We start from the raw sequence: 112,950 nt of genomic DNA, 5'->3' as shown, positions 1-112,950 counted from the left end.
GCGCACCCTGCTGCTGTGCGAGGACGAGGACGTGCTCGGGGCGCCCTTCTACGTCATGGAGTTCGTCGACGGCACCCCGTACCGCACCGCCGACCAGCTCCTCCCGCTCGGGCCGGACCGCACCCGGGACGTGGTGCTGAACCTGGTGGACGCACTGGTCGAACTGCACGCCGTGGATCCCGGCGAGGCGGGCCTGGCGGACTTCGGCCGCCCCGAGGGCTTCCTGGACCGGCAGTTGCGGCGCTGGGGCAAGCAGCTCGACGCCTCCCGCAACCGGGACCTGCCCGGCATCGACGAGCTGCACGCCACGCTCGGCCGCGAACTGCCCCGCTCCCCCGCGCCGACGGTGGTGCACGGCGACTACCGTCTCGACAACGTCCTGATCGGTACGGACGACCGGATCAGGGCGATCCTCGACTGGGAGATGTCCACCCTCGGCGATCCGCTGACCGACCTCGGTCTGCTGGTGATGTACAGCATGCCGCTGGGCGCGCCGGACTCCCCCGTCTCCACCACCGCCGAGGCCCCGGGACACCCCTCGCCGGCCGAACTGGTCGAGCGGTACGCCGCACGCTCGGGCCGCGACGTGACCGGGGTGTCGTGGTACACGGCGTTCGCCTGGTTCAAGCTCGCCGTGATCCTCGAGGGCATCCACTACCGCTACACCCTGGGCCGGACCGTCGGACGCGGCTTCGACCGCATCGGCGACCTGGTGCCCGTCTTCATCGAGCACGGTCTGACCACTCTTCAGGAAGGCTGACAGGACATGGACTTCGCGTTCGACGCGCGCACCGAGGAGCTGCGCGCCAAACTCCTCGCCTTCATGGACGAGCACGTCCTGCCCGCCGAGCCGGTGGTGCACGAGCAGCGCGCGGCACTGGACTCGCCGTGGGCGACCCCGCCCGTGGTGGAGGAGCTGAAGGCCGAGGCCCGCAGGCAGGGGCTGTGGAACCTGTTCCTGCCCGACTCCGAGTACGGTGCCGGACTGACCAACCTCCAGTACGCCCCGCTCGCCGAGATCCTCGGCCGCTCCCCGCAGCTGGCGCCGACCGTCACCAACTGCGCCGCACCGGACACCGGGAACATGGAGGTGCTGGCGCAGTTCGGCGACGAGGCGCAGAAGAAGCAGTGGCTGGAGCCGCTGCTGGCCGGGGAGATCCGCTCGGCGTTCGCGATGACCGAGCCGGACGTCGCCTCCTCGGACGCCACCAACATCACCACGCACATCCGGCGGGACGGCGACGAGTACGTCGTCACGGGCCGCAAGTGGTACATCTCCGGGGCCATGCACCCGGACTGCCGGATCTTCATCGTGATGGGCAAGACCGACCCGGACGGTGCGGACATCCGCCGCCAGCAGTCCATGGTCCTCGTCCCGCGCGACACGCCCGGCGTCACCATCAGGCGCGCCATGCAGGTGTTCGGCTACGAGGACCACTACCACGGCGGCCACGCCGAGGTGGTCTTCGACGAAGCGCGGGTGCCGGTGTCGAACCTGATCGGCGAGGAGGGCGGCGGTTTCGCCATCGCCCAGGCCCGGCTCGGTCCCGGCCGGATCCACCACTGCATGCGGCTGATCGGCATGGCCGAGCGGGCCATCGAGCTGATGTGCCGGCGGGCGGTGGCCCGGGACGCGTTCGGCAAGGCGCTGGCGCAGCAGGGCGTGGTGCAGAACTGGATCGCCGATGCGCGCGTGGCGGTCGAGCAGCTGCGGCTGCTGGTGCTGAAGACGGCCTGGATGATGGACACCGTCGGCAACCGGGGCGCCCACACCGAGATCCAGGCCATCAAGATCGCCACGCCGCGCACGGTCGTCGGCATCCTCGACCGGGCGATCCAGCTGTACGGCGCGGGCGGCGTCAGCCAGGACTTCCCGCTGGCCGAGCTGTACGCCGGCGCCCGCACGCTGATGATCGCCGACGGCCCGGACGAGGTGCACCAGCGGTCGCTGGCGCGGCGCGAGCTGAAGAAGTACCGGTAGAACCCCGCTAGGGTCTGTCGTTTTGGATCAGGTCGGCTGGGAGACGCAGCGCTTCTAAGCCCACCCGAGCGGGGCGTGGTGCGTGCAGCTGCAAGGCGGAGGAGGGCGGCGACGCGGAGCGTCGACAACCGACGACAACGCTGCAGATGTGCGTGCCACGCCCCGCGAAACCGACATGATCCAAACGACAGGCCCTAGTAGCCGCCGGACGGCGTGTGGTCCGTCAGCGCCAGGGTGCGCAGGAAGTCGCGCAGGCGCAGCAGCGTGCGGGCCACGAGGCGGCGCGCGGCGGGGGCGTCGGGAGCGTGGGCGCTGGTCCACAGGGCCGGTACGAGATCCATGCGCTCAGCATCGGTTCGTGCCGGCCCAGCGGTCCAACAGATGGTTTCGCTGGGCTCGATCTCTAGAATCGATGGATGGAGATCCGTCAGCTCCGCCACTTCATGGCGGTCGTCACCGAGGGAAGCTTCACCGCCGCCGCCCGCGCCGAGCTGATCGTGCAGTCGGCGCTCAGCACCTCGATCCGCGATCTGGAACGGGAGCTGGGCGCCGATCTGTTCGACCGCACCGGCCGGAAGGTCGTGCTCACCGAGGCCGGGCGCGCACTGCTGCCGCAGGCGCGGGCGCTGCTGGCCGGGGCGCGGTCCGCGCGGGAGGCGGTGGCGGCGGTGGCCGGGCTGCACACCGGCCGGGTGGCCATCGGCACCATCCAGACGCTGACCTGCGTCGATCTGCCCGGCGAACTGGCCGCCTTCCACCAGGAGTTCCCCGGGATCCAGGTCTCCGTCCGGGACGCCACGGTGGACGAACTGACCGAGGCGCTGCGGGCGGGCGAGCTGGACCTGGCGTATCTCGCGCCGGACGCGCGGGAGTTGCCGGAGGGGCTGGCGGTGCACGCGACCTGGCACGAGGAGCTGGTGCTGATCACGGCGCCGGGGCATCCGCTGGCGGCGGCCGGGCGGACCCTGGTCAGGGATCTCGCCGAGGAGCCGTTCGTGGACTTCCGCGCGGGGACCGGGCTGGAGACGGCGGTGCGGCGGCTGGCCGCGCACTGCGGGCTCCGGCGGCGGATCACCTGCGACGTGACGCAGGCCGGACTGCTGGTGGAGCTGGTGCGGGCCGGGATCGGGGTGGCGTTCGTGCCGCGGCCGATCGGTGAGCGGGCGGGACTGCCGTGCGTGGCGGTGCGGCAGCCGGATCCGGGGCGCACGGTGGTGCTGGCCGGGCGCGGGCCGCGGCCACGCAACCCCGCGGCGGCGGCCCTGCTCGATCACCTGACGCGCGGCGGGGACGTCCCTAGGGGCGCAGCGCCCGCAGCAGCAGGTCGGCCAGGTGGTCGGCGACCTCCTGGGGGCTGAGCGGGCCGTCGGGGCGGTACCAGGTCGACAGGTGGTGCACGGAGCCGAAGTGGTAGTCGACCACGAGGTCGGCCGGGGTCGCCGTGGAGAAGACGCCCGCCCGCTGGCCCTCCTCGATCAGCGCGCGGAAGCGTTCGTGGTAGCGGCGGCGCTCGGCGCGCACCTGCTTGTTCTTCTCCGGGCTCAGGTGGTGCATGGAGCGGAAGAAGATCGACGCGTCGTCGAGGTTCTCGATCGTGGTGACGACGACGTCGGCCGCCGCGCCGCGCAGCCGCTTCTCGATCGGTTCGTCGGCGTCCGCGAAGTGGTCCAGGCGTTCCTGCTGGAGGCGCAGCACGCGCGCGTACACCTCGTGCAGCAGGTCGTCCTTGGAGCCGAAGTAGTGGTAGAGCGCTCCCTTGGTGACGCCGGCCGCCTCGACGATCTCCTGCACGGAGGTGCGGTCGTAGCCCTGCTCGGCGAAGAGCCGGGTGGCGGCGGCCAGGAGCCGCTGCGGCACCGGCGTACCGTCCCCGTCCGTGGTCCTGGGCACTGCCGCCACCCGCCTTTCCGTGTCGCTCGTCGTTGTCGTGGGTCAGCCGTGGGTCAGTCGTGGGCCGGGGAACGCAGTTCCCGACGGAGGATCTTCCCACTCGCCGTCTTCGGCAAGTCCGGCAGGATCTCCACCTGGCGCGGATACTTGTAGGCGGCCAGTCTCTCCTTGCAGTACGCGGCGAGCGCGGCCGGGTCCGCCTCCGTTCCGGGGCGCAGGCTGATGAAGGCCTTGACGGTCTCCCCGCGGTACCCGTCGGGCACGCCCACGACGGCGGCCTCGCGGACCGCCGGGTGCGTGTAGAGCACGTCCTCGACCTCGCGCGGCCACACCTTGAAACCGGACGCGTTGATCATGTCCTTCTTGCGGTCGACGACGTAGAGCCAGCCCCGCTCGTCCATGAAGCCGATGTCGCCGGTGCGCAGCTCGCCGTCCGGGAAGGTCTCGGCGGTGGCGTCGGGCCGTCCCCAGTACCCGGGAACGACCTGCGGCCCGCGCACCACGATCTCGCCCTGCTCGCCGAAGGGCAGCTCCTCGCCGCGGTCGTCCACGATCCGCACGACGGTGTCGGGCCCGGGCACGCCCACCGCCAGCGTGCCGGAGGCCTCGTCCACGGGCGCCTCCAGGTGCGGCGGGACGGAGGCGCAGGGCGCGGTGCACTCGGTCAGCCCGTAGCCGTTGCGGATGTACGGCCCGAAACCGGCCCGGAACTTCTCCACCAGGGCGGGCGGCAGCGGGGCGCCGCCGGAGGAGATCACCCGGAAGGAGGAGAAGTGGTCGCGGCTCGCGCCGGGGTGGGCGGCCAGCGCCATGAAGGCCGTGGACGGGCCGACGGTGTAGTGCGGCCGGTGCTCGGCGAAGGCGTCCAGCACCACACCGGCCTCGAAGCGGTAGGCCAGGACGAGCGTGCCGGCGCTGTTCAGGCAGGCGCCGAGCTGGCACACCATGCCGGTGATGTGGAACAGCGGCGCGAGCGCGAAGTACACGGGCGCCTCGGGCAGGCCGAGGCCGGTGCGCTGCCGTTCGGCGTTGTACATGATGTTGCGGTGCGTGTTGGTGGCGCCCTTGGGGGTGCCGCTGGTGCCCGAGGTGTAGCTGATGAGGGCCGTGCCGTCGGGCGCGGGGTCGCGGTTCTCGGGAGGCCGGTGGCCCTGCCGGGCGACGGTGGTGAGGTCGTCGGCGTCCGGTGCCTGCGGCAGCCGCTCGAAGGTGAGCACGCGGGTGTCGCCGCGGGTCTGGAAGTCCAGCTCGCAGGCGGTGAGCACGATCCGCACCGGTGAGCCGGCGGCCGTCTCGCGCAGGTACGTCTCCCAGGCCCGGTCGGAGCAGATCAGCGCGGCCACGTCGCCGTCCCGCAGGACGTGGGTCACCTCGCCCGACTTGTACATCGGATTGACTGGCACCACCACCGCGCCCGCCTTCCACGCGCCGAGCAGGGCGAGCACGAAGAGCGGGGAGTTCTGCAGCAGGATCGCCACCCGGTCGCCGCGCTCCAGGCCGCGGGCGGCGAGGTGTCCGGCGACGGAGTCGCTGAGCTCGTCGGCCTCCCGGTAGGTCAGACGGCCGTCGAAGTAGGCGAGGAAGGTGCGCTCGGGGGTCTCGGCGGCCGTCCGGCGCAGGGCGTGCACCAGGGAGTCGGCGGGGTCGACGGGGGCGCGCTGGGCGTCGGTGAGGAGGGACAGCCAGGGTTTGGCGGCGTAGCGGGAGCCGGTCACCGGGTCGCCTCCCACTGCTGCTGGAGGCGGTTCATGCCGGTGAGCCAGCGGTCGGGGTCGCCGGCGCGGGCCCGGTAGTACTCGGCGACCTCCGGGTGCGGCAGGATCAGGAAGCGGTCCTCCTCGATGCCGCGGAAGAGGGCGTCGGCCACGTCCTCCGGTTCGATCGCGGTCGGCTCGAGGACGAGTGCGCCGGCGCTGCCGCTGGCGTCGAGCATGTCGGTGCGCACGCCCTGCGGGCAGATCGCGTGGACCTTGATCCCGCGGTGGCGGTAGGTCAGCGACAGCCACTCGGCGAAGGCGTAGGCGCCGTGCTTGGTGACGCTGTACGGAGCGGTGCCGATCATGGTGAGGAGTCCGGCGGCGGAGACGGTGGAGACGAAGCGGCCGCTGCCGCGTTCCAGCCAGTCCGGGAGCAGCGTGTGCGCCGCGCGGACGTGCGCCATCACGTTGACGTCCCAGGAGAGCGCCCAGCCCTGCTCGTCGAGCGGTTCGCCGGGCTCGCCGCCGTCGCGGCCGACGCCGGCGTTGGCGCAGTAGACGTCGACCGTCCCGCCGAGGGCGTCGCGGGCCTCGGCGACGATCGTGGAGGCGTCGCCCGGGACGGCGAGGCCGCCGATCTCCTCGGCGACGGCCTTCGCCCGGTCGGCGTCCAGGTCGTTGACGACGACCCGTGCCCCCTGGGCGGCGAAGCGGCGGGCGAGCGCCGCTCCGATGCCGCCTCCGGCTCCGGTGACGACCACCTTCGCATCCTGCACGGTTTGCACCATCGGTCTCCTTCGACGCGGCTCCCGGCTGCTACCGGCGACAGACTAACCGGTCGGTATGGAGGGCGGAAGGGGTGTTCCGCGCGAGGTCGGTCCGCTTCGTTCCCCGGGGCCGTCAGGCGCGCTAGCGTGCGTGGTCATGACACCGGCCGCGATCACGGAGGTCACTGTATGAAGCTGTCCAGACGGAGCCTGCTCGCCACCACCACGGCCGCGGTCGCGGCCGGCGCGGTGCCCGCGCAGGCCGCTGCGGGGCGGGCCGGGACGGAGGGCGGCGGCCGGCGGCTGCGCACCGGGTTCGAACGGCTCGCCGCGGACGGTTACGCGCTGCTCGACGGGCAACGCGTGGGCGTCGTCACCAACCCGACGGGCATCACCCGGGACGTACGGCACCTCGTCGACGTCATGCACGCCGACGACCGTGTCGATCTCATCGCCGTCTTCGGCCCCGAGCACGGCTTCCGCGGGACGGCCCAGGCGGGCGGCTCCGAGGGCCGCTACGACGACCCGGCGACCGGCCTGCCCGTCTACGACACCTACCTGAAGAGCGGCGCTCCGCTGGCCGACGTCTTCACCGCCTCCGGCGTGGACACGGTCGTCTTCGACATACAGGACGTGGGCGCGCGGTTCTACACGTACATCTGGACGCTGTTCGACTGCATGGAGGCGGCGCGGCTCGCGGGCAAGCGGTTCGTCGTGCTCGACCGGCCGAACCCGGTGACCGGGCGGGCGGCGCTGGGGCCGGTGCTGCACAAGGAGTTCGCGACCTTCGTCGGGCGGCAGCCGGTCTCCCAGGCGCACGGGATGACGGTGGCGGAGCTGGCGCTGCTGTTCAACGCGGAGTTCCTCGACGCGCCGGTGGAGCTGGAGACCGTGCGGATGTCGGGCTGGAAGCGGTCGGACTTCTACGACGCCTCCGGGCTGCCGTGGGTGCCGCCGAGCCCGAACATGCCGACGCCCGAGACGGCGCTGGTGTACGCGGGGACGTGCCTGTTCGAGGGCACCAACCTGTCCGAGGGGCGCGGCACCACCCGGCCGTTCGAGCTGCTGGGCGCCGAGGGGATCGAGGGGCGCTGGGCGGCCGCGGCGAACGAGCTGGAGATGGCCGGCGTGCGGTTCCGGGAGGCGTACTTCGCGCCGACGTTCTCCAAGTTCCAGGGCAAGACCATCGGGGGCGTGCAGCTGCATGTGCACGACCGCGAGGCGTTCGACCCGGTGCGGACCGGGATCGGACTGCTGGTCACGGCCAAGCGGTCGTTCAGCGGCTTCGCCTGGCGCCCGGACCACTGGATCGACAAGCTCACCGGTTCCACCCTGGTGCGCACGATGATCGACGCGGGGGCGGACACGGACGAGGTGGTGGCCGGCTGGCAGGAGGAGTTGGCGGCCTTCCGGCGGATACGGCAGGAGTACCTGCTCTACCGCTGAGCGGGCGGGACACACAACGGCGGCGGGCTGCGGGAAGCGGCCCGCCGCCGTCCGTTTGCGGGCAGTGCCGCGCGCCGACCTGCGATGTCACGGTCACGGACGTTTCCGAAGGGCCCGCCCCGGGGCGGGGCGGCAGCGGCCGGTGTGCATATCGGGGGCCGCTTCAGGAACCCGTGGAAGCCGTGGGGAGTTATCGGGCTGTCGAGGAGACGCTCTTCCGCACGGGAGGGCACGGAGCGGGTTACCGCCGGTATCTCCCCATGAGCGACCACAACTGAAGCACGGGCCAAGGAAGTTGGCCCGCACGTCCCTGCGACCGGCTGCCGGGGGCCATCGAAAAAAGGATGGAGCCGATTCGCGTGTCGATACGTCTATTCGGCGACGTCCGTTCGACGACGCCGAAGTGACCGGATTACAGGTGCAGGTGTGACGGAGGTGCAGGACGATGGCCGGTTTCCGAAGTCTGGCGAGACAGGTCCGAGATCCACGGTGCGATCTGGCGCTGCGGCGCTACTCGCTGCGCAAGTGCCTGGAGCGGTTCGCTCCCTACGGGCACCGTGCGACCTGGGACCATCTGTGCTCGCGGGCCGGGTTCGATCCCGAGGACCGCTCCGTCGACCCGGCGCGGCTCGTGGCCGCACTGGACGAACTGGAGGAGGCCCGGGCGGTCTGGCTGGCCTATGAGGTGGAGTTCGCCGAGCGCCGCAGGAAGGAGAAGCACGACGGGTTGCGCCGGCCGGGCAGTGTGGACGACTGGCACCGGCTGACCTGGGGCGGTTTCGGTGTGGCCTGGTGCGACGATCCGCGGGTGCATCCGCGGGAGCCCCTGGCCGAGGTGCTGCGGCGGCTGATCGCCGCGCTGGAGCGCGAGCCGGGTACGTCCTGCCCCGTGTGCCGGGGGGAACGGCTCATGTGGCGGTACGACCTGGACCACGAGCCGTCGACCGGACCGGTGTGCACGGACTGCGGAATCCTGGTCCCGCGTCCCGTGCTCACCCCCGCGGCACTGGCGGACGCCCGGCGGGCGCGGCTGCTGGTGTCCGCCTGAGCGACAGAGAGCGTCGGGGCGCGGGGGTGCGCCCGCCCGGTCGCACCCCCGCTGACCCCTGAAGCCCGCACCGGCCGTCCGGGACCCCGGCGCGCGGGCCCCGACGTACGGCATGCACGGCCGGCGCGGCACACGCGGGCACGCCGTGTCCGACGGCCGGTCGGAGGCCGGTGGCGAGCGGAGACCGGCGGCCCAGCGGACACCGACGACCTGGCGGAGAAGCGTCCGGGCGAAACCCGACGGCGCCGGGCGGAAACCGGCGGCTTGGCGGAGGCCGGTGGCCGGTGGCCGGTGGCCGAGCGGACACCGACGACCTGGCGGAGGCCGACAGCCGAGCGGACACTCGACGACCTGGCGGAGACCGACGGCCTGGCGAGAACCGACGGCCGGGCGGAGGCCGGTGGCCGAGTGTGGCCCGCGGCCCGGTGGTCAGCCGGTGCGTCGCCGGCCGGTCCCGCGGCGGCGGCCCGTGCCGTTCTCGGGCATCAGACGGGAGCCCGCGCGGCTTTCGCCGAAGACGTCGTCCGGGTTGGACAGGACGCAGCCGTCCAGGGAGAGACACCCGCAGCCGATGCAGTCCGTGAGGTGGTCGCGCAGGCGGTTGAGCTGCTTGATGCGCTCGTCCAGCTCGGAGCGCCAGGCCTCGGAGAGGCGGGCCCAGTCCTCGCGGGTGGGCGTGCGCTCCTCGGGGAGTTCGGCGAGCGCCTCGCGGATGGTGGCCAGTGGGATGCCGACGCGTTGGGCGGCACGGATGAAGGCGACGCGGCGCAGGGTGTCACGGGTGTAGCGCCGCTGGTTGCCCGAGGTGCGGCGACTGCTGATCAGGCCCTTGGACTCGTAGAAGTGCAGGGCCGAGACGGCGGCGCCGCTGCGGTCGGAGAGCTGGCCGACCGTGAGCTCGTGGATCTTCTCTGGAATCCGTTGCACCCCTCGAACCCTACCGACCCCGTCCGGTGCCCCGTCCGTTGACAGGGACCCCTGCGCCGACCATGCTAAGCAGTTGCTTAGGCAGGTGCGCCGGAACGTGCCTGCGACTACGTGACGCGAGAGGCCGGGACATGGCAGAGCCGAGGATCTTCACGTCCGTCGACGACCTGAAGGCGGCGGTGGGCGAGCAGCTGGGATACACCGACTGGCTGGAGGTCGACCAGAAGCGGATCGACCTGTTCGCCGAGGCCACCGGTGACCACCAGTGGATCCACGTGGACCCGGAGAAGGCCGCCGCGGGCCCCTTCGGGACGACCATCGCGCACGGATACCTGACGCTGTCGCTGCTGCCCCTGTTCGGGCCGCAGCTGATCTCCGTCGAGGGCGTGAAGATGGGCGTCAACTACGGCACCAACAAGGTGCGCTTCCCGGCCCCGGTGCCGGTCGGCTCCCGGGTGCGGGCCACCGCGACGATCACCGCCGTCGACGAGGTGCCGGGCGGCGTGCAGGTGGCCACGGCGTTCACCGTGGAGCGCGAGGGCGGCGAGAAGCCGGTGTGCGTGGCGGAGTCGGTGGCCCGCTACTACCTCTGACCGGCGTCGGCGACCCCGACCATCCTGAGCGTGAGGTCGGCGTAGAGCGCGCCGACCTCCTCCGGCGTGCGGGGGCCGTTGACGTTGAACCAGCGGGCCACGTCGATGCAGAGGGAGAGCACGGCGAGGGTGGTGCCCTGCACGTCGACCACGTCGAACTCCCCGGAGCGGACGCCGTCCTCGATGATGCCGCGCACCTCGGCGTTGACCTGCCGGCGCAGTCCGAGGATCTCGGCGCGGGCCTCGGGGCCGAGCGAGTCGAGTTCGTACTGCACGACCTTGGCGGTGGTCCGGCCGCCCGCGTGCCAGCGGACGAAGGAGCTGACCGCGTCGGCGAGCCGCTCGGTCGCGCTGCCCTCGGCGCGCGCGGCCGTGCGCAGGATGTCCAGGGCCTTCTCGTGGCCGATCCTGCTGATGCGGTGGAGCAGCTCTTCCTTGGTCTTGTAGTGGATGTACAGCGCGGCCGGACTCATCCCGGCGCGGCCGGCGATGTCACGGGTCGTCGTGGCGTGGTAGCCGCGCTCCGCGAACGCCTCCACGGCGGCGAGCAGCAGCCGCCGGGCCGCGTCGGGCGTGACCTCACCCCACGGCTGCGCCTCGCCGTCGGCCGTCTCCTGCGCCGTACTCATCGCTCACCCCATTCACCGGCAGGAGTAACACCATACCGCCGAGGGTGAGCGGGCGCTTAGCGAGCCCGGCGCGAAGATCACAGTTTCTGCAGCGGGTCGTGCTCGGCAAGCAGCTTCTCCAGCCGTGCCTGGTCGACCCGGTTCACGATCTGGCCGGCCTCCTGGCGGTCGCGGATCACCTTGGCCAGGGTGAAGGCGGAGGTGACGAGGTACAGGACCGCGATGGCCAGGAAGGCACGGACCCACGCGTCCGTCTGCAGGTTGAAGATGCCGACCGCGGTGGCGCCCAGGGCGACCGCGAAGGACGCGACGGCCTGACCGTAGAAGGCGGCCGTGCTCTGCTGCTTGACCGGTGTGTCGCTCATGGGGACAAGGGTCGGCGGATGTGGCCGCGGCCACATCCGCTCGGATACTCAGACGCGTACTCAGAACGCCGAAACGCCCGTCAGCGCACGGCCGATGACCAGCTTCTGGATCTGGCTGGTGCCCTCGTAGAGGGTCATCACGCGGGCGTCGCGCAGGAGTTTGCCGGCCGGGTACTCGTCGATGTAGCCGTAGCCGCCGAAGACCTGGAGGGCGTTGTTGGCGGCGCGGACGGCGGCCTCGGAGGCGAAGAGCTTGGCCTTGGAGGACTCGACGGCGAACGGCTGCCCGCGGTCGATCAGGTCCGCGACCCGCCAGGTCAGCAGCCGGGCCGCGTCGACGTCCACGGCGATGTCGCTGATCAGTTCCTGGACGAGCTGGTGGTGGGCGATGGTCTTCCCGAACTGCTCGCGCTCCCCGGCGTACCGCACGGCCGCGTCCAGGGCGGCCTGGGCTATGCCGACGCAGCCGGCCGCGACCGACATCCGTCCCTTGGCGAGGGCGGACATGGCGACCGAGAAGCCCTTGCCCTCCTCGCCCAGCATCGCGGAGGCGGGCACCCGCACGTCCTCGAGGACCAGTTCGGCGGTGGCCTGGCCGCGCAGGCCGAGCTTGCCGTGGACGGTGCGGCGGGTCAGTCCCGGGGCGTCGGCCGGGACGAGGAAGGCGGAGACGCCCTGGTGGCCGGGGGCGTCGGTGGAGCGGGCGAAGAGCAGGACGACGTCGGCCCAGGTGCCGTTGGTGATGAACATCTTGGTGCCGTTGATCACGTAGTCGCCGCCGTCCCGCACCGCGCGGGTGGTGAGGCTGCCGGCGTCGGATCCGGTGCCCGGCTCGGTGAGGCCGAAGCAGCCGACGTACGCGCCGGAGGTGAGGCCCGGCAGCCAGGTGCGCTTCTGCTCCTCGCTGCCCCGGGCGGCGATGGTCTTGGCGACCAGGCCGAGGGACACGGAGACGATGCCGCGCACGGCGGAGTCGCCGCGCCCGAGCTCCTCGGTGACCAGGCAGTACGCGAGGTGGTCGCCGCCGGAGCCGCCGTACTCCTCGTCGACCGTCAGCCCGAGGAAGCCGACCTCGCCGAGCTTCTTCACGATGCCCCGGTCGACCTGCTCGGCGCGGTCCCAGGCGGTCGCGTGCGGCACGACCTCACGCTCCACGAAGTCCCGGGCGAGCCGGCGGACCGCCTCCTGTTCCTCGCTGAGCTCCAGGTTCATACCGAGTCACCCCAAGTGAAAGCCGCTTGAATTCCGGACCTTTAAATTAGCACTGCTAGTTTATGGTCGCAGCCCTACTATGTGCGCCATGGCCCGACCGCGCAAGCCCCTGCTCAGCACCGACCGGATCGTGGAGACCGCGCGTGCGCTCGTGGACACCGAGGGCCTGGCGGCCGTCTCCACGCGCCGGCTCGCCGCGGAGCTGGGGGTGAGCGGTCCCTCGCTCTACAACCACTTCCGCACCAAGGACGAGATCCTGGAGGCGGTGGCCGACTCGGTGAGCGCGCTGGTCGACCTGTCGATGTTCGAGGACGGCCGGGACTGGCGGACCGCGCTGCACGACTGGGCGGTCTCCTACCGGGCGGCGCTGCGCGACCACCCCAACATCGTCCCGGTACTCGCCCGCGGCCCGGGCCGCCGGCCGGCGGCGCTGCGGCTCGCCGACGCGGTCTACGGCGCGATGGTCGAGGCCGGCTGGCCGCCCGCGCAGGCCACCTCCATCGGCGCGCTGATGCGGTACTTCATCATGGGCTCCGCGCTCGGTTCCTTCGCGGGCGGCTTCGTGGACGACGCGAGCGCCTACGACCCGGCCGACTACCCGCACCTCGGCCAGGCCCACCTGCTCGCCGAGCAGCAGGAGAAGATCGACGAGCGGGCCTTCGAGACCGGCCTGACGGCCCTGCTGGACGGGCTTGCCCTGCAGTACGAGCAGGTCACGGGCGGCGCTTAGCCGGGCTCCCGGACACTTCGGTGAGCGCCGAAGCGTCCCTGCCGCATGCTGGAGGGCATGACCACCAAGGACCCCCGGGCGCCGGGGCTGGCCCGGCTCGCCGCGCTGGCCGCCGACGAGACCCGGGCCGCGTGTCTGCTGGCCCTGCTGGACGGCCGGGCCTGGACGGCGGGCGAGCTGGCCCGGACCTGCGGTGTCGCCGCCTCCACGCTGAGCGAGCACCTGGGCAAGCTGGTCGCGGGCGGGCTGCTGGCCGAGGAGCGACAGGGGCGGCACCGGTACGTACGGCTGGCCGACGCCGGGGTCGCCCAGCTGGTGGAGGACCTGGCCGCGCAGGTCGCCCCGGGTGCCGCAGAGCGTCCGCGCACCCTGCGGCAGACGAACGCCGGGTCGGCCATGGCCCGCGGGCGCACCTGCTACGACCATCTCGCCGGGCGGCTCGGCATCACCGTCACGGACGCCTTCGCCGCGCGGGGGCTGTTGCGCCAGGACACCGGGTTCGCGCTCACCGACGCGGGCCTGCGCTGGTTCGCCGCGGCCGGGATCGACCTCGACCGGCGCGGCCGCCGGCCGCTGGCGCGCGCCTGCCTGGACTGGACCGAACGCCGCCCCCACCTCGCCGGAGTCGCGGGCGCCGCCCTGTGCCGGCACGCCCTTCACGCACGCTGGTGCGTCCGCATCGGATCCGAGCGGGCGGTGAAGGTGACGGAGACGGGCGAACGCGCGCTGTACGACCTGCTGGGGATCGGGACGGAGGCGCTGCGGTGACCCGCGGGCCCGCAGGCCGGCGTCCGGAATCCGCGAGCGTCCCGCCCTCCTCCCCTCCTGACCTCGGGAGCATGATGCACGTCTCCACCTCGGGTCCCGGCCGTCGCGCGGAGCTGAAGGCGGCCTGCGCGGCCGGCGTCACCGTCGTGCTGTGGGCCTCCGCCTTCGTGTCCATCCGCAGCGCCGGGACCGCGTACTCGCCGGGGGCGCTCGCACTCGGGCGGCTGCTGGCCGGGGCGCTGACGCTGGGGGTGATCTGTCTGCTGCGGCGGGAAGGGCTGCCGCCGAGGGCCGCCCGGCGGGGGATCCTGCTCTCGGGGCTGCTGTGGTTCGGGTTCTACATGGTGGCCCTCAACTGGGGCGAGCAGCAGGTCGACGCGGGGACGGCCGCGCTGGTGGTGAACGTCGGGCCGATTCTCATCGCCCTGCTCGGCGCCCGGCTGCTCGGTGACTCGCTGCCGCCGCGACTGCTGGCGGGCATGGCCGTGTCGTTCGCCGGCGCGGTGACGGTCGGGCTGTCGATGTCCGGCGAGGGCGGCTCCTCGGTGCTCGGGGTGGTGCTCTGCCTGCTGGCGGCGGTGGCGTACGCGGCCGGGGTCGTCGCGCAGAAGCCGGCGCTGGGCGCGGCGAGCCCGCTGCAGGTGACGACGTACGGCTGTCTGGTGGGAGCGATGGCCTGTCTGCCGTTCACCGGGCAGCTCGTGGGCGAGGTCGCCGACGCACCCGCCTCCGCCACGCTCAACATGGTGTACCTGGGCGTCTTCCCGACCGCCCTCGCGTTCACCACCTGGGCCTACGCCCTGGCCCGGACGACCGCCGGCCGGATGGGGGCGACGACGTACGCGGTGCCCGCGCTGGTCGTGCTGATGTCGTGGCTGGCGCTCGGCGAGGTGCCGGGCCCGCTCACCCTGGTGGGCGGTGCGCTGTGCCTGGCGGGTGTGGCGGTGTCGCGGTCCCGGTCCGGTGCGGCGGCCGGCGGCCGTGGGAAGGCCGGGGAGCCGCGGCCGGACCGGGCCCGGGACCCGGCGTGAGCACGGCGGGCCCGGGCACCGGACGGGACGGGACGCGGGGAGAGCGGCCGGGCGGGCGGGACGGGGCTCAGCGGGAACGGGCCCGGTCCGCCAGGACCTTGATGGAGGCCAGCGCGACGACCGCCAGCGCGACGATGTAGCCGGCGACGGCCATCGACGTGCCCGTGGTCTCCAGCAGCAGCACCATGACGAACGGCGCGAGCCCGCCCCCGCCCACGGCGGCGATCTGGTAGCCGAGGGAGGCACCGGTGTAGCGCATCTCGGGCGTGAACAGCTCGGCGAACAGGGCCGCCTGGGGGCCGTACATGATGCTCAGGAAGCAGCTGGCGACGAAGGTGCCGACCGCGAGCCACAGCAGCGAGCCGGTGTCGATCAGCAGGAACATCGGTACGGCCCACACGGCGATGCCGACCGCGCCCCAGGTGTAGATCCGGATGCGGCCGACCCGGTCGGACAGGGCGGCGGAGGCCGGGATCAGCACGAGCTGGGTGAGGCTGACGCAGAGGGAGACGGTGAGCACCGCGCCCCGGTCCATGTCCAGTTCGCGGGTCGTGTAGTCGAGGACGCCGGTGATCAGGATGTAGAACGTGGCGGTGTTGACGGCGAAGGAGCCGCCGGCCAGCAGCACCGTGCCGAGGTGGCCGCGCAGGATGGTGCGCAGCGGGGAGCCGTGACCGTCCTTCTCCTTCTCCGCCAACAGGCGTTCGGCCTCCCGGAATTCGGGGGTCTCCTCGACGCGGGTGTGGATGTACCAGGCGAGGACGAGGACGAACAGGCCGATCAGGAACGGCAGGCGCCAGCCCCAGGCGGTGAAGGCGCTGTCCGTGGTGAACGCGCCGGCCAGCAGGAACACGGTGTTGGCGGTCACCACGCCGATCGGGACGCCGAGCTGGACGACACTGCCGTACACCCCGCGCTTGCCCTCGGGTGCGTACTCGGTGGCCAGCAGCATCGCGCCGCCCCACTGCGCGCCGACCGCGACGCCCTGGGCGACGCGGAGCAGCACGAGCAGGACCGGGGCGGCGACGCCGATCGTGTCGTACGTGGGGAGCAGGCCGATGCCGGTGGTGGCCAGGCCCATCAGGGTGAGCGCGAGGACCAGCATCGGCTTGCGGCCGCGCCGGTCGCCGAGGTGGCCGGCGACGATGCCGCCGAGGGGCCGGGCGAGGAAACCGACGGCGAAGGTGGCGAAGGAGGCGAGGACCCCGGCGGTGGGGCTGCCGGCGGGGAAGTACAGATCGCCCAGCACCAGTGCGGCGGCGATGCCGAAGACGAAGTAGTCGTACCACTCGACGGCCGAGGCGAGGGCCGCGGCGGTGGCGACCCTGCGGCGGTTGGGTGCGGCGGGGGTGGTGGTGAGCGGTTGGGCGGAAGGTGCGGTGTCCATACGTGCACACTCCGAGGGGTGCGGGGACGGAACAGCGGAACAGGAGGCCCGGGTTCCGGGGAACGTACTGACCGGACGGTATGGGCGTCAACGGGTCGCGCGGCGCGAATTTCACCTGTACACGGCACGGGACCGGGTCGCGCGGGCACGGCTCGGACCCCGGCCTCGTGACGGGGCCGGGGTGAAGGAGCCTGGTCCGGTGGCCGTTCCGGGCTAGAAGACCACCACCGCCCGTCCGCCCTTGCCCGCGAGCATGGTGTCGAAGGCGGCCGGGATGCCGTCCAGGGTGATCCGTTCGGTCACCAGGGCGCCCAGGTCGAGGCGGCCGGCCCTGATGTGGTCGGCGAGCACCGGGAGGTCCCGGGCCGGGTCGGAGTTGCCGTAGACGCAGCCGGACAGGGTCCTGCCCCAGTGGAAGATCTCCAGGGCGTTGAAGGTGACCTGCTGGTCCTTGCCGCCGATGCCGACGACCGTGGTGTGTCCGCCGCGCCGCGTGGACTCCCAGGCCGTACGGATGGTGACCGCCCGGCCGACGCACTCGACGGCCACGTCCACGCCCTGCTTGCCGGTGAGGGCGCGGATCTGCCGGGCGGTGGTGTCCGAGGCGACGACGTACTCGGTGGCTCCCGCGGAGCGGGCCAGTTCCTCCTTCTCCGGGGAGACGTCGACGGCGACGATCGTGGAGGCGCCGGCGATCCGCGCCGACTGCAGGGCCGCCAGCCCCACTCCCCCGACGCCGAACACCGCGACACTCTCGCCCGGCCGCACCTGCGCGGAGTGGTGGACCGCGCCGTAGCCGGTGAGCACGGCGCAGCCGAGCAGGGCGGCGTCGGTGAGCGGAACGCCGTCCGGTGCGGGCAGCACACAGGACGCGGCCACCACCGTCTCCTCGGCGAACGCGGCGACGTTCAGGCCGGGGTACAGGTCGGTGCCGTCGTCGGTGCGGCGGGCGTGCACCTCGGCGGCGCCGTCCAGGGCGCCGGCGCACAGCCAGACCTCGCCGCGCGCGCAGGCGGGGCAGGCGCCGCAGGACGGGGCCCAGTTGAGGACCACACCGTCACCGGGCGCGACATGGGTGACGCCCTCGCCGACGGCGACGACCGTGCCGGCGCCCTCGTGACCGAGGACGGCCGGCACCGGCAGGCGCATGGTGCCGTCGGACAGGGACAGGTCGGAGTGGCAGACCCCGGCGGCGGCGAGCCGGATGCGGACCCGGCCGGGACCGGGCTCGGGCAGGTCGATCCCGGTGATCTCCAGCGGGGCGCCCACGGCGGGCAGGACTGCGGCACGTACGGCCATGGCGATTCGACTCCCCTAGAACTGGAGGGACTTGGTCTGGAGGTACTCGGTCAGGCCGTGCACGCCGAGTTCGCGGCCCACGCCGGACTGCTTGTAACCGCCGAACGGCGCGAGGGGGTTGAAGCGGCCGCCGTTGATGTCGACCTGGCCGGTCTCCATGCGGCGGGCGAAGGCCACCGCCTCCGCCTCGTCACCGGCCCAGACCGCGCCGGCCAGGCCGTACACGGTGCCGTTGGCGATGCGCAGCGCGTCCTCCTCGTCCTCGTAGCGCAGGATCGACAGGACCGGGCCGAAGATCTCCTCCTGGGCGATGGTCATCTCCTCGGTGACGTCGGCGAAGACCGTGGGGCTGACGTGGTAGCCCCGCTCGTGGGGGGACTCGGGGCCGCCGGCGACCAGCCGGGCGCCCTCGGCGACGCCCTTCTCGATGTAGCCGCGCACGCGGTCCCGCTGCCGGGCGTTGACGAGCGGGCCGATGCGGTCGCCGTACTTGGCGGCGGCGGCCGCGGCGAGCTCCACGGCCTCGTCGTAGCGGTCGCGGTGGACCAGCATGCGGGTCCAGGCGCTGCACGTCTGGCCGGAGTTGGACATCACGTTGGCGACACCGACGTTGACGGCGCGGGCCAGGTCGGCGCTCGGCAGGATGACGTTGGCGGACTTGCCGCCGAGTTCGAGGGCGACCTTCTTCACCATGCCGGAGGCGACGGCGCCGATGCGGCGGCCGACGGCGGTGGAGCCGGTGAAGGAGACCAGGTCGACGCCGGGGTGTTCGGCGAGGGCCTGGCCGGCCACCGGGCCGAGGCCGGTGACGAGGTTGAACACGCCCGCCGGGACCCCGGCCTCGTGCACGGCCTCGGCGAACAGCCGGGCCACCAGCGGGGTGTCCTCGGCGGGCTTGACGACGACGGTGCAGCCGGCCGCGAGGGCCGGAGCGGCCTTGGCGACGATCTGGTGCAGCGGGTAGTTCCAGGGGGTGATCGCGCCGACCACGCCGACGGGCTCGTGCAGGACCGTCGAGTTGCCGGTCCGCTCCTCGAAGGCGTACGTCGCCGCCAGCTCGGCGTACGAACCGGCCACGGCGATCGGCACACCGGCGTGGACGGTCTGCGAGAGCTTGGGCGGCGACCCGAGTTCGGCGGTCACCGTCTCGGCGATCTCGGCCTGCCGGGCCACGAGCACGTCCCGCAGGGCGCTCAGGCGGGCGGCGCGCTCGGCGGGCGGGGTGGCGGCCCAGGCCGGGAGGGCGGCGCGGGCGGCGCGGACGGCCGCGTCGACGTCCTCCACGGTGCCCGCCGGGACGGTGGCGAACACCTGCTCGTCGGCCGGGTTCACGACCTCGATCACGTCCGGTCCCGCGGCGGGGCGCCAGGCGCCGCCGATGTACATGCCGTCGTATGCCTTCATCGCGCTTCCTCCGGAGCGGGGCGTCGTCTGCCGAGCCCTAAACTAGCGATGTTAGTTTTTCTGCGCCAGAGGGACGCCCGCGCGCCGGTGTCACTCCTCCAGGTCGGGCAGCCGGGCCGGGTTCGGGCAGATCCGTTCGCCGTTGTGGTCGAAGACGAACAGATGGGCGAGGTCGACGAGGAGGGGCACCTGCATGCCGTGCCGCAGGCTGATGTCCGGGGTGGTGCGGACGATGAGGTCACCGGGCACCCGCGGCTCCGGTGCGGCGGGCGCCGGACCGGCCGGCTCCGGGTCGTCGAGGGCCACCACGGGCCCGGCCCGCAGGCCGCCCGCCCGCTCCCGCAGGCGGTCCAGGACCGTGCCGTCGCGGCGGCGGCGCCGGGTGGTGCGGCCGGGGCGCGGGCGCGGGGCCTCCAGTTCGGGTACGACGGCGGGACGGGACCCGGTGTTGAAGTGGACCAGGACCTCGTGGCCCTGGAACTCCAGGTGTTCCACCAGACCGGTGAGCACCACCTCGCCGGGGCGGGCGGCGGCCGGCTTGGCGATGCGGACGGCCTCGGAGCGCAGGCCCACGATGACCTCGCGGCCCTGCTGCACCCGAAGCAGCTGGTGGTCCAGGGAGAGCGGTTCGGGCAGCCGCAGGAACTGCTTGCCCAGGCTGATGGTCATCGCCCCGTCGAGCGGGGCGCGGACCAGGCCGCGCAGCAGATTGATGCGCGGGGTGCCGATGAAGGCGGCGACGAAGACGTTGCTCGGCAGGGAGTAGACGGCGCGCGGGGTGCCGACCTGCTGGAGGACGCCGCCGCGCAGCACGGCGACGCGGTCCCCGAGCGACATCGCCTCGGACTGGTCGTGGGTGACGTACACGGTGGTGACGCCCAGCTCGCGGGTGAGCTGGGAGATCTCGGCGCGCAGATGGTTGCGGAGCTTGGCGTCGAGGTTGGACAGCGGCTCGTCCATCAGGAACGCGGAGGGGTGGCGGGCGATGGCCCGGCCCATGGCGACCCGCTGGCGTTCGCCGCCGGAGAGCTGGGCCGGGAAGCGGTCGAGGAGGTCCTCGATGCCGAGCATGCGGGCGGTGGCGTCCACGCGCGGGGCCGGGTCGGTGCCGGGCGCCTCGATGCGCAGCGGGAAGCCGATGTTGTCGCGGCTGGTCATGCTCGGGTACAGGGCGAAGTTCTGGAACACCATCGCCATGTCCCGCTCGGACGGGGGCAGGTCGTTGCCGTACTCGCCGTCGAGGAACAGCAGGCCCTCGTCGATGTCCTCCAGGCCGGCGATCATCCGGAGCACGGTGGACTTGCCGCAGCCGGACGGGCCGAGCAGGACGAGGAACTCGCCCGGCGCGATGTCCAGCGACAGCCGGTCCACCACGCGGGCGCCCCGCGTGTAGGCCTTGCTCACGTCGTGCAGGGAGATGGCGCGTGTCATGAGGGTGCCCCCGGGGGCTCATCAGGGCGCTGGTGCTCCGCGGTCGGACGCCTCGTGCGGGTCGTACGGGCGTGTGAGTCACGGAAGTTAACGGAAAGTAGGCGGCCGGGGGAAGAGAACGACAGGGAATTGGGCGCACCGTCCGATGCGTGAGAAAGCGGACGTCCAGATTCAGCACCCGGAGCGGCGGGCCGCACCCGCTTACCCGGTCGGCCGCCCCGTCCTTCGGCTCCGCCCCGCCCTCTCCTTCACCCCGCCCCGCCCGTCAGTCGTCCCCGCTTCCCGACCGGCCGCGCGAGTCGCCCGACCGCAGCAGTTCGCCCGCCAGCAGGGTCGCCTTCGCCACGCCGCGCACCCAGCGCGGACCGCCCCGGGCCGCCAGGACGACGCAGACGCATCCTCCGACGGCGAGGACGAGAGCACCGGACAGGACGATCAGCAGCATGCGGTTCCCCCAGGTCGTGCCGGGCACCCGCCTCACGGCCCGCCCCGCACCTCGTGTACGACCGCGCCATCCTCCCAGCCCGGTCCCGCCACCCGCCACGGGCCACCGGCCACCGGCCACCGGCCACCGGCCACCGGCCACCGGCCACCGGCCACCGGCCACCGGCCAAGGGTCTGTGGCGCACCCGGCCGACGGGCGGATCCGGGAAAGCGCGCCGGCCACCGGCGCCCGGAGGGCGTCCGGCCGGCCGATCGCTCCGGGAACCGCCGACGGTGCCCCACCGAACGCCGGCGGCCGGGCACCGGCCCGGCACGCCTGCGGCCCGCCGGTCAGCGAGCCGTGCGGCGCCGGGGCCGGGTCCCGGTGCTCGTCCGGGTGTCCGCAGGGTCCTCCGTGGATGCGGACGGGGCGCGCAGGGCGACGCCCGCGGAGAGGAACAGCAGGGCGCCGAGCATCACGAACGGGGCCGCCACGCCCGCGACTCCGGCGATCAGACCCGCCGCCGCCGGCGCGGCGACCTGGCCGAGGCGGTTGCCGGTCAGGCGCAGGGCGAGGGCGGTGGAGCGGGCGCCGGCGGGCGCCGCCTGGACGACCGTCGTCATCGACAGCGGCTGGCCGACCCCCAGGCAGAAACCGAGGACGGCCAGGATCAGCGCCAGCGCCCACACCGGCACCGGCAGCGCGACACCCGCGCACAGCAGCGCCGCCAGCAGGCAGGTCACCGTCAGCAGCACCGTGCGGCCGAGCAGCCGCAGCAGCGGGGTGAGCACCAGCCGGCAGGCGATGGTGGCGGCCGCGCGCAGGCTGAGCAGGAGACCGACCACGGCCGGGTCGATACCCCGGTGCTCGCCGACCACCGGCAGGTACGCGGTGAGGATGTCGGTCGCGGACAGCACGGCCAGGCTGATGAGGATGCCCGCGGGTACGCCGCGGGCGCGCAGGATGCCGCGCACCGGCACCCGTTCGGCCCGCTCCGCTCGCGACGCGCGGGCGCCGGGTCGCTCTATGCGCCACAGCGAGGTCAGCGCGGCCGCGCCGCCCGCTCCGGCGACGAGCAGGGCGAGCGCGCTGCTGCGGGCCATGTCGGAGCCGCCGATCAGGGCGCCCGCCGCGACGGGGCCGATCAGCTGGCCGAGCGAGGCCCCGATGGTGAAGTGGCCGAAGTTGCGGTCCTGTTCGTGCGGCGCCGACTGGCGCGCGACGAGCGACTGCGCGCCGATGACGAAGCAGAGGTGGCCGAGGCCCATCACCCCGCTCCACAGGGCCATCGTCCACAGCGAGCCGGCGACACCGCTGAGCGCGCAGCCGCCGGAGATGAGCACCACGCCGGCCGGCAGCAGGGGCGCGCAGCGGCCCCGGTCGGTGCGCCGGCCCAGCGGTACGGCGGCGAACAGCGGCAGCAGCGCGTAGACGCCCGCGATGACACCGACGGCCCGCTCGTCCGCCCCCAGGGCCAGCGCCCGGTAGGAGACGGCGGGCCGGGCCATCGACACCGCCCCCTGCGCGAAGCTGAAGGCGATGACGAGCCGGAGCAGCCAGCCGCGGTTCCCGCCGGGCGCCATGACGTGTCCTCCTGTCGAACCGGGTTCCGGAGCTAGATGATGCCGAACAGGAATCCGGCGCCGAGGATCAGCAGGCAGGTCAGGGCCGCCCACTTCACCACGAACCGGGTGTGGTCGCCGAACTCGACCTTGGCCATGCCGACGAGGACGTACACGGCGGGGACGAGCGGGCTGGACATGTGCAGCGGCTGGCCGACCAGGGAGGCGCGGGCCATCTCCAGCGGGGAGACGCCGTGCGCGGCGCCGGCCTCGGCGAGGACGGGCAGGACACCGAAGTAGAAGCCGTCGTTGGACATGAAGTAGGTCAGCGGAAGGCTCAGCAGGCCGGTGACCAGGGCCATGTGCGGGCCCATGCCCTCGGGGATGACGTCCACCATCCACTTGGCCATGTGGTCGACCATGCCGGTGCCCTGGAGGACGCCGGTGAAGACGGCGGCGGCGAAGACCATGCCGGAGACGTTGAGGACGTTCTCCGCGTGGGCCGCGATCCGGGCCTTCTGGTCGGGGATGTGCGGGAAGTTGACGGAGAGCGCGAGGGCGGCGCCGAGCAGGAACAGCACCGGGATCGGCAGCAGCTCCATGATCATGGCGGTGAGCAGGGCGACCGTGAGCAGTGCGTTGAACCAGTAGAGCTTGGGCCGCAGGGTGGCGCGGTTCGGGTCGAGGCCCTGGAAGCCGCCGTCGGCGTCCGTGGCGCCGTCGTCCTTGCCGTCGGTGTCCTTGCCGTCGGTGTCCGCGGCGTCCGGGCCGGCGCCGGAACCGCCGGCCGCGCGGGCCGCCTTGCCGGAGCCGGAGCCCGCACCGGATCCCGCGCCGACCAGCACGGTCTCCGTCTCCTCGGCCTTCTCCTGCTCCAGCGCCTCGTCCAGCGTCAGCACGCCGAGCCGCTTGCGCTCGCGCAGACCGAGCACGTACGCCAGGAAGAAGACGCCGAGCAGGCCGACCAGCAGGGCGGGGATCATCGGCACGAAGATGTCGCTGGCGTCGAGCTTCAGCGCGGTCGCCGCACGGGCCGTGGGCCCGCCCCAGGGCAGGGTGTTCATCACGCCGTTGGCCATCGCGGCCACACCCGTCATCACGACCAGGCTCATCTTCAGGCGCTTGTACAGCGGGTACATCGCCGAGACGGTGATCATGAAGGTGGTGGACCCGTCGCCGTCCAGGGACACGATCGCGGCGAGCACCGCGGTGCCGACGACGATGCGCATCGGGTCCGCCTTGCAGAAGCGGAGGATCCCGCGGACGATCGGGTCGAAGAGACCGACGTCGATCATCACGCCGAAGTAGACGATCGCGAACATGAGCATCGCCGCGGTGGGGGCGAGGCTGGACACGCCGTCGATGACGTAGTCACCGAGGTGCGCGCCCTTGCCGACGAACACGCAGAACAGCGCGGGTATCAGCACGAGCGCCGCGATCGGCGACATCTTCTTCAGCATGATCAGGACCAGGAAGGTCGCGATCATGGCGAAGCCGAGGATGGTCAGCATGAATGGACACCTAACGTTCGCCCTTGAACTCCCACCAGGGCCGGCGGTCCGACGACGTTAGGTTCCGTAAAGCGGCGTTAACAAGACGTTGAACTGCGAGCAATAAGCGCAAAACCCCAGGTCACGGCTTTGCTCAGGTCAGCGCGCGGCACGTTTTGGTCACGGCGGCGCTCAGCGGGGCCACCTCGACGGGCACCGCGTTGAGGACGGCGTTGCCGGAGAGCGGGTCGAGCAGGCTGCCGTCGAGGAGCTGGTTGACGTTGGCTCCGGGGTCGGCCGAGGCGTGCCGTGTCCGGGTGCCGGGGCGGTCGTGGCCCCAGCCGTGCGGCAGGCTCACCACGCCCGGGCGTACGGCGTCGGTGACCTCGGCCGGTGCGGTCACCTCTCCCCCGGCGCCCTTGATCCGCACCGTCTGGCCGTCCCGCACGCCGAGGCGTTCGGCGTCCTCGGGGTGGAGGTGCAGGGTGCAGCGGTTGGAGCCGCCGGTGAGGGCGGGCACGTTGTGCATCCAGCTGTTGTTGGAGCGCAGATGGCGGCGGCCGACGAGGACGAGTCCGGCGGGGCGTTCGGCGAGGGCGGCGCGCAGCCGCGGGAGGTCGGCGGCGATGGGCTCCGGCAGCAACTCCACCTTCCCGCTGCGGGTCTTCAGCGGCTGCGGCAGCCTCGGGCGCAGCGGGCCGAGGTCGATGCCGTGCGGGTGGGCGAGCAGCCTGTCCAGGGTGAGCCCGTCGGGGTCGGCGCCGAAGCCGTCGCCGTAGGGGCCGAGGCGCAGCATCATGTCCAGTCGGCGTTCGGGGCCGTTGACGCCGGTGAGGAGGGCCGCGAGCTCCTTCGGGTCGCGGCCGTGCACCGGGGAGTGGGGTTCCGTCACGGCCTGGGCGAGGGTCCGGTCGACGACCATGGCGTCCACGACGGCGGGGTCGGCGCCGTGCATACCGGTGACCGCGAGGACGAGACGGGCGAGGATCTCCGTCTCGGCCATGCGGCCGGGTTCCAGCGGGACGGCGGGGCGGGTGTAGCGGACCTGGTTGCGCACGGCGAGGGTGTTGAAGGCGAAGTCGTGGTGCGGGCTCTGCGCGGGCGGGGGCGGCGGCAGGACGACGTGGGCGTGGCGCGAGGTCTCGTTGAGGTACGGGTCGACGCTGACCATGAAGTCGAGCGAGGCGAGGGCCTTGTCGAGGCGGTCGCCGTCCGGGGCGGAGAGCACCGGGTTGGCGGCGACGGCGACGAGCGCGCGGATCGGCTCGCCCTCGTCGGTGGCGGTGTCGATCTCCTCGGCGAGGGCGGCGAGCGGCAGCTCGCCCTTGGCCTCGGGGTGGCGGCGCACCCGGGAGTGCCAGCGGCCGAGGGCGAAGCCGCGGCCGGGTCCGGCGGGCCGCGGGGTCCGGTCGGTGGCGGCCTGCGGGAAGAGGGCGCCGCCGGGCCGGTCGAGGTTGCCGGTGAGGACGTTGAGGACGTCGACGAGCCAGCCGGCGAGGGTGCCGTGCGGGACGGTGCAGCTGCCGATGCGGGCGTAGACGGCGGCGGTGGGGGCGGCGGCGAGTTCCCGGGCGAGGGTGCGGACGGTGGCTGCGTCGACGTCGCAGGCGTCGGCGACCGCTTCGGGCGTGAAGTCGGCGAGGGCCGCCGGGAGCCGGTCGAGTCCGTCGAGGTGCGGCGCCAGGTCCGCGGGGGTGACGAGGTCCTCGGCGAAGAGGGTGTGCGCCATGGCGGCGAGGAGCAGCGCGTCGGTGCCGGGGCGGACGGCGATGTGCCGGTCGGCGAGGCGGGCGGTGCGGGTGCGGCGCGGATCGACGACGGTGAGGGTGCCGCCCCGCGCCCGCAGCGCCTTGAGGCGGCCGGGGAAGTCGGGGGCGGTGCACAGACTGCCGTTGGACTCCAGGGGGTTGGCGCCGATCAGCAGGAGGTGGTCGGTGCGGTCGAGGTCGGGCACGGGGATGGCGTTGGCGTCGCCGAAGAGCAGACCGCTGGAGACGTGCTTGGGCATCTGGTCGACCGTGGAGGCGGTGAACAGGCTGCGGGTGCCGAGTCCGGCGATCAGCAGGGGCGGGTAGAGGGCGCCGGCCACGGTGTGCACGTTGGGGTTGCCGAGGACGAGGCCGACGGCGTGCGGGCCGTACCGTTCGACGACGGGCCGGATCCCGGCGGCCACCGCGTCGAACGCCTCGTCCCAGGTGGCTTCGCGCAGTTCGCCGTCGACGCGGACGAGCGGGGCGCGCAGCCGGTCGGGGTCGGCGTCCAGGTCGCCGAAGGCGGCGCCCTTGGGGCAGATGAAGCCCTTGCTGAACACGTCGTCGCGGTCGCCGCGGGCGCCGGTGACCCTGCCCCGGTCGATGGTGAGCGTCAGGCCGCAGGTGGCCTCGCACAGGGGACAGATACGCAGGGCGGTGCGGGGCACGGGGCCTCCCGGGTGCGGCGGCGGTGGCGCGCGGACACGAAGAGCATACCGACCGGTATGCACGGTGGGGAGGGGGTGCCGGGTCCCGGCCGGGGCCGGTTCAGTCGAGCACGCGGGCCAGGTACGCGCGCAGCATCTCCCGGAGTTCGCCGATGACCCTCTCGTCACCGTCGGGCGCCATCCGGAACGCCAGGTGGACCAGGGCGTCGGCGGTCTCCACGGCGATGAGGAAGGTGCGGCGCAGTTCCTCGTCGGGTTCGCGGCCCAGATAGAGGGAGAGCAGGTCGGTGAGGCGGTCGGCGACGCGGCGGTTGGGCTCGGGGCCGCGGACGCCGACGGGGATCTGGTTGCCGAAGTCGACCAGGGAGAAGCCGGGGGCGGTGCGCTTCATGTCGAGGTACTCGTCCAGCACCACGTCCATGGCCTGCCGCCAGCCGCGGTCGCCGGTGGCCCCGAGGCGTTCGGCGACCCGGTCCGAGAAGCGCTCCAGGTTGCGCTGGGCCAGCGCGTCGGCCATCTGCCGCTTGTTGCCGAAGAAGCGGTAGACGGAGCCTATGGGCACGCCGGCGCGCTGCGCGACGGCACGGGTGCTGAGGTCGTCGTAGCCGGCCTCGTCGAGGAGTTCGGCGCAGGCGTCGAGGATCCTGGCCAGCCGTTCGGCGCTGCGCCGCTGCACCGGCGCTCGGCGGAGCGATGTCGCATGGGGCACGGGCCTCATCATGCCTGCTCGGCACCGTCCGGTGAACCTTCCGTTCCGGTAATCGCCGCGCTGCCCCGGTCACGCGCCCCTCCCCCGGCCGCGGCCGGCGGTGTCAGTGGCTCCGCGCTCGGGTCGGGGCTCGGCGGCTGCTCGGAGACCGTGACGTCGGCCGTGCTCTCCACGGGCCTGCCGTCCACGGCCCACACCGAGCCGTCGTCGGCGTACAGGCGCGCGGTCACCTGGTGCGTACCGCGCGGGACGAGGCTGCCGGGGAGGTGGTACTCGGGGGTGCGCAGCCGGGCGACGCGACGGCCGTTCACCTCCAGGTGCGCCAGGCCGCGGCCGGCCACCGCGCGGCGGCCCGTCCCGTCCGGCGAGAAGCGGAAGTTGCGCACCCGCAGCCGTACGTCCCAGCCGCCGTCGGTATCGGGCACGACCTCGACGCCGACCTCCGGCGCCTCCCGCCCGTCCACCTCCCGGTAGGGGCGCCCCTCCGCGTCCCGCTGGTCCAGGAGCCGGCCCACCGGTGAGGGCGCGGACCCGTCCCGCTCCCGGGTGTCACTCGGACCGCAGCCCGCGGTTCCGGCCGGCAGGACGACACAGACCGCGAGCACGGCGATCAGGCTCCGTGTCCACGACATGCGGGCGAGCGTAGAACACCGGTCCGAACCCGCGAATCCGCCTCAAGTCGGGTTCCGGGTCCTCCGCCGAGAGGACACCGGGGCGGCGGGCGACGGACGGCGGAAACCGGGGGCGGGATCGCGTGGCCCTCTTGCGCGGGAGAAAACGCAATCCTACGGTGTTCCATAGGAATCGGACCGCGAGGGAGCACCGAACATGAGCGATGGGGGCACCGCCCGCGTGAGCGACGTCGAGCGCGCGGGAGCGCGCAAGGCCGCCGAAGGACTGGAACACCTCTCCGGCTTCGGCAACGAGCACAGCTCCGAGGCGATCCCGGGCGCCCTGCCCGAGGGCCGCAACTCGCCGCAGCGCGCCCCTCTCGGGCTGTACGCGGAGCAGCTGAGCGGTACGGCGTTCACCGAGCCGAGGGCGGAGAACCGCCGTTCGTGGCTGTACCGGATCCGCCCGTCCGCGGCCCATCCGGCGTTCACCCGCACGGGCAACGGCGCGCTGCGCACCGCCCCGTTCACGCAGACCGTGCCCGACCCGAACCGGCTGCGCTGGAACCCGCTGCCGGAGCCGGCCGAGGGCACCGACTTCCTGGCCGGCCTGTGGACCCTGGGCGGCAACGGCGACGTCACCCAGCGCACCGGCATGGCCGTGCACCTGTACCACGCCAACGCCTCGATGGACCGCGTGTTCAGCGACGCCGACGGCGAGCTGCTGATCGTGCCCGAGCGTGGCGGGCTGCTGCTGCGCACGGAGTTCGGTCTGCTGCATCTGGAGCCGGGACACATCGGTCTGGTGCCTCGTGGTGTGCGATTCCGTGTGGACCTCCTGGATGACTCTGCCCGCGGTTATGTGTGCGAGAACTACGGGGCGCCGTTCCGGCTCCCCGACCTCGGCCCGATCGGCGCCAACGGGCTGGCCAACGCCCGGGACTTCCGGGCGCCCGTCGCCGCGTACGAGGACGTCGAGGGCCCGGTGGAGGTGGTGAACAAGTTCTGCGGCAACCTGTGGGCGGCGACGTACGACCACTCGCCGCTGGATGTCGTCGCCTGGCACGGCAACCATGTGCCGTACGCCTACGACCTGCGCCGCTTCAATGTGATGGGCACCATCTCGTACGACCATCCGGATCCGTCGATCTTCACGGTGCTGACGTCGCCGAGCGACACTCCGGGACTGGCCGGGGTCGACTTCGTGGTGTTCGCGCCGCGCTGGCTGGTGGGCGAGGACACCTTCCGCCCGCCGTACTTCCACCGGAACGTGATGAGCGAGTACATGGGCCTGATCGAGGGCGCGTACGACGCGAAGGCGGAGGGCTTCGTGCCGGGCGGAGGTTCGCTGCACAACATGATGTCGGCGCACGGCCCGGACCGGGAGACCTTCGAGCGGGCGAGCGCCGCGGAGCTGCGCCCGCAGAAGGTCGACGACGGTCTCGCCTTCATGTTCGAGACCCGCTGGCCGGTGCTGCTGACGCCCCAGGCGGCGCGCGCGGAGCACCTGCAACAGGGGTACGACGGGGTGTGGCAGGGCCTGGAGCGTCACTTCCGCGCCCTGTGAGCCGGTCCGGCTCCGGGATGCCGGAGCAGGTGCCGGGCGCCGGGCCGTGCCCGGCCGTCCGGGCCGGCCCGCGCCCGGACGGCCGATACCGTCGCAGCCTCGCACCCCGCATTGCACTGACCGTTCCCCGACCGGTACGCATAGCCCCGTGACCTCCTTCGCCCCGGACTCGATCGTCCTGAACCGCAAGTTGCCGCTCTGGTATCAGGTGTCGCAGTCGCTGCGCGCCTCGATCCTCGGCCGCTCGCCGCAGGACCCGCTTCGCCTGCCCACCGAGGAACAGCTGGCCGGGCACTACGGGGTGAGCGTGCTGACCATGCGGCAGGCGCTGAAGGAGCTGGAGGACGAGGGGCTGATCACCCGCCACCGCCGGCGCGGCACGTTCATCGAGCCGGACGCCCGGCGAGGTGCGCCGGTCCGGCTGCTGGGCTCGGTGGACGCGATCGTGGCGCAGCAGTCGGGCATGGCGACCGAGCTGCTGGAGCACGGTCCGGCGCCGGTGCCGGCCGAGGTCGCCGAGTACTTCCCGGACCTGACGCGGGTGGCGGCGTACCACCGGCTGCGCAGCGACGAGAAGACGGGCGAGCCGACCAACCACGCCCGCAACTACGTCCGTCCCGAGCTGGCCGACCGGATCGATCCGGAGGACCTGGTGCGGTGGCCGATGACGAAGGTGCTGCGGGATGTCGTGGGTGCGGACATCAGCCGGATCACGGACACGGTGGAGGCGCGGCTCGCGGACCCGGAGACGGCCCGCCTGCTCCAGGTCCCGCTGCTCAGCCCGATCCTGCACTACACGGGCATCACCTACGACACCGCGGGCCGGCCGCTGGACGTGGCCGTGATCCACTACCGCGGGGACCGCTTCTCGTTCACGGTGACCCTGGACGCCACCTGAATCCGGCGGTGCCGACTCCGTCCGCCCGTCCCGCCGCCGGTCCCGTCCGCCCGTCCCGCCGCCGGTCCCGTCGGCTGCCGACCCGCCTGCCGGTCCCGGAGGCTGCCGCCGTGTTCCGTCGGCCCCGCTGTCTGCCGGTCCGGGGCTGCCGTCCCGATCCGTCAGCCACGCTGCCTGCCGGTCCGGGGCTGCCGTCCCGATCCGCCGACCTCGCTGCCCTGCTGTCCCGGCCGCCGGTACCCGAGGCCGGCGCCGGACTCCCCTCGTCGGTCCGACGGGCGGGCCGCGCGGCGTCAGGTGGGTACGGGGCCCCGTGATGCGGGCGCGAGGCCGCCGGCGGGGTGCAGGTCGTACGATGCCCAGCGTGACGCACGACGACGCTCCGCCGCTGGCGGACCTCATGCCGTGGTCCGTCGCACCGCCGCGGCTCGGCCGGGGCTGGCCGGCGGCGCCCGACGCGGCGTCCCTGAAGGCCCGTTGGGACGCTCTGGTGAAGGCCGAGGGCCCGGACCGCGAGGCCCTGTTCCAGCCGACCCGTTCCCGCACCCCGCGCTCGGCGGTCGGGCGGCTGCCGGGACACACCGGCGGCACGGAGCGGCTGGCCCGCGCCCCGGGCCCCTGCCCGGAACCGGTCCGGGTGCTGCGCGCCCCGTTCGACGAGCAGTGGCTGCTCCCCGACCAGCGGCTGATCGACGCGGCCCGTCCGGAGCTGTGGCGGGTGGCGGACGAGCGGCAGGTGTTCGTGGTCGAGGCGGGCGGCGGGCGGGCCGGGGACGTCTCGGGTCCGTCGCTGCTCGCCACGTCCCTGCTGCCCGTGCTCCGCACCGGCCGGATCCGCCCGCTGTACCGGCGGCCCGGTGCGGCCGAGCCCAATCTGGCCCCGGGTCTGCTGGACCTCCTCGCCGCCCGGCTCGGCCGGGGCGTCTCGGCCGCGGACGTGCTCGCCTGGACGATGGCGGCGGCGCGCCCCGCTCCGGCCGGTTGCGTGGTACCGCTCACCGGGGATGCGGGCACCTGGGAGCGGGGGGTGGCGGTGGGCCGCCGGATGCTGTGGCTGATGCGGCGCGACGGCGAGCGCCCGAAGCTGCCCGGCGGGCGCCGCCCGTACGTCCGCGCCCCGTTGCCGTCCCGGCCGTCGTCGGTGCGCTACGACCGGGACGAGGAGGCGCTGCTGCTCGACGAGGGCCGTGTCTCCCCGGTGCCGCCCGAGGCCTGGGACTTCGAGGCGGACGGCGTTCGGGTGCTGGAGCAGTGGTTCGCGGTGCGCACGGAGCCGGCCGAGCCGGGCACCCTTGCCGCGATCCGGCCGTCCGTCTGGCCCCAGGCGTGGACCTCGGAACTCCTGGAGCTGATCACGGTCCTGGCGCTGCTCGCCGAACTGCGCCCGCAGCAGGCGGCGTTGACGGAGTCGGGGTTCGCCGATCCGATCACACGGGCGGAACTGGGCGAGGCCGGTGTGCTCCCGGTGCCGCACGCCGCCCGGCGTCCCGCCTCGGTGCTCGACGCGCACGAGGAGGGCCCGGAGGGGCAGTTGGTCCTGATCTGAGCGCCGCACCGGCGGGTCGACGGGTCCGGGGAGCCGGGGTCGGCCGGGCGAGCGGTGGGCAGACGGCAATTCCGTGGGCGTGCGAGGACGGTGGTGCTGTCGTCGGCGTGCGATGGCCGACGGGGCTGCCGGCGTCGGCGCGTGGGAAGTGGTGGGGCTGCCGGGTTCGTCGGCGTGCGAAGGCCCGTGGGGCTGCCGTCGGCGTGCGATGGCCGACAGGGCTGCCGGGTGTCGGCGTCGGAGCGTGGGACGCGGGCGGCGGGGCTGCCGGGTTCGTCGGCGTACGAAGGCCCGTGGGGCTGCCGTCGGCGTGCGAGGGCCGACAGGGTCGTCGGCGTCGGCGCGTGAGAAGCGGTGGGGCTGTCGTCGACGTGCGATGGCCGACGGGGCTGCCGGCGTCGGCGCGTGGGAAGCGGTGGGGCTGCCGTCGACGTGTGAAGGCCCGTAGGGCTTCCGGCTCGGTGTGTGGGACGCGGGCGGTGGGGCTGCCGCGCTCGAGAGGTGCGGGGGTCACCGGTCGGGCGAGCCGACGTGCGGGACGTGGTGGGGCCGCGGGGCAAGGCTGCGGCAGGCCCCGGATGTGCTGCCGGGTGGGGCCGGAGGCCGGCGAGGGTCGTGCCGGGCTCGGTGGTGCGCCGGGTGCCGCGGGATGCCGTGGGGACGACGGTCGGGGGCGGGGCGCCGCGCCGGGACGGTGGGGCCGTCCGGCGCGAGCGCTACCGGCTGCCGAACAGGGAGCGGCGCAGTCGACGCAGCGGGGCGAAGAGCGAGACGCGGCTCGCTCGGGCCCGTGCGCCCCTGGCGCCGCGGCTGTGCGCGGTGTCACGCGCGGTCAGCTCACGCATCAGCGTCGTCGCCTCGAGCGTCTCCCGCTGCGGGACCGCAGGCCCCGCGAGGATCGAGAGATGCCGGTCGAGACGCGAACTGGTCGCGCTGCTGCCGCAGGTGATCGCAGGGACCCTGGCCCTGTTGCGCACTGTTATCTGTTCCATGTCACTCCCCACCCGTACGAGTCCACCCGGCCCGGGCAGGGTAACCCTATCTCCCCATCCGGGCCTGCGCGTATCGCGGCCACAGGATTCACCTTTCCCATAAGGGGGTTGACGAACACCCGACGACTACTCTCCGAATCCGACCGTTTTCAGGGCGAGTTGAGTGACGGGGTGAGAGGTCGTCCGCGGTGGGCCGCCGTCCGGCCCGATGGTCACGGCGAGTGACGTGGCGGCGGGGCCGGTCCCGGCCGCCGCCCAGGGCGTGTCGCCCGCGAAAAGCCCGAGGGGACGGGGTCCCGGGCCCGGTGCCGGGCGGCGGAGCGGGCGCACACGTCCGTTCGGAGGGTCGTCGGGTCCGCCGAGGGTGACGACCGCGTTCCGGACCGAAGCGGAAGTGATTACTCCGAGCGTGCGGCCGCGCGCGTCCCGACCGCCGCCCGCGCGGACCGTCCACAGTCGCCGGAACGTGGTCGATCTCACGTCTTCGGCCGCGTTCGGCGTTCAACCGATCCTGTGTGCGGCCGGCCCGGAGGGCGAAACGCGGCGGCAACGGGCGCCGTGGCGGCGGTGAATGAGCGGGGCCGGAAACAGGGAAGGGGCAGAGGCCCGAAACGCTCGGAACCGGAATCAGGAGGGGACGGCAGGCGGAAGCAGAAACGGAAGCGGAAGCGGAAGCGCCGGGGAAACGGAAAGGGGCCGGAAACGGAAAGGAGACCCCGCGGTGGCGGGGTCTCCTCCTCTTTCCGTTGCGGTGTGCGCGGGCCGCGGGTCAGTCCACGCTCTGGAACACCGGGAGGTAGCCGCTGGAGTGGCCGACGGCCTTCGGGTGGTAGGAGTTGCCGATGTTGGTCCAGTCCACGCTGTGCAGCCAGGAACTGCCGGAGCAGATCTCGTGGCCGGTGAACATGCCGCGCACGTCGGCGAAGACGTAGCCGTAGGAGCGGGCGCGCTCGGAGATGACGGAGTTGAGGAGGTCGGAGGCGTCGTTGATCGCCTTCCGCTTGGTCTCGGAGAGGCCGATGCAGACGGTGCCGAGCTTGTAGAAGCGGGGGTAGCCGAACACGGCCACCCGGGCGTTCGGGGCCTTGCTGCGGATCGCCGAGTAGACGGTGTTGAGCTTGCCGGGCAGCGTCGAGGTCACGTACGCCCGCGCGGTGTCGATGCGGGCGAGGCACGTGCTGTCGCTGCTGGTCACACAGGTCGTCATGACGTCGGCGAAGCCCGCGTCGTTGCCGCCGACGCTGATCGAGACGAGGCTCGTGCTGCTGTTGAGGGGGCCGAGCTGACCGGCGACGACATCACCCGTTCGGGCGCCGGAGCAGGCGGTGAAGGAGAACGACGAGGGCGAGTTGAGGCCGGCCCAGAGGTAGGGGTACGCCTTCGTGCTGCGCTTGCAGTCACCGCTGGAGCCGATGTAGTCGCCCGCGCCCACTCCCGAGGAGTAGGAGTCACCGAGCGCCACATAGGGCCCACGTGCGGCCTGTTCGGCCGCCTGCGCCGCCGCGGTCCCGGTGAGGGCCGCGACGACGGCGAGGAGAAGTGAGCCCAGAAGCGTCATTGGGCGGAGATGTCTCATGGAGCCTCCATTTAGCAGGTTCGCTGCACGAACCGTTGTAGTGACTACGCGCGTTGATCGGAAGTGTTCATGTCAAAACTTGCAACGTCGGACACCACTCGGCCTGTTCGCGTTCAATCCCGGTCTGATTCCGGCCGCCGGGACTTTCCACCCTTGACGGCCCCTACGAGGTGGGCCACATTGAAGCCCGGCATCCGACGCCTTGGGGGGCAAACTCGGCCATGCCGACCCGCACATCAGCACAAGAAGCACCCGCAAGGGTCAAAGCGAGCAGAAGAGTGGGACACCACCCGGGTCTTGCCATACAGGTTCAAACGTCAATAACGTCGACAACGTCATAGATCTCACCCGCACCGGTCCGTCATCTCATGGCTCCAGGGGAGGGCTCGGACCGCGACGAACCGGCGCGGGGCGCGGTAGGGGGGTGCCGTGCTCGGCGACCACAGCGGTGGCCGAGCCGTGCCGCGCGGCCGGCCGGTGTTTTCCACGGCGGACCAGATTTGCCAGCTCACCCGGCGTGCACGGACGCTCATCCGCCGTGCCGTGGGGTGAGAACCCCCCTTTCGAACCGGACGTACAGCCGGGCCGCCCGAGGGGCGGGCGGTCCACCGGACGAGAGGGAACCAGACTCATGAGCTCCGTTCTGCCGCCGGCGACCGCGGACCAGGATCCGCCCACCGCCGGCAAGTACCGGCCCATCTCCTCGCACCTGGCCATCGCGCCACCGGTGAGCGTGGTGATACCGGCCATGAACGAGGCGGAGAACCTGCCGTACGTCTTCAAGACGCTTCCCGACTGGATCCACGAAGTGGTCCTCGTCGACGGCAACTCCACCGACAACACCGTCGAGGTGGCCCGCGAACTGTGGTCCGGCGTCAAGGTCGTCGGGCAGCGCGGCAAGGGCAAGGGAGACGCCCTGCGGGCCGGCTTCGAGGCCTGCACCGGCGACATCATCGTGATGGTCGACGCCGACGGCTCAGCGGACGGCAACGAGATCGTCAGCTACGTATCCGCGCTGGTCTCCGGCGCGGACTTCGCCAAGGGGTCCCGCTTCGCCAACGGCGGCGGCACCGACGACATGACCTTCATCCGCAAACTGGGCAACCGGGCGCTGTGCGCCGTGGTCAACCGCAAGTTCGGCGCCCGCTACACCGACCTCTGCTACGGCTACAACGCCTTCTGGCGGCACTGCCTGGACAAGATCGACCTCGACTGCACCGGCTTCGAGGTGGAGACCCTGATGAACATCCGGGTCGTCAAGGCGGGCCTGAAGGTCCAGGAGATCCCGAGCCACGAGTACCTGCGCATCCACGGCACCAGCAACCTGCGGGCCGTGCGCGACGGCCTGCGGGTGCTCGGGGTGATCCTGCGGGAACGCTCCAACCGGCGTGCGCTGCGCAGGCGCCCGCACCGCTCGCCGCTGCTCGACACGGTCCGGGGGAAGGTGTCTTGAGCGGTCCCGGCACGCCCGAGATCTCCGTCGTGATCTGCGCCTACACCGAGGACCGCTGGGAGGACGTCCTCGCGGCGGTCGCCTCGGTACGGGCGCAGTCACGGCCGGCCCTGGAGACCCTGCTGGTCGTCGACCACAACCAGGCGCTCCTGGACCGTCTGGGCAAGGAGTACCAGGAGACGGAGGACGTGCGGGTGCTCGCCAACGCGGGCCCCCGCGGCCTGTCCGCCGGCCGCAACACCGGGATCGCCGCCTCCCGCGGCGAGGTCGTCGCCTTCCTCGACGACGACGCCGTGGCCGAACGCGACTGGCTGAAGCACTTCGCCGAGGCGTACGCCGACCCGCGCGTGATGGCGGTCGGCGGGCGCACCGAACCGGTCTGGGCGTCGGGCCGGCGCCCCGACTGGTTCCCCGAGGAGTTCGACTGGGTGGTCGGCTGCACCTACCGGGGCCTGCCGCCCGGCCGGGTCCGGGTGCGCAACGTCCTCGGCGGCAACGCCTCGTTCCGGCGCAGCGCCTTCGACGCGGCGGGCGGCTTCGCCACCGGCATCGGACGCGACGGGAACAAGCGCCCGCTGGGCGGCGAGGAGACGGAGCTGTGCATCCGCCTCAGCCGCGCCCGCCCGGACGCGATCCTGCTCATCGACGACCGGGCGGTGATCCACCACCGGGTGCCCGAGGTCCGCGAGCACTTCCGCTACTTCCGGACGCGGACCTACGCCGAGGGCCTGTCCAAGGCCCTGGTGGCCCGCAGCGTCGGCGCGCAGAAGGGGCTGGAGTCCGAACGCCGGTACACCACGCGCGTGTTGCCGGCCGGGGTGGCGCGCGGCCTGCGCGACGCCCTGCTGAACCGGCCGGGCGGCGCGGGACGCGCGGGCGCGATCGTCACCGGGGTGCTCACGGCGGCGGGCGGCTACCTGGTGGGCAGCGTGCGGGCCAGGCGGGGCGGGGTCGCCTTCTCCGTGGTGGGCATCGAAGGGAGCGGCCGTGGCTGACCTGCGGGTGCCGGTCCTGATGTACCACGCGGTCGCGGACCACCCGAGCGAGGCGACCCGCGCCCTGTCGGTGACCCCCCGGGCGTTCGCCGAGCAGATGGCGGTGATCGCCGACCGGCGTCTCACTCCCGTCACCACCGCCGAACTGGCCGCCCACTGGCGCTCGGGCCGCCCGCTGCCCGAGCGCCCGGTCCTGGTCACGTTCGACGACGGCTACGAGGGCGTGCACCGGCACGCCCTGCCCGTGCTCGCCGAGCACGGTTTCCCGGCCACCGTGTTCGTCACCACGGGCTGGCTGCGCGGCCCGTACGACACCGGCGGCGGACTGGACACCATGCTGGACTGGGACCAGGTGCGCGAACTGGCGGGCGCCGGCGTGGAGATCGGCGGGCACAGCCACCGCCACCCGCAGCTCGACCGGCTCGACGACGGCCGGCTGCGCGCCGAGCTGATCCGGTGCAAGGAGATCGTCTCCGACCAGCTGGGCACCGTCCCCGCCTCCTTCGCCTACCCCTACGGCTACTCCAGCCGCCGGGTGCGCGAGGCGGTGCGGGAGACGGGGTACGCGCAGGCGCTCGCCGTGGGCAACGGCCTCGCCCGGCGCGCGCAGGGGCCGTACGCGCTGCGGCGGGTCACGGTGCGGCGGTCGACGGGCGCCGCCGCGTTCGAGCGGCTGGTGGAGGGGCGGGACGTCGCCCGCACCTTCGCCCGGGACCGGGCGCTCACCAAGGGCTACGCGGTGGTGCGGCGGGCGCGGCAGGCGGGGCTGCTGCTGCGCAGGCGTCCGGAGTGAACACACCGGACACGAGCCGCCCACGGGCGACAATCCGCGCGCACCCCGGAAATTGGGTGCACGCGGGGCCCGGGTGACCGATCATGGCGAACATGTCCGCGCAGCCACACGACGCACTGCCGATCCGGCTCAACGTCGACGACAGCGACTCCCCGTCCGATGTCGTCGACGCGCTGTTCCTCGGCCGCTTCGCGACGGGCGAGCAGCCGTTCTCGCACGCCGTCAACATCGACCGCGTACGCTCCGGCGCGACCCTGCTGCCCGCGGACGCGCGGGTGCTGCGGATCGCCCGGGACGACGACCGCAGCGCCACCCTCGCCGAGGGCGACGGCTGGACGCTGCTGGTCTCCCGCTGGAACCGGGGCGCCGACGTCACGGTCACCGCGACCAGCGCCGACCTCGCCGCGAAGGTCCTGGACGAGGCCACCGACGGTGCCGCGGACGAGCCCGAACCGCAGCCGGAGAACGTCACCATGGGCTTCTGGTACGTCTCCCCGCGCCGGGGCCCGCACCGCACCACCCGGCAGATCTCGGCCGGCACCTGGGACGAGATCCGGCCCAACTACACCGCGCCGGTGGCGGACGCGATGGACCGCCTGATGAAGACCACGCCCGAGGACATCTCGGGCCGGCTGCTCCTGCTGCACGGCCCGCCGGGCACCGGCAAGACCTCCGCGCTGCGCACGCTGGCCCGGTCCTGGCGGGACTGGTGCCAGGTGGACTGCGTGCTGGACCCCGAGCGGCTCTTCACCGACGTCGGGTACCTGATGGACATCGCCATCGGCGAGGAGGACGCGGCGGGCAAGGGCCGTTGGCGGCTGCTGCTCCTGGAGGACTGCGACGAGCTGATCCGCGGCGAGGCCAAGCACACCGCCGGGCAGGCGCTGTCCCGGCTGCTGAACCTGACGGACGGTCTGCTCGGCCAGGGCCGCAACGTCCTGGTCGGCGTCACCACCAACGAGGACCTGGAGCGTCTCCACCCGGCCGTGGTCCGTCCCGGCCGCTGTCTCGCCCGTATCGAGGTCGGGCCGCTGACCCGCGCCGAGGCGGTGAACTGGCTGGGCCGCGAGGACGGCGTCGGCCGTGAGGGCGCGACCCTGGCCGAGCTGTACGCGCTGCGCCGCGGCACGTCGCCGACGGCGCTGCCGGAGCCGCGGGGCGACGCGGACGCCGGACTGTATCTGTAGGCACGGGTGCCGGTACAGGTGTTTTGATGGGCGTATGACCCTGTTCGTCGGGACGTCGGGGTGGCAGTACAAGGACTGGCGCGAGGTGCTGTACCCGTCCGGGCTGCCGGTTCGGCTCTGGCTGGAGGAGTACGCGGCGCGGTTCGCCACCGTGGAGATCAACAACGCCTTCTACCGGCTGCCGTCGTGGGACACGTTCGCCGCCTGGCGGGCGCGCACCCCGCCGGGCTTCGTGGTGGCGGTCAAGGCGAGCCGCTACCTGACGCACATCAAGCGGCTGCGGGATCCCGAGGAGCCGGTCGAACGCCTGATGACCCATGCGGCCGGGCTGGGTGACCGGCTCGGCCCGGTACTGCTCCAGCTCCCGCCCACCTTGCACGCCGATGCCGCGCTGCTGCACGCCTGTCTGCGCCGCTTCCCCGCGTCGGTCCGGGTGGCGGTCGAGCCGCGCCACGATTCCTGGTGGACGCCGCAGGTGCGTGCCGTGCTCGAGGCCCGGGGCGCCGCCCTGTGCTGGGCGGACGTCCTGGGGCGTCCCGCGGCTCCGCTGTGGCGCACCGCCGACTGGGGCTACGTCCGCTTCCACCAGGGCCGCGCCCAACCCTGGCCGCGCTACGGACGGCAGTCCCTGCGGACCTGGGTCGACCGCATCGCGACCGCCTGGCCGGCCGGCGAGGACGTCTACGCGTACTTCAACAACGACCCGGACGCGGCGGCGGTCCGGGACGCGGCGGCGTTCGCCGCGCTGGCCCGGACGGCGCGGCTGACGGTGACCCGCACGCCCGCGGCCGCACAGCTGCCGGTCACCGAGCCCCTGCACGGGTCGCGGGGAGCCGCGGGAGCGGCCGGCCGCGGGCAGCGGTAGGCAGTGGGCAGCGGTAGGCAGCGGCCCCGCCACCGCGACACCCTCCGACGGCCGCCGGCAGCACACCCGCACGCACTCGCCCGCGAGCCGCCCGCAGCGCACTCGCGCGCTCAGTCCCCGTAAGCCGCCCGCAGGGCGTCCCGTACGGCGGCCAGTGCGTCGTCCTCGCTCAGCGCCAGTCGCCGGACCCGCTCCGCGTACGCCTGCGCCGCCGCGGCGGCCTCGCGTTCCGCCGCCGAGCCCGCGGCGGCGATCACCGTGCCGTTGCGGCCCCGCGTCTCGATCACCCCGTCGGCCTCCAGCGCCCGGTACGCCTTGGCCACCGTGTTGACGGCGAGGCCGAGCGTCCCGGCCAGCCCCCGCACCGTGGGCAGCCGGTACCCCACGGGCAGCGCGCCCGACCGGGCCTGCTCGGAGATCTGCGCCCGCACCTGCTCGTACGGCGGCGCGCCGTCGTCGATTTCGATCTTCAAGGTCACGGCCCGATTGTCCCGCACCGGACGGAAAATGAGAGGCAGCCGGGTCGCTCGCCCCGTAGCGTGCGCCTCCATGACCGTGACCGTCCGCGATCTCAGCCCCGACGCCCCCGACGACCTCGAAGGCTTCGCCCGCGTCCGGCGCGCCGCGCTGCCGTTCTTCCTGCTCACCCCGGAGTCCCTGGCCCACGACCTCACCCACATGCACCCCGACGCCCACTACCGGCCCTTCGTCGCCGTGGCCGACGGCGAGGTGATCGGCACCGCGCAGGTGCACCTGTCCCACGAGAGCCCCGAACCGGGCCAGGGCAACATCAACGTGTACGTGCATCCCGGGCACACCCGCCGGGGCGCCGGGACGCTGCTGGTGCGCGCCGCCGAGGAGCACCTGGCCGCGCACGGCGCCACCCGGCTGCTCGCCTGGGTGCTGGACGAGCCGGGCAACCGCGCCTTCGCCGAGCGGCACGGCTACCGGGCCAGCCGCTCCGCGCACTTCCTCCGGCTGGACCTGGCGCACGGCACCCTGCCCCCGCTGCAGGACCCGCCGCCGGGCGTGGAACTGCGCACGGGCTCCGACTTCGCCGCCGACCCGCGCCCGCTGTTCGAGCTGGACGCGGAGACCACGGCGGACGAACCGAGCGACGTGGACACGGAGTTCACCGACTACGAGGCCTGGCTGAAGGAGACCTGGCAGCACCCGCTGTTCAGTGCCGAGCTGACCACGGTCGCGCTGGTCGACGGCCGTCCCGCCGCCTTCTCCGCGGTCCGCACGGACGGCGGCACCCGGTACGGCACCGTCATGACCGGCACCGCCCGCGCCCACCGCGGCCGGGGCCTGGCCAAGCTCGCCAAGAACGACTCCCTGCACCGCGCCCGCGCGGCCGGGTACACGGAGGCGATCACGGGCAACGACACCGGCAACGGGCCGATGATCGCCATCAACCGGTGGTTCGGCTACGAGATCTGCGCGACGGAGGTGCGCCATGTCCGCGAACTCGGCTGACCGGCCGGCCCTGGTGGAGGTCGTCCTGGTCAAGGCGGGCCGCACCAAGATCCGCTACCCGGCCGAACTGGTCGCCGACGACGGCACCCGGGTCACCGTGCGCGCCCCCTGGGCGGGGGACGGCGTGCGCGACTTCGGCTTCGTGCGCTTCGAGCCCGGTGACGTCTTCACCGAGCACTACTGGCGCGACCGCTGGTACTCCGTGAAGGAGGTCCGCGCCGCCGACGGCACCCTCAAGGGCCACTACTGCGACATCACCCGGCCCGCCGAGCGCTCCGGCGACCGGCTGGTCGTCGAGGACCTCGACCTGGACCTGTGGGTCTCGGCGGACGGCACGGACGTACGGCGGCTGGACGAGGACGAGTTCGCGGCGAGCGGGCTGGAAGCGGCGGACCCGCGGGCGGCGGCCGCCGCGGTGGCCGCCCTCGACGAGCTGGACGCCCGGGCCCGCGCGGGCCGGCTCGGCGTACTGCTCGGCTGAGGCGCGGCACGATCAGTCCGGCACCGCGACCACGGCGTAGCGCTCGTCGCGCACGTCACCGCCCCACAGGGCCGCGTCCTGCGACAACCGCTCCAGGCGCACCTTCCGGGCGAGCGGCGCGAGGAGGGCGGTGAGCAGGTCGGCGGGTATGCCGACCGGGCTCACCGTCCCCCACACCCCCTCGACCAGGACGAGCCGGCCTCCGGGACGCAGCAGGCCGCGCCAGTGGCGCAGGACGCGCGCCGGTTCGGGCAGGGTCCACAGCACGTGCCGTACGAGGACGGCGTCGAAGCGCGCCGCACCGATGGGCGGTGCCGCCGCGTCGCCGACGACGAACACCGCGTCGCGTCCGGCGAGCTTCTCCCGGGCGAGCGCCACCATCGCCGGGGAGCGGTCGATCCCGGTCACCCGGTGCCCCTGCTCGGCGGCGAGGAGCGCGAGGCTGCCGGTGCCGCAGCCGAGGTCCAGGACGTCGCCCGGCGGTCCGGGCAGCCAGGTGCGCAGCCGGCCGGCCCAGGCGGCGCGCACGCCGGGGTCGCGCAGCCCGTGGTCCGGTTCCTCGTCGAAGGAGGCCGCCCGCGCGTCCCAGTCGACACCGTGCGTGCCCGTCCGGTCACCGTCATGAGTGGTCATGGCCCAAGCGTGACACCCGCCACTGACAAGCCGTGGGTGACCGCGGCCACAGACAGAACGGGACCGATGAGGAACTCTCCCCCGAAAGGTCTGCCTCCGTGGGACCACGGACCCCGGTGGACCCGGAAGGAGGCGGTCATGCGCCGTGTCACCGTGCGGAAGCCGCTGAAGAAGACCGACGTCCGCCGAGTCCGCGAGCAGGCCGACGAGCGGCCCGCGGAGCGGCCCGAGGTCCGCGAGGACATCGCCCGCACCTGGTGGCCCGACGGGTGACGCCTCCGGCCGGCCGGAGCGGCTCAGCGCAGCCGCTTGCGGTAGTGGATGCGGTCGTACGGGCCGGTGACCCTTCGCTCGACGACCTCGTAGCCGAACTTCGGGTAGATCTTCTGGTTCTCCCACATCATGGCGTTCGTGTAGAGCCTGATCTCGGGCAGGCCGAGCGCACGCGCGTGCGCGTCCACGAACTCCAGCAGCCGCCGTCCCGCACCGGTGCCGTGCGCGTCGGGGTGGACGGCGACGACGTCGAGGTACAGGTGGTCCGCGCGGGCCTCGACCACGACGAGGCCGATCACCGGCCCCGCACCGGCGGCATGCCCGCGGCCCGGCGCCTCCAGCACGAACACCCTGCCCGCGGCCACGTTCGCCGCGTGGTCGGCCTCCATGGGCACCGGCACCACGCCGATGCGCGCGACGTAGGGCCGGAAGGCGGCGTCGATCACCGCCTTCACCGTCGGGACGTCGTCGGTGGCGGCGGGGCGGATGCGGTCGTCTGCCATGCCGCGCACGGTACCCACCTGATCCCAGCCTGAGCACTCCCTTAACGCGGCCATAAGGATCCCTCCCGGGGCCTTCGGACGGGCGATTCCACGTGGTCGGGCGGCTAGTTTCTGAGCCACCCCCCACGGGATCCACCCCCCACCACGGGATTCCCGCACCCGATCCACCGATCGCCGTCGAGGAGTTGCTGCCCCATGTCCGCACGCCGCAAGGCCGCTGTCGCCACTGCCGGTCTCGTCCCGCTCGCCCTCACCGGGCTGTCCGCCGCACCGGCGGCCGCGCACGGCTCGATGGGCGACCCGGTCAGCCGGGTCTCCCAGTGCTTCGCCGAGGGCCCGGAGAGCCCGAAGTCCGAGGCGTGCAAGGCCGCGGTCGCGGCCGGCGGCACCCAGGCGCTCTACGACTGGAACGGCATCCGCATCGGCGACGCGGCCAGCCGCCATCAGGAACTCATCCCCGACGGCAAGCTGTGCAGCGCCGACAGCGAGGCGTTCAAGGGCCTGGACCTGGCCCGCGACGACTGGCCGGCGACGCGTGTGAGCAGCGGCGAGTACACCTTCAAGTACCGTGTGACGGCCCCGCACAAGGGGACGTTCACGGTGTACATCACCAAGCCCGGCTACGACCCGTCGCAGCCGCTGGCCTGGGACGACCTGGATCTGGCGAACCCGGTGGCGACGTCCACCGACCCGGCCGCCACGGGCGGTTTCTACACCTTCACCGGCACCCTCCCGGAGCGCACCGGCAAGCAGTTGCTGTACGCGGTGTGGCAGCGGTCGGACAGCCCGGAGGCGTTCTACTCCTGCTCGGACGTCGCCTTCGGCGGCACCGGGACCGGCACCGGAACGGACGGCGGCACCGGGACCGGCGGCGGTGCCGAGCCCGCGGAGGCGGCCGCCCCGGCGCCGGTCGCGTCCGCGCCGTCGCAGGGGCAGATCGAGGACGGTGCCGACAAGTCGACCGTGGAGAACCACGGGCACGGCGACGACGACCCCAGCACCTCGGCGGCACCGCACGCGGCGGCGGACGGCACCGCCCCGGACGCCTCCGGCACCGCCAACCGGCCCGAGGCGGCCGGCGCCGCGCGGAACCTCGCGGAGACCGGCGGCGACGGCAACACCCCGTACCTGATGATCGGCGGCGCCGCGGCCCTGGCGCTGGGTTCGGCGGCGCTGTTCGCCTCCGCCCGGCGGCGCACGGCGAGCGGGCGGCACGGCCGCTGAACCGGCTCGGGGCCCTGTCCGGCGGCTCGGGCCGGACAGGGCCCCGACGTGTTCCGGCCCTTGTCCGCACGTGTCAGCTGAACGCCGAGGCGCAGGTGGTGGGTGCGGCGTGGGCCGGGTCGAGGGCGTTGGCCACCTCGTGGAAGGCGATCCGGTCGAACAGCCCGATCGCCATGTGCTCGGACAGGTCGACCGGGCACAGGTCCTGGAGCAGGACGTTGCGCACGCCGGGACCGGTCAGGAACTGGCTGTCGTAGGGCGTGACGACCTCGTCGTACCGGGTGGCGATGACGGTGTAGCGGACGCCGGGCACGGTGTCGCCGCCCGCGTTGAGCCTGGTGAGGAAGTCGGAGCCGGCGATCTGGTCGGCGAGGGCGGGGGTGTTGTCGTTCAGCAGGTCCTCGGCGCCGGGGAAGAACGGCAGGAGCGCGGTGAGGCCGTTGAGGGTGGTGCCGTGGTTGCTGGGCGCGATGCCGACGAGGGCGTTCACCTCGTCGGCCCCGCCGAGGAACTTGAGGTAGTGACGCGGCATCATGCCGCCCTGCGAGTGGCCGACGATGTCGGTCTCGGCGGCGCCGGTCGCCGCGAGCACCTTGTCGACGAAGGCGTCGAGTTCTTCGGCGGACTTCTCGACGGGGCCGAGGCCGTGGAAGAAGGGGACGCCGTCGAGCCGGCCGTAGTCGAGGGAGAAGACGCAGTAGCCGCGGTGCTTCAGATAGGGCGCGAGGCCCAGCCAGTTGTCGACGGAGTTGCCGAAGGTGCCGTGGACCAGGACGACGGGACGGGGGTGGGCGGCGGAGGGCTTGCAGGTGTAGTCGTTCCAGCCCGAGCTCGGCGCGTCGGCGGCATCGGCGGCGTGGGCGCCGGCCGCGGTGGGGACGGTGACGGCCGCGGCGGCCAGCAGGAACGCGGTCAGCGGTCTGATCACTCGCTTCCAGGGCAGCATCGTGTGATCTCCTTGCGGGGAGGAAGGGTGGGGACCTTGCGCCTGTGATCCGGATCACGGGATGCTGTTCATCCATCAAGTTACGGGCGAGTAGTAAATCCCGGAAGTTACGGGTCAGTAAAAACTCGCGGCGTCGACCGACAGTCGTCGGACGGCAGTTGACAGCAGCTCACCGATCCGGACGAACCGGACCACGGGGTGCGATGCGCAGCAGCACCTCCCGCGGCGCGCCCACCTCCGCCTCCCCCGGCACCTCGCTCCAGGCCCGCACGGCCTCCGCCGCCGCATCCCCGGCCGCCCGCGTGCGGTCCGTCCGTCCCGGCGCCACCCTCGCCGTGGAGAACCCGACCGCCGCAGCCGCGGTCTCCTGGCTCACCACCTCCCACGGCCTCCGGGCGACGCCGGGCGACGGCACGGACATCGTGCCGCCGTGGGCCGACTGAGGCCGCGCGGAAGCAGCGTGAGGGGCCCGAGGCCCTACGCGGCCAGCGAGCCCGGCATCACCGCGCGGGGGCCGAACTTCGCCCGCGCCCGGTCCGCGACCTCCTCGATCCTGCGCACCTTCTCGTCCACCGGGTCGAAGGTGAGCTGGTGGGAGGCGCGTTCGGCCGGGTCGAGCCCTTCCGCGCGCAGCGCGATCGCGCGCACCCGGGCGCGCTGCAGACCGAGCGCCTCGTACAGGCCGTACGCCGCTTCGGTGAGCGCCGCCGAGTGCGCGGTCGGCTCCGGGAGGGTGCGGGTGCGGGTGGTCGCCGTGCGATCGGCGTAGCGGACGGTGAGGGTGAGGCTCCGGCAGACCTTGCCGGCGGCGCGCATCCGGGAGCCCAGTTCCTCGGCGGCCGAGAGCAGGGCGCGGCGGTGCCGGCCGGGGTCCAGCTCGTCGCGGGTGAAGGGGCGTTCGGTGGCCAGGGAGCGGGAGACCGCGTCGGGGACGACCCGGCCGCGGTCGACGCCGTTCGCCTTCTCGTGCAGTTCGCGCCCGGCCCTGGCGCCCACCAGCCGCTGGAGCGTGGACAGCGGTGCGGCCGCGACCCGGCCGAGGGTGTCGAGGCCGTACGCGCACAGGGTGCGGGCGGTCGCGGTGCCGACGCCGGGCAGCGCGGCCACGGGCCGGTCGGCGAGGAAGTTGCGCACCCCGTCCTCGGGCACCGCGCGGGCCGGTCCCGGCCGGGCGTCCCGCAGCGCCATGCGGGCGGTCATCGGTCCCGGTCCGGCGCCGATCACGCAGTCGACGCCGTGCAGGGCGAGGGCACGGACGCGGATCACCGAGGCCAGTTCGACGGCGGTGCGCCCGAAGTACCGTTCGGCGCCGCGCAGATCGGCCAGCGCCCCGTCCGGCGGCAGGGCCTGCACGACGGGTGTGAACTCCTCGAGCAGACCGATCAGCCGGGGCAGGGCGGCCTCGTACGGCGGAGGCAGCTCGAAACGTACGCAGAGGACGGTCATCCCGCGCTCCCCGGACTGCGGTGCCACAACTTCCTTCCCACCGCGGGCCCGTCGCCCGCGGGGCGCAGATCGGCCCAGGGGTGCATCTCGTACCCCGTGGGCATGCGGATCGTCCGGTCCTCCATCGGGTCCCGGGCCGCGGAACCGGCCGGTGCGGGCCGTCCGTCCGACCCGGCGAGCCGCCTGCGGGCCGGCCCGTCACCGTCGCCCGCGGACTCGGCGCCGGCGCCGCCCGGTTCGGCCAGCCGCGCCGCCACTCCCTCCAGCCCCTCCTCCTGGCGCACCCGGAGCAGGTCGGCGAGGTTCCAGGCGGCGGAGCCGACCACGCTGAGGCTGCGCGGGCCGCGGCGCTGCACCACTCCGCGCACCAGCAGCAGCCAGGAGTGGAAGACGGTGTGGGCGCAGGCGTCGTGGGAGTCGTCGAAGAAGGCGAGGTCGACCAGGCCGGTGCCGTCGTCCAGGGTGGAGAAGATGACGCGTTTGCCGGAGCGGACGGGCGGGGTCTGGGTGGCCGCCTTGGCGCCCGCGACCAGCACCGTGTCGCCGTGCCGGGCCTCGCGCAGCCGCCGCGCGGAGACCACGCCCAACTCGGCGAGGAAGGTGCCGTGGTCGTCCATCAGGTGGCGCGAGGCGTCCATGGACAGCACGCCCAGTTCGGCGCTGAGCCGCTCCTCCGGGGTGAGGTCGGGCAGCCCGGCCGGGGCGGTCCTGCGGCCGCCGGACAGCGGGAGCTGGTCGCCGCGCCCGCCGCGGGCGCCCCGGTGCAGTTCGGTCAGATGCAGTTGCAGGTCACGGCGGTTGGCGCCGAACGCGTCCAGCGCGCCGACCTGGGCGAGGCGTCCGGCGAGCGGACGGCTGGGGCGGGCCCGTTCCCAGAAGTCGAGCAGCGAGGCGTACGGCTGTCCCTCGGCGATCCGCGCGGCCTCGGCCTCGCTGATGTTGTGCACGTCGGAGAGCGCCAGCCGCAGCCCCCACACCGCCGAACCCTTTGATTCAGACACCAGTTCGATCCTGTGTGCGACCCCGGACTTGTTCACGTCCAGCGGCAGGATCGGCACCCCGCGCCGCCGCGCGTCCGCCAGCAGCAGCCGCTTCGGGTACATCCCGGGGTCATGGGTGAGCAGCCCCGCGTAGAAGGCGGCCGGATGGTGCGCCTTCAGCCACGCCGACTGGTACGTCGGTACGGCGAAGGCGACCGCGTGCGCCTTGCAGAAGCCGTACGAGCCGAAGGCCGCCACGATCTCCCAGGTCCGCTGAATCGTTTCCGCGTCGTATCCGTTCGCCTCCGCGCGCTGCGCGAACCAGACCTTGATCCGCCCCTGCGACTCCGGGTCGGACAGCCCGCGCCGCACCCGGTCCGCCTCGCCGCGCCCGCAGCCGGTCAGGGTGGCGACGATGTCGATGACCTGCTCGTGGAAGACCACGACCCCGTACGTCCCCTCCAGCGACTCCTGGAGGTCCGGGTGCGGGTACCGCACCGGCGCCCGTCCGTGCCGCGCCTCGATGAACGGCCGCACCATGTCGGCGGCGACCGGCCCGGGCCGGAAGAGGGAGATGTCGACGACCAGGTCGTGGAAGGTGGACGGCTGGAGCCGCCCGACCAGGTCCCGCTGGCCCGGGGACTCGATCTGGAAGCAGCCGAGCGTCTCGGTGGACCGGATGAGCCCGTACGTCGCCGGGTCGCCCTCCGGCACCGCGTCCAGGTCGATCCGCTCCCCCGACGCCCGCTCCACCTCCGCGACCGCGTGCGCCATCGCCGACTGCATCCGCACGCCCAGCACGTCCAGCTTGAGCAGCCCGAGGTCCTCGACGTCGTCCTTGTCGAACTGCGCCATCGGCAGGCCCTCGCCGCTGGTCGGCACGACAGGCGTACGGGTCAGCAGGGAGGCGTCGGACAGCAGCACGCCGCAGGGGTGCATGGCGACACCGCGCGGGAGCGCGTCGAGCGCCTCGACCAGCTCCCACAGCCTCCCGTACTTCTCCTTCTCCCCCGCCAGTTCCCGCAGTTCGGGCAGTTCGTCGAGGGCCGCGCGGGCGTCGCGGGCGCGGATGTGCGGGAAGGACTTGGCGACGCGGTCGATCTCGGCCGGGTCCATGGACAGCGCCGCGCCGACGTCGCGGATGGCGTGGCGCACCCGGTAGGTCTCCGGCATGGCGACCGTGGCGACCCGCTCGGTGCCGAACCGGCCGATGATCGCGCGGTAGACCTCCAGCCGGCGCGCGGACTCCACGTCGATGTCGATGTCGGGCAGCACGACCCGCTCCTTGGACAGGAAGCGCTCCATCAGCAGCCCGTGCTCGACCGGGTCGGCGTGCGCGATGCCGAGGAGGTGGTTGACCAGACTGCCGGCGCCGGAGCCGCGCGCGGCCACCCGGATGCCCATCTCCCGTACGTCGTCGACGACCTGGGAGACGGTCAGGAAGTAGGAGGCGAAGCCGTGGTGGGCGATGATGTCCAGCTCGTGGTGCATCCGCTCCCAGTACTCCCGGCGGCCGGCGTAGCCGCGCAGCACCATGCCCGCCGCGGCCCGGGAGGCCAGCGCCCGCTGGGCGGTGCGGCGGCCGGCGCCGACGAGGTGCGGCTCGGGGAAGTGGACGCTGCCCATGCCGAGGTCGTCCTCGGGGTCGACCAGGCACTCGGCGGCCGTGGCCTGCGTCTGCTCCAGCAGCCGCAGGGCCGCCTCGCGCCGGAAGCCCGCGGCCTCCACGATCCGCTCGGCCGCTCCCAGCATGGCGCCCGCGTCCTTGAGCCAGGCCTCACCGGAGTCAAGGCCTTTGGCCGGGTCGACGGGGACCAGGCGGCGGGCGGCGTCCAGGACGTCGGCGACCGGGCCGAGCCCCGGGTCGGCGTAGCGGACGGCGTTGCTCAGCACGGGCCGGATCCGCTGTTCGGCGGCGAAGCCGAGGGTGCGGGCGGCCAGCCGCAGGGAGCCGGGTCCCGTGCCCTTGCGTCCGTGCCAGACGGTCTCCAGGCGCAGGGCGTCCCCGTAGACCTCCCGCCAGGGAGCGAGCAGCCGGGCCGCGCGGTCGGGGCGGCCCGCGGCGAGGGCGCGGCCGACGTCGGAATCGGGGCCGAGCAGCACGGTCAGGCCGCCGGCGTGGTTCTCGTCCCAGGTCAGCAGCGGGAGGCCGGCGGCGGTGTGGGCGGCGGAGATCAGCCGGCACAGGTCGGCCCAGCCGCGGGCGCCGTCCCGGGCGAGGAAGGTCGCACGGGGTGCCGACTCGTCGATGAAGGCGCCGCCGCGCACCGGGGTGCGGCGCCGGTCACGCCGTACGGCCTCGTCCCCGCGCGCGCCCGGAGCCGTCGGCGGGGCCGCCACCGCCAGCTCCGCCCCGAAGAGGGGACGCACCCCGGCCTTCGCGCAGGCCTTGGCGAACCGCACCGAGCCCGCGACCGTGTCCCGGTCGGTGAGGGCGAGGGCGTCCATGCCCCGCTCGGCGGCGCGCTCGGCCAGCCGCTCCGGGTGGGAGGCGCCGTAGCGCAGGGAGAACCCGGAGACGGTGTGCAGATGCGTGAAACCCGGCACACGCACCTCCCGCACTCGTGAGTCCCGACCGACTCTCGAACATCTGTTCCCAGCTCACCCCCCACCATAGACCAATTCTCGAATGCGTGTGCGACATCCGCTCGACCCCGTCCCACCTGCGCAAACACGCACGGACTCCGGGCGGACACGCGAACGTCCCGCCCCTCCGGGACGGAGGGACGGGACGTCGTGGCGTGCTGTGCTCAGCCGATCTGCGTGCCGGTCGCCGAGAGGGCCTCCGTCACCGGCTGGAAGAAGGTCTCGCCGCCCGAGGAGCAGTCGCCGCTACCGCCGGAGGTGAGGCCGACCGCCTGGTCGCCCGAGAAGAGCGAGCCGCCGCTGTCACCGGGCTCGGCGCACACGTCGGTCTGGATGAGACCGTTCACGATGTCGCCGTTGCCGTAGTTCACGGTGGCGTCCAGACCGGTGACCGTGCCGGAGTGCACCTGGGTGGTGGAGCCGCTGCGGGTGACCTCCATGCCGACGGTGGCCTCGGCGGCGCCGGAGATCGCCTGCGTGGAGCCGTTGTAGAGGTTCACCTCGCTCGGGTGGTCCACCTCGGCCGTGTACTTCACCAGGCCGTAGTCGTCGCCCGGGAAGCTGGACGCCGCGTTCTCGCCGATCACGTTGCCCGAGGAGTCGGACCAGGTGGTGATGCCCTCGGTGCAGTGCCCGGCGGTGAGGAAGTGCGGCTCGCCGCCCTTGGTCACGTTGAAGCCGAGCGAGCAGCGCCCGCCGTTGCCGGTGATGGCGTCGCCGCCCGCGATGAAGGGCTTGTACTCGCCCTTGGTGCGCTGGAGTTCGGCCTTGGCACCCAGCCCGTCGACGACCTTCGTCAGCTTGGCCCACTCGGCCTCGGAGACGGTGCGGTCCGCGGTGACGACGACCTTGTTGGTGGTCGGGTCGGTCACCCAGGAGGTGCCCGGGATGGTGGCGTCCTGCTTGAGGGTGGTGCGCGCGCTCTTCAGGTCGGCGAGGGAGTTCGCGACGACTCTGGCCTTGGCTCCGGCCGACTCGACGGTCTCGGCGGCCGCCTCGTCGAGCACGTTCACCACGAGCGCCTTGCTCTTTGCGTCGTAGTACGTTCCCGCCGCGTCGGTGCCCAGGTCCTGGGCGAGCGTCGAGGCGAGCTTTCCGGCCGCGGTGATCGAGAGGGTCCGGGGCGCGGAGTCCGCCGGGGTCTCGCTGGCGTTCGCAGTCTGGAAGGTGACCGCGCCGGCGGCCAGTGCGGCGATGCCCGCACCCGCCATCAGTGCACGGCGCCTGGGTATGCGTCGGTGCTTCAACTCACGTCCTCCTGTGGGGGGACGGTCCGGGGAGGTTGTGGGGACCTCGCCGAACCGGAAGGCGTACGGCCACGGGGGTGGAACACGAAAGAACCGACACCCGTGCCGGTCGAACGGCGCCTACTCTTCCGAACGCCACAGGGAGCACACAAGGTCGACTTCAGGACGCGCGTACGGCAACACACGCGCGCCCCCTATGTCCTGACAGGTCATGGACACGCAGGAACGTTCACACTGCAAATGCTACGAAGGAGTAACCGGGGGTGTGGTCGACGCGATCCGACCATGGCCGAAAATCGACCCTTGGAGGTCCGGATCCGTGCGGGAGACGTTGGACGGAGTTGCTGTCGCACCGGTTCCCGGCCGGCGCCGACGGCGCCGGGCGCGCCGGTTCAGGCCGGACGAAGAGGGCGCCCGGCGGCCGCGAGAAGGCGTCCGGTGACGTAAGAAGAGGGAATCCGGCGACGCAGAAAGAAGGCGTCCGGCGGCCCGGAGAAGGCGTCCGGCGACGCGGGGAGAGGGCAAGGGAGAGCCCCCGCACGGCGATTGCGTGCGGGGGCCTGCCGTACTGCTGCCGGCCGCGGGTCGGTCGGACCCGTGGGGCGGGCGGTGAGCTCCGGGCCGGGCCCGGAGTCCGCTCCTAGGTGAGGCTGACGCCGTAGGCGCTCAGGGCCTCCGTCACCGGCTGGAAGAAGGTCGTGCCGCCGGAGGAGCAGTTGCCGCTGCCGCCCGAGGTGAGGCCGTAGGCGGTGCCGTTGCTGCCGTACAGCGAGCCGCCGGAGTCGCCGGGCTCGGCGCAGACCGTGGTCTGGATGAGGCCGTAGACGACGTCGCCGCCGCCGTAGTTGACGGTCGCGTTGAGCGCGGTGACCCGGCCGCTGTGCGTGCCCGTGGTGGAGCCGTCGCGGATGACGGTGGTGCCCACGGCGGGGGTGGCCGCGCGGGTGATGTCCACGCCGTTCGCGGTGCCGGGCCGGCTGACGGACCCCGTGTACCGCACGATGCCGTAGTCGTTGCCCGGGAAGCTGGTGCCGGCGGTCGAGCCGAGGACCGTGGTGCGGCTGGAGTTGGCGTACCAGGTGCCCGCGCCCTCGGTGCAGTGACCGGCGGTGAGGAAGTAGTCGACTCCGCTGCTGGAGCGGACGTTGAAGCCGAGGGAGCAGCGGCCGCTGCTCGAGTAAATGGCGTCGCCACCCTGGATGAGCTTGGTGAACTTGCCGGGCGTGCGCTTGACGGTGATCGCCTCGGCGTTGTCCCCGGCCTGCTTCTTGATCTTGTTGATCTCGGCCTGGGAGACGGTGCTGTCGACGGTGACGAGCACCCGGTTGGTCTTGCTGTCGACGGCCCAGGCGGTGCCCGGCACGTCGGCCTTCAGCACCGAGCTGCTGACGCTCTTGAGCTCGGCGGAGCTGAAGGTGGCGGGGGTGTCGGCCGCGTTCGCGCTGGGGACCGCGATGGCGGCGGCGGCCACGAGGCCGGTGGATACGGCGATCAGCCGAGTCCGTCTCGAGATGCCGCTGCGGGGGGTGGTGCGCTTGATCCTCACTTCTCGTTCCTCCACAAAGGAAGTAGGGGGCCCTCGTGGGGTTGTGGGCCCGGTGAGGCGCAGTCGGGAGGCCGTGTGCCCGGATTCCGAACACAGCGTGCTCCTGACAAGCGCTGGGCCGAGTATTCGGCCGACCGACCGTTCGGCGCAAGGGTGCCTTTCGGACGTCAACCTTTGAACCATTGAGGAGATTTGGTCCCAGCAGACGATCGCGTCATCCGAGGTCACACCCGTACCACGGCCGGCCGAACACCCCCGAGCTGTCCGAAAATCGCCGCTGGCCCGTCCGGCTCAGCAGCCGCAGTCGCAGCCGCAGTCGCACCCGTCGCAGCAGCCGTCCTCACCACCGCAGTTGCCGCAGCACTCGCAGCAGCTGCAGCAGTCGCCGCACCCGCTGCAGTCGCAGTTGGCGCAGGGCCCCTGCTTGGACTCGCGGGTCCAGGGGTCCTCATAGGTGGCGCAGCACAGTTGGCAGGTACAGGCGAGCCCCAGCCACACGGCGCAGCCGGCGAGCGCGCCGCGCCGCTCGCGACGGGGCGGCTCGGGCGGCGGCGGGGCGCCGGGCGTGCCCGGGGTGCCGGGCGGCGCGTAGGGGCCGGGTGCGTGGGCGCAGGAGGCGGCGGTGCCGAAGGCGCGGTGGACGGAGTTGGGCAGTTCGTGGACGAGCAGCCGGTGCGCGAGCCCGCCCTCCGTGCCGCGTCCCGGGGAGCCGCCGGGCGCCCACTCCACCTCGCGCAGGGCGAGCCGGATGCCGTGCACCGCGTCGTCGGCGAGCCGGCGGGCCTCCGCCAACGGCGTGCCGGTGGCGGTGAGCGGGTTCCAGGCGCCCGCGGCGGTGTCGGCCGCCAGGTCCTCGACGGCGTCGAGCAGATGCGCCAGCCGTCCGAAGAGCCGCCCCGCCTCCGCGAGCGGCCCGGCGTTGTGCGGCCGTCCGGCGAGCACCGCGGTGTGCGCGAAGGCCGCGGCGGTCGCGGTCTCGGTCGGCTCGGTGACGGCGAGAACCGGGGTGCCGGGGCCGGCCAGGGTCTCGATGCCGGCCTGCCGGTCCACGGCGTCCAGGAGGACGGCCGTGTCGAAGCCGACGTCCGAACCGGTCCGCGCCCCGGCCCGGTCCCAGCTCGCGGCGACCCGGCGCGCGGCGAGCGCCACCGGCCTGCGCGCCAGCATCCCGTCCCCGTCGGCGACATGGTCGCGCACCTTGGCGGAGGCGAGGACGAGGGAGACGGCCGCCGCGAGCCGCGCGCCCTCGCCGTGCGCGACGGACGCGGTGCGCATGCCGCGCAGCGGACACGGTCCCGCGGTGCGCCGTCCCGCCTTCGCGCGTCCTGCCTGAGCCTCCGTCAGAACGGATATGAGGAGCCCGTCGTAGTTGGTGACGATGCGGGCGAGCTGCCCGTGGTCCCCGCGCAGGGCGAGGCACAGCCCGCACAGATGGGCCATCCACTGGGCCGTGAGCCTCTCCCCCAGCCGGTGCCGACACGGCCTGACCATTCCGAACACGCCATTCCCCCGTGCAGTTGTGCGACGTCGAGCGGCGGCATCGTATCGGCCGCGCGTTCACCCGTACGCACCCGCCATCACCCGTACGCAGCCGAGAATCATATTTCACTCACAGTCAGCATCCGTTTGTGTCAAGACCCTTGGGAAACACGGACTCTCGACGGATTCGCTGTGCACCAGTACCGTCACAAACCCCCCGTGCGGCGTCTATCCACTTGGCGCACCATCCGCATCATGGACGACCATAGGGATGGGGAAAGCAAGAAAGACCGCTGTGAGAGGAGGCGTCCATGGGATCGGTACGCAAGGCGAGTGCCTGGCTCGGCCTCGTCGACGACAACGAAGACGAGCGTTACTACGACGACGACTACTCCGACGGGACCGAGCCCGGGGAGGCCTGGGTCACCGATCCGCGGGTCAAGGTGGCCGCGGACGTCGCCGAGGAGAAGGGCCGCCGGATCGGCACGGTCACCCCGGACAGCTTCCGGGACGCCCGCGCGATCGGCGAGCTCTTCCGCGACGGGGTGCCCGTCATCATGAACCTCACGGCCATGGACGCCGGCGACGCCAAGCGCGTCGTCGACTTCGCCGCGGGTCTGATCTTCGGCCTGCGCGGCTCCATCGAGCGCGTCTCGAACCGCGTGTTCCTGCTGAGCCCGGCCGACACCGAGGTGGTCAGCGGGGAACCGGCCGCGCACCGGTCGGACGGCTTCTTCAACCAGAGCTGAGGCAGGGCCGCTCACCGGCCTCCCCCCGAGGTCCCGGTCGGCTCCCTCTACCGGAACGCGTCGATTCCGGTGAGCGCCTTGCCCAGCACGAGCTGGTGCATCTCGACGGTGCCCTCATAGGTGAGCACCGATTCCAGATTGGTCGCGTGCCGCATCACCGGGTATTCGAGCGAGATCCCGTTGGCACCGAGGACCGTACGGGCCGTACGGCAGATGTCGATGGCCTCACGGACGTTGTTGAGCTTGCCGAAGCTGACCTGTTCGGGACGCAGGCGGCCGGCGTCCATGCGCCGCCCCAGATGGTGGGCGAGCAGAATCCCCTTGTGCAGTTCGACCGCCATGTCGGCGAGTTTGGCCTGGGTCAGCTGGAACCCTCCGATGGGCCGCCCGAACTGCTCCCGCGACTTCGCGTAGTCGACGGCCGCCTCGAAACAGCTCCGCGCGGCACCCATGGCGCCCCAGACGATCCCGTACCGGGCGTGCGAGAGACAGCTGAGCGGCCCCTTGAGCCCGGTCACCTCCGGCAGCACCGCGTCGGCGGGCAGCCGTACGTCGTCCAGGACCAGTTCACTGGTGACGGAGGCTCGCAGCGACCACTTGTGCCGGATCTCGGGCGCCGAGAAACCCGCGCTGTCGGTCGGCACCACGAAGCCGCGGATGCCGTCGTCGGTCCGCGCCCACACCACGGCGACCCCGGCCACCGATCCGTTGGTGATCCACATCTTGCGCCCGTTGAGCACCCAGTCGGTGCCGTCCTTCTTGGCGTACGTCCGCATCGAGGCGGGGTCGGAGCCGTGGTCGGGTTCGGTGAGCCCGAAACAGCCGATGGTCTCGCCGGCGGCCATGCCGGGCAGCCACCGCTGCTTCTGCTCCTCGCTGCCGAACCGGTGGATCGCGTACATCGCGAGCGAGCCCTGCACGGAGACCAGCGAGCGGATGCCCGAGTCGGCCGCCTCCAGCTCCAGGCATGCCAGCCCGTACTGCACGGCGCTCGCGCCCGCGCAGCCGTAGCCGTCGAGGGACATGCCGAGCGCGCCGATGCCGCCGAGCTCCCGCGCCAGTTCCCGGATGCCGGGCAGCTCGCCCTTCTCGTACCAGTCGGCGACGTACGGCAGCACCCGGTCCGCGGCCCAGGCGCGGACCGTGTCCCGGACGGCCAGGTCCTCCGGCTCCAGCAGGTCGTCGAGGCCGAGCGGGTCGGCGGGGTCGAAGGGGGGCAACTTCGCGGACGCGGACATGGGGCACCCTCCGGGGCTACTCCGGGAACTCCGGGACATTAACTAGCACTGCTAGTCACGGCTCGGGGCGACGTTACGACGCAGTCTCCCGCACGTCCACCCTGCCGGGGCCGGGCACGGCTCACACCCGCAGCTCGGAGACCCGGCGCTCGGCGGCCTCCCGCTGCGTGGGCACCTCCACGGCCGGCGTCCCGCCCTGCATCGCCCGCGGCAGCCGCAGCGCCATCACCGCGCCGAGCAGCAGCAGACCCGCGCTCACCAGCAGGGTCACGTGCAACCCGTGCACGAAGGCGTGGCGCGCCGCGTTCCTCAGGGCGGCCCCGGCGGGCCCGCCGAGCCGCTCCGCCACCTCGTACGCCTCGCCCAGCGAGTGCCCCGCCGCGGCGGACTCCCGCGCGGGCACCCCGGGCACGCCGGTCAGGCCGGGCGCGTAGGCCGCGTTCATCACGCTGCCCAGCAGCGCGATCCCGATCCCTGCGCCCAGTTGGTAGGAGGTCTCGCCCATCGCCGCCGCCCCGCCGGCCTGCTCCGGCGGTGCCTCGCTGAGCATCGACTCGTACGCCCCGAACAGCGTGGTCTCCAGACCGAAGCCGAGCAGCACGAAACCGGTGAGCAGCAGCGGGCCGTTGTCCCGGCCGCCCATCGCGGTCAGCGACACCACCGCGGCGGCCGTGAGGCAGAAGCCGAAGCAGACCATGCGGCGCGGGCCGAACCGGCGCAGCATCCGCGCGCCCGCGAGACCGGCGGCCATCGCGGCGACGGTCAGCGGCAGCAGGCGGAGTCCGGTTTCCAGCGGGGAGAGGCCGAGCACGAGCTGGAGGTACTGCGCGGCGATCAGTTCCAGGCCCACCAGGGCGAGCATCGCCAGCACGATGCACCCCACCGACGTGCTGAACGCCGGCCGGGCGAACATCCGCAGGTCGACCAGCGGATGGGTGCGGCGCCGCTGCCGGCGCACGAAGGCGGCCATCAGTGCGGCGCCCGCCACCAGCGGCAGCACGGTCCACACGCCGGCCACGGGCTCCTGGCCGCCGAGCCGCTTCACGCCCAGGACCAGCGCGAACAGTCCGGCTGCGGCCATCAGCGCGCCGACCACGTCCCAGGGGCCGTCGCCGTCGCCCTTCGACTCCGGCAGCAGGATCCGGCCCACCGGCAGGCTCACCAGCATCAGCGGGATGTTGACCAGGAAGACCGAGCCCCACCAGAAGTGCTCGAGGAGGAAGCCGCCGAGCAGCGGTCCGACCGCGGCGCCCACCGCGGCGACCGCGCTCCAGACGCCGATGGCCAGGGCCCGTTCCCGCCGGTCCGGGAAGACCTGCCGCAGGATCGACAGGGTCGCCGGCATGATCATCGCGCCGCCGACGCCGAGCAGCGCCCGCGCCACGATCAGCACGTGGGCGTTGTCCGCGAGGGCCGCCAGGCCGGAGGCGACGCCGAACAGGGCGTAGCCGAGCAGGAGGACGCGTCTGCGGCCGACCCGGTCGCCCAGGGTGCCGAAGAGGATCAGCAGCGAGGCGCAGACCAGCGGGTAGGCGTCGACGATCCAGAGCAGTTCCATTGCGCCGGGCCTGAGGTCCTCGGTGACCGCGGGAACCGCCACGTGCAGCACGGTGGCGTCGACGGCGACCAGCAGCAGGCTGACGCAGAGGACGACGAGTACCACCCAGCGGTTGGCACCGGCCCCGGCCGCCCGACGGCGCGGCGCGGTGGCGGCCGTGGTCGTCCCGGACATGTACGTACCTCCCAGATGCTCCCCCGCGATCGGCGGACTCACGCCAGGCGGGGACTCCCCCGTGGCTCGGCCGGAGCGGAGCGGTCGCCTCCGGCCCGCGCGACGTACGGCGAGTGACACGTCAGAGTACGCGAGTGGCGCCGGAGGTCGAGTGGCGGGCCTCTCACAGCTCCGGCACATCGATGTGGCGTACACCACTTCTCGGGCGGGCCGTGCGCGGGCGACGGGCGGTCCGGTTCCGCTCCCGGTCGATAATCGGGCCCGTGAACGATCCCGACACCCGCGCCGTACCGGCGGCCCGCTCCCGTGCGCTGCGCCGGGCCGTGCCGGCGCTCCTCGGGTACGCCGCCGTGCGCGCGCTGGGCCTGGTCGTGCTGGCCCTGTGGAGCGCGGCGCGCGGCACGGACGCGTACACCCTGCTGACCGCCCGCTGGGACGCGCTCTGGTACACGCGGGTCGCCGAGCTGGGGTACGGCTACGAGGTGCGCCTGCCGAACGGCGACGTCCACTCCAACCTGGCGTTCTTCCCGCTGCTGCCGTGGCTGGAGCGACTGGTGGCGGCGGTGTCGCCGCTGTCGTACGCCGACGGCGGGTTCCTCGTCGCCGTGCTCGCCTCGCTCGCCGCGGCCTGGGGGATCTTCGCGGTGGCCGACCACGTGTACGGGAGCCGGGCCGCGGTGTGCGCGGTGCTGCTGTGGGCGGTGCTGCCGGTCGGGATCGTGCAGTCGATGGCGTACAGCGAGTCCCTGTTCACGGCGCTGGCCGCCTGGTCGCTGTACGCCGTGCTGACGGGCCGCTGGGTGACGGCGGGCGTGCTGGCGGGGCTGGCCGGGCTGACCCGGCCGGTGGGGCTGGCGGTGGTCGCGGCGGTGTGGGCGGCGGGCATCGCCGCCTTCGTCCGCGACCGCGCCCCCCGGGTACGGGAAGGGTCGCCCGTCGCCGCGGAAGGCGCCCGCGCCGCACCGGAACGGGCCTCCTTCGTGCGGCGGCGCAGCACGAAGGCGGCGGGCGGCGCGCGGCGCGGAGAACGCGCCGGTGGGTCCGCGGCCGCCCCGCGCGTCCACGCACCGGAGGGAGCCCGGGCCGGTCCGGGCGCCCCCGGTGTCCGCGCGCGCCGGGCTCTCGGCATGTTCCTCGCGCCCCTCGGAGCCGCCGGTTACGTTCTGTGGGTCGGGCACCGGACCGGAGGCGGGCCGCTGGGATATCTCGAGGTGCAGGCGGGATGGCGGAACGGGTTCGACGGCGGCTACGCCTTCGCCCGCTTCGTCGCCGCGAAGTTCACCTCGTTCCCCTCGGCCGCGGCGGGCCTCGGCCTGGTCGCCGGTGTCGGCCTCGTGGTGTGGCTGTACGTCGTCTGCGTACGGCAGCGCCAGCCGCTCCCGCTGCTGGTGTACGCCGGTGCGGTCACCGCGCTCGCCCTGTGTGCGTCGAGCTACTTCGGCTCCAAGCCGCGCCTGCTGCTGCCCGCGTTCCCGCTGCTGCTGCCCCTCGCCCTGGCCCTGGCCCGGCTGCGTCCGCCCAGGTCGGCGCTGGTCCTGGGGCCGGTCGCGGTGGCCTCCGCGGTGTACGGCGCCCTCTGGCTGAACGGCTCCGGCCCGCCCTGACCGGCCCGTGCCCCCGATGAGCGCCGGGGAAATTCCGCACCAGCCCCCGGTGAACAAATTCAAAAGCGCGATAAAACCTTCACCCTGAATGATCAAAGGAATTGCGGGTCGCGGTGCGCGGGGCATTGCGCATTCGTTGTGAATAAAGGCGCCACTGAGAGGAATGCCACATCACATCGTCATCACAAAGCCACTGATTGGACGGGGTTCCGCACTCACTCGCTGTAACGTCGATTGGGTGCGTACCGAACGGAAGCCCACCCGTCTGGACCGGGTGTTCGCGAGGCTGGATCGTGAGCCGGAACGACCGGCTCACATCGGCGTGCCGCGGATGAGCCGGCACCGGGTGGTGCTTTTCGGCGCCTCCCTGGCCTTCTACCTGGCGATCGTGTGGGCCGTACTGATCACCTCGTGGCTGGTCCGGCTGGACTGGCAGGTGATGTTCTTCCGCCCCTACCAGCAGTGGTCCGAGATCCACGCCTTCGTCGACTACTACGTGGTCCTCGGCCAGCGCGGACCGACCGCCGTGATGGTCGCGGCCTGGCTGGGCTGGCGCTCCTGGCGGCAGCACACCCTGCGCCCGCTGCTCGCGCTCGGCGTCTCCCTGTTGTTGCTGAACGTCACCGTGGGCGCCGCGAAGTACGGCATGGGCCGCCTGGGACCGCACTACGCGACCGAGATCGGCTCGAACGAGATGTGGCTCGGCGGCGATATATTTCCCAGCGGCCACACCGCCAACGCGGTGGTGACCTGGGGCATCCTGGCCTATCTGGCCTCCACTCCGCGGGCCCGCCGCTGGCTGTCCGCACTGTCCGCGGTGACCTCGCTGGGCGTGGGCCTGTCCACCGTCTACATCGGGACGCACTGGCTGAGCGACGTGCTCCTGGGCTGGGTCGCGGGCCTGCTGATCCTGCTGGCGCTGCCCTGGTTCGAGCCGATGATCGCGCGCGCCGAGACCCGGATCCTGGCGCTGCGCGACCGCCTGCTGGCCGGTCACCGCCGTGCGGCGGCGGCACCGGGCCCGGTCGGGCAGCCGGTCGTGCTCACGCCGCTCACCGACCGTGCGGAGCCGGCACCCGAGCCGCTGCACGCGGGCCGACCGGCCGGCCGGTCGCCCGCCTATCTGGCGCCCGGCCCGCACACCACCCGCGCGGAGCGCTCCCCGGTCAGCCCCGGAGGCAGCCGCCGCCCTCCGCACGCGGAACGCCATCCGCGCGGCACGACGTCGTCGACCCGGCCCTGACACGCGTCAGCGGCGCGCGTACGCACACCGCGGCCCCGGTTCCGTCACGGAACCGGGGCCGCGGCCGTGTCCCGGTGTTCTTCCGGGCCCGCGTGCGCGTCAGCCCTTCCAGGCCCGCGCCACCCGGCCGTCCTTCACCTCGAAGTTCAGCCGGCCCACGCGGTACTCCATGGTGATGATCGCCCCGGGCGGCAGCGCCCGCACGGAGGACCAGCCGCGCTCGCGCGCGAGGTGCTCGGCCCGGTCCGCGGCGAGGCCGACATAGGTGTCCGGGCTGTCCTGGGGTTCCGCCGAGGGCGTCGGAATGGGTGCCATACGGCCACGCTATGCCCTGGCCCGTGAGCACGGAAGTCCACCCCGGTAACAGCGCCCCGGATCCCCCGGCGGTCACACTTCTGTCACAGGATCACGACAGCCGTCGACGCCGCTCGCCCTCACTCGTACGGGCGATTCCGTACCTCTTCCGCAGGCATTCCCATGGAATTCCCGCGTGTCACACGGCGTCCGCGATAAACCCCGGCGGAAAGTGCCGTGGAAGACTCCCGGGACCCCATTCCCCTTTCTTCGCCGCTAATGATCACGGAAGCCGGATGCGCACAGAAAATGCCCACTTCCGTCACATGACCGCCATGCCCTCTGTCGGAGCGCGCGCAGGGCGAGCATCATGGCGTGGGCCCGGGGTACATGTGGCGCGGGCTCCGGCGGCCCGGCGCGCGATGAGCGAAGGGGCGAGCGATGGGGACGCACACCGTGCACGAGGCGGCGCGACCGGCGGGCGCACGGCGGCGGGGGCTGGTGGTGATCGACTGGCTGACCACCACCGACCACAAGAAGATCGGCCACCTCTACCTGGTCACGTCGTTCGTGTTCTTCCTCATCGCCGGCGTGATGGCGCTGCTGATGCGGGCCGAGCTGGCCCGGCCGGGACTGCAGATCATCGACAACCAGCAGTTCAACCAGATGTTCACGATGCACGGCACGATCATGCTGCTGCTGTTCGCGACGCCCAGCTTCGCCGGGTTCGCCAACGAACTGATGCCGCTGCAGATCGGCGCGCCCGACGTGGCCTTCCCGCGGCTGAACATGCTCTCGTACTGGCTGTTCCTCTTCGGCGGTCTGATCGTGCTCGGCTCGCTGGTGGTGACCGGGGGGCCGGCCGCGTACGGCTGGTTCGCCTACGCCCCGCTGAACAGCATGCGGTACTCGCCGGGCCTCGGCCCCGACCTGTGGATCATGGGTCTGGCGCTGGCCGGTTTCGGCACCATCCTCGGCGCGGTCAACTTCATCGCCACCATCGTGGGAATGCGCGCACCGGGCATGACGATGTTCCGGATGCCGCTGTTCACGTGGAACACGCTGTTCACGTCGATCCTGATCCTGATGGCGTTCCCGGTGCTGGCGGCGGCGCTGCTGGTGCTGGAGTCGGACCGGCGGTTCGGCTCGCACGTCTTCGAGGCGGCGGGCGGCGGGGCGCTGCTGTGGCAGCACCTGTTCTGGTTCTTCGGCCATCCCGAGGTCTACATCATCGCGCTGCCGTTCTTCGGCATCGTCACGGAGATCATCCCGGTCTTCAGCCGCAAGCCGCTGTTCGGCTATCTGACGCTGGTCGGCGCCACCATGGCCATCACGGGGCTGTCCGTCGTGGTGTGGGCGCACCACATGTTCGCCACCGGTGCGGTGCTGCTGCCGTTCTTCTCCTTCATGAGCTTCCTGATCGCGGTGCCGACGGGCGTGAAGTTCTTCAACTGGACCGGCACCATGATCAAGGGCTCGCTGTCCTTCGAGACGCCGATGCTGTGGGCCACCGGGTTCCTGGTGTCGTTCCTGTTCGGCGGGCTGACCGGGGTGCTGCTGGCGTCGCCGCCGCTGGACTTCCACGTGACGGACTCGTACTTCGTCGTCGCGCACTTCCACTACGTGGTCTTCGGCACCGTCGTCTTCGCGACCTTCGGCGGGTTCTTCTTCTGGTGGCCCAAGTTCACCGGGAAGATGCTCGACGAACGGCTCGGCAAGATCCAGTTCTGGACGCTGTTCGTCGGCTTCCACACCACGTTCCTGGTGCAGCACTGGCTGGGCGCCGAGGGCATGCCGCGCCGTTACGCCGACTACCTGGCGGCGGACGGCTTCACCGCCCTCAACACCGTCTCGACCATCGGCGCGTTCCTGCTCGGCCTCTCCACGCTGCCGTTCCTCTACAACGTCTGGAAGACGGCCAAGTACGGCAGGAAGGTCGAGGTCGACGACCCGTGGGGCTTCGGCCGCTCGTTGGAGTGGGCCACCTCCTGCCCGCCGCCCCGGCACAACTTCACGACGCTGCCGCGGGTCCGTTCGGAGTCGCCGGCGTTCGACATGAACCATCCGGAGTACGCGGCCCTGACGCCCCAGCCCGAGCCAACGAGCGAGCAAGCCGGTCGTGAGCCGCGCTGACGGCGTCGAGCAGTCCGGCCGGTTCCAGCACCTCGAACTCGAAGCCCAGCAGCATCACGTGCACCACCATGACGTCGAGGCTCGCGGCGCCGGTCCGCAGCAGGCAGCTGTCCGGGCCCTCCGCCTCGAGCGTGCCCGTGGTCGGCTCGATCCGCTCGGCGGCCTCCTCCCGCGGCACCAGCAGGCGGATCACCGCGTGCGAGGCGTACGCGCCGGTGGAGACGCCCCGGGAGACGTAGGCGGCCAGGTCCTCGGCGGGCGGCTCGCGCGGCACGAAGCGCGGACCGTGCGGCGGCCGCGGGCTGATGCGGTCCGCGCGGAAGGTGCGCCAGTCCTCACGGCCGAGGTCCCAGGCGACCAGGTACCAGCGTCGCTCGGAACACACCAGGCGGTGCGGCTCCACGGTGCGGCGCGAGGGTGTGCCGTCGTGCCCCCGGTACTCGAAGCGCAGCCGTTCGGCGTCCCGGCACAGATGGGCCAGCTCGGTCAGCACCGCCGGGTCCACGGCGCCCGGGCCGGGGCCGCGCAGCATCGGCACGGTGAAGGCGTTCAGCGCGGCGACCCGGCGGCGCAGCCGGTCGGGCAGCACCTGCTCCAGCTTGGCGAGGGCGCGTACGGAGGTCTCGCCGATGCCCTCGACGGCCTGCCCGGCGGCGGTGCGCAGTCCGACGGCGACGGCGACGGCCTCCTCGTCGTCCAGCAGCAGCGGCGGCAGCTCGGCGCCCGCGCCCAGCTGGTAGCCGCCGCCGGTGCCGGGGCTGGCGTTGACGGGGTAGCCCAGCTCGCGCAGCCGGTCCACGTCGCGGCGGACGGTGCGGGCACTGACGCCCAGCCGTTCGGCCAGCGCGGCGCCGGACCACTCGCGGTGTGCCTGGAGCAGGGACAGCAGACGCAGCAGACGTGCCGAGGTCTCCACCATGGCGCCGAGTCTGCCAGGGCATGCGGACGGCTTCTGTCCTGAACGGGCCGCGGTTCAGGGCTCGTAGGCCAGCTGCGGCACCCGGAAGCAGGTGCGGTTCATGTCGCCCTGGGTGACCCAGCCCCGGTCGTCCCGCCAGCGCGCCACGGACAGACAGCTCCTCCCCGTTCCCGGCGGCTCGGGCGACGGCCGGAAGGACACCGGCAGCAGCAGTCCGCCCGCCGTGTAGCCCTCGGCCCGGTTCACCGCGGAGTCGACGCAGGCGCGGGTGATGCCCGTGCGCGCGCAGGACCGGGCGGCGTCGGTGAACCAGCGCGCGGCGGCCCACCCCTCCAACTGCCACTGGGAGTGGGTCTTCAGGTCCGCGGTGGCGTCGCGGAACTCGCGGACGGCCGGGTGGCCGGTGTCCTGGAAGTTGCGGCTGGAGCCGGTGGCCCACAGGGCGTTGCGGCAGCGCGGGGCGTCCTTGTGGTCCTCGGCGACGGTGGAGGTCCAGTTCTGCACGTTGGTGACCTTGGCGGTGACCCGGGCGCCGACGTCGTCCATGGCCCGGCACAGGCGGGCGTTGCCGTGGCGGTCGATGGCGTCGAAGACCAGGTCGGCGCCCTGCTCCTTCAGGTCGGCGGCCACCGCGCGGAAGTTGGGCAGCGCGAAGTCGACCTGCTGGGTGACCACCCGGTAGCCCTCGGCCTTCAGGCCCCGTTCGACGAGCCGCGCGTAGGCGGCGGACGCGGACTGGTTGTAGGAGACGACCGCGGCGGTGCGGGCGCCGTGCTCGCGCTTGAAGTAGCGGTACACCTCCGTGCCGCCGTACAGCGTGCCGTCCCAGCCGGGCGTGCCGTTCCTCGGCGCGCTGCTGCCGTAGACGCTGTAGAGGTGCGGGTAGGTGTCGTAGGCGGTGCCGATGGGCTGGCCGCCGATGTCGGGCACGCCCGCGCGCGAGACGCGGGAGGCGCCCGCGTAGTCGAGGACGGTGGTGGCCACCAGGGCGACCACCTCGTCCTCCTCGATCAGCCGGTGCACGCACTCGTTGTTGCCGGCGCCGCTGCCGCCGTCGTCGCAGAGCCGCACCTCGACGGGCCGGCCGTCGATGCCGCCGCGCGCGTTGAGCCGGTCGAAGTACGCCCTGGCGCCGTCGCGCGGGCCGGTGAAGGCACCGGCGCCGACCGGGCTGGTGGCGCTGGTGAGGATGCCCACCCGGACCGGTTCGCCGGTGGCCGGTGCGGAGGCGGGCGGGCGGCGGCCGTCGTCCTGGAAGTCGCTCTCGGGCAGGCGGCTGCCGCAGGCCGCGGTCAGCGCGAGGAGCAGTGCGGTGGCGAGGGCCTCAGCAGCCGGGGACGGACGGGGGCGAGCCATCGCCGCTCAGTTGCACCAGCGCGCACAGCGACTTGACGGACACCTTCCAGGTGCCGTCGTCCTCGACGGCCTTTCCGGAGGCGTCCGGCAGGGCGGTGACGCCCTTCAGGGTGAGGGCGAACTTCACGTCCGCCTCGGTCGGCGAGGTGAACGACACCTCGGAGACCTTCGCCTGGACCTGTCCGCCGCGCTCGTCGCCGCTGAAGAACTGGAGCAGCGGGCCCATCAGTTCGCCGTGCTGCAGGAGCTTCTTCTTGTCGTCCAGGGAGGTCTTGGGATCGAAGAACTTCTCCCAGTTCTGCTTGACCTCGCGCTCGGCGGCCGCCCTGTCCGCGGGCCCCTCGGCCGTCGCGGTCGCCGTGCGCTCGGCCGTCCCCGTGGCGTTCGGGCTGTCGCCGCCGCCGTCGCCGCATGCCGCGAGGGCCGGTCCGAGGGCGAGGAGCAGGGCGGCGGTGACCGCCGTGCCCCGTCCCGCCGTCCGCGGGCGCGCCGGCCGCGCGTTCCCCCGCCTGAGGTCACTGCCGAGAACCATCTGGCTCACCACCGGGTGTCGGTCCGGGCCGTGGGCGCCCGGTGCTTTCAGGGTCGGCTTGCACAGGGCATCGTGCAAGCCGTCGGCGTCCGGCCGGGGCGGGCGGTCAGGTGCGAGGACATCCGACGTGGTGGGAGGCATGATGCGGACGGCACGAACGCCGACCGGACACCCTGTCCTGTGGGCGGGCTGGGTCGCGCTCGCCGCCGGGGCGGTGCTGTGCGTCCTCGGCTGGTACGGCGTCTCGGGTGAGCGCCACGCCGAACGGCAACTGCCCTATCTGGCCTCCGCCACGGTCCCGGGCGCCGCCCTGATCGTGGCCGGCGCGGTGCTGCTGGCGCAGGGGCGGTGGGCGGTCGCCGCCGCGCGCGTGGAGGAGCTGTACGACCTGCTGGTGGCCGCCGGGCCGGACGACGCGGACGGGCGGGAGCGGGCCGCCGACGCGCCGCCGGCGGTCGGCGGGGAGATGCTGATGGTGCCGGGCGGGACGCTGTGGCACCGGGCGGACTGCCCGCTGGTCGCGGGGCGGACGGAGGCGGTTCCGGTGGACGCGAAGCTGATGGCGGGCGGTGGGCTCCGGCCCTGCCCGATCTGCGAACCCGCCGAAGGGACCGACGGCTGACGTGGGCCCGACGGCCTCGCTGACGTACGACCTGGCCCTGGCCGGTCTCTCGGTGGGCGCGGCGGCGGCGCTCACCGGGATCGGCCTGATCGTGACGTACCGGGCGACGGGGGTGCTGAACTTCGCGCACGGGGCGATCGCCATGGTGTGCGCGTACGTGCTGCGGGGCTGCGTCGTCGACTGGGGCTGGCCGCTGTGGTGGGCCGCGGCGGTGACGCTGCTGGTGGTGGCGCCTGGGCTGGGGCTGGTGCTGGAGCGGCTGGTGTTCCGGCCGACGGCCGTGGCGGGCGGGGATCCGGCGCGCACGCTCATGGCGTCCATCGGGGTGTTCGTGCTCCTGGTGGGCGGGGCGGCGCTGGTGTGGGGGCAGGGGGCGCGGGACGACGCGCCGGTGCTGGTGGCGGCGGACCCGTGGGGGCAGCTGGCGGCGGTGGCCGTGCTGGGGGCCGCGGTGGCGGTGGTGATCCGCCGGACGCGGTTCGGGCGGGAGCTGCGGGCCGTCGTGGACGACCGGCGGCTGGCCGCGCTGGCCGGGGTCGACGCGGGCCGGGTCGCGGCGGCGGGCTGGGCGTTCGGCTCGTTCACGGCCGGCCTGACCGGCGTCCTGCTCGCGCCTCACGTACGGCTCGACCCGTACGGGCTGCCGCTGCTCGTCATGGAGGTGATGGCGGTCGCGGTCGCCGCGCGGATGCGGAGTCTGCCGGTGGCGGTGCTGGTGGCGCTCGCCGTCGGGGGGGCGCAGAGCCAGCTGACGCGGCTGCACCCGCCGGGGTGGGGCGAACCGCTGCTCCAGGCGGTCGGCGCGAACCTTTTCGTCGTGGCGCTGCTGTTCGCCGCCCTGGTGCTGCCCGGTGTCGGCACGGGCGACGCGCTGCCGCGCACGGCCACCGCGCGGGTGCCGTCGCCGCCGGGCGCCTGGATCGTGGCCGGGGTGCTGTTCCTGCTGCCGCTGGGCTTCGCCGGGCGGGACCTGCACACGGCGGTGCAGGTCCCGGCGCTGGCGGTGGTGCTGCTGTCGCTGGTGGTCGTCACCGGCCGGGGAGGGCAGATCTCGCTCGGGCAGGCGGCGTACGCGGGCCTGGGCGCCCTGTTCACGGCGCTGCTGGCGGCCGGCCGCTTCCCCGGCCTGCCCCGCGTGCCCGAGCCGGCCGCGCTGGCGGTGGCGGTCGTCCTGGTCGCTCCGCTGGGCCTGCTGACCGGCTGGCCGGCGATCGGCCGGCGGGGTCCCGCGCTGGCGCTGGCGACGTTCGCGGTGGGTGTCGGGGTGAGCCGGTTCGTCTTCGACCAGCCGTACGCCACGTCGGGGCTGTCCCTGGGCCGCCCGCCGGGGTTCGACGGGGACCGCGCCTACTACGTCCTGGAACTGGTCCTGCTGGGGTGCGCGCTGCTGGCGGTCCGGTCGCTGCGCCGGGGCCGTGCGGGGCGGGCGCTGGCGGCGATGCGGGACGACGAGGCCGGGGCGCGGGCGGCGGGCGTGGGCGTGCCGTCGCTGAAACTCCTGGCCTTCGTCTGCGGTGCCGCGCTGGCCGCGCTCGGCGGCGGCATGCTCGGCATGGGGCTGCGCGCCTTCGACCCCGCCGCCTACGACCCCGTGCGGGGCCTGCTGTGGTTCGCGGCGGTGGTGGTGCTGGGCGCGGACAGCACCCTGGGCGCGCTGCTCGCCGCGGCCCTGCTGGTCGGCCTGGACGCCGGGACGCACGGGGGTGTGGCGGCGGCCGTGATCGGCGTACTGGCGGTCCTGGCGGGGCGTTTCCCCGGAGGGCCGTACGAGGTGCTGCGGGCGGCGGCGGGACGGCTGCGGCCTCCGCCGCGTCGGCCGCGGCCGACACCGCTGGCCGCGCGGCTGCGCCGTCGGCTGCGCGGGCCGGAGCCCGCCCGCGTGCCCGCCACGGCGCCGGCGGGAGCGACGGAGGCGGGAGCGACGGAGGCGGGAGCGACGGAGGCGGCCGCACGCCGGACGGCCCCCGCGGACCCGCGCCACGCACCGCACCGCCCGCCCGGCCGCCCCGCACCACACGCCGGAACGGCCGCGCCTCCGCCCGGCGGTTCCGTGCCGCGTGCCGGGGCGGCGGAGCCGGTGGCCGGGGGCCCGCCGGCCGGTCCGCCCGGGCCGGACGACGACCGGCGCCCGACGCCCCGGGACGAGGACACCGCCGGCACGCCGTCCGGCCGTCCCGCCCACCGCGACGCAACCGCAAGCACCCCCGGGAAGGGCCCCGCACCGGACCGGGCGCCCGGCCACGAGCCCTCCGGTGCCGCGCCGTCCGGCCGGCCGCCCGGCGAACGCCCCGACCGGAAGGACCCTCGACGGACCCGCGTCGGCCCGGCGGTCGCACCGGGCAGCGCGCTCGGCGCCGCCGAGCCCGTCCTGCGGGCGCGTGCCCTGCACGCGGCCTACGGCGGGTTCGTCGCGCTGGACGGTGTGGACCTGGACCTCCCGGCCGGGCGGGTGACCGCGGTGGTCGGGTCCAACGGGGCCGGCAAGAGCACGCTGTTCCACTGCCTGGCGGGGACGGTGCGGCCGACGCGGGGAACGGTCCGGCTCGCGGGGCGGGACATCACCCGGCTGCCCGCGCACGCCCGCACCCGCCTCGGCATCGCCCGCACCTTCCAGCAGCCGGCGGTCTTCCCGACGCTGACCGTGGCCGAGAACGTACGCGTCGGCGCCGAGCAGGGCCGGCCGGGCGCCGGTCCCGGCGCGGTGGAGCGCACGCTGCGGCTGCTCGGCCTCGACGGACCGGTGCGGGCCCACCCGGCCACCGGTCTGCCCACCGGCACCCTGCGCCGGGTGGAGCTCGCCCGCGCCCTCGCCACCGGCCCCCGTGTGCTCCTGCTGGACGAACCCGCCGCCGGACTCGACACCGGCGAGGTCGCCGCGCTGACCCGGATCCTCGCCGCGCTGGCCGCCGACGGCACGGCGCTGCTGGTCGTGGAGCACGATCTCGACCTGGTCGCCGGTCTCGCCGACGTGGTGCACGTGATGACCGCGGGCCGCGTGATCGCCTCCGGCCCGCCCGGCAGCGTCCTGGACGCCCTCGGGCGAACGGACCGCCCGGACACTCCCGGGCAGGCGGACCGCCCGGACACTTTCGGGGAGGGGGACCGCCCGTGACGCTCGTCTCGCTGCACCACGCGCGCGTGCGGTACGGCCCGCTGGAGGCCCTGCACGGCGTCACCCTGGCCGCCCCGGGCCCCGGGCTCACCGTGCTCCTGGGCCGCAACGGCTCCGGCCGCACGACCGTGCTGCGCGCGCTGGCCGGCGCCGTGCCGCTGTCCGGCGGGTCGGTGCGGTGGGACGGTGCGGACGTGACCGGCGTACCGGCGCACGAGCGGGCCCGGCGCGGGCTGTGCCTGGTACCGGAGCGGCAGGCCGTCTTCGGCTCCCTCACCGTGCGCGAGAACCTCGCCCTCACCGCGCCCGACCCCGAGCCCGCCCTCGCCGCCTACCCGGCGCTGCGGCTGCTGCTGGAGCGCCGGGCCGGCACCCTCTCCGGCGGCGAGCAGCGCATGCTGGCCCTGTCGCGGGCGCTGCTCGCCCGCGCGCGCGTGGTGCTCGTCGACGAGCCCGCGCAGGGCCTGTCCCCGGCGGTCGCGGCCCGCACGTACGCGCTGCTGGCGGCGCTCGACGCGTGCGTGGTCGTCGCCGAGCAGCGGCTGCCGCCCGCGCCGCTGCTCGGTCGTCCGGCGTTCGTGTACGTGCTGCGCCGCGGCTCGGTGGTGTTCGCCGGGGAGGCGGGCGAACTCGACGGCCGGTCCGGGACGTCGGCGGAGCGGCCGTGACGCGGTCCCGGAGCGGCGGTACGGCGGCACGGCGGTACTGCGGCACGGCGGCACGGCGGCACGACGGCACGGCGGCACGGCGGCACGGCGGCACGCGGTACGGCAGTACGGCGGAAGGCCCCGTCCGGTCGGACGGGGCCCCGTGTGCCGGGTGCGGCAGCGGCTCAGACGTCGAGGCGCTGTCCGGGCACGATCACGTCGGGGTCGTCGCCGACGACGGACCGGTTGGCCTCGTACAGGCGCTGCCAGCTCACGCCGTGCCGGGCGGCGATGCCGCTCAGCGTGTCGCCCGCACGGACGGTGTACTCCCCGCGCGAGGCGCCCCGGTCCGTGTGCCCGGCGGCCCGGGCGGGGCCGGTCTGCCGGGACGGGTCCGCCGGGGTCACGGGTGCCGACGGCCGTGCGGGCTTCGAGGACTCCGTCGTCCTCGAGGGCTCCGACGGGGTCGTGCGCGCGCTCCCCGAGCCCGTGGCGGGTGCGTCGCCCGACGCACCCGCGCGGGCCGAGCAGGTCGGCCACGCGCCCCAGCCCTGGGCGCGCTGGACCTTCGTGGCCACGGCGATCTGCTGGGACCTGGTGGCCCGGTCGGCCGTCGGCGCGTAGGCCGTGCCGCCGTAGGCGCGCCAGGTGGAGGCGGAGAACTGCAGTCCGCCGTAGTAGCCGTTGCCGGTGTTGATGTGCCAGTTGCCGCCGCTCTCGCACTGTGCGATGCGGTCCCACACCCCGCCGTCCGCCGCCGCGGCGTTCCCGGTGGCGGCCAGCAGGCCCAGCGGCGCGAGCAGCGCCGCGCCGGCCAGGACCGCCGCCGTGCGGGTCCTACGGGCGGTGTCGCGGGTGTTGTCGGCACATTCGGACATGTAGGTCCCTTCCCGAGGACTCGGGGCCCCGAGGCGGAACGCCGCTCGCCGCGCCATGGGGCGCGTGAGCCGCGGTCGCCCCGTCCGCCGTCGGGTCGTGCGGTGGTGCTGTTCGTGCGGTCGGCGGACGTACCCGAGCGGTGCTCGCTGCACACGGCGGAGGAATCTAGGGAGCGGCCGGGCCCCTGATCAACCAACCGCCTGTCGTGCCAGGCCAGTTGTGCCTTACCCTAGGTAGCAGCGATTTTCGGCCACCCATTTCATTCGCTGATTTCCGGATTTGTCGACCAGGACATCCGTAAACCTGTGAGACACCTCACCCGTTCAACGACATTGCGTACACGGCGAGTTGACATGGAGTGGCTGGTTCCGCGCCGGTCGTGACCGTGCGCGTCGGATGGTTCGATTCCGTTCGCCCTGGGGCGTGACTCCCGCCACAGATCGCCCGTTGTCTTCTTCATGAGCCGGGGACCCACCCGGACCACGGGCCGGGCGCCACCCGGCCTCGCCACGCACCGCATCCCGAGGGAGCCACCCGTGCCGCGCATGCTCGACGTCAGCGACGAGGTACGCGCCGAGATCGGCGACGAAGAAGCAGACCGCCTGCTCGTCGGAGAGTCCGCCCCGGGCAGTTACGACTGCACCTCCTGCCGCACCCCGGGCGACCCGGCGCAGGAGCGCACCAGCACCGTCCTGTTCATCGGGGACGAGACCGCTGTACTCGCCTTCGCCCACGCCACCTGCCTGCCCTCGCAGGTCGTCCAGGTCACCGAGGAGCAGCTCCAGGGCGCCGTGCGGGCCATCGGCGGTCAGGCCCCGGCGCCGGAACCGGTGAACGCGGCCCCGCAGCAGGCCGTGCTCGGGGTCACCAGCGGACTGGTCCTGATCGCCGGGGAACTGCACCCGGCCCTGGTCGTGGAGCCGACCGCGCCCGTCGCGCGGCCCGGCTCCCTGGGGGCCGGCGACGACTTCCTGCCGCTGCTGATCGAGCAGGGCTTCATGCCGCTGACCGAACTCGCGTCCGTACCGCCGGCGTTGCACGGCTGGTCGGTCCTGCTCGCCGCGGGACAGCTGCACGCCGTGCTCCAGCCCAGCCCCCACGGCGGCAGCCCGGTGGCGTGGTGGCAGGCGCACCAGCCGCTGCAGGTCACCGACGGCTGGCGGACGGCCGCCAACAAGCTCCGGCACGTGCTGATGTTCGCCGCCCCGGTCGGCTCCATCGGCCGCCAGCCGCGCGAGGACCTGCTGCGCGACGCGCTGGACAAGGCGGCGGCCAACGGCAAGCTGGTCGCCGCCACGCTGCCGCTCGCCGGCCTCTGACCGGCCCGGCGCTCCCCCGGCGACCCGGCGACCGGCGAAAGGCACAAAAGGACCGCATCCCTCGCGCCACGGGGTCGTTTGGACATACGTGCACGCATATGACGCTCCCCGCCGCCAGCCCCTCGCCTCGGTTCCCGCCCCCGTGCGCCCGGCGCAGGACTCCCGGAGCGGCCCCTCGGCCACGCCGATCTACGACGCCCTCTACACCGAGTACGTCAAGTCCTTCCGCTCGCTGCCGGGTGACCGCAGCGGCGAGGAGGACCTGGGCTTCACCGCCTTCGGCAACATCCCGCGCAGTACCGGCTCGTACGGCGGTCACAGCCCCGGGACCTTCGGCGCCTCCCTGGTGAGCGGTGCGTACGGCGGCTATGGGGCGGGGGCGGGCAGCACCCGGCAGGGCACCGGCCAGCAGCCGCAGTGGCAGCGGGTCGGCACGGTCGGCCGCAGCACCTCCGGGATGCACCACGTGCCGGCCGGACTGCCACCGGCTCCGCGCAGAGGCGCCTGACCGCGGCACGACGGACAGGGTGAGGGGGCGGTCCCGTGGCGGGACCGCCCCCTCACCGTGTCGGCCGTTCGCTACTTCTTCTTGCCGCGCTTCTCGCGCACCCGCACCGAGATGTGGATCGGCGTGCCCTCGAAGCCGAACTCCTCGCGCAGCCGGCGCTCGATGAAGCGCCGGTAGCCCGCCTCGATGAAGCCGGAGGCGAACAGCACGAACCGCGGCGGCCGGGTGCCCGCCTGGGTGCCGAACAGGATGCGCGGCTGCTTGCCGCCCCGCACCGGGTGCGGATGGGCGGCCACCAGCTCGCCGAGGAAGGCGTTCAGACGGCCGGTCGGCACCCGGGTCTCCCAGCCCTCCAGGGCCGTCTCGATGGCCGGGACCAGCTTCTCCATGTGGCGGCCGGTGCGCGCCGAGACGTTCACCCGCGGCGCCCACGCCACCTGGCCGAGCTCGGTCTCGATCTCCCGCTCCAGGTAGTAGCGGCGCTCCTCGTCGAGGGTGTCCCACTTGTTGTACGCGAGGACGAGCGCGCGGCCCGCCTCCACGGCCATGGTGACGATGCGCTGGTCCTGCACCGAGATGGAGTCGGCGGCGTCGATCAGGACGACGGCCACCTCCGCCTTCTCGACGGCGGCGGCGGTGCGCAGCGAGGCGTAGTAGTCGGCGCCCTGCTGGAGGTGGACGCGCTTGCGGATGCCCGCCGTGTCGACGAACTTCCAGGTCTTGCCGCCGAGTTCGATCATCTCGTCGACCGGGTCGCGGGTGGTGCCGGCGAGTTCGTTGACGACGACCCGCTCCTCGCCCGCGACCTTGTTCAGCAGCGAGGACTTGCCGACGTTCGGGCGGCCGATCAGGGCGACCCGGCGCGGTCCGCCGACGGCGCCGCCGAAGGTCTGCGCCGGGGCCTCCGGCAGCACCTCGAGGACCTGGTCCAGCATGTCGCCGGTGCCGCGGCCGTGCAGCGCGGAGACCGGGTAGGGCTCGCCCAGGCCCAGGGACCACAGGTAGGCGGCGTCGGCCTCGCCGCTCGGGCCGTCCACCTTGTTGGCGCACAGCACGACCGGCTTGCCGGCCTTGCGCAGCAGCCGGACCACGGCCTCGTCGGTGTCGGTCGCGCCGACCTTGGCGTCCACGACGAAGACCACCGCGTCGGCGGCCTCGATGGCGTACTCGGCCTGCGCGGCCACGGAGGCGTCGATGCCGAGGACGTCCTGCTCCCAGCCGCCGGTGTCGACGACCTTGAAGCGGCGGCCCGCCCACTCGGCCTCGTAGGTGACGCGGTCGCGGGTGACGCCCGGCTTGTCCTCGACGACCGCCTCGCGGCGGCCGATGATGCGGTTCACCAGGGTCGACTTGCCGACATTGGGCCGGCCGACGACGGCGAGCACCGGCAGCGGACCGTGTCCGGCCGCCTCGATGGCGCCCTCGACGTCCTCGAGGTCGAAGCCCTCCTCCGCGGCGAGCTCCAGGAACTCCGCGAACTCGGCATCGCCCAGCGCCCCGTGGTCGTGCTCGTGCGCACCCTCGTACGCGTCCGAGCCGTCGGGCTGGATGTGGTCGTTCATGAAGTCCGTACCTCGTCGTTCATCGTGGTGATCGGTGGAGCGCCGCAGTCAGCGGTGATCCACTACTCAAGTGTCGCTCGGCGCCCGGTGAGGCGCCTGGCGTTTTCCAGGTGCGCGGTGAGCTGCTTCTGGATGCGCTCGGTCGCCTCGTCCAGCGCCTTGCGCGTGCGGCGTCCGCTGCCGTCGCCCGCCTCGAACGGGTCGCCGAAGACGACGTCGACGCGGGAGCGCAGCGGCGGCAGCCCCTTCATCAACCGTCCCCGGCGCTCGGAACTTCCCAGCACGGCCACCGGCACGATCGGCGCGCCGCTGCGCACCGCGAAGTACGCGAGCCCCGCGCGCAGCGAGGCGAAGTCGCCCTCGCCCCGGGTGCCCTCGGGGAAGATGCCGAGGACGCCGCCCTGCTCCAGCACGCCGAGCGCCCGCGCGATCGCCGTGCGGTCGGTGGAGTGGCGGTCCACCTTGAGCTGGCCGATGCCGGTCAGGAACGGGTCCAGCGGGCCGACGAACGCCTCCTTCTTGATCAGGAAGTGCGTCGGCCGGGGTGCCACGCCCATGACCATCGGGCCGTCGATGTTGTGCGAGTGGTTCACGGCGAAGATCACCGGGCCGGAGGCGGGCACCCGCCAGGCGCCCAGCACGCGCGGCTTCCACAGCCCGTACATCAGGCCGACGCCGATGCGGCGCCCGACCTCGGCGCCGCGCACCGAGGGAACGTCGGTCACTTCCCGGCCCGCTTCTCCTCGACGAGGGTGACGACGCACTCGATGACCTGCGGCAGGGTCAGGTCGGTGGTGTCCACCTCGACCGCGTCGCCGGCCTTGGCCAGCGGGGAGGTCTTGCGGCTGGAGTCGGCCGCGTCCCGCTTGGCCAGGGCCTCGCGGGTGGCGTTGACGTCGGCGCCCTTCAGCTCGCCGCTGCGGCGGGCGGCCCGCGCCTCCGGGGAGGCGGTCAGGAAGATCTTCAGGTCGGCGTCGGGCAGCACGGTGGTACCGATGTCGCGGCCCTCGACCACTATGCCGGTGACGGCGGAGGCGGCAATGGAGCGCTGCAGCTCGGTGATCCGGGCCCGCACCTCGGGCACCGCGCTGACCGCGCTGACCTTGGAGGTGACGTCCTGCTCACGGATCGGGCCGGCCACGTCGACGCCGTCGACGGTGATGGTCGGGCTCGCGGGGTCGGTGCCGGAGACGATCTCGGGCTTGCCGGCCACGGCGGCGATCGCGGAGGGGTCGTCGGTGTCGATGCCGTTGTTCACCATCCACCAGGTGATCGCCCGGTACTGGGCGCCGGTGTCCAGGTAGCTCAGGCCGAGCTGCGCCGCCACGGCCTTCGACGTGCTCGACTTGCCCGTGCCGGAGGGGCCGTCGATGGCGACAATCACGGGCTGGGCGGCGCCGTTTTCCACGGGGGAACACCTTCCTGGTGCGGTGTGGTGGTGGGTGCGGGGCGCGCATGCGCCCCGCACCAGATTACTGGCTCCCCGGGACCCTTCCGACAAGCGGACGATCGGGCCCTTCGGCGGAAGGGCCCGGGCCCGTCACTGCCGGATCGCCCAGCCCCGCTCCCGCAGGCCCGCCGTGAGCACCGGAGCGGCCTTGGGCTCCACCATCAGCTGGATCAGACCGGCCTGCTGCCCGGTGGCGTGCTCGATGCGGACGTCCTCGATGTTGACGCCGAGGCGGCCGGCGTCGGCGAAGATCCGGGCCAGCTGGCCGGGCTGGTCGTCGATGAGCACCGCCACGACCTCGTAGACGCGCGGCGCGGAACCGTGCTTGCCGGGGACGCGGACCTGGCCGGCGTTGCCGCGGCGCAGCACGTCCTCGATGCCCGTGGCGCCCTCGCGGCGCTTGTCCTCGTCGGAGGACTCCAGCGCGCGCAGGGCCCGCACGGTCTCCTCCAGGTCGGCGGCGACGTCGGTGAGCAGGTCGGCGACCGGTCCGGGGTTGGCGGACAGGATGTCGATCCACATCCGGGGGTCGGAGGCGGCGATCCGGGTCACGTCCCTTATGCCCTGCCCGCACAGCCGTACGGCGGCCTCCTCGGCGTGCTCCAGGCGGGCGGCGACCATGCTGGAGACCAGGTGGGGCATGTGGGAGACGAGGGCGACGGCGCGGTCGTGGGCGTCGGCGTCCATGACGACGGGCACGGCACTGCAGTGCGAGACCAGTTCGAGGGCGAGGTTGAGCACCTCGGTGTCGGTGTCCCGGGTCGGGGTGAGCACCCAGGGCCGGCCCTCGAAGAGGTCGCCGGTGGCGGCCAGCGGTCCGGACTTCTCCCGTCCCGACATGGGGTGGGTGCCGATGTAGGCCGCGAGGTCCAGCCCGCGTTCGAGCAGCTCGCGGCGTGGTCCGCCCTTGACGCTGGCCACGTCGATGTAGCCGCGGGCCACCCCGCGCCGCATCGCGTCGGCGAGCACGTCGGCCACGTGGGCGGGCGGGGCGGCGACGATCGCCAGGTCCACGGGCCCCTCGGGCGCCGCGTCCGTCCCGGCGCCGAGCGCGGCGGCCGTACGGGCCTGCTCGGGGTCGTGGTCGGCGAGGTGGACGGTGACGCCCCGCCGGGTCAGGGCGAGGGCGGCGGACGTGCCGATGAGTCCGGTGCCGATGACGAGTGCGGTTCTCATTGGGCGATGTCCTTGCGCAGGGCGGCGGCGGCGCCGAGGTAGACGTGTGCGACGTCGGCGCGCGGCTTGTCGGACTCGATGTGCGCGAGGATCCGTACGACGCGGGGCATGGCGCCCTCGATGTCGAGTTCCTGGGCGCAGATCAGGGGGACGTCGACGATGCCGAGCCTGCGTGCGGCGGCGGCCGGGAAGTCGCAGTGCAGGTCGGGCGTGGCCGTGAACCAGATGCTGATCAGGTCGTCCGTGTCCAGGCCGTTGCGCTCCAGTACGGCGGTGAGCAGCGCGCCGACCTGCTCCTCCATGTGTCCGGCCTCGTCCCGCTCCAACTGGACGGCCCCCCGGACCGCGCGTACCGCCACGACGTTGCTCCTTGCTGCTGTGCGTCTGTGCTGTTCGGTCATCCAGCGTAGTCAGCCCGGGCGCGGCCCGGGCCGGACGCTCGCCCGCTGAGACGGCGCCGGTGTGCGCGTTTGATGGTGCTTCGTCGTGAATTGCTTCTGCTTCGGCGTTTTCGGTGCCAAGATGCGGAACGCATGCCCCCGCAGTTCCGCCCAGTCCCGCCCGCCGCAGTTGCCTTCTCGTGCACACCCCCACCCTCGGAGTGACGACATGACCCATCGCGCGACGCGCCGCACGGTCCTCCTCGCGACCGGCGCGGCGGCCCTGGCCGCGGGCTGCGGCAAGGACGGCGGCGGCACCTCGCCGGACTCCCCCGCCCCGGATGCCGCCGAGGGACGCGAGCTGGCCTCGACCGGCGACATCCCGGTGGGCGGGGGCAGGATCTTCAAGGACGAGAAGGTGGTGGTCACCCAGCCCGAGGAAGGCGACTTCAGGGCCTTCACGGCCATCTGCACGCACCAGAGCTGCGTCGTGGCCGAGGTCGCGGACGGCACCATCAACTGCGCCTGCCACGGCAGCCGGTTCAAGATCGCCGACGGCTCGGTGGACCGGGGTCCGGCGACCCGCGCGCTGCCCGGGGAGAGGATCGCGGTGGACGGAAATTCGATCCGCCTGGCGTGAACCGCCGCGTACGCTCCCGGGCATGCTCCCCGAAAGCCTGGTCGGCGACCACACGATCTACGCCTGCGTCATGGGCTCGCGTGCCTTCGGTCTGGCCACGGACGGCAGCGACACCGACCTCCGGGGTGTCTTCCTGGCGCCCACTTCCCTGTTCTGGCGCTTCGACAAGCCGCCGACGCATGTCGAGGGTCCGGCCGAGGAGCAGTTCAGCTGGGAGCTGGAACGCTTCTGCGAGCTGGCCCTGCGCGCCAACCCCACCGTCCTGGAGTGCCTGCACTCGCCGCTCGTGGAGTACGCCGACGACACCGGCCGCGAACTGATGGCCCTGCGCGGGGCGTTCCTCTCCCGCCGGGTCCACGAGACGTTCACGCGGTACGCGCACGGTCAGCGCCGCAAGCTCCAGGCGCACGTCAGCCGGCACGGCGCCCCGCGCTGGAAGCACGCGATGCACCTGCTCCGGCTGCTGGCCTGCGCCCGTGACCTGCTGCGGACGGGCGTGCTGACGCTCGACGTGGGCGAGCAGCGGGAGCCGCTGCTCGCGGTCAGGCGGGGCGAGGTGCCCTGGCCGGAGGTGGAGGCCCGGATGGCGCGCCTGGAGCGGGAGGCGGAGGAGGCGGCCCTCCGCACCCCGCTCCCGGCCGGACCGGACCGGCGGCGCGTCGAGGACTTCCTCGTCCGCACCCGCCACGCCTCGGCCCTGCGGACCGGTTAGGACCGCCCCCCGCGCGGCCCCCGCCCGGTCACGCGTCCCAGAGGGCTCCCAGTGCCAGCAGGTCGTCCCGGTACTCGATGCGCTCGGCCCACTCCGCCGGCCAGGCGTCCGCACCCAGGTGCGCGCCGGCGAAGGCGCCGGCGAGACAGGCGATCGAGTCGGAGTCGCCCGCGGTGCAGGCGGCGCGGCGCAGCGCGGTGAGCGGCTCGTCGACGAACTGGAGGAAGCAGAGCAGCCCGGTCGCCAGGGCCTCCTCGGCGATCCAGCCCTCGCCGGTGGCCTGGCACGGGTCGGTCTCCGGGGAGAGGGTGCGCACGGCCTCCTGGAGGCGTCCGAGGATCTCCAGGCACTCGTCCCAGCCGCGGGAGATGAAGTGCTCGGGGGTGGGGTCCTGGGCGCGGGTCCACAGGTCGCCGAGCCAGAGTTCGTGGTAGCGGGTGCGGTTGTCGTAGGCGTAGGAGCGCAGCAGGCCGATCAGACCGGTCGGCTCGGCGCCCTCGGCGAGCAGCCGTACGGCGTGCGCGGTGAGGTCGGAGGCGGCCAGCGCGGTGGGGTGCCCGTGGGTGAGGGCCGACTGCAACTGGGCGGCGCCCGCGCGCTGTTCGTCGCTCAGGCCGGTGGCGAGGCCGATCGGCGCGACGCGCATGTTGGCGCCGCAGCCCTTGGAGTGGACCTGGGAGGCGTCCTGCCAGGGCCGGTCCTCGTCGGCCAGCAGGTGGCACGCCCGGAGGCAGGTGTTGCCGGGTGCGCGGTTGTTCTCGGGCGAGCGGTACCACTCCACGAACTCCTCGCGCACCGGCCGCTCCAGCCGCTTCGGCGCGAGCGTGCCCCGCTCCATCGCCGTACGCAGCCCCTTGCCCAGGGCCAGGGTCATCTGGGTGTCGTCGGTGACGATCGCCGGCCGGGGCAGGTCCATCTCCCGCCACGGGCCGAACTTCGCGAGGATCGACGGCACGTCGTTGAACTCGGTCGGAAAGCCCAGCGCGTCGCCGAGGGCGAGTCCGGTGAGCGCTCCGGTGGCGGCGCGTTTGGTGACGGTGGTCGTCGTGCGGTGGAGTGTCATGCGTGGCGTCCTTCCGGGGTCGGCCGGAGCAGGGGCGGGTGGAGGGTGGTGGCGGTGCCCGCGCGGTAGAGGGCGGCGGGTTTGCCCCGGCCGCCGGTGAGGCGCGCGGCGCCGGGGACCGCTTCGACGAAGCCGGGGGTGGCGAGCACCTTGCGCCGGAAGTTGGGCCGGTCGAGGGCGGTTCCCCACACCGTCTCGTAGACCTGCTGCAGTTCCCCGAGGGTGAACTCGGGCGGGCAGAAGGCGGTGGCGAGGCAGGTGTACTCGAGCTTGGCGCCGATCCGGTCCCGGGCGTCGGCGAGGATCCGGTCGTGGTCGAAGGCGAGCGCCCGCGCGTCGCCGTACGGCGTCCAGCGGGCCCGGGCCGCGTCGCTGCCGCCGTGCGCCTCGGGCGCGTCCGGCAGCAGCGCGGCGAAGGCGACGGACACGACGCGCATCCGGGGGTCCCGGTCCGGTTCGCTGTAGGTCCGCAACTGCTCCAGGTGCAGTCCGGAGACGTCGGTCAGCCCCGTCTCCTCGCCCAGTTCCCGCCGCGCGGCGCTCTCGGCCGACTCGTCGGGCCGTACGAAGCCTCCCGGCAGCGCCCACTGTCCGGCGTACGGCTCCTGGCCGCGCTCGACGAGCAGCACGTGCAGTGCGCCCTCGCGGACGGTGAACACGGCGAGGTCGACGGTGACGGCGAAGGGTTCGAAGGCGTACTTGTCGTAGCCGTCCATGACCCGCACCCCCTTTAATAGTCATCACGACTATAAAAGAGGGTGCGGGTCGGTCACAACCCCGTGCTCAGGTCTTCGGCCGGTCCACGCAGGAGTGGGCGTCGATGAGTTCGTCCTCGGGCTTGTGCCGGCTGATCCAGTCCGGCTGCTCCGCCGTCAGCAGCGGCAGCGCCTCGCGGAAGTTGCCCTGCCACTCGCGGCCGCCCACATAGTCCTTCAGCCAGTCGGCGAGCCGGCGGCAGTCCTCCCGGTGCCCCTTGGCGACGCCGATGCCGTAGTGCTGCGGGGCGCCGACCGTCAGGTCGGGAACCACCTCGAGCCCTTCCGCGTCGTCGGAGTGCTGCGCGAACCCGTAGAGCAGGACCTGGTCGGTCGACACGGCGTCCACCCGTCCCTGCCGCAGCTTGCGCACGCACTGCTCGGCGTCCGTCCCGCCGACGGACACGGAGTTCCTCAGTTCGCCGAGCGCCACCCGCGACGTGGTGCCGTCCCAGGTGCAGATGCGTTTGCCGGACAGGTCGGCGTGCTCGCGGATGCCGGACCCGGAGCGCACCAGGAAACCCTGGACGGTGGTCAGGTAGGGCCCGACGAAGTCGACCTCCTTCATGCGGTCCGGGGTGATGGAGAACGACGCCACGACCAGGTCCGCGTCGCCCGACTGGAGCTTGGCGATGCGGGCGGCCGAGGACACGTCGGCGTTCCGCGTGACCTGCACGCCCTCCTCGCCCTCCAGCCACTTCTCCAGGTCGAGGTAGAGCGCGTTGTCGAAGCCGGAGTAGGTGTAGTTCTCGAACAGCGACATGCCGGGCAGGTCCTTGTGCATCGCCACGTCGATCTCCTGCGACCCGAGGAACCGCCCGTCGTGGTCCTTGCCGGAGCACGCCGCGGCCGTCAGCGCCAGCGCCGCCGCCACGGCCGCCGCAGCCCGGCGCCGCCGCGCTCCGCTCCTCGTACGCGACGTCCCCTTCATGTCCCGCCCCCTCAGTCGTGCAGTGCCGCGTCTCAGTCGTGCAGTGCCGCGTCGGCCACCCTCACGCCCATGCGGCACCCCGTGTCGGTGTGCAGGACGACCTCCACGTGGACGTCGCCCCGGATGCCGCCGAGCGGCAGGGAGAACGCCTCCTCGCTGCGCACCCCCTCCACCCGGCGGGCCCCGCTGCCCCTCAGCCGGGCGTCGTACGTGGTCGCCGGGACGCAGGACTGCGCGCCCGGCACCGCGTCGGCCAGGACCAGCGCCAGCCGCACCCGGTCGCGGGCCGGCTCGTTGCGCACGGTCACGGTCAGCAGGCCGCCGTCCGTCAGCGGCTCCTCGGCCGTGATCCGGGCCCGGCCCGTGACGTCCACCTCGCCGTGGTCGGCGTAGTAGCGCATGCCGACGACCGCGAGGAAGGCGAGGAGCACACAGCCCAGGGAGAGCGTCGGAGGCAGGTACGCCATGCCTTTCCCGGCCCGTTCGGCCAGGGCTCCGACGACGCCGGCCACCCGGCAGAACGACAGCAGCAGCGCGACCGCCATGACCGCGTACAGCCAGCCGAGCCGGCCGGTGTCGCCGTCGGGGGCGATGAACAGCGCCACGGCGTCGAGTCCGAGGACCAGGAGGAACTGTGGCCAGTTCCAGCCGCTCCAGCGCCGCACCTGGCCCGCCACCTCACGCCAGTCGCCGCCCACGAGGCTGAGGTTGAGCAGGTGCACGTAGCCGAAGCCGAGCGACCTCTCGCCGTCGACGCCGACGGTGACGTCCCGCGCGTGCGGTCTGTCGCCGCTCAACGGTCCCGCTCCTGCGGGCGCCCCTCCTCCGGTTCGTTCCGCGGACGCCCGCCGAGCTGGAGGCCGCCCAGATGGTGCACGTAGCCGAAGCCGGCCGAACCCTCGCCGTGCACGTGGACGTTGATCGAGTCGGCGACGCGGGCGGCGGACGCGCGCTCCTCGCGGGCCTCGCGCTCGATGACCGCGCGCAGGTCGGCCGACCGCTCGTCCAGCCATTTCCCGACCGCCGCGTCCAGGACGCGGCGGTCCTCCGGCGACAGCTCACGGATCCGCTCGACGGCGTCGGCCGTGCCGGGGTCCTGCGGATCCTCCGGCCGGCGCTCCAGGAGCCGGCCCACCAGGGCCCGGCCCCGCTGCACGACACTGTCGGCGGCCTGGTTCTGCGCGGACTGGACGACGGCTCCGGCGAAGCCCGCGGCGGCCGTGGTGATCACGGGTGCGATGGTGTTGGCGACGGTCAGCAGTTCCGACACAGGACCCCCCAAGTCCTCGGAAACCGTTGCGGAGGCGGACCGTTTCGAGCGCGCTCGATATGACGGCTCGTCACCTCTTGCGCGGATCCTACCGCCGGACACGGCCGGTGTGACCCCCGTTACCAGCCGTTCCCGAGGGCCCGGCGGGTCCGGGCTCCGGCGGGTCCGGGCGGGTCCGGGGCGGACCCGGCAGGTCCGGCGGGCCCGGCGGATCCGGGGCGGGCCCGGGGCGGACCCGGCAGGTCCGGGGCGGACCCGGCAGGTCCGGCGGGTCCGGCGGGTCCGGCGGGTCCGGCGGGCGGCATGATCCGCCGGCCGGACCGCCCGGCTCTACAGGTCGACCTCCTGCATGAGCATCCCGACCTCGGTGTTGGACAGCCGCCGCAGCCAGCCCGACTTCTGGTCGCCCAGGGTGATCGGCCCGAAGGCGGTGCGCACCAGCTTGTCGACCGGGAAGCCGGCCTCCGCGAGCATGCGCCGCACGATGTGCTTGCGGCCCTCGTGCAGGGTCACCTCGACGAGGTAGTTCTTGCCGGTCTGCTCCACGACGCGGAAGTGGTCCGCGCGCGCGTAGCCGTCCTCGAGCTGGATGCCGTCCTTCAGGCGCTTGCCGAGGTCGCGCGGGATCGGGCCGACGATGTGCGCGAGGTAGGTCTTCTTCACGCCGTACTTCGGGTGCGTGAGGCGGTGCGCCAGCTCGCCGTGGTTGGTGAGCAGGATGACGCCCTCGGTCTCCGTGTCGAGCCGGCCCACGTGGAAGAGCCGGGTCTCGCGGTTGGTGACGTAGTCGCCGAGGCACTGCCGGCCCTCGGGATCCTCCATCGTCGAGACGACACCGGCGGGCTTGTTCAGCGAGAAGAACTGGTACGACTGCGTGGCGACGGTCAGGCCGTCGACCTTGACCTCGTCCTTCTCCGGGTCGACGCGGCGGCCCTGCTCGAGCACGATCTCGCCGTTGACCTCGACCCGGGCCTGTTCGATCAGCTCCTCGCAGGCGCGCCGGGAGCCGTAGCCCGCGCGGGCGAGGACCTTCTGCAGCCGCTCGCCCTCCTGCTCGGCGCCCGGGAAGGTCTTCGGGAGCTTCACGTCCTTCTTGCCCGCGTAGCGCTCGCGGTTGCGCTCCTCGATCCGCGTCTCGTACTCGCGGGAGCGCGCCGGGGCGGTACGGCCCCGGCCGCCCTTCTGGGGGGACGGCTTCGCGCCGCCGCGCCCGGACTTCGGGCCGTCCTTGGTGGCTCCGGGGCCGACGTCGTAGCGGCGCTCCTCGGGGCGGGGCTTGCGGGGGCGGCCCTGCCCCTGCTTCTGGTCCCTGTCATTGCCGGCGCCACGGTAGTTACCGCGTCCGCCGCTCTTTCCGCTGCCGCTGCTTCGCATCAAAGTTCCGTCGTCGTCGTGTCAGGCGTGTTCGTGGTCGGACCGTCGTCCGGGTCCGGTGCGTCCGGATCGAACGACGGTACGCCTTCCTGGGTCTCGGCCTCGATCGCCTCCGCCTCCGGGAGGAAGGGCGCGAGCTCCGGGAGCTCGTCCAGACCGCGCAGGCCCATCCGCTCCAGGAAGTAGTTCGTCGTCCTGTACAGGATCGCACCTGTTTCGGGTTCCGTGCCCGCCTCCTCGATCAGACCGCGCTGGAGCAGGGTGCGCATCACGCCGTCGCAGTTCACTCCGCGCACGGCGGAGACGCGGCTGCGGCTGACCGGCTGGCGGTAGGCGACCACGGCCAGGGTCTCCAGGGCGGCCTGGGTGAGCCGGGCCTGCTGGCCGTCCAGGACGAAGCCCTCGACGGCGGCGGCGTACGCGGGACGGCTGTAGAACCGCCAGCCGCCGGCGACCAGCCGCAGCTCGAAGCCGCGGCCCTGGGCGGTGTACTCGTCGGCCAGTTCGCGCAGGGCGTCGGCGATCCGGCGCTGCGGGCGCTCCAGTATCTTAGCCAGGTGCTCCTCGGTCGCGGGCTCGTCCACGACCATGAGGACCGCTTCCAGGGCGGGCTTGAGGTCGAGGTCCGCGACGGTGCGCAGCCCGGCGGGCGCGTCGGTGCTCGGCTCGCTCATGTCCTCTTCTCCCTCTTCTCCTCCTCGGGCGGCTCGGGCTGCTCGGGCGGCCGGTCGAACTCGTCGGTGACGGCGTGGGCGGCGTCACCGTCCCCGCCGGTCCAGCGGACCGTCAGCTCGCCGAGCGCCGCCTCCTGGTCGAGGGCGACGGCCTTCTCCCGGTACAGCTCCAGCAGGGCGAGGAAGCGCGCCACGACGGTCAGGGTGTCGTCCGTGTCCGCCACCAGGGTCCTGAAGCTGGCCTCGCCGAGTTCCCTGAGCCGGGCGACCACGACCGCGGCCTGCTCCTGCACGCTGACCAGCGGCGCGTGGATGTGGTCCACGTACACCTGCGGCCTGGGCCGGGGCTGCATCGCCTTCACGGCGAGCCTGGCGAAGCCCTCGGCACCGATGCTGATGACGACCTCGGGCAGCAGCTCGGCGTGCTGCGGTTCGAGTCCGACGGTACGGGGGTACCGCCGGGCCTCGGCGTCCAGCCGCCGGCTGAAGATCTCCGCGATCTGCTTGTAGGCGCGGTACTGCAGCAGTCGCGCGAACAGCAGGTCCCGGGCCTCCAGCAGGGCGAGGTCGGCCTCGTCCTCCACCTCGGCGGCGGGCAGCAGCCGTGCCGCCTTGAGGTCCAGCAGGGTGGCCGCGACGACCAGGAACTCGGTGGTCTCGTCCAGGTCCCAGTCCGGTCCCATGGCCCGGATGTGCGCCATGAACTCGTCCGTCACCTTGGACAGGGCGACCTCGGTGACGTCCAGCTTGTGCTTCGCGATCAGCTGGAGCAGCAGGTCGAACGGCCCCTCGAAGTTCGACAGCCGCACCGTGAACCGGCCGTCGTCCTCCGCCTCGGCCCCGGCCGCCACCGGTACGGAGCCACCGCCCCCGGCAGCGGACACCGGGGCCGGAGCCGGAGTCGAGGCCGGAGCCGGATCACCTGCTTCCGCGTCCCGCGATGCCGCCCGGTCGTCCTCCGGCGCCTCGGACGCCGTCGCCCGCCCGTCCACGGGCGCCACGGATGCCACGGGTGCCTCGGGCACCGCGGGCGCCACGGGCGCCGCGTACGAGACCTCGTCGTGGTTCTCCGGCGCCTCCGCGCTCCCGGGCCCCACCGCGCCCTCAGGCGTCTCCGCGGGCGTCTCCGCGGGCGCCTCCGGCGCCGGGCTCGGCGCGGGGCCCGCTGCCGGTTCGGACGCCGGTGCGACGGCCGCCAGTGCGTCGGCCGCCGGTGCGGCGTCCGGCGGCGCGGCGTCCGGCGCCGGCGGTCCGGTCGGCAGCGGCGTGGGCGCTCCCGGGCCCCGGCCCAGGGCGCGGCGGCGGTTCGGCCGGGCGCCGGGCGTGGGGGCGGGTGCGTCGTGGGAGGTCATGGCCTCCGCAGGCTACCGCTACCGTCCCCGCAGGCGTCGTACGAGGATGCTGGCGTCCCCCCGGCTCTCCAGATCGGCGAGGACCACGGCGACCGCCTCGCGGACGATCCGGCCGCGGTCGACGGCGAGGCCGTGCTCGCCGCGCAGGACGAGACGCGCGTGCTCAAGGTCCATCAGTTCCTCGGCGGACACGTACACGGTGATCTTCTCGTCGTGCCGCTCGCGCCCGCTGGGCCGCCGCGCCGCCGTCCGTCCCCGCTTGCGCGGGGCCGCCGCCACGCCGTCCTGCGGCGTCTGGCGCCGTCCCGTGGCCGCCGCGTTGCGGCTGCGGGACTCACCGGCCTCCGCCGGGTCCGCGTCCGCCGCGACGTGCTCGGCGCCCTCGCCGTCGCCGCCCTGCGCGGGCACCGACTGCGGCGCGTCCTCGGGTGCGGCCGCCGCCGCGTCGCCCTCTCCCGCGGGCGCGGGAACACGGGCGTCGCCGCCTGCTCGCCGGGGCGTGGACGCCTGGAGCGCCATCCCCCCTGTGGTACGGAAGAGTTCGTCGGCCCCGGGCAGACTCACTCGGCGTGACACCGGGCGAGCACCTCCCTGGCGAGCTGGCGGTAGGCGGCGGCACCGACGGAGTTGGAGGCGTAGGTGGTGATCGGCTCACCGGCGACCGTGGTCTCCGGGAAGCGGACCGTGCGCCCGATGACCGTGTGGTAGACGTGGTCGTCGAACGCCTCCACCACACGCGCGAGCACCTCGCGGCTGTGCACGGTGCGCGAGTCGTACATCGTGGCGAGGATGCCGTCGAGCTCCAGGTCGGGGTTGAGCCGCTCCTGGACCTTCTCGATGGTCTCGGTCAGCAGGGCCACACCGCGCAGCGCGAAGAACTCGCACTCCAGCGGCACGATCACCTTGTGCGCGGCGGTCAGCGCGTTGACCGTGAGCAGGCCGAGCGAGGGCTGGCAGTCGATCACGATGAAGTCGTAGTCGTCCATCAGCGGCTTCAACGCGCGCTGGAGCGTGGACTCGCGCGCGACCTCGCTCACCAGCTGGACCTCGGCCGCCGACAGGTCGATGTTGCTGGGCAGCAGGTCCATGTTGGGGACCGCGGTCTTCAGCAGCACCTCGTCGGCCGCCATGCCCCGCTCCATGAGCAGGTTGTAGACGGTGAGGTCGAGTTCCATCGGGTTGACGCCGAGGCCGACCGACAGCGCGCCCTGCGGGTCGAAGTCCACGAGCAGCACCCGGCGTCCGTACTCCGCGAGCGCGGCACCCAGGTTGATGGTCGACGTGGTCTTGCCGACGCCGCCCTTCTGGTTGCACATCGCGATGATCTTCGCGGGGCCGTGGTCGGTCAGCGGGCCCGGGATCGGGAAGTACGGCAGCGGGCGTCCGGTCGGGCCGATGCGCTCGCGGCGCTGGCGCGCCGCGTCGGGCGCGAGCGTGGCCGCGTACTCGGGATCGGGCTCGTACTCGGCGTCGGGGTCGTAGAAGTGCCCCTCGGGCAGTTCGTCGTAGTCGGCGAGGTGGTTGTGGGGCGCGCCACTTCCGTCGCCGGCCATGGCGTTCACGTGATGGCCATCCATGCTTCGGTGTGCTGGGTGAGTCACCCCTGCTGTCTGGTGACCCTGGTGGGCTGCGAAGGTGCGCACTGCGACGGAGCCGACAGCAGCGAATCCCGCGGACCCCTGGCCCGGTGCAGGCATTCCTGGTTGACCACCCCCGGGAGTAAATGTCGACTCATTCACAAGTCGTCTTACCTCCTTGGTGACCAGGAAACTTCTAGACAGGTCAGCGTGGCACCATGCCGACGGTTGGCGACTCTATGGCGTGTCGGCCGTCCGCAGCAACACAATCCGCCGGACCCGGCCCGATGTGTCGGCAATGAAACATCCCTCTGTCAAGGGCGTACGGCCGTCGCACGGCAGGTTTCACGGGTGTGCGAATCGGTAGAAGGGTTACGTTCGAGGCGAGTTGTCCCTGATTCGGGAAGTGACCATACACACATCCGGCCGGACCTTGTCGGGCAAGGTCCGGCCGGGCGTGCCGGGTTGACGACCGGTCACGGGTCCCCCCGATCGAGCGAAGCCGGGACGGGGGGAGTATCGGCTTCTCCGGTCGGTGACTTGGTCGACTTACCGTCCGGGCGACTCAGCCGATGAGCGAGGCGAGCTCCACGTGCTCGAGACCGTGCGCCTCGGCGACCTCCTTGTAAACCACCTTGCCGTCATGCGTGTTGAGGCCCTTGGCGAGCGCGGGGTCGCGGCGCAGCGCCTCCACCCAGCCGCGGTCGGCGAGTTCCACGATGTACGGCAGCGTGGCGTTGGTCAGCGCGTAGGTGGAGGTGTTGGGCACCGCGCCGGGCATGTTGGCCACGCAGTAGAAGACCGAGTCGTGGACCTTGAAGGTCGGCTCGGCGTGCGTGGTGGGGTGCGAGTCCTCGAAGCAGCCGCCCTGGTCGATCGCGATGTCGACAAGGACACTTCCGGCCTTCATCCGCGAGACCAGCTCGTTGGTGACCAGCTTCGGGGCCTTGGCGCCGGGGATCAGCACCGCGCCGATCACGAGGTCGGCCTCCAGGCAGGCCTTCTCCAGCTCGAAGGCGTTGGAGACGACGGTCTGGATCTTCGTACCGAAGATCTTGTCGGCCTCGCGGAGCTTGTTGATGTCCTTGTCGAGCAGGGTCACGTGGAAGCCCATGCCGATGGCGATCTGCGCGGCGTTCCAGCCGGAGACGCCACCGCCGATGACGACGGCCTTGCCGGCCAGCACGCCGGGAACACCGCCGGGCAGCACACCGCGGCCGCCGTTGGCGCGCATCAGCTGGTAGGCGCCGACCTGCGGGGCCAGCCGGCCCGCGACCTCGGACATCGGGGCGAGCAGCGGCAGCGCGCGGCTGGGCAGCTCGACCGTCTCGTAGGCGATCGCGGTGGTGCCGGACTCCAGCAGCGCGTCCGTGCACTCCTTGGACGCGGCCAGGTGCAGGTAGGTGAAGAGGGTCTGGTCCTTGCGCAGGCGGTGGTACTCCTCCGCGACGGGCTCCTTGACCTTCAGCAGCAGGTCGGCGGTGGCCCACACCTCGTCGGCGGTGGCCAGGATCCGCCCGCCGGCGGCGACGTACTCCTCGTCCGGGATCGAGGAGCCGACGCCGGCGCCGCGCTCGATGACGACCTCGTGGCCGTGGCGCACCAGCTCGTGCACGCCGGCGGGGGTGATGGCCACCCGGAACTCGTTGTTCTTGACCTCGCGGGGGATGCCGACCTTCACGTCGATCACGGTCCTTGGCTCAGAGGGTATGGGGATATCACTACACATACCCGGGCACACATGGGCACACCGGGGAGACCGCAGGAGAAGGTGCGGCAGAACCAGTCTAATGAAGGCGTTCCCGCTGTCTAGCCTTTCATTGCATCAATCTTCAGCAGATGCGCTGCGGATTTCGCAGGCGTTAGCTCCCTGTTCCGGCTGGAAGTCGTCTTCCGGGCTCTCCTCGGCCTTCCCCCCGACGCTCTCCCCGGCGTCCTCCTCGGCCTTCTCCCCGGCGCTCTCCTCGGTGTCCTCCTCCGCCAGCATCCGCTCGGCCACGCCCCGGTGCAGGGCGGCCGACGCGGGATCGCCGAGCCGCCCGAAGGAGTCGGCGAGCCGCAGGTGCAGCGCCGCCTGCAGCCGGGTGTCCTCGGCCCGCCGCGCCCACTCCACGGCCTCCCGGCAGGTGCGCAGCGCGTCCTCGAACCGGCCCGCGTACTCCTGGACCCGGGCCAGCTCGCTCAGCGCCCGCGCCTGCGCGGCCGTGTCGCCGTTCTTGCGGTGCCCGGCGACGGCCGCGCGCCAGTTGCGCAGTGCCTCGCCGTAGCGGCCCGCGTAGGTGTACGCGGCGCCGATACGGCCGTAGAGCCGGGCGGCGTCCGCGCGCTCGTCCCGGGCGAGCCGCTCGGCCAGGGCCCGGCCGAACCAGTCGGCGGCCCGGTCGTAGTCCCCGAGCTCCAGATGGGCGGCGCCCACTGATTCCATCGCGCGGCCGGCCGCGTACGGGTCGTTCGCCTCGCGTCCGGCGTCCAGCGCGGCCCGGTAGCGCAGCAGGGCCTCGGCGGTGCGGCCGGTACGGGCGTCGAGGTCGCCGAGGTTGAGCAGGGCCGCCGCCCGTTCACGCGGCAGCCGGCGGCGCTCGGCGACGTCGAGGACCAGGCCGTGGATGTCGTACAGGTCGCTCGCGGCGGCCCGGGTGCCGAAGTGCGCCACCATGGCCCGCACCAGCTGGGACATCAGGCGCCGGGCCAGGGTGTCCAGCTCCCCGTCGGCGACCGCGAGCCGCGCGGAGGCCAGCAGCGCGGTCCGGCGCACCCGCAGCCAGTCCGCGGCGGCCCGCGGGGTGGGGAAGCGCAGCGCGCGCGGCATGCCGAGGAGCTTCTCGCGCGCCTGGGGGCTGTCGGTCTCGGTGATCGCCCGGCACGACTGGAGCAGCCGCACGGTGCGCTCCAGCATGCGGGCGCGGGCCAGCTGCAGCTCGCCGGGCCGCTCGTGGGCCTCGGCGAGGTCGCGCAGCAGGGGGTGCAGGCAGGAGGGCACCTCGTACTGCGGCAGCGCCGAGCCGGCCGTGTGCAGCAGGCCGTGGGCGACGAAGTCGTCGAGGGTGGTGCGGGCGGCCTCCACCGAGCAGCCGACGAGCGCGGCGGCGGTGTGCGGGTCGAGGGGGGCGGCCGGGGCGAGGCTGAGCAGCCGCAGCATCCGGGCCGCGGAGGCGGGCAGCGAGTCGTGCACCAGCCGCACCACCCGGCTGACGACGGTGCCCTGGGCGGGTTCCGTGTGCAGCTGCTTGGCGAGGTCGGCGACCGCCGCCTTGGGGCGCGCGGCGAGCCAGCCCCCGGCCAGCACCAGTGCGGCCGGCTGGCCCTCGCACTGCTCGGCGAGCCGCTCGGCGGCCCGCGGGTCGACCGTGATGCGGACCGACCCGGTGAACCGGGACAGCAGCTCCACCGCCGACTTGGTGTCGAGGCCGCCGAGGGTGCAGGGGCGGACGTCGGCGATGCCGGTGAGCGGCCCCGAGGAGACGGCGACGGCCAGGCAGTCGGGGTTGTCCGGGAGCAGCGCGTCGACCTGCTCGGCGTCGGCGGCGTCGTCCAGCAGGAGCACGGCCCGCCGCTCGGCCAGGGCGGCGCGCAGCGCTTCGGTGAGGTCGTCCTCGGGGGCTCCGGCCGGGGCGGGCACCTCCAGGGTGCCGAGGAGTTCCCGCGCGGCCCGCGCGACGGGCACCCGGGTGCCGTCGGGTTCGCTCAGGCGGGTGCGCAGCACTCCGCCGGGGTAGCGGTCGGCGACCTGGCGGACGAGTTCGTCGGCGAGCGCCGTACGGCCGGAGCCGGGCCGGCCGGCGATGAGCAGCACGCGCGCGCGGGGCGCCTTGCGACCGGAGAGGGTGTCCAGTCCGGCGCGCTCGATGTCGGCGCGCAGTTCCTTCAACTCTCTGGTACGGCCCAGGAATCGACCCTCCGGTTCGGCTTCCTGAGCGAGCCGCACACCGTCGGGGTCCACCGCCTGATCCGTCACGGGCCACACTCCCGTCCCACCGCACACGCAAGCCCGCCGGGACTCCGGACCGGGCGTTTCGCAGAGCCTAGTTCACGCTCTGCGACGTTCCCGGCGGAGCACGGCGGGCACATCCCTCGATCGGATCAGCCGATCGTCACACCATCGGGGGTGGGTGGGTGCTCAGGGGCGGATTCAGGCCTCGAACGGGCGCGCCGGCCACGGGGCCTCGGCCGGGCGCAGCGCGTCCAGGCCGTCGCCCTCGCGCGCGGCGACCAGCGAGAGGACGCCCACCACGAGGCAGTTGTTGTGCAGCTCACCGGCGAGCACGCCGCGGACCAGGTCCGCGACCGGAACGCGGGCCAGCTCCATGTCCGCTTCCTCGTCCTCGACGTCGAAGCGGTCGCCCTCGGCCTCGGACAGGCCCCGGGCGAGGAAGATCCGTACGGCCTCGTCACAGCCGCCGGGCGTGGTGTAGACGTCGGTCAGCACCCGCCAGTCCTCCGCCTTGACGTGCGCCTCCTCGTACAGCTCGCGCTGGGCGGCGTGCAGCGGGTTCTCGCCGGGGACGTCGAGCAGGCCGGCCGGGATCTCCCACAGCTTCTGGCGCACGGGGTGCCGGTACTGGCGCAGCACCACGACCCGGTCGGCGTCGTCGAGCGCGAGGACGGCCACGGAACCGGGGTGGACCTGGTAGTCGCGGCGCACCACCGTGCCCCCGGGCATGACCACGTCGTCGGTGCGCACGGAGGTCTTGTTGCCCACGAACGGGGTCCCGGTCCCCCGGACCTCCCACTCTTCCGGGGTGTCCTTGATCGTCATTCCTGTCCTTCCCGACGTACAGCGCTCCTGCGAGTGCCCTGACCGAAAAACAGCGGCCGGGGTGCGCGCCCGGACGAGGGTGCGCACCCCGGCAACCGTACAACCGGGCGGGTTACTGCGAGATCTTCCGCTCGACCGCGGCCTTCACCAGACCCGCGAAGAGCGGGTGCGGGCGGGTCGGGCGCGAGCGCAGCTCCGGGTGCGCCTGGGTGGCGACCAGGTACGGGTGGACCTCGCGCGGGTACTCGACGTACTCCACGAGCTTGCCGTCCGGGGAGGTGCCGGAGAAGACGATGCCCGCCTTCTTCTCCAGCTCCGCGCGGTAGGCGTTGTTCACCTCGTAGCGGTGCCGGTGGCGCTCCTCGACGTACTCCTTGCCGTCGTACACCTCGCGCACGATCGAGCCCTCGGCCAGCTTGGCCGGGTACATGCCGAGCCGCATGGTGCCGCCCATGTCGCCCTCGCCGGCGACGATGTCCAGCTGCTCGGCCATGGTGGAGATGACCGGGTGGGCGGTGGCCGGGTCGAACTCGGTGGAGTTGGCGTCGGAGATGTCCGCGAGGTGGCGCGCGGCCTCGATGACGATGCACTGCAGACCGAGGCAGAGGCCCAGCAGCGGGATGCGGTTCTCGCGGGCGTACTTGATCGCGCCGACCTTGCCGAGCACACCGCGGTCGCCGAAGCCGCCCGGGATGCAGATGCCGTCGACGTCGCCGAGCTGCGCCTGGGCGCCGGCCGGGGTCTTGCAGTCGTCGGAGGTGACCCACTTGATCTTCACGCGGGCCTTGTTGGCGAAACCGCCGGCGCGCAGCGCCTCGGTGACCGACAGGTAGGCGTCCGGCAGGTCGATGTACTTGCCGACCAGCGCGAGCGTGATCTCGTGGTCGGGGTTGTGGACGCGGTCGAGCAGGTCGTCCCAGGTCGTCCAGTCGACGTCGCGGAACGGCAGGTCGAGCTTGCGCACGACGTAGGCGTCCAGGCCCTCGGAGTGCACGACCTTCGGGATGTCGTAGATCGAGCGGGCGTCGGGGCAGGCGACGACGGCGGCCTCGTCGACGTCGCACATCAGCGAGATCTTCCGCTTGATCGCGGTCGGCACCTCGCGGTCGCAGCGCAGCACGATGGCGTCCGGCTGGATACCGATGTTGCGCAGGGCGGCGACCGAGTGCTGGGTCGGCTTGGTCTTCAGCTCGCCGGAGGGGCCGATGTAGGGCAGCAGCGAGATGTGCACCACGAACACGTTGTCGCGGCCGACCTCGTGCCGCACCTGGCGGACGGTCTCCAGGAACGGCAGCGACTCGATGTCGCCGACCGTGCCGCCGACCTCGGTGATCACGACGTCCACCTCGTCCGTCGCCATGCGGCGGATGCGGTGCTTGATCTCGTTGGTGATGTGCGGGATGACCTGCACGGTGTCGCCGAGGTACTCGCCGCGGCGCTCCTTGGCGATCACCGTCGAGTAGACCTGGCCGGTCGTGACGTTGGCGGAGCCGTCGAGGTCGCGGTCGAGGAAGCGCTCGTAGTGGCCGATGTCCAGATCGGTTTCGGCCCCGTCGTTCGTGACGAAGACCTCACCGTGCTGGAAGGGGTTCATCGTGCCCGGGTCGACGTTGAGGTACGGGTCGAGCTTCTGCATCACGACGCGCAGGCCCCGGGCCTTGAGCAGCATGCCCAGGCTGGAGGCGGTCAGACCCTTGCCGAGCGAGGAGGCGACACCCCCGGTGACGAAGATGTGCTTGGTCGTCGAAGAATTGGGCGGCATGGCCAAGAGGGGGCTCCCGTGGTCGCGGTCTGGAGGTGCGGTTCCGGGGTTTTCTGGCCCACCGGTCCACGGGCTACCAGCGTATCAGCGCCGCGGAGGGATGGCTCCCGGCCACGCTCCGCGCACGCGTCGACACGTGTGAGTGCCTGCACACGGAACCGTCACGACTTGCTCACTCGTTCGGCGGACCCGCGTTCTCCGGAGCGGCACACAGATCATCTACGTGCGTCGTATCCTGCTCGGACACTCGCTGCCGAGCCCGGCCGGCCGAACGGCACCACCCCAGCCCGTAAGTTCCGGAACAACGTGAGCTCGTCAGTTCGTTGAGCAAGGATTGGCCGCTTTTGCTTCACGGCTGAGCGACTGCTTTGCTTCACAGCTCAACGACGCATTGCACAACCCCCCTTGACCGCACCAAGCGACAACCCCTTGCGGGGTGACGTGGCCGTTCGACTGGAGTTGCACGTGGCCGGGCGCATCGAAGACTACGCACTCATCGGAGACATGCAGACCGCTGCCCTGGTCTGCCGGGACGGCACGGTCGACTGGCTGTGCCTGCCCCGCTTCGACTCGCACGCCATCTTCGCCGGCCTGCTGGGCACCGAGGATCACGGCTTCTGGCGGCTGGGCCCCGCGCACGCCGCCGAATCCGAACCGCCCACGGCGACCCGGCGCGCCTACCGCGGCGACTCGCTGATCCTGGAGTCCGAGTGGGACACCCCGCGCGGCACGGTCCGCGTGACCGATTTCATGCCCCCGCGCGACGGCGCCCCGCAGCTGATCCGGATCGTGGAGGGCGTCTCGGGCCGGGTGCCCATGCGCTCCACGCTGCGCATGCGCTTCTCCTACGGCCGGATCGTCCCGTGGGTGCACCGGCACGAGGGCCGCACGGTCGCGGTGGCGGGCCCGGACTCCGTGTGGTTCGACACCACCGCCCAGACCTACGGCAAGTCGCTGACCACCTACTCCGACTTCACCGTCGCACCGGGCGAGCGGATCGCCTTCACCCTGTCGTGGGAGCCCTCGCACAAGCAGCCGCCGCCGCTGCCGGAGCCGGAGCAGTCGCTGGAGGCGACGGAGGAGTTCTGGCGCGAGTGGGTCGAGCACTGTACGTACCACGGCCCCTACCGTGAGGCCGTGATCCGCTCCCTGATCACGCTGAAGGCGCTGACGTACGCGCCGACCGGCGGCATCGTCGCCGCGCCCACCACGTCCCTGCCGGAGGACATCGGCGGCGTCCGCAACTGGGACTACCGCTACACCTGGCTGCGGGACGCGGCGATCACCCTGTCCTCGCTGCTGCGCACCGGCTACCGCGAGGAGGCCCGCGCCTGGCGCGAGTGGCTGCTGCGCGCGGTCGCCGGCGACCCGGAGAACCTGCAGATCATGTACGGCATCGCCGGCGAGCGGGAACTGGGCGAGGCGGAGCTGGACTGGCTGCCCGGCTACGAGAACTCCGCCCCGGTCCGGGTCGGCAACGGCGCCGCGCACCAGCTCCAGCTGGACGTCTACGGCGAGGTCACCGAGGCCCTGCACCTGGCCCACATGACCGGCCTGGCCCGCAACGACTACGCGTCCCTGCTCCAGCTGAAGCTGATCCGCTACCTGGAGAAGCACTGGCAGGAGCCGGACGAGGGCATCTGGGAGGTGCGCGGTCCGCGCCGCCACTTCGTGCACTCCAAGGTGATGGCCTGGGTCGCCGTCGACCGCACCATCAAGCTCATCGAGTCCGGCGACGCCGACGGCCCGCTGGAGGAGTGGAAGCAGCTGCGCGACGACATCCACCGGGACGTGTGCGAGAAGGGCTACGACAAGGAGCGCAACACCTTCACACAGTCCTACGGCTCGAAGGAGCTGGACGCCTCCCTGCTGCTGATCCCGCAGATGGGCTTCCTGCCGCCGGACGACAAGCGTGTGATCGGCACCATCGAGGCCATCCAGCGCGAGCTGTCCACCCCGGACGGTTTCATCCTGCGCTACCCGACCGAGGGTGAGCACGAGGGCGTCGACGGTCTGCCGGGCGACGAGGGCGCCTTCCTCGCCTGTTCGTTCTGGATGGCCGACGACCTGGCGATGATCGGCCGGGTGGACGAGGCCCGCAAGCTGTTCGAGAAGCTGCTGGCGCTGCGCAACGACCTCGGGCTGCTCGCGGAGGAGTGGGATCCGCGCCTGAAGCGCCAGGTGGGCAACTTCCCGCAGGCGTTCAGCCACGTGCCGCTCATCGACACCGCCCTGCGTCTGACGGCCTCCGGGGCGTACGGAGGCTGAGCCGGGCCGGCGGGGGCGGGCGCGCGTCCGTGCGCGTTCCGCTCCCTCACGCCCCGGGCGGCCCCGCCGCGGCCCGGGGCGAGCTGTTCCGGGGGCATCCGCGCAGGTAGCGTCCGGGTCATGGACAGCGGATACGACACCCGGGGTGCCGGGATCACCGTGCGGCGGGCGCTGGAGCTGCCCGGGCTGCGCAGTGGGCTGCCGGAGATCGTGGCGGGCGCCGACCGGTTGGGGCGCACGGTGCGCTGGGTGCACGCGGGCGAGGTGCCGAACATCGCCTCGCTGCTCAAGGGCGGCGAGCTGCTGCTGACCACCGGGTACGGGCTGGGCACCCGGCCGGCCGACCAGCGGGCGTTCGTGCGCACCCTGGCCGAGCGGGGCATCGCGGCCCTCGTCGTCGAGCTCGGTCCGCGCTTCGCACGGCTGCCCGCGGCGCTGGTGGAGTCGGCCCGGGCGGCGGATCTGCCGCTGGTCCAGCTGCACCGCGAGGTGCCGTTCGTGACGGTCACCGAGGAGATCCACACCGAGATCGTCAACGGCCACTACGCGCTGCTGCAGCGCGCGGAGGAGGTGCACCGCCGGTGCACCGAGGCGCTGCTGCGCGGCGGCGGTGTCCCGCAGGTGCTGGAGATCCTGGCCGGGTTCACCGGCAACCCGGTCTTCCTGGAGACCACCGACGGGCAGTTGCTGTACGCGGCCGGGGAGGGTCCCGAGGGCGCGGACCCGCTCCAGGTGTGGGAGGGGCTGCGAGACCGGCACCAGGACGATCCGCCGGCCGGTTCGGCGCTGGTGGACGTGCCCGGCGGCGGCCCGGGCAGCGGCGGCGTACGGGCGCGGCTGGTGCTGCTGCCGGTGCGCAGCGCGCCGGAGCCGGTGCACCGGATGGCGGCGGAGCGGGCGGCGGGCATCCTCGCCGTGGTGCTGATGCAGGCCCGTCAGGAGGAGGAGCTGGCGGCGCGCGGGCGGGGGGACTTCCTCAACGACCTCGCCGAGGGCCGGGTGTCCGCCGGGGACGCGCCGGCGCAGGCGCGGGTGCTGGGGTTCAAGCCGGGCGCGGGGCCGTTGTTGCCGGTGGTGATGCGGCTCGGCGACATGCTGTCGCCGCAGGGCGGTGGGTGGGCGGTGCTGGCCCGCGCGGTGGGCGGGGAGCTGGCCTCGCTCGGGGTGCCGGTGCTGCTGGGTGTGCGGCCGGTCGAGGGGCGGGTGCCGCTGCTGCTCGGGCTGCGCGCGGAGGCGGACCGGCCGGCGGTCGCGGACCGGGTGGCGGCGGCGCTGCGGGCGGGCGTGGAGCGTGCGGGGTTGCTGCGTCCCGGGGGCGGGCCGCCGGTCGTGGTGGTCGGGCCGGCCGCCGGCGGCTGGGCGGCCGCCGCCACGGGGCTGCGGCACGCGGCGGAGACGGCGACGGCGGCGCAGGGGCTGCCGGACCGGCCCTGGCACGACGCCCGGCGCCTCGACATCGACCTGCTGCTGTGGCGGCTGCGCGACCATCCGGACCTGGCGGCGTTCGTGGACCGGGCGATCGGTGCGGTGCTGGACCACGACCGCCGTTCCAGGCCGCCGCTGCTGCCCACGCTGGAGACGTATCTGGCGCATGCGGGCCGCAAGGCGGAGACGGCCCGGGAACTGCACCTGAACCGGCAGACGCTCTACAACCGGCTCGCCCGCATCGGCGAGCTGCTGGGCACCGACCTGGACGACCCGCAGACGGTGCTGACGTTGAGCCTGGCGCTGCGGGCCCGGCGGCACGCGCAGTGACGCCCCGGGGTCAGACCAGCGGCCGGGGCCGGGTCAACTCGTCGTAGACGCTGAGCACTTGGGCGACCGTCTCGTCCTCGGTCGGCCAGGTCGCGGCCTGCCGCACGCCCCGTTCCGCGAGCAGTTCCCGGCGTCCGGGATCGCCCAGCAGCCGGCCGACGGCGTCGGCGAGCGCCCGGGCGTTGCCGTACGGGACGAGTTCGGCGGCGTCACCGACGAGCTCGGGGATGCCGCCGACGGCGGTCGCGACGAGCGGCACGCGCGCGCGGAGCGCCTCCTGGGCGAGCGGCGAGCGGGCCTCCCAGCGGCTGGGCAGCAGCGCGAGGTCGGCGGCGGCGAGCAGGTCTGCGACGTCGTCGCGCCGGCCGAGGAGCCGGACGGGCAGGTCCTCGCTCTCGATGCGGCGCCGGAGTGCGCCCTGCAGCGGCCCCTCCCCTGCGATCACCACGAGCGGCACGGGGTCCAGGCGCAGCCAGGCGTGCGCGGCGTCGAGCAGGACGTCGTGGCCCCGGTGCCGTTCCAGGGAGCCGACGGCGAGCAGCAACGGGCGTTCCACGGCGCCGAGTTCGGCCCGGATCTTGGACCGGGTCCGGTCGGGCTCGTCCCGTACGGGCGGGACGCGCCGCCCGGGCAGGGACACGGCGGCCAGCCGTGCGTCCCGCGCTCCGGTGCGGCGCGCCCGGTCGACGAGCGCGGAGGTCGTCCCGAACACCACGGTGGCGGCCTTGGCGACGCGCCGTTCCAGCAGGCGCAGGAAGTGGGAGCGCGGGCCGTCGGCGTGCGCGCGGTCGTGCCAGGTGACGATCAGCGGGGTGCTCCGGCCGCTGAGGGCGAGCGCGGTGCGGAAGGAGGCGTGCAGCCCGTGTGCGTGGACCAGGTCGGCGCCGGTGCAGGCGGCGCGCAGCGCGGCCACCGAGGCCGGGTCGCTGCTGCGCGGCACGTGCACGTGTTCGGCACCCACTCCGGTGAAGTCGTAGGTGTGATCGGCCTCCAGAGGGGCGCACACCGTGACGCGCACGCCCCGCGCGACGAGCCCCGCGGCCAGCGAGCGCACGTGGGCGCTGCCGGCGGCATGGCCGCCGCCCAGCACCTGCACGGTGCGCAGCGGTGACTGGCCGTGCGGTGAGTGGCTGCTCACGGGGGTCACGTGGCCGGGCTCCTGGTTCGGGTCTGACGGTCACGGGGGAACGTACCGAGGGATCCTGCGGGAGGGGTGTACCGCGCGGGTTCCTACGCGTACTCCGTCAAGCATGCCAGCCCTCACTCCCCTTCCGGCACCGTCGCGTCCACCCGCACGGCAGCCCGCAGTTCACCTCATCACCCGTACGAGTGATGGGCTCGGGTGGGAACGCCCGGCTCCGCGCGCCTCCTCGCGCCGGTGAACGCGCGGAGCGGTGTCCGGGGTCGGACGTCCGGATCGGCCCGCGGCGCCGAGACGATCCGGACGACAGGACCTAGGCCGGGACGATCCGGACGAAAGGGCCCGACGCCGGGACGATCCGGACGACAGGACCTAGCCGTCCGCCCGTGCGGCCGCCAGCAGTTCCTCCGCGTGGGCGCGGGCGGTCTCGGAGTCCTCCTGGCCGGCGAGCATCCGGGACAACTCCCGGATCCGGTCCTCCCCTTCGAGGACCTTCACGCCGGACCGGGTGACCGACCCGTCGTTGGTCTTCTCGACGAGGAGCTGCCGGTCGGCGAACGCGGCGACCTGCGGCAGGTGCGTGACGACCACGACCTGCGCCGTCTTCGCCAGCCGTGCGAGCCGCCGGCCGATCTCCACCGCGGCCTTGCCGCCGACGCCGGCGTCCACCTCGTCGAAGAGGTACGTCGGCACGGGATCGGTGCCGGCGAACACCACCTCGACGGCCAGCATCACGCGCGACAGTTCACCGCCCGAGGCGCCCTTGGCGATGGGCCGGGGCGGCGCTCCGGGGTGCGGGGCCAGCAGCAGTTCGACCTCGTCCACGCCCGACGGGCCGTAGGCGACCGTGCGGCCGCCGACCTCGACGCCCTCCGGGTCCTCGGTCTGCCGGATGTCGAAGGAGACCCGTGCGTGCGGCATGGCGAGCGAGGCCAGTTCGGCCGTCACGGCCGCCGCGAACCGCTCCGCCGCCTCCGTGCGGGCGTCGGTCAGCTGCTGCGCGAGCACGCCCAGTTCGGCGCGGAGCGCGTCGCGTTCGGCGGTGAGTTCCCCGATCCGCTCGTCGTCGCCGTCCAGTTCGGTCAGCCGCGCGGCGCTCCGCTCGGCCCAGGCGAGGACGCCGGCGACGTCCTCGCCGTACTTGCGGATCAGTCCGGTGAGCGCCGCCCGCCGTTCCTCGACGGCCGCCAGCCGCAGCGGATCGGCGTCCAGGTCGTCGGCGTACCCGGCGAGCTCCCCGGCGACGTCGCGCAGCAGGATGCCGATCTCGCCGATCCGGTCGGTGAGCGCGGCCAGTACGGGATCGTGCGCCCGTACGGCTTCCAGGGCCCGCTGGGCGCCCGCGACGAGCGTCCCGGCGTCGACGCCCTCGGGGTCCTCCGGGTTGCCCGCGAGGGCGGCGTGCGCGACGGCTGCGGCGGACGCCAGGGCCTCGGCGTGCCCGAGCCGCTGGGCCTCCTCGGCCAGTTCGACGTCCTCGCCGGCACGGGGCTCCACGGCGGCGATCTCCTCGAGCCCGAAGCGGAGCATGTCGGCCTCCTGGGCCCGCTCACGCGCGCGGGTGGTGATCTCCTCCAGCTCGGTGGTGACGGCCCGCAACCGCTTGTAGGCGTCCGCGTACTTGCCGAGCGGCGCGGCGACCGCGTGACCGGCGTACCGGTCGAGCGCCTGCCGCTGCCGGGACAGCTTCAGCAGCCCCTGCTGGTCGGTCTGCCCGTGCACGGCCACCAGGTCGTCGGCGAGCTCGGCCAGCAGCCCCACGGGCACGCTCCGTCCGCCCAGGTGCGCCCGCGAGCGTCCCTCGGCGGAAACGGTGCGGCTGACCAGCAGCGTCCCGTCCTCCAGCTCGGCCCCGGCGTCCTCGGCCCGTACGACGGCCGCGGAGCCCTCGGGCACGGCGATCCGTCCCTCGACGACCGCGTTGCGCGCGCCGATCCGCACCAGGGCCGCATCCGCGCGTCCGCCCAGCAGCAGGCCCAGGCTGGTGACCACCATGGTCTTGCCCGCGCCCGTCTCGCCGGTGACGGCGGTGAAGCCGGGCGACAGCTCGACGACAGCGTCGTCGATGACTCCGAGCGACCGTATCCGCATCTCCTCCAACACGGACACGACCTTACGAGGTCCGGGCCGGGGAGTGCGACCGCCCCACCCTTGTCACCCGGGCGAGTGGCAGCGCCGCTCGAGGGCCCGTGGCCGGGGCGGCGTGCGCCGCGCCGCGTGGGAGCGACAGCCACACACGACCCGCACACGCCTCCCACTACGGCACCGGACGCCCGGACGCCCGGGCATCAGTGCGGTGCGCCCCGCCAGCCCGACACGGGCAGGGCGAACTTCGCGACCAGCCGGTCCGTGAACGAGGCGTGGTGCAGCCGGGCCAGCCGCACCGGCACCGCCCCGCGCCGCACCTCCACCCGCGCGCCCGGCGGCAGCTCCACGGTCCGCCGCCCGTCGCACCACAGCACACCCGGCGGGACGTGCGGCAGCACCTCCACCGCGAGCACCGAGTCCGGCGAGGTCACCAGCGGCTTGGCGAACAGCGCGTGGGCGCTGATCGGCACCATCAGCAGCGCCTCGACCTCGGGCCACACCACGGGCCCGCCCGCGGAGAACGCGTACGCGGTCGAACCGGTCGGTGTGGCGCACACGATCCCGTCGCAGCCGAACCCGGTGACCGGCCGCCCGTCGATCTCCAGCACGACCTCCAGCATCCGCTCGGCGGACACCTTCTGCACGGCCGCCTCGTTCAGCGCCCAGTCGGTGTGCACGATGTCGCCGTTGCGGTGCACGACCACGTCGACGGTCATGCGTTCCTCGACCTCGTACGCCTTGCTCACGACGCGGTCGACGACCTTGTCCAGGTCGTCGCGCTCGGCCTCGGCGAGGAAGCCGACCCGCCCGAGGTTGACGCCGAGCATCGGCACACCGGAGGCGCGGGCGAACTCGGCGCCGCGCAGCAGCGTGCCGTCACCGCCGAGCACGATCAGCAGCTCACAGCCGTCCAGGCACTGCGGGGTGGCCTCCTTGACGGTCTCCACGTGGTCCGGCAGCGGCAGGTCGCGCGCCTCGTCCTCCAGCACCCGGACCCCGAGCCCGGAGCGCAGCAGCCCCTTGACGACGAGCTCGGCACTGCGGACGGCCGCGGGCCGCCCGGTGTGGGCGAGCAGGAAAACAGTACGAGCTCGGTTCTCTGTCAACGCGGCCCCTCCGCCACTGCACGCTCGACATCGGCCGGGTCCAGTTCCTCAGCACCGGCCCGCAGCCACAGAAAGTACTCGACATTGCCCGAGGGCCCGGGCAGCGGACTGGCCGTCACGCCCTTCGTCCCGAGCCCCAGCTCCCAGGCCCGGTCCGCCACCCCGCGCACGGCCTCGGCGCGCAGTTCGGGGCTGCGGACGACGCCGCCGCTGCCCAGCCGCTCCTTGCCCACCTCGAACTGCGGCTTGACCATCATCACCAGGTCGGCGTCCGGTTCCACGCACCGCTTGAGCGCGGGCAGCACCAGTCCGAGCGGGATGAACGACAGATCCCCCACGACAAGGTCCACAGGCTTCCCGTCGATCGCCTCGAGCGTCAACTCGCGTACGTTCGTACGGTCCTTGACGGTGACGCGTTCATCGTTCTGCAGCGACCAGGCGAGTTGTCCGTAGCCGACGTCGACGGCGACCACGTGCGCCGCTCCGGCCCGCAGCAGGACGTCGGTGAAGCCGCCGGTGGAGGCGCCGGCGTCGAGGGCCCGCCGTCCGGCGACGACCAGCCCGCGCGGCACGAACACGTCGAGTGCGCCGGCCAGCTTGTGGCCTCCGCGCGAGACGTAGTCGGGGTCGCCCGCGTCCTCGGCGACGACGATCGCGGCGGCGGTCTCCACCTGTGTGGCGGGCTTGGTCGCGACCGTCCTGCCGACGCTGACCCGCCCGGCGGCGATCAGCTGGCTGGCGTGCTCACGCGAGCGCGCGAGCTTACGGCGGACCAGCTCCGCGTCCAGACGGCGGCGTGCGACTCCTGCCACGTTCGGTTCAGCTCCTGTGTCCGTGGGTCGAAGGGGACGGGTGGCCCGAAGGGCCGGGTCGGGGGGCCGGGCCGGAAGGTGCCGGCTGGGCGTCGAGCGCGGTGAGCGCGTCGCGCAGCCCCCGGTGCACATCCTCGTACACCTCCAGGTGGCCGTCCGTGGTGAGGTGGTCGGCGTCGGCCAGCCGCTCCACGTGGGCGTCCACGGCGGCGTGGCCGGTGGGGGTGCGGGGGACGCCCAGGGGGGCGGGGACGGCGGGGGCGTCGTCCGGCACCTCCGGGGACTCCAGGGGGTCCGGGGCATCCGGGGCCTCTAGGGCCTCCGGGCCGTCGTCGGAGACCGAGGACTCCAGGGGCTCCAGGGCGTCCAGGGCGTCGTCGGGTGGTGGCTGGGGCGCGGGGGGCTCCTGCTCCACGGTGGCCGGCCCGGCGTCCCGCGCCTCGGGTACTGCGTCGTTCATGCCCCGACGCTACCGCGAACGGCTGCGGTACCGTCGTGGGCGATGGCGACGATCGAGGAGTGCCGTGCGGCACTCGACAGGCTTTCGGACAACATGCAGCACGCCGAGGGTGACGTCCGCGCGGCCGCGGCGATGGACCGTTCGGTCAGTTGCCACATCACCGACCTGGACGTGACCTTCGCCGGCCGGCTCACCGGCGGCCGGATCGAGGTGCGCGACACGTTCTCCGGCCCGCCGCGGGAGAGGGCGCAGATCCGGCTCGCGATGTCGGGCGGCGACCTGGTGGCCCTGGTCGGCGGCGAGCTGCACTTCGCCAGGGCCTGGGGGTCGGGCCGGGTGCGGCTGGAGGCGGGGCTGCGCGACCTGTTCCGCCTCAGGAAGCTGCTGTAGCTCCGCTCGGCCGAGCTGACGCAGCCGCTCGCGGGCAGGTCCACCGCCGCGGCCGCTCGGCCCTTCCGGGCCGCGCTCAGCGGATCGTGCCCGCGCCCACCTTCTCGGCCCTGTCCCCGCGGCCGGCCCCGGCGCGGGCCCTGCGTGCCGCCGGCACGATCAGCGGCGTGCCCGTCTCGGGGTCGTCGATGACCTGGCAGCGCAGTCCGAAGACCTCCTCGACCAGCTCGGCGGTGACGATGTCGTTCGGCGCGCCCTGGGCGATGACCTTCCCGCCGCGCAGGGCGATGAGGTGGGTGGCGTAGCGGGCCGCGTGGTTGAGGTCGTGGAGGACGGCGACGAGGGTGCGCCCCTGCTCCTCGTGCAGGTCGGCGCAGAGGTCCAGTACGTCGATCTGGTGCTGGATGTCCAGGTAGGTGGTCGGCTCGTCGAGCAGCAGCAGCGGGGTCTGCTGGGCCAGTGCCATGGCGATCCACACGCGCTGTCGCTGGCCGCCGGACAGCTCGTCGACGTAGCGTTCGGCGAGTTCGGCGACGCCGGTGTGGGCCATCGACTCCTGGACGACCCGCTCGTCCTCGGCCGACCACTGCCGCAGCAGGCCCTGGTGCGGGTAGCGGCCGCGGCCGACCAGGTCTCCGACGGTGATCCCGTCGGGCGCGATCGACGACTGGGGCAGCAGGCCGAGGGTCCGGGCGACCTTCTTCGCGGGCATCGACTGGATGGCCTGCCCGTCGAGCAGGACCCGTCCCTCGCTCGGCTTCAGCATCCGCGACAGGGCCCGAAGCAGCGTCGACTTGCCGCACGCGTTGGGGCCGACGATCACGGTGAAGGAGTTGTCCGGTATCTCCACCGACAGCTGTTCGGCGATGACCCGCTGGTCGTAGGCCAGGGTGACGTTCTCGGCGGACAGTCGGTTCACGGTGCTCCTTCGGTGGTTCGGCCCGCCGCCGGCGGTGGTGGTGACGGTGGCGGTGTTCATATCCGGCCCGCCCTGCGCTCGGTGACCAGCAGCCACAGCAGGTAGACACCGCCGAGGACGCCGGTGACCACGCCCACGGGCAACTGGCCGGCGCCGAACGCCCGCTGCGACAGCCAGTCGGCGGTGACCAGCAGCGCGGCGCCCATCACCATGGCGGGCACGAGGTTGGGGCCGGGCGAACGGGTCAGCCGCCGGGCGAGCTGCGGGGCGGTGAGGGCGACGAAGCCGACCGGTCCCGCGGCGGCCGTCGCGGACGCGGTGAGCAGCACCGCCGACAGCATCAGCAGCAGCCGTACGCGCTCGACCCGCACTCCGAGGGCGTACGAGACGTCGTCGCCCATCTCCATCATCCGCAGGCCGCGGGAGTTGACGAGCACCAGGGGGACGAGGACGGCGCACAGGGCGAGCAGGGGCCAGACCTGGTTCCAGTCGCGGCCGTCGAGCGACCCGGTCATCCAGACGACGGCGCGGGCCGCGTCGACGATGTCGGACTTGGTGAGCAGATAGCCGTTGACCGCCGTGACGATCGCGGAGACACCGATACCGACCAGGACCAGCCGGTATCCGTGCACGCCCCGCTTCCAGGCGAGCACGTAGATGGCGAATCCGGTCACCAGTCCGCCGACGAGCGCGCCGAGGGCGACCTGGGCGGCGCTGCCGGAGAACAGCACGATCATGGTGAGCGCACCGGCCGTCGCGCCCTGTCCGAGGCCGAGTACGTCCGGACTGCCGAGCGGGTTGCGGGAGATGGACTGGAACAGGGCGCCGCCGAGACCGAGCGAGGCGCCGACGAGCAGTCCGACCAGGACGCGGGGCAGCCGCAGTTCGGTGACGATGAACTCCTGTCCGGCGTTGCCGTCGCCGACCAGGGTGCGGAGCACGTCGGCGGCGGGGATCGGGAAGTCTCCGGTGCCGATCAGCACGACGCTCGCGGTGAGCGCGGCGAGCAGGAGCAGGACGACGACGGTGAGGGCGCGCACGTCCAGCCGGACGGAGAGGCCGCCGGGGGTGCGCACCGCGCGGTTGGTCTTCACAGCTGGGCCGTCCTCCGCCGTCGTACGAGATAGATGAAGACCGGGCCGCCGAGGATCGCGGTGATGATGCCGACCTGGAGTTCGGCGGGCCGGGCCACGATCCGGCCGAGCACGTCGGCGCCGAGCAGCAGCACGGGCGACAGGATCGCCGCGTACGGCAGGATCCAGCGCAGGTCGGGCCCGGTGAAGGAGCGCACGACGTGCGGCACCATCAGGCCGACGAACATGATCGGCCCGCAGGCGGCGGTCGCGGCCCCGCACAGCACGGTCGCGGCGAGCATGGACAGCGCCCGGGTGCGGTTGAGGTTGGCGCCGAGTGCCTTGGCGGTGTCGTCGCCCATGGCCATGGCGTTGAGCGGCCGGGCGAGCGCGAGCGCCAGCACGAAGCCGGCCAGCAGGAAGGGCAGTACCTGGGTGATGGTCGAGTCGGTGCCCGTGGACAGGGAGCCCACGGTCCAGAAGCGCATCCGGCCGAGGGCCGCGTCGTCCAGGATCATGATGGCCTGGAGGTAGCCGTACAGCGCGGCGCTGATGGCCGTGCCGGCGAGGGCGAGCCGTACCGGCGTCGCGCCCCTGCTGCCGCCGAGGAACCACACCAGGGCGCCGACCGCCGCCGCACCGCAGAACGCGAACCACACGTATCCGGACAGCGAGGTGACGCCGAGGAACGTGATGGCGCTGACGACGGCGGCGGAGGCGCCGGCGTTGATGCCGAGCAGTCCGGGGTCGGCCAGCGGGTTGCGGGTGAGCGCCTGGAGGACGGCGCCCGCGAGGCCGAGCGCGGCGCCGACGAGCAGGCCCAGCAGGGTGCGTGACAGCCTGTCGGCGACGACGACGTCGCCGTAGGTGCCCGACTCCTCGAACAGGCCGTGCCAGACCTGCTCCAGGGACAGCTCCTTCGCGCCGACCACGATGCTCGCCACGGCGACGAGCAGCAGGATCACGACGGAGACGAGCAGCCCGAGGAGGCGTACGGCCCGGCGGTTCGGGGGCGCGGCGGCAGTGCCCGCGCGCTGTTCTGGGGGACTCTCGACCAACACGCAGGTTAGGTTAGCCTACCCTGCCATGGTTCACGATCTCCGGCACGGGCACCCGGCGCCGCGGGCCCCGGCGCCGCGGGCCCCGGCGCCAGCGGCCCGGCGCCAACGGCCCGGCGCCAACGGCCCGGCGCCAACGGCCCGGACGTCGGGGCTCCGGACTCCGGAGGCGCGGGTGGTCCGGGCCGTGTCTCACAACTCCAGCCGCGCCAGGGCCTTTCCGCCGTCCAGTTCGCAGACACCGTCCCCGGCCGCCGTCCACGCCGCCGCGCACAGCGCCCGCAGTCCGTCCAGCGCGTCGCCGTCCCCGTCCAGCTCCAGTGCTCCGCCGCCGGCCGTCGCCGTCCAGCCACCGCACCGGAATCCGTCACCGGCCGCGACGACCTCGGGCTGTCCGGTGAGCATCCCGCGCAGGTCGGCGTCGACGTACGTCGGCCGGTGCTGCGGCGGCGCGGCGAGCAGGTGCGCGCCGTCGGTCACTCCGGTCAGCACCAGCAGCGAGTCGACCTCGCCGTTGAACGCTCCCTCGATGTCCGTGTCCAGCCGGTCCCCCACCACCAGCGGCCGTTCGGCACCGGTGCGCAGGATCGTCTCGCGGTGCATCGGCGGCAGCGGCTTGCCCGCGACCTGCGGTTCGGCGCCGGTGGCGATCCGTACGACCTCCACGGCCGCGCCGTTGCCGGGGGCGATGCCGCGCCCGCTGGGAATGGTCAGGTCGGTGTTGGACGCGAACCACGGCACGCCCCGCCTGATGGCGTAGCACGCCTCCGCGAACCGGCCCCACGGCAACTCGGGCCCGCCGTAGCCCTGTACGACCGCGACCGGGTCGTCGTCCGCCGACTCCACCGGCTCCAGCCCGCGTTCACGCAACGCCACCCGCAGCCCTTCGCCGCCGATCACCAGCACCCGGGAGCCCTGCGGCACCTGTTCGCCGATCAGCCGGGCGACGGCCTGCGCGGAGGTGATGACGTCGTCGGGTCGCGCCGGCACGCCGATGTCGGTCAGGTGCGCGGCGACGACGTCCGGGGTGCGCAGGGCGTTGTTGGTCACATAGGCGAGGTGCATGCCGCCCGCGCGGGCCGCGGCGAGCGATTCGACGGCGTGCGCGATCGCGGTCCCGCCCGCGTACACCACTCCGTCGAGGTCGAGCAGCGCCGTGTCGTACGCCTCGCTCAGGGCCTGCCCACTGCCCTCGGGCCTCGTCCGTACGCTCCGGCTCATTCTGCATCGCTCCTCGTTCGACGGCTTTCCCCCGATCATCCCCCATGCCGCCGGCACCCGTACGATGCCTGGATGAACACAGCAGGTCACTCGGAAGCGAAGGCGCCCCGGGGCCTGGAACTCACTCCGTTCCGTGGCCTTCGTTACGACCCGGACCGGGTCGGCAGCCTGGCCGCCGTGACATCACCGCCGTACGACGTCGTGGTGCGCCCCGACGGCCTGCACCACCTCCAGTCCGCGGACCCGTTCAACATCGTCCGGCTGATCCTGCCGGAGGCGGACACGCCGGAGGCGCGCAACGCCCAGGCCGCCGACACGCTGCGCCGCTGGCGCTCGGAGGGCGTCCTGACCGCCGATCCCGAGCCGGGTCTGTACGTGTACGAGCAGCGCGACGGCGACGGCATGCTGCAACGGGGCATCATCGGCGCCCTGCGCGTGTCCGACCCCGACGAGCGGGTGGTCCTGCCGCACGAGGACGTGATGCCGCACGTCGTCGCCGACCGGGCGGACCTCATGCGGGCCACGTCCGCGAACCTCGAACCGCTGCTGCTCACCTACCGAGGCGACGGCTCGGCGGCCGTCACGGCCGGTCTGATCGAGCGCACCGCCGGCCGGCCGCCGCTCCTGGCGACCACCACGGAGGACGGTTTCCGCCACCGGCTGTGGTCGGTCACGGATCCGGCCGATCTGGCCGCGGTCCGGCGGGAGATCGCCGGTCACCAGGCGCTGATCGCCGACGGCCACCACCGTTGGGCGACGTACCGCCGGCTGCGCGCGGAGCATCCTTCTCCCGGTCCGTGGGACCACGGCCTGGTCCTCCTCGTGGACACGGCCCGCTATCCGCTGCGCGTCCGCGCCATCCACCGTCTGCTGCACGGACTTGCCGTCGCGGACGCCGTGGCGGCGCTCAACGGCCTGTTCCGGGTGCGCCGCGTGGACGCCCCGCTGGACGGGGCGATGGACGTGTTGGCGGAGGCGGCCGCGGACGGCAACGCGTTCCTCCTGGCCGGTGACGGTGCCTTCCATCTCGTGGACCGTCCGGATCCGGAGCTGCTGGCCCGCACCGTTCCGGTGGACCGGCCGGTGGCGTGGCGCACCCTGGACGCGACGGTCCTGCACGCCACGCTCCTCGACCACGTCTGGCGTGTGCCGGACTCTCCCGGCCACATCGCGTACATCCACGACACGGCCGCCACGGTCGACAAGGCGTGTCGCGACGGCGGTACGGCCGTGCTGATGCATCCGGTGCACGAGGACGTCGTCCGCGACCTCGCACGTCAGGGTGTCACGATGCCCCGCAAGTCGACGTCGTTCGGCCCGAAGCCGGCGTCGGGCCTGGTGCTGCGCGCGCTCGACCTCTGAACCCGCAGACGGAAAGGGGGCGGGTCTCCTTGCGGGACCCGCCCCTTCACTTACCGTCGCGTGCCGTGGACGTCAGTCCTTGTCGTCCTCGACGTCCCCGTCGGCGCGGGCGTCGTCGCCCTCGCTCTCGTCCTCGTCCTCGCCGAGGGCGTCGGTGAACTCGACGCCGTCCAGTTCGGCCAGCCGGTCGGAGGCGTCCGTGCTGCCGTCCCGGTCGGCCTCGACGGCCTTGGCGAACCACTCGCGTGCCTCGCCGTTCCGTCCGGCGGCGAGCAGCGCGTCGGCGTAGGCGTACCGGAGCCGCGCGGTCCACGGCTGTACGGAGTTGGACGCCAGTTCGGAGCTCTGCAGCGTGACGATGGCCGCGTCCAGCTGCCCCAGGTCGCGTCGGGCGCCGGCCGCGACGAGCCGCATCTCGACCTGCCCGGCCTTGTCGAGCTTCTGCACCTCGGGCGCACCGGCCATGTCCAGTGCCTTCTCCGGCCGTCCGAGCCCTCGCTCGCAGTCGGCCATGAGGGGCCACAGTTCCACGGTTCCGGTCATCCGCCGCGCGGCCCGGAACTCGGCGAGCGCCTCGGCGTACTTCTGGTTGGCGTAGGCGGCGAACCCGGCGGCCTCCCGTACGGCGGCGACGCGCGACGCCAGCCTCAGGGCCACCCTGGAGTAGCCGTACGCGCCCTCGGGGTCCTCGTCGATCAGCCTGGCGACCATGACGAGGTTCTTGGCGACGTCCTCGGCGAGCGTCTTGGGCAGGCTCTGCAGCTCCTGCCGTACGTCCTTGTCGATCTCCTCGCCGGTGACGTCCTCGGGGATGGGCAGCCGCTTGATGGGCTCGCGGTCCCGGTCACGCTCGTCGCGGAACCGCCCGCCGCCGCCCTGCCTGTCGTCCCGCCCGCGGAACCCGCCGGGACGGCCGCCGCGGTCGTCACGGCGCGGCCCGCGCCCACGGTCGTCCCGGCCCCGGAAGCCACCACGGCCGCCACCCCGGCTGTCGTCCCGACGGCTGTCGTCCCGGCCCCGGAAGCCACCGCGGTCCCCGCCCCGGCTGTCGTCACGGCGGCTGTCGTCCCGGCGGAACCCACCACGGTCACCGCGGTAGTCACGGTCGCCGCGGTGGTCGCGGTCTCCGCGTGTGTCGGTACGTTCGGCGCGATCCGTACGTCCGGTGCGCTCGGTGCCGCGGTTGTCGTCACGGCGGTAGCCGCCGCGGCTGTCGTCGCGTCCCCGGTAGCCACCGCGGTCGCCGCCCCGGCTGTCCTCACGGCGACTGTCGTCACGGCGGAACCCACCCCGGTCGCCCCGGTCGGATCGATCGTCACGGCCTCGGAACCCACCGCGGTCCCCGCGGTGGTCACGGTCGCCGCGGCTGTCGTCGCGTCCGCGGTAGCCACCGCGGTCGCCGCCCCGGCTGTCGTCACGGCGGCTGTCGTCCCGGCGGAAACCGCCGCGGTCACCGCGGTCACCTCGGTCGTCGCGGCCGCCCCGGAAGCCTCCGCGATCACCGCCACGCTCGTCGCCTCGCCGATCGTCACGCCGGCCATAGCCACGGTCGTCATCGCGCCGGCCGTAACCGCGGTCGTCGTCACGTCGGCCATAACCGCGGTCGTCACGTCGGCCGTAGCCGCGGTCGTCGTCGCGCCGGAAGGCGGGGCGCTCGCGGTCACCGTCGCGTCGGTCGTCCCTGCGATCGTCGCGGCGATCGTCGCGGCGGTCATCCCGGCGATCGTCCCTGCGGTCGTCTCGGCCGCGGTAACCACCGCGTTCTCCACCGCGGTTGTCGTCCCGTCCTCGGAAGCCACCGCGCTCGGGCCGGCCGCCGCTGCGGTCGTCGCGGCGGAAGCCGCGGTCACGGTCGGTGCCTCGACGCGGGCCGCCGCGCTGGCCGCCACGGTCAGCCCGGTCGGAACGGTCACCACTGTCCCGTCGCCGCTGGTCGCGCTCCGGTCGGTCGTCGGGAGAGTTGGTGGACATCGGTGACTCCTGTCTTCGGTACCGCAAGCATAAATAAAAAAGGACCCCTGGCCCCAGCTGAACGCTGGTGACCAGGGGTCCTTCCAAAGATTGTTCGGCGGCGTCCTACTCTCCCACAGGGTCCCCCCTGCAGTACCATCGGTGCTGTAAGGCTTAGCTTCCGGGTTCGGAATGTAACCGGGCGTTTCCCCTACGCTATGACCACCGAAACCCTAATGGTTTCGAGCGAACAAGCACACTCTTCTATTGTCTGTTCTGCTCAAAGCCGACAACGGTCGTTGTCTCAGAACTAACACAGTGGACGCGAGCAACTGAGGACAAGCCCTCGGCCTATTAGTACCGGTCAACTCCACACGTTACCGTGCTTCCATATCCGGCCTATCAACCCAGTCGTCTACTGGGAGCCTTACCCCATCAAGTGGGTGGGAGCCCTCATCTCGAAGCAGGCTTCCCGCTTAGATGCTTTCAGCGGTTATCCCTCCCGAACGTA

The 112,950-nt window shown here is 73.3% G+C and carries 103 protein-coding genes, 2 rRNA genes and 1 pseudogene (1 of these 106 only partly in view); 38 read left to right on the top strand and 68 right to left on the bottom strand.

From position 1 onward, the window contains the following. Both FGW31_RS27970 and FGW31_RS27965 read left to right on the top strand, forming a co-directional pair. Positions 1-760, top strand: partial view of a phosphotransferase family protein gene (locus FGW31_RS27970; protein ID WP_142196326.1) — the 3' portion only. The gene continues 263 nt to the left of window position 1, outside the view; only the last 760 of its 1,023 coding nucleotides appear in the window; the start codon falls outside the window, past its left edge; its stop codon occupies positions 758-760. A gap of 6 nt (positions 761-766) precedes the next feature. After that, positions 767-1,981, top strand: coding sequence for an acyl-CoA dehydrogenase family protein (locus FGW31_RS27965; RefSeq protein WP_142196325.1), 1,215 nt, complete (start codon positions 767-769; stop codon positions 1,979-1,981). 194 nt (positions 1,982-2,175) lie between these two features. On the opposite strand, the gene FGW31_RS35140 is transcribed toward FGW31_RS27965, so the two are convergent. After that, positions 2,176-2,322: a hypothetical protein gene (locus FGW31_RS35140; protein ID WP_167530132.1), complete on the bottom strand. Its 147-nt coding sequence runs from the start codon at positions 2,320-2,322 to the stop codon at positions 2,176-2,178. Positions 2,323-2,397: 75 nt separating this feature from the next. On the opposite strand from FGW31_RS35140, the gene FGW31_RS27955 reads away from it, so the two are divergent. After that, positions 2,398-3,339 carry a LysR family transcriptional regulator gene (locus tag FGW31_RS27955; RefSeq protein ID WP_142196324.1) on the top strand — a complete coding sequence of 314 codons (942 nt, stop codon included), beginning with the start codon at positions 2,398-2,400 and terminating at the stop codon, positions 3,337-3,339. On the opposite strand, the gene FGW31_RS27950 is transcribed toward FGW31_RS27955, so the two are convergent. From FGW31_RS27950 to FGW31_RS27940, 3 genes are read right to left on the bottom strand one after another with little or no spacing between them, the layout of a single operon-like run. Beyond that, entirely contained in the window at positions 3,278-3,871 is a 594-nt protein-coding gene (locus FGW31_RS27950; RefSeq protein ID WP_142196323.1) for a TetR/AcrR family transcriptional regulator, read from the bottom strand. The two genes, FGW31_RS27955 and FGW31_RS27950, sit on opposite strands and share 62 nt — an antisense overlap. A 53-nt stretch (positions 3,872-3,924) precedes the next feature. Beyond that, on the bottom strand, positions 3,925-5,586 hold the full coding sequence (locus FGW31_RS27945) for a class I adenylate-forming enzyme family protein (protein ID WP_142196322.1): 1,662 nt from the start codon (positions 5,584-5,586) through the stop codon (positions 3,925-3,927). After that, positions 5,583-6,356, bottom strand: coding sequence for an SDR family oxidoreductase (locus tag FGW31_RS27940; protein ID WP_142196321.1), 774 nt, complete (start codon positions 6,354-6,356; stop codon positions 5,583-5,585). The genes FGW31_RS27945 and FGW31_RS27940 overlap by 4 nt, the downstream gene beginning before the upstream one ends. Positions 6,357-6,524: 168 nt before the next feature. On the opposite strand from FGW31_RS27940, the gene FGW31_RS27935 reads away from it, so the two are divergent. Together FGW31_RS27935 and FGW31_RS27930 are read left to right on the top strand one after the other, a co-directional pair. Further along, a complete protein-coding gene (locus tag FGW31_RS27935; protein WP_182675189.1) occupies positions 6,525-7,781 on the top strand; it encodes an exo-beta-N-acetylmuramidase NamZ family protein in 1,257 nt (418 codons plus the stop codon). Positions 7,782-8,226: 445 nt separating this feature from the next. Further along, positions 8,227-8,829: a hypothetical protein gene (locus tag FGW31_RS27930; RefSeq protein ID WP_142196319.1), complete on the top strand. Its 603-nt coding sequence runs from the start codon at positions 8,227-8,229 to the stop codon at positions 8,827-8,829. A gap of 429 nt (positions 8,830-9,258) precedes the next feature. Here FGW31_RS27930 and soxR read toward each other — a convergent pair whose 3' ends face one another. After that, positions 9,259-9,756: a redox-sensitive transcriptional activator SoxR gene (soxR, locus tag FGW31_RS27925; protein ID WP_142196318.1), complete on the bottom strand. Its 498-nt coding sequence runs from the start codon at positions 9,754-9,756 to the stop codon at positions 9,259-9,261. A gap of 131 nt (positions 9,757-9,887) precedes the next feature. On the opposite strand from soxR, the gene FGW31_RS27920 reads away from it, so the two are divergent. After that, positions 9,888-10,349 (top strand): MaoC family dehydratase, encoded by a 462-nt coding sequence (locus tag FGW31_RS27920; RefSeq protein WP_142196317.1) that lies wholly within the window; start codon positions 9,888-9,890, stop codon positions 10,347-10,349. On the opposite strand, the gene FGW31_RS27915 is transcribed toward FGW31_RS27920, so the two are convergent. From FGW31_RS27915 to FGW31_RS27905, 3 genes are all read right to left on the bottom strand, one after another. Further along, a complete protein-coding gene (locus FGW31_RS27915) occupies positions 10,340-10,978 on the bottom strand; it encodes a TetR/AcrR family transcriptional regulator (protein ID WP_142196316.1) in 639 nt (212 codons plus the stop codon). The two genes, FGW31_RS27920 and FGW31_RS27915, sit on opposite strands and share 10 nt — an antisense overlap. A gap of 77 nt (positions 10,979-11,055) precedes the next feature. After that, positions 11,056-11,343 carry a YiaA/YiaB family inner membrane protein gene (locus FGW31_RS27910; RefSeq protein ID WP_142196315.1) on the bottom strand — a complete coding sequence of 96 codons (288 nt, stop codon included), beginning with the start codon at positions 11,341-11,343 and terminating at the stop codon, positions 11,056-11,058. Positions 11,344-11,403: 60 nt separating this feature from the next. After that, on the bottom strand, positions 11,404-12,555 hold the full coding sequence (locus FGW31_RS27905; protein ID WP_142196314.1) for an acyl-CoA dehydrogenase family protein: 1,152 nt from the start codon (positions 12,553-12,555) through the stop codon (positions 11,404-11,406). An 88-nt stretch (positions 12,556-12,643) separates the two neighbouring features. Here FGW31_RS27905 and FGW31_RS27900 point away from each other — a divergent pair, with 88 nt between their 5' ends. From FGW31_RS27900 to FGW31_RS27890, 3 genes are all read left to right on the top strand, one after another. Continuing rightward, positions 12,644-13,285 (top strand): TetR/AcrR family transcriptional regulator, encoded by a 642-nt coding sequence (locus FGW31_RS27900; protein ID WP_142196313.1) that lies wholly within the window; start codon positions 12,644-12,646, stop codon positions 13,283-13,285. 45 nt (positions 13,286-13,330) lie between these two features. Continuing rightward, positions 13,331-14,053 carry an ArsR/SmtB family transcription factor gene (locus tag FGW31_RS27895; RefSeq protein ID WP_182675191.1) on the top strand — a complete coding sequence of 241 codons (723 nt, stop codon included), beginning with the start codon at positions 13,331-13,333 and terminating at the stop codon, positions 14,051-14,053. 71 nt (positions 14,054-14,124) lie between these two features. Beyond that, positions 14,125-15,084 carry a DMT family transporter gene (locus tag FGW31_RS27890; RefSeq protein WP_142196311.1) on the top strand — a complete coding sequence of 320 codons (960 nt, stop codon included), beginning with the start codon at positions 14,125-14,127 and terminating at the stop codon, positions 15,082-15,084. Positions 15,085-15,151: 67 nt separating this feature from the next. Here FGW31_RS27890 and FGW31_RS27885 read toward each other — a convergent pair whose 3' ends face one another. The 10 genes from FGW31_RS27885 to FGW31_RS27840 all read right to left on the bottom strand — a co-directional run bounded on the left by FGW31_RS27885 (position 15,152) and on the right by FGW31_RS27840 (position 27,841). Further along, complete coding sequence (locus FGW31_RS27885; protein ID WP_142196310.1) at positions 15,152-16,471, bottom strand: MFS transporter; 1,320 nt, start codon at positions 16,469-16,471, stop codon at positions 15,152-15,154. A 213-nt stretch (positions 16,472-16,684) separates the two neighbouring features. Then, on the bottom strand, positions 16,685-17,770 hold the full coding sequence (locus FGW31_RS27880) for a Zn-dependent alcohol dehydrogenase (RefSeq protein ID WP_142196309.1): 1,086 nt from the start codon (positions 17,768-17,770) through the stop codon (positions 16,685-16,687). 15 nt (positions 17,771-17,785) lie between these two features. Next, on the bottom strand, positions 17,786-19,174 hold the full coding sequence (locus tag FGW31_RS27875; RefSeq protein WP_142196308.1) for an aldehyde dehydrogenase family protein: 1,389 nt from the start codon (positions 19,172-19,174) through the stop codon (positions 17,786-17,788). Positions 19,175-19,264: 90 nt separating this feature from the next. Then, positions 19,265-20,605, bottom strand: a complete 1,341-nt coding sequence (locus FGW31_RS27870; protein ID WP_142196307.1) for an ABC transporter ATP-binding protein — start codon at positions 20,603-20,605, stop codon at positions 19,265-19,267. A gap of 265 nt (positions 20,606-20,870) precedes the next feature. After that, entirely contained in the window at positions 20,871-21,050 is a 180-nt protein-coding gene (locus tag FGW31_RS27865; protein ID WP_142196400.1) for a hypothetical protein, read from the bottom strand. 329 nt (positions 21,051-21,379) lie between these two features. Next, positions 21,380-22,612 (bottom strand): MFS transporter, encoded by a 1,233-nt coding sequence (locus tag FGW31_RS27860; RefSeq protein ID WP_142196306.1) that lies wholly within the window; start codon positions 22,610-22,612, stop codon positions 21,380-21,382. Between the two features lie 32 nt (positions 22,613-22,644). Beyond that, positions 22,645-24,102, bottom strand: coding sequence for a CitMHS family transporter (locus FGW31_RS27855; RefSeq protein ID WP_142196305.1), 1,458 nt, complete (start codon positions 24,100-24,102; stop codon positions 22,645-22,647). A 133-nt stretch (positions 24,103-24,235) separates the two neighbouring features. After that, positions 24,236-26,500, bottom strand: a complete 2,265-nt coding sequence (locus FGW31_RS27850; RefSeq protein ID WP_142196304.1) for a molybdopterin oxidoreductase family protein — start codon at positions 26,498-26,500, stop codon at positions 24,236-24,238. A gap of 100 nt (positions 26,501-26,600) precedes the next feature. Continuing rightward, positions 26,601-27,218, bottom strand: coding sequence for a TetR/AcrR family transcriptional regulator (locus FGW31_RS27845; protein WP_142196399.1), 618 nt, complete (start codon positions 27,216-27,218; stop codon positions 26,601-26,603). Continuing rightward, positions 27,218-27,841: a hypothetical protein gene (locus tag FGW31_RS27840; protein WP_142196303.1), complete on the bottom strand. Its 624-nt coding sequence runs from the start codon at positions 27,839-27,841 to the stop codon at positions 27,218-27,220. Before FGW31_RS27840 ends, FGW31_RS27845 begins: the two co-directional genes overlap by 1 nt. Positions 27,842-28,037: 196 nt before the next feature. On the opposite strand from FGW31_RS27840, the gene hmgA reads away from it, so the two are divergent. The 3 genes from hmgA (at position 28,038) to FGW31_RS27825 (ending at position 31,831) form a co-directional block, all read left to right on the top strand. Beyond that, entirely contained in the window at positions 28,038-29,387 is a 1,350-nt protein-coding gene (hmgA, locus tag FGW31_RS27835; RefSeq protein ID WP_142196302.1) for a homogentisate 1,2-dioxygenase, read from the top strand. Between the two features lie 148 nt (positions 29,388-29,535). Beyond that, the gene (locus FGW31_RS27830) at positions 29,536-30,285 is read left to right on the top strand and encodes a GntR family transcriptional regulator (RefSeq protein ID WP_142196301.1); all 750 of its coding nucleotides are present in this window, start codon (positions 29,536-29,538) and stop codon (positions 30,283-30,285) included. Positions 30,286-30,640: 355 nt separating this feature from the next. Beyond that, positions 30,641-31,831, top strand: coding sequence for a type ISP restriction/modification enzyme (locus FGW31_RS27825; protein WP_142196300.1), 1,191 nt, complete (start codon positions 30,641-30,643; stop codon positions 31,829-31,831). A 716-nt stretch (positions 31,832-32,547) separates the two neighbouring features. Here the strand turns inward: FGW31_RS27825 and FGW31_RS27820 are convergent. The 3 genes from FGW31_RS27820 to FGW31_RS27815 all read right to left on the bottom strand — a co-directional run bounded on the left by FGW31_RS27820 (position 32,548) and on the right by FGW31_RS27815 (position 34,399). Beyond that, on the bottom strand, positions 32,548-32,823 hold the full coding sequence (locus FGW31_RS27820; protein WP_142196299.1) for a hypothetical protein: 276 nt from the start codon (positions 32,821-32,823) through the stop codon (positions 32,548-32,550). A gap of 126 nt (positions 32,824-32,949) precedes the next feature. After that, complete coding sequence (locus tag FGW31_RS36270; RefSeq protein WP_373303443.1) at positions 32,950-33,303, bottom strand: anti-sigma factor domain-containing protein; 354 nt, start codon at positions 33,301-33,303, stop codon at positions 32,950-32,952. A gap of 289 nt (positions 33,304-33,592) precedes the next feature. Next, positions 33,593-34,399: an SGNH/GDSL hydrolase family protein gene (locus FGW31_RS27815; protein WP_142196298.1), complete on the bottom strand. Its 807-nt coding sequence runs from the start codon at positions 34,397-34,399 to the stop codon at positions 33,593-33,595. Between the two features lie 631 nt (positions 34,400-35,030). Between FGW31_RS27815 and FGW31_RS27810 the strand changes: the two genes are divergently transcribed. The 5 genes from FGW31_RS27810 to FGW31_RS27790 all read left to right on the top strand — a co-directional run bounded on the left by FGW31_RS27810 (position 35,031) and on the right by FGW31_RS27790 (position 39,692). Beyond that, positions 35,031-35,852, top strand: coding sequence for a glycosyltransferase family 2 protein (locus FGW31_RS27810; protein WP_142196297.1), 822 nt, complete (start codon positions 35,031-35,033; stop codon positions 35,850-35,852). Beyond that, positions 35,849-36,847, top strand: coding sequence for a glycosyltransferase family 2 protein (locus FGW31_RS27805; protein ID WP_142196296.1), 999 nt, complete (start codon positions 35,849-35,851; stop codon positions 36,845-36,847). The genes FGW31_RS27810 and FGW31_RS27805 overlap by 4 nt, the downstream gene beginning before the upstream one ends. Beyond that, positions 36,840-37,640, top strand: a complete 801-nt coding sequence (locus FGW31_RS27800) for a polysaccharide deacetylase family protein (protein WP_373303442.1) — start codon at positions 36,840-36,842, stop codon at positions 37,638-37,640. The genes FGW31_RS27805 and FGW31_RS27800 overlap by 8 nt, the downstream gene beginning before the upstream one ends. Positions 37,641-37,732: 92 nt before the next feature. After that, on the top strand, positions 37,733-38,827 hold the full coding sequence (locus FGW31_RS27795; protein WP_142196295.1) for a DUF5925 domain-containing protein: 1,095 nt from the start codon (positions 37,733-37,735) through the stop codon (positions 38,825-38,827). 34 nt (positions 38,828-38,861) lie between these two features. After that, complete coding sequence (locus tag FGW31_RS27790) at positions 38,862-39,692, top strand: DUF72 domain-containing protein (protein ID WP_142196294.1); 831 nt, start codon at positions 38,862-38,864, stop codon at positions 39,690-39,692. A 110-nt stretch (positions 39,693-39,802) separates the two neighbouring features. On the opposite strand, the gene FGW31_RS27785 is transcribed toward FGW31_RS27790, so the two are convergent. Then, positions 39,803-40,171, bottom strand: coding sequence for a GntR family transcriptional regulator (locus FGW31_RS27785; protein ID WP_161174091.1), 369 nt, complete (start codon positions 40,169-40,171; stop codon positions 39,803-39,805). Positions 40,172-40,241: 70 nt separating this feature from the next. Here FGW31_RS27785 and FGW31_RS27780 point away from each other — a divergent pair, with 70 nt between their 5' ends. Further along, complete coding sequence (locus tag FGW31_RS27780) at positions 40,242-41,171, top strand: GNAT family N-acetyltransferase (RefSeq protein WP_142196293.1); 930 nt, start codon at positions 40,242-40,244, stop codon at positions 41,169-41,171. Beyond that, entirely contained in the window at positions 41,152-41,652 is a 501-nt protein-coding gene (locus FGW31_RS27775) for a ribonuclease FAU-1 family protein (protein WP_142196292.1), read from the top strand. Before FGW31_RS27780 ends, FGW31_RS27775 begins: the two co-directional genes overlap by 20 nt. A gap of 12 nt (positions 41,653-41,664) precedes the next feature. Here the strand turns inward: FGW31_RS27775 and FGW31_RS27770 are convergent, their stop codons facing one another. Beyond that, positions 41,665-42,285 carry a class I SAM-dependent methyltransferase gene (locus FGW31_RS27770; RefSeq protein ID WP_142196291.1) on the bottom strand — a complete coding sequence of 207 codons (621 nt, stop codon included), beginning with the start codon at positions 42,283-42,285 and terminating at the stop codon, positions 41,665-41,667. Positions 42,286-42,423: 138 nt separating this feature from the next. On the opposite strand from FGW31_RS27770, the gene FGW31_RS36005 reads away from it, so the two are divergent. Beyond that, positions 42,424-42,558 (top strand): hypothetical protein, encoded by a 135-nt coding sequence (locus tag FGW31_RS36005; RefSeq protein ID WP_142196290.1) that lies wholly within the window; start codon positions 42,424-42,426, stop codon positions 42,556-42,558. Between the two features lie 23 nt (positions 42,559-42,581). Here FGW31_RS36005 and FGW31_RS27760 read toward each other — a convergent pair whose 3' ends face one another. Continuing rightward, complete coding sequence (locus FGW31_RS27760; protein ID WP_142196289.1) at positions 42,582-43,061, bottom strand: GNAT family N-acetyltransferase; 480 nt, start codon at positions 43,059-43,061, stop codon at positions 42,582-42,584. 195 nt (positions 43,062-43,256) lie between these two features. Between FGW31_RS27760 and FGW31_RS27755 the strand changes: the two genes are divergently transcribed. After that, positions 43,257-44,285 carry a lytic polysaccharide monooxygenase auxiliary activity family 9 protein gene (locus tag FGW31_RS27755; RefSeq protein ID WP_142196288.1) on the top strand — a complete coding sequence of 343 codons (1,029 nt, stop codon included), beginning with the start codon at positions 43,257-43,259 and terminating at the stop codon, positions 44,283-44,285. A gap of 73 nt (positions 44,286-44,358) precedes the next feature. Here the strand turns inward: FGW31_RS27755 and FGW31_RS27750 are convergent, their stop codons facing one another. Continuing rightward, positions 44,359-45,231, bottom strand: a complete 873-nt coding sequence (locus tag FGW31_RS27750; RefSeq protein ID WP_142196287.1) for an esterase/lipase family protein — start codon at positions 45,229-45,231, stop codon at positions 44,359-44,361. Between the two features lie 203 nt (positions 45,232-45,434). Here FGW31_RS27750 and FGW31_RS36265 point away from each other — a divergent pair, with 203 nt between their 5' ends. Next, a complete protein-coding gene (locus tag FGW31_RS36265) occupies positions 45,435-45,674 on the top strand; it encodes a hypothetical protein (protein ID WP_142196286.1) in 240 nt (79 codons plus the stop codon). Between the two features lie 34 nt (positions 45,675-45,708). Here FGW31_RS36265 and FGW31_RS27740 read toward each other — a convergent pair whose 3' ends face one another. The 5 genes from FGW31_RS27740 to FGW31_RS27720 all read right to left on the bottom strand — a co-directional run bounded on the left by FGW31_RS27740 (position 45,709) and on the right by FGW31_RS27720 (position 54,536). Continuing rightward, a complete protein-coding gene (locus FGW31_RS27740) occupies positions 45,709-46,677 on the bottom strand; it encodes a DNA polymerase Y family protein (protein WP_142196285.1) in 969 nt (322 codons plus the stop codon). Then, the gene (locus FGW31_RS27735) at positions 46,674-50,204 is read right to left on the bottom strand and encodes a DNA polymerase III subunit alpha (RefSeq protein WP_142196284.1); all 3,531 of its coding nucleotides are present in this window, start codon (positions 50,202-50,204) and stop codon (positions 46,674-46,676) included. Before FGW31_RS27735 ends, FGW31_RS27740 begins: the two co-directional genes overlap by 4 nt. A gap of 203 nt (positions 50,205-50,407) precedes the next feature. After that, positions 50,408-51,490 carry a S1 family peptidase gene (locus tag FGW31_RS27730; protein WP_142196283.1) on the bottom strand — a complete coding sequence of 361 codons (1,083 nt, stop codon included), beginning with the start codon at positions 51,488-51,490 and terminating at the stop codon, positions 50,408-50,410. 640 nt (positions 51,491-52,130) lie between these two features. Beyond that, complete coding sequence (locus FGW31_RS27725) at positions 52,131-53,036, bottom strand: S1 family peptidase (protein WP_142196282.1); 906 nt, start codon at positions 53,034-53,036, stop codon at positions 52,131-52,133. A gap of 291 nt (positions 53,037-53,327) precedes the next feature. Then, complete coding sequence (locus FGW31_RS27720) at positions 53,328-54,536, bottom strand: DUF5685 family protein (protein ID WP_142196281.1); 1,209 nt, start codon at positions 54,534-54,536, stop codon at positions 53,328-53,330. A 290-nt stretch (positions 54,537-54,826) separates the two neighbouring features. Here FGW31_RS27720 and FGW31_RS27715 point away from each other — a divergent pair, with 290 nt between their 5' ends. Next, entirely contained in the window at positions 54,827-55,264 is a 438-nt protein-coding gene (locus tag FGW31_RS27715; protein ID WP_142196280.1) for a cell division protein SepF, read from the top strand. A 47-nt stretch (positions 55,265-55,311) separates the two neighbouring features. Here FGW31_RS27715 and FGW31_RS27710 read toward each other — a convergent pair whose 3' ends face one another. Then, complete coding sequence (locus tag FGW31_RS27710; RefSeq protein WP_142196279.1) at positions 55,312-56,502, bottom strand: acyl-CoA dehydrogenase family protein; 1,191 nt, start codon at positions 56,500-56,502, stop codon at positions 55,312-55,314. 121 nt (positions 56,503-56,623) lie between these two features. Next, positions 56,624-58,234: an MFS transporter gene (locus FGW31_RS27705; protein ID WP_142196278.1), complete on the bottom strand. Its 1,611-nt coding sequence runs from the start codon at positions 58,232-58,234 to the stop codon at positions 56,624-56,626. Between the two features lie 263 nt (positions 58,235-58,497). Between FGW31_RS27705 and FGW31_RS27700 the strand changes: the two genes are divergently transcribed. Together FGW31_RS27700 and FGW31_RS27695 are read left to right on the top strand one after the other, a co-directional pair. Continuing rightward, on the top strand, positions 58,498-59,838 hold the full coding sequence (locus FGW31_RS27700; protein ID WP_233452584.1) for a glycosyltransferase family 39 protein: 1,341 nt from the start codon (positions 58,498-58,500) through the stop codon (positions 59,836-59,838). Between the two features lie 238 nt (positions 59,839-60,076). Continuing rightward, on the top strand, positions 60,077-61,081 hold the full coding sequence (locus tag FGW31_RS27695; RefSeq protein ID WP_142196276.1) for a phosphatase PAP2 family protein: 1,005 nt from the start codon (positions 60,077-60,079) through the stop codon (positions 61,079-61,081). Positions 61,082-61,180: 99 nt separating this feature from the next. Here the strand turns inward: FGW31_RS27695 and FGW31_RS27690 are convergent, their stop codons facing one another. Further along, a complete protein-coding gene (locus FGW31_RS27690) occupies positions 61,181-61,396 on the bottom strand; it encodes an I78 family peptidase inhibitor (protein WP_142196275.1) in 216 nt (71 codons plus the stop codon). A 420-nt stretch (positions 61,397-61,816) separates the two neighbouring features. Between FGW31_RS27690 and ctaD the strand changes: the two are divergent. Beyond that, positions 61,817-63,502, top strand: a pseudogene (gene ctaD / locus FGW31_RS27685) (aa3-type cytochrome oxidase subunit I); the annotation flags it as partial. Here ctaD and FGW31_RS27680 read toward each other — a convergent pair. Genes FGW31_RS27680 through FGW31_RS27670 form a run of 3 tightly spaced genes read right to left on the bottom strand, consistent with a single transcriptional unit; the run spans position 63,387 to position 66,315 of the window. Continuing rightward, a complete protein-coding gene (locus FGW31_RS27680) occupies positions 63,387-64,427 on the bottom strand; it encodes a helix-turn-helix transcriptional regulator (protein ID WP_142196274.1) in 1,041 nt (346 codons plus the stop codon). The pseudogene ctaD and the gene FGW31_RS27680 overlap by 116 nt on opposite strands. 54 nt (positions 64,428-64,481) lie before the next feature. Continuing rightward, positions 64,482-65,783 (bottom strand): ABC transporter substrate-binding protein, encoded by a 1,302-nt coding sequence (locus FGW31_RS27675; RefSeq protein WP_142196273.1) that lies wholly within the window; start codon positions 65,781-65,783, stop codon positions 64,482-64,484. Next, entirely contained in the window at positions 65,752-66,315 is a 564-nt protein-coding gene (locus tag FGW31_RS27670; RefSeq protein WP_142196272.1) for a hypothetical protein, read from the bottom strand. Before FGW31_RS27670 ends, FGW31_RS27675 begins: the two co-directional genes overlap by 32 nt. A gap of 142 nt (positions 66,316-66,457) precedes the next feature. Here FGW31_RS27670 and FGW31_RS27665 point away from each other — a divergent pair, with 142 nt between their 5' ends. Genes FGW31_RS27665 through FGW31_RS27655 form a run of 3 tightly spaced genes read left to right on the top strand, consistent with a single transcriptional unit; the run spans position 66,458 to position 70,717 of the window. Further along, positions 66,458-66,937: a hypothetical protein gene (locus FGW31_RS27665; RefSeq protein WP_142196271.1), complete on the top strand. Its 480-nt coding sequence runs from the start codon at positions 66,458-66,460 to the stop codon at positions 66,935-66,937. 1 nt (position 66,938) lies between these two features. Next, positions 66,939-70,049 carry an ABC transporter permease subunit gene (locus tag FGW31_RS27660; RefSeq protein ID WP_142196270.1) on the top strand — a complete coding sequence of 1,037 codons (3,111 nt, stop codon included), beginning with the start codon at positions 66,939-66,941 and terminating at the stop codon, positions 70,047-70,049. Beyond that, complete coding sequence (locus FGW31_RS27655) at positions 70,046-70,717, top strand: ABC transporter ATP-binding protein (protein WP_142196269.1); 672 nt, start codon at positions 70,046-70,048, stop codon at positions 70,715-70,717. The genes FGW31_RS27660 and FGW31_RS27655 overlap by 4 nt, the downstream gene beginning before the upstream one ends. A gap of 164 nt (positions 70,718-70,881) precedes the next feature. Here FGW31_RS27655 and FGW31_RS27650 read toward each other — a convergent pair whose 3' ends face one another. Further along, positions 70,882-71,574, bottom strand: a complete 693-nt coding sequence (locus FGW31_RS27650) for a LysM peptidoglycan-binding domain-containing protein (RefSeq protein ID WP_142196268.1) — start codon at positions 71,572-71,574, stop codon at positions 70,882-70,884. 537 nt (positions 71,575-72,111) lie between these two features. On the opposite strand from FGW31_RS27650, the gene FGW31_RS27645 reads away from it, so the two are divergent. After that, positions 72,112-72,894: a hypothetical protein gene (locus FGW31_RS27645; RefSeq protein ID WP_142196267.1), complete on the top strand. Its 783-nt coding sequence runs from the start codon at positions 72,112-72,114 to the stop codon at positions 72,892-72,894. An 88-nt stretch (positions 72,895-72,982) separates the two neighbouring features. Then, positions 72,983-73,402 (top strand): hypothetical protein, encoded by a 420-nt coding sequence (locus FGW31_RS27640; RefSeq protein WP_142196266.1) that lies wholly within the window; start codon positions 72,983-72,985, stop codon positions 73,400-73,402. Positions 73,403-73,473: 71 nt separating this feature from the next. On the opposite strand, the gene der is transcribed toward FGW31_RS27640, so the two are convergent. The 5 genes from der to aroH form a co-directional block, all read right to left on the bottom strand. Beyond that, entirely contained in the window at positions 73,474-74,964 is a 1,491-nt protein-coding gene (gene der / locus FGW31_RS27635) for a ribosome biogenesis GTPase Der (RefSeq protein WP_142196265.1), read from the bottom strand. A gap of 62 nt (positions 74,965-75,026) precedes the next feature. Beyond that, positions 75,027-75,689, bottom strand: a complete 663-nt coding sequence (locus tag FGW31_RS27630; RefSeq protein WP_142196264.1) for a lysophospholipid acyltransferase family protein — start codon at positions 75,687-75,689, stop codon at positions 75,027-75,029. Further along, positions 75,686-76,372 carry a (d)CMP kinase gene (gene cmk, locus FGW31_RS27625; RefSeq protein ID WP_142196263.1) on the bottom strand — a complete coding sequence of 229 codons (687 nt, stop codon included), beginning with the start codon at positions 76,370-76,372 and terminating at the stop codon, positions 75,686-75,688. The genes FGW31_RS27630 and cmk overlap by 4 nt, the downstream gene beginning before the upstream one ends. 132 nt (positions 76,373-76,504) lie before the next feature. Next, positions 76,505-77,590, bottom strand: coding sequence for a prephenate dehydrogenase (locus FGW31_RS27620; RefSeq protein WP_142196262.1), 1,086 nt, complete (start codon positions 77,588-77,590; stop codon positions 76,505-76,507). After that, entirely contained in the window at positions 77,587-77,949 is a 363-nt protein-coding gene (gene aroH, locus FGW31_RS27615; protein WP_142196261.1) for a chorismate mutase, read from the bottom strand. Before aroH ends, FGW31_RS27620 begins: the two co-directional genes overlap by 4 nt. Positions 77,950-78,199: 250 nt before the next feature. Here aroH and FGW31_RS27610 point away from each other — a divergent pair, with 250 nt between their 5' ends. Next, positions 78,200-78,610, top strand: coding sequence for a Rieske (2Fe-2S) protein (locus tag FGW31_RS27610; RefSeq protein WP_142196260.1), 411 nt, complete (start codon positions 78,200-78,202; stop codon positions 78,608-78,610). Between the two features lie 22 nt (positions 78,611-78,632). Then, positions 78,633-79,322: a nucleotidyltransferase domain-containing protein gene (locus FGW31_RS27605; RefSeq protein ID WP_142196259.1), complete on the top strand. Its 690-nt coding sequence runs from the start codon at positions 78,633-78,635 to the stop codon at positions 79,320-79,322. 28 nt (positions 79,323-79,350) lie between these two features. Here the strand turns inward: FGW31_RS27605 and FGW31_RS27600 are convergent, their stop codons facing one another. The 14 genes from FGW31_RS27600 to FGW31_RS27530 all read right to left on the bottom strand — a co-directional run bounded on the left by FGW31_RS27600 (position 79,351) and on the right by FGW31_RS27530 (position 94,836). Then, positions 79,351-80,385 carry an ADP-ribosylglycohydrolase family protein gene (locus FGW31_RS27600; RefSeq protein WP_142196258.1) on the bottom strand — a complete coding sequence of 345 codons (1,035 nt, stop codon included), beginning with the start codon at positions 80,383-80,385 and terminating at the stop codon, positions 79,351-79,353. Next, complete coding sequence (locus FGW31_RS27595) at positions 80,382-81,101, bottom strand: NUDIX hydrolase (protein ID WP_142196257.1); 720 nt, start codon at positions 81,099-81,101, stop codon at positions 80,382-80,384. Before FGW31_RS27595 ends, FGW31_RS27600 begins: the two co-directional genes overlap by 4 nt. 67 nt (positions 81,102-81,168) lie before the next feature. Next, positions 81,169-82,071 (bottom strand): transporter substrate-binding domain-containing protein, encoded by a 903-nt coding sequence (locus FGW31_RS27590; RefSeq protein ID WP_142196256.1) that lies wholly within the window; start codon positions 82,069-82,071, stop codon positions 81,169-81,171. A gap of 32 nt (positions 82,072-82,103) precedes the next feature. Then, positions 82,104-82,868 (bottom strand): hypothetical protein, encoded by a 765-nt coding sequence (locus tag FGW31_RS35135; protein ID WP_161175524.1) that lies wholly within the window; start codon positions 82,866-82,868, stop codon positions 82,104-82,106. Then, the gene (locus tag FGW31_RS27580) at positions 82,865-83,341 is read right to left on the bottom strand and encodes a hypothetical protein (RefSeq protein ID WP_142196255.1); all 477 of its coding nucleotides are present in this window, start codon (positions 83,339-83,341) and stop codon (positions 82,865-82,867) included. Before FGW31_RS27580 ends, FGW31_RS35135 begins: the two co-directional genes overlap by 4 nt. Positions 83,342-83,671: 330 nt before the next feature. Next, a complete protein-coding gene (locus FGW31_RS27570) occupies positions 83,672-84,715 on the bottom strand; it encodes a pseudouridine synthase (protein WP_142196253.1) in 1,044 nt (347 codons plus the stop codon). After that, entirely contained in the window at positions 84,715-85,389 is a 675-nt protein-coding gene (gene scpB / locus FGW31_RS27565; RefSeq protein WP_142196252.1) for an SMC-Scp complex subunit ScpB, read from the bottom strand. Before scpB ends, FGW31_RS27570 begins: the two co-directional genes overlap by 1 nt. Continuing rightward, positions 85,386-86,741, bottom strand: a complete 1,356-nt coding sequence (locus FGW31_RS27560) for a segregation and condensation protein A (RefSeq protein ID WP_142196251.1) — start codon at positions 86,739-86,741, stop codon at positions 85,386-85,388. Before FGW31_RS27560 ends, scpB begins: the two co-directional genes overlap by 4 nt. Positions 86,742-86,759: 18 nt before the next feature. Continuing rightward, positions 86,760-87,317, bottom strand: a complete 558-nt coding sequence (locus tag FGW31_RS27555; RefSeq protein ID WP_142196250.1) for a hypothetical protein — start codon at positions 87,315-87,317, stop codon at positions 86,760-86,762. Beyond that, positions 87,302-88,438, bottom strand: coding sequence for a ParA family protein (locus tag FGW31_RS27550; RefSeq protein ID WP_142196249.1), 1,137 nt, complete (start codon positions 88,436-88,438; stop codon positions 87,302-87,304). Before FGW31_RS27550 ends, FGW31_RS27555 begins: the two co-directional genes overlap by 16 nt. 445 nt (positions 88,439-88,883) lie before the next feature. Next, positions 88,884-90,008, bottom strand: coding sequence for an alanine dehydrogenase (ald, locus tag FGW31_RS27545; protein WP_182675195.1), 1,125 nt, complete (start codon positions 90,006-90,008; stop codon positions 88,884-88,886). A gap of 135 nt (positions 90,009-90,143) precedes the next feature. Next, the gene (locus FGW31_RS27540; protein WP_142196248.1) at positions 90,144-92,273 is read right to left on the bottom strand and encodes a tetratricopeptide repeat protein; all 2,130 of its coding nucleotides are present in this window, start codon (positions 92,271-92,273) and stop codon (positions 90,144-90,146) included. Positions 92,274-92,447: 174 nt separating this feature from the next. Further along, positions 92,448-93,074, bottom strand: a complete 627-nt coding sequence (locus FGW31_RS27535; protein ID WP_142196247.1) for an NUDIX domain-containing protein — start codon at positions 93,072-93,074, stop codon at positions 92,448-92,450. A 112-nt stretch (positions 93,075-93,186) separates the two neighbouring features. Beyond that, a complete protein-coding gene (locus FGW31_RS27530) occupies positions 93,187-94,836 on the bottom strand; it encodes a CTP synthase (RefSeq protein WP_142196246.1) in 1,650 nt (549 codons plus the stop codon). A 465-nt stretch (positions 94,837-95,301) separates the two neighbouring features. Here FGW31_RS27530 and FGW31_RS27525 point away from each other — a divergent pair, with 465 nt between their 5' ends. Continuing rightward, positions 95,302-97,104 (top strand): glycoside hydrolase family 15 protein, encoded by a 1,803-nt coding sequence (locus FGW31_RS27525; protein WP_142196395.1) that lies wholly within the window; start codon positions 95,302-95,304, stop codon positions 97,102-97,104. A gap of 120 nt (positions 97,105-97,224) precedes the next feature. Then, positions 97,225-98,859 (top strand): PucR family transcriptional regulator, encoded by a 1,635-nt coding sequence (locus FGW31_RS27520; protein WP_142196245.1) that lies wholly within the window; start codon positions 97,225-97,227, stop codon positions 98,857-98,859. Positions 98,860-98,869: 10 nt separating this feature from the next. On the opposite strand, the gene FGW31_RS27515 is transcribed toward FGW31_RS27520, so the two are convergent. The 5 genes from FGW31_RS27515 to FGW31_RS35765 form a co-directional block, all read right to left on the bottom strand. Continuing rightward, the gene (locus FGW31_RS27515) at positions 98,870-100,006 is read right to left on the bottom strand and encodes a glycosyltransferase family 4 protein (RefSeq protein WP_142196244.1); all 1,137 of its coding nucleotides are present in this window, start codon (positions 100,004-100,006) and stop codon (positions 98,870-98,872) included. Between the two features lie 366 nt (positions 100,007-100,372). Further along, positions 100,373-102,091, bottom strand: a complete 1,719-nt coding sequence (recN, locus tag FGW31_RS27510; RefSeq protein WP_142196394.1) for a DNA repair protein RecN — start codon at positions 102,089-102,091, stop codon at positions 100,373-100,375. 197 nt (positions 102,092-102,288) lie between these two features. Then, entirely contained in the window at positions 102,289-103,194 is a 906-nt protein-coding gene (locus tag FGW31_RS27505) for an NAD kinase (protein ID WP_142196243.1), read from the bottom strand. Then, complete coding sequence (locus tag FGW31_RS27500; protein WP_142196242.1) at positions 103,191-104,006, bottom strand: TlyA family RNA methyltransferase; 816 nt, start codon at positions 104,004-104,006, stop codon at positions 103,191-103,193. Before FGW31_RS27500 ends, FGW31_RS27505 begins: the two co-directional genes overlap by 4 nt. Before the next feature lie 7 nt (positions 104,007-104,013). Next, positions 104,014-104,466, bottom strand: coding sequence for a hypothetical protein (locus FGW31_RS35765; protein WP_233452583.1), 453 nt, complete (start codon positions 104,464-104,466; stop codon positions 104,014-104,016). A 42-nt stretch (positions 104,467-104,508) separates the two neighbouring features. On the opposite strand from FGW31_RS35765, the gene FGW31_RS27490 reads away from it, so the two are divergent. Next, positions 104,509-104,856 carry a sterol-binding protein gene (locus FGW31_RS27490; protein WP_142196241.1) on the top strand — a complete coding sequence of 116 codons (348 nt, stop codon included), beginning with the start codon at positions 104,509-104,511 and terminating at the stop codon, positions 104,854-104,856. A gap of 76 nt (positions 104,857-104,932) precedes the next feature. Here the strand turns inward: FGW31_RS27490 and FGW31_RS27485 are convergent, their stop codons facing one another. The 4 genes from FGW31_RS27485 to FGW31_RS27470 all read right to left on the bottom strand — a co-directional run bounded on the left by FGW31_RS27485 (position 104,933) and on the right by FGW31_RS27470 (position 109,127). Beyond that, positions 104,933-105,835, bottom strand: coding sequence for an ABC transporter ATP-binding protein (locus FGW31_RS27485; protein ID WP_142196240.1), 903 nt, complete (start codon positions 105,833-105,835; stop codon positions 104,933-104,935). Continuing rightward, positions 105,832-106,869: a FecCD family ABC transporter permease gene (locus FGW31_RS27480; protein WP_142196239.1), complete on the bottom strand. Its 1,038-nt coding sequence runs from the start codon at positions 106,867-106,869 to the stop codon at positions 105,832-105,834. Before FGW31_RS27480 ends, FGW31_RS27485 begins: the two co-directional genes overlap by 4 nt. Then, the gene (locus FGW31_RS27475) at positions 106,866-107,909 is read right to left on the bottom strand and encodes a FecCD family ABC transporter permease (RefSeq protein WP_142196238.1); all 1,044 of its coding nucleotides are present in this window, start codon (positions 107,907-107,909) and stop codon (positions 106,866-106,868) included. Before FGW31_RS27475 ends, FGW31_RS27480 begins: the two co-directional genes overlap by 4 nt. 189 nt (positions 107,910-108,098) lie before the next feature. Continuing rightward, entirely contained in the window at positions 108,099-109,127 is a 1,029-nt protein-coding gene (locus tag FGW31_RS27470; RefSeq protein WP_142196237.1) for an HAD hydrolase-like protein, read from the bottom strand. Positions 109,128-109,199: 72 nt separating this feature from the next. Between FGW31_RS27470 and FGW31_RS27465 the strand changes: the two genes are divergently transcribed. After that, entirely contained in the window at positions 109,200-110,489 is a 1,290-nt protein-coding gene (locus FGW31_RS27465; RefSeq protein WP_142196236.1) for a DUF1015 family protein, read from the top strand. Positions 110,490-110,561: 72 nt separating this feature from the next. Here the strand turns inward: FGW31_RS27465 and FGW31_RS35300 are convergent, their stop codons facing one another. Next, a complete protein-coding gene (locus FGW31_RS35300; protein WP_194532072.1) occupies positions 110,562-111,308 on the bottom strand; it encodes a tetratricopeptide repeat protein in 747 nt (248 codons plus the stop codon). Positions 111,309-111,602: 294 nt separating this feature from the next. On the opposite strand from FGW31_RS35300, the gene FGW31_RS36000 reads away from it, so the two are divergent. Further along, positions 111,603-112,466 carry a hypothetical protein gene (locus tag FGW31_RS36000; RefSeq protein ID WP_194532073.1) on the top strand — a complete coding sequence of 288 codons (864 nt, stop codon included), beginning with the start codon at positions 111,603-111,605 and terminating at the stop codon, positions 112,464-112,466. An 86-nt stretch (positions 112,467-112,552) separates the two neighbouring features. Here FGW31_RS36000 and rrf read toward each other — a convergent pair. Continuing rightward, a 5S ribosomal RNA gene (gene rrf, locus FGW31_RS27455) occupies positions 112,553-112,669 on the bottom strand. Between the two features lie 104 nt (positions 112,670-112,773). Then, positions 112,774-112,950, bottom strand: a 23S ribosomal RNA gene (locus tag FGW31_RS27450); the annotation flags it as partial.

The organism is Streptomyces calvus (assembly GCF_006782915.1).
GTDB classification, from domain to species: domain Bacteria; phylum Actinomycetota; class Actinomycetes; order Streptomycetales; family Streptomycetaceae; genus Streptomyces; species Streptomyces calvus.
Note: the sequence above shows the minus strand (reverse complement) of the source record. Positions and strands in the feature narration are given on the sequence as shown.

Excerpts from the sequence above, each read along its gene's own strand:
- FGW31_RS35140 (WP_167530132.1), bottom strand. The coding sequence starts at position 2,322 with ATGGATCTCGTACCGGCCCTGTGGACCAGCGCCCACGCTCCCGACGCC.
- FGW31_RS27550 (WP_142196249.1), bottom strand. The coding sequence starts at position 88,438 with ATGCCTGCACCGGGCCAGGGGTCCGCGGGATTCGCTGCTGTCGGCTCC.
- FGW31_RS27870 (WP_142196307.1), bottom strand. The coding sequence starts at position 20,605 with ATGACACGCGCCATCTCCCTGCACGACGTGAGCAAGGCCTACACGCGG.
- FGW31_RS36005 (WP_142196290.1), top strand. The coding sequence starts at position 42,424 with ATGCGCCGTGTCACCGTGCGGAAGCCGCTGAAGAAGACCGACGTCCGC.
- FGW31_RS27810 (WP_142196297.1), top strand. The coding sequence starts at position 35,031 with ATGAGCTCCGTTCTGCCGCCGGCGACCGCGGACCAGGATCCGCCCACC.
- FGW31_RS27895 (WP_182675191.1), top strand. The coding sequence starts at position 13,331 with ATGCTGGAGGGCATGACCACCAAGGACCCCCGGGCGCCGGGGCTGGCC.
- FGW31_RS27775 (WP_142196292.1), top strand. The coding sequence starts at position 41,152 with ATGTCCGCGAACTCGGCTGACCGGCCGGCCCTGGTGGAGGTCGTCCTG.
- FGW31_RS27595 (WP_142196257.1), bottom strand. The coding sequence starts at position 81,101 with ATGGACGGCTACGACAAGTACGCCTTCGAACCCTTCGCCGTCACCGTC.
- FGW31_RS27590 (WP_142196256.1), bottom strand. The coding sequence starts at position 82,071 with ATGAAGGGGACGTCGCGTACGAGGAGCGGAGCGCGGCGGCGCCGGGCT.
- FGW31_RS27690 (WP_142196275.1), bottom strand. The coding sequence starts at position 61,396 with ATGGCACCCATTCCGACGCCCTCGGCGGAACCCCAGGACAGCCCGGAC.
- FGW31_RS27670 (WP_142196272.1), bottom strand. The coding sequence starts at position 66,315 with ATGGTTCTCGGCAGTGACCTCAGGCGGGGGAACGCGCGGCCGGCGCGC.
- FGW31_RS27780 (WP_142196293.1), top strand. The coding sequence starts at position 40,242 with ATGACCGTGACCGTCCGCGATCTCAGCCCCGACGCCCCCGACGACCTC.
- FGW31_RS27605 (WP_142196259.1), top strand. The coding sequence starts at position 78,633 with ATGCTCCCCGAAAGCCTGGTCGGCGACCACACGATCTACGCCTGCGTC.
- FGW31_RS27885 (WP_142196310.1), bottom strand. The coding sequence starts at position 16,471 with ATGGACACCGCACCTTCCGCCCAACCGCTCACCACCACCCCCGCCGCA.
- FGW31_RS27490 (WP_142196241.1), top strand. The coding sequence starts at position 104,509 with ATGGCGACGATCGAGGAGTGCCGTGCGGCACTCGACAGGCTTTCGGAC.
- FGW31_RS27815 (WP_142196298.1), bottom strand. The coding sequence starts at position 34,399 with ATGAGACATCTCCGCCCAATGACGCTTCTGGGCTCACTTCTCCTCGCC.
- FGW31_RS27860 (WP_142196306.1), bottom strand. The coding sequence starts at position 22,612 with ATGGCGCCCGGCGGGAACCGCGGCTGGCTGCTCCGGCTCGTCATCGCC.
- FGW31_RS27750 (WP_142196287.1), bottom strand. The coding sequence starts at position 45,231 with ATGCTGCCCTGGAAGCGAGTGATCAGACCGCTGACCGCGTTCCTGCTG.
- FGW31_RS36265 (WP_142196286.1), top strand. The coding sequence starts at position 45,435 with ATGCGCAGCAGCACCTCCCGCGGCGCGCCCACCTCCGCCTCCCCCGGC.
- FGW31_RS27470 (WP_142196237.1), bottom strand. The coding sequence starts at position 109,127 with ATGAGCCGGAGCGTACGGACGAGGCCCGAGGGCAGTGGGCAGGCCCTG.
- FGW31_RS27905 (WP_142196314.1), bottom strand. The coding sequence starts at position 12,555 with ATGAACCTGGAGCTCAGCGAGGAACAGGAGGCGGTCCGCCGGCTCGCC.
- FGW31_RS27560 (WP_142196251.1), bottom strand. The coding sequence starts at position 86,741 with ATGACCTCCCACGACGCACCCGCCCCCACGCCCGGCGCCCGGCCGAAC.
- FGW31_RS27710 (WP_142196279.1), bottom strand. The coding sequence starts at position 56,502 with ATGTCCGCGTCCGCGAAGTTGCCCCCCTTCGACCCCGCCGACCCGCTC.
- FGW31_RS27740 (WP_142196285.1), bottom strand. The coding sequence starts at position 46,677 with ATGACCGTCCTCTGCGTACGTTTCGAGCTGCCTCCGCCGTACGAGGCC.
- FGW31_RS27680 (WP_142196274.1), bottom strand. The coding sequence starts at position 64,427 with ATGGTGGAGACCTCGGCACGTCTGCTGCGTCTGCTGTCCCTGCTCCAG.
- FGW31_RS27530 (WP_142196246.1), bottom strand. The coding sequence starts at position 94,836 with ATGCCGCCCAATTCTTCGACGACCAAGCACATCTTCGTCACCGGGGGT.
- hmgA (WP_142196302.1), top strand. The coding sequence starts at position 28,038 with ATGAGCGATGGGGGCACCGCCCGCGTGAGCGACGTCGAGCGCGCGGGA.
- FGW31_RS27855 (WP_142196305.1), bottom strand. The coding sequence starts at position 24,102 with ATGCTGACCATCCTCGGCTTCGCCATGATCGCGACCTTCCTGGTCCTG.
- FGW31_RS27570 (WP_142196253.1), bottom strand. The coding sequence starts at position 84,715 with ATGCGAAGCAGCGGCAGCGGAAAGAGCGGCGGACGCGGTAACTACCGT.
- FGW31_RS27880 (WP_142196309.1), bottom strand. The coding sequence starts at position 17,770 with ATGGCCGTACGTGCCGCAGTCCTGCCCGCCGTGGGCGCCCCGCTGGAG.
- der (WP_142196265.1), bottom strand. The coding sequence starts at position 74,964 with ATGAACGACCACATCCAGCCCGACGGCTCGGACGCGTACGAGGGTGCG.
- FGW31_RS27665 (WP_142196271.1), top strand. The coding sequence starts at position 66,458 with ATGCGGACGGCACGAACGCCGACCGGACACCCTGTCCTGTGGGCGGGC.
- FGW31_RS27865 (WP_142196400.1), bottom strand. The coding sequence starts at position 21,050 with ATGCTGCTGATCGTCCTGTCCGGTGCTCTCGTCCTCGCCGTCGGAGGA.
- FGW31_RS27600 (WP_142196258.1), bottom strand. The coding sequence starts at position 80,385 with ATGACACTCCACCGCACGACGACCACCGTCACCAAACGCGCCGCCACC.
- FGW31_RS27965 (WP_142196325.1), top strand. The coding sequence starts at position 767 with ATGGACTTCGCGTTCGACGCGCGCACCGAGGAGCTGCGCGCCAAACTC.
- FGW31_RS27715 (WP_142196280.1), top strand. The coding sequence starts at position 54,827 with ATGGGATCGGTACGCAAGGCGAGTGCCTGGCTCGGCCTCGTCGACGAC.
- FGW31_RS27755 (WP_142196288.1), top strand. The coding sequence starts at position 43,257 with ATGTCCGCACGCCGCAAGGCCGCTGTCGCCACTGCCGGTCTCGTCCCG.
- FGW31_RS27875 (WP_142196308.1), bottom strand. The coding sequence starts at position 19,174 with ATGAAGGCATACGACGGCATGTACATCGGCGGCGCCTGGCGCCCCGCC.
- FGW31_RS27760 (WP_142196289.1), bottom strand. The coding sequence starts at position 43,061 with ATGGCAGACGACCGCATCCGCCCCGCCGCCACCGACGACGTCCCGACG.
- FGW31_RS27940 (WP_142196321.1), bottom strand. The coding sequence starts at position 6,356 with ATGGTGCAAACCGTGCAGGATGCGAAGGTGGTCGTCACCGGAGCCGGA.
- FGW31_RS27790 (WP_142196294.1), top strand. The coding sequence starts at position 38,862 with ATGACCCTGTTCGTCGGGACGTCGGGGTGGCAGTACAAGGACTGGCGC.
- FGW31_RS27825 (WP_142196300.1), top strand. The coding sequence starts at position 30,641 with ATGCCCAGCGTGACGCACGACGACGCTCCGCCGCTGGCGGACCTCATG.
- FGW31_RS27535 (WP_142196247.1), bottom strand. The coding sequence starts at position 93,074 with ATGACGATCAAGGACACCCCGGAAGAGTGGGAGGTCCGGGGGACCGGG.
- FGW31_RS27900 (WP_142196313.1), top strand. The coding sequence starts at position 12,644 with ATGGCCCGACCGCGCAAGCCCCTGCTCAGCACCGACCGGATCGTGGAG.
- FGW31_RS27910 (WP_142196315.1), bottom strand. The coding sequence starts at position 11,343 with ATGAGCGACACACCGGTCAAGCAGCAGAGCACGGCCGCCTTCTACGGT.
- FGW31_RS27770 (WP_142196291.1), bottom strand. The coding sequence starts at position 42,285 with ATGACCACTCATGACGGTGACCGGACGGGCACGCACGGTGTCGACTGG.
- FGW31_RS27650 (WP_142196268.1), bottom strand. The coding sequence starts at position 71,574 with ATGTCCGAATGTGCCGACAACACCCGCGACACCGCCCGTAGGACCCGC.
- FGW31_RS27890 (WP_142196311.1), top strand. The coding sequence starts at position 14,125 with ATGATGCACGTCTCCACCTCGGGTCCCGGCCGTCGCGCGGAGCTGAAG.
- FGW31_RS27520 (WP_142196245.1), top strand. The coding sequence starts at position 97,225 with ATGGACAGCGGATACGACACCCGGGGTGCCGGGATCACCGTGCGGCGG.
- scpB (WP_142196252.1), bottom strand. The coding sequence starts at position 85,389 with ATGAGCGAGCCGAGCACCGACGCGCCCGCCGGGCTGCGCACCGTCGCG.
- FGW31_RS27705 (WP_142196278.1), bottom strand. The coding sequence starts at position 58,234 with ATGTCCGGGACGACCACGGCCGCCACCGCGCCGCGCCGTCGGGCGGCC.
- FGW31_RS27675 (WP_142196273.1), bottom strand. The coding sequence starts at position 65,783 with ATGGCTCGCCCCCGTCCGTCCCCGGCTGCTGAGGCCCTCGCCACCGCA.
- FGW31_RS27620 (WP_142196262.1), bottom strand. The coding sequence starts at position 77,590 with ATGAGAACCGCACTCGTCATCGGCACCGGACTCATCGGCACGTCCGCC.
- FGW31_RS27930 (WP_142196319.1), top strand. The coding sequence starts at position 8,227 with ATGGCCGGTTTCCGAAGTCTGGCGAGACAGGTCCGAGATCCACGGTGC.
- FGW31_RS27915 (WP_142196316.1), bottom strand. The coding sequence starts at position 10,978 with ATGAGTACGGCGCAGGAGACGGCCGACGGCGAGGCGCAGCCGTGGGGT.
- FGW31_RS27840 (WP_142196303.1), bottom strand. The coding sequence starts at position 27,841 with ATGTCGTGGACACGGAGCCTGATCGCCGTGCTCGCGGTCTGTGTCGTC.
- FGW31_RS27610 (WP_142196260.1), top strand. The coding sequence starts at position 78,200 with ATGACCCATCGCGCGACGCGCCGCACGGTCCTCCTCGCGACCGGCGCG.
- FGW31_RS27935 (WP_182675189.1), top strand. The coding sequence starts at position 6,525 with ATGAAGCTGTCCAGACGGAGCCTGCTCGCCACCACCACGGCCGCGGTC.
- FGW31_RS27845 (WP_142196399.1), bottom strand. The coding sequence starts at position 27,218 with ATGAGGCCCGTGCCCCATGCGACATCGCTCCGCCGAGCGCCGGTGCAG.
- FGW31_RS27795 (WP_142196295.1), top strand. The coding sequence starts at position 37,733 with ATGTCCGCGCAGCCACACGACGCACTGCCGATCCGGCTCAACGTCGAC.
- FGW31_RS27485 (WP_142196240.1), bottom strand. The coding sequence starts at position 105,835 with ATGAACACCGCCACCGTCACCACCACCGCCGGCGGCGGGCCGAACCAC.
- FGW31_RS35765 (WP_233452583.1), bottom strand. The coding sequence starts at position 104,466 with ATGAACGACGCAGTACCCGAGGCGCGGGACGCCGGGCCGGCCACCGTG.
- FGW31_RS27465 (WP_142196236.1), top strand. The coding sequence starts at position 109,200 with ATGAACACAGCAGGTCACTCGGAAGCGAAGGCGCCCCGGGGCCTGGAA.
- FGW31_RS27920 (WP_142196317.1), top strand. The coding sequence starts at position 9,888 with ATGGCAGAGCCGAGGATCTTCACGTCCGTCGACGACCTGAAGGCGGCG.
- FGW31_RS27955 (WP_142196324.1), top strand. The coding sequence starts at position 2,398 with ATGGAGATCCGTCAGCTCCGCCACTTCATGGCGGTCGTCACCGAGGGA.
- FGW31_RS27820 (WP_142196299.1), bottom strand. The coding sequence starts at position 32,823 with ATGGAACAGATAACAGTGCGCAACAGGGCCAGGGTCCCTGCGATCACC.
- recN (WP_142196394.1), bottom strand. The coding sequence starts at position 102,091 with ATGCGGATACGGTCGCTCGGAGTCATCGACGACGCTGTCGTCGAGCTG.